The sequence below is a fragment of the Bacillus sp. A01H genome (genome assembly GCF_045277205.1).
Classification (GTDB): Bacteria; Bacillota; Bacilli; order Bacillales; family Bacillaceae_G; genus Bacillus_A; species Bacillus_A paranthracis.
The window spans coordinates 4,942,501-5,054,366 of the sequence record NZ_CP117702.1; the positions used below are offsets into that span (position 1 = coordinate 4,942,501).

The following is a 111,866-nucleotide window of genomic DNA, read 5'->3' on the forward strand; positions in this document are numbered from 1 at the left end:
CGGAATGTGTTTCCTTATGATTAGCGTTGAACTTATACCGTTAACAATGAAATTTGTAGGACCTAGATCATTTCGTCAACGTGATATCGCAGTAAAACTTGTTGTGCGAAATATGGACAATATCCCGGTTGTAATTGAAGAAATAAAAGAAATGGATATAAAAGTGAAGAATATGAAGCTTAAAACATTGGAGAATGGCTCGCACTATCTGCACCTTAAATTATGTATCGATCAAAAAAGACATACTGCTGATGTTTACTATGCTCTCCAGCATCTTGAAAGTGTTCAACAAACTGAAGTGGAAAGTATATAACGTAAAACAAACTCTCTTTTAAATTAGAGAGTTTTTCTTTTTTCTATAATGGCAACAATGAATGTAGTCCTGCAAAGTAAGGAGGAATAGGCAATTGAAATCCCGTCCGAATTTAGTAGATACATTTCGTGATTCCATTATTTTTCGTTTAATTTGCTTTATTGTTATACTTACTGCTTTTTCCGGCTTTCTTATACATAGATTAGAACCATCACACTTTACCACATGGTTTGATGGAATTTGGTGGTCAATCGTTACAATTTTCACTGTTGGCTATGGTGACTTTGCCCCTCATACACTAATCGGGAAACTTATCGGTATGAGTATTATTTTATTAGGAACTGGATTTTGCTCTTATTATATGGTGCTGTTTGCTACTGAAATGATCAATAAACAATATATGAAAGTTAAAGGAGAAGAAGCTGCGACTTCTAACGGTCATATGATTATTGTCGGCTGGAATGAACGAGCAAAACATGTTGTAAAACAAATGCACGTACTACAACCAAACCTTGATATCGTTTTAATTGATGAAACACTTTCTTTACTGCCAAAACCATTTCATCATTTAGAATTTATAAAGGGGTGCCCCCATCACGACCAAACGTTATTAAAAGCTAATATTACAACGGCACACACCATATTAATAACAGCCGATAAAGAAAAAAATGAAAGCTTAGCGGATACACAGTCCATTTTAAATATTTTAACTGCAAAAGGGCTCAACCCAAACATTCACTGCATCGCTGAACTTCTTACTTCTGAACAAATACAAAATGCAACGAGAGCTGGCGTGTCAGAAATTATAGAAGGAAATAAATTAACGAGCTATGTATTTACCGCTTCTCTTTTATTCCCTTCCATTTCAGGTGTACTATTTTCACTTTACGACGAAATCTCTGATAATAAATTACAACTGATGGAGCTTCCTATGTCCTGCACCGGACAAACTTTTGCCAATTGTAGCTATACTCTTTTAAAGCAAAACATTCTCTTACTAGGTATAAAGCGCGACGAACAATATATCATTAATCCAGTTCATTCCTTTGTTCTCATTGAAAGCGACATACTCATTATTATTCACCATTAGTAAAATGACGCTCTAATTCTTGCATGAGCACTTTCCCAATATTGATATATTTTCTTTTTACATCTCCATCTGGATCTTTCGGCTCAGCAAATTGATCCATTCCACTCGTTCCAGCTGTTAACGTATTTACATGATCATCTAGTTCGTCTTGATATACGTGCGAAAGAATATACGGCGTTCCAAGACGAACTATTACGCCTGGTACATCTAGTTCTCCATCAACAGCTGTAAATGGCACTCGTAAAAATTGATAGCCGTCTTCTTCATCGATTTTATAATCAAAGCATCCTTTATCATAATCCCAGTTGCCACCAATGCTATATCCAAGCGGCTTCATTATTTCTTCTAACTTATATAACGCATATGTACGTCCTTCTAAATTTGATTGAATCGGAATCAAGCCCATCCCTCCTAGACTTTTTCTTTAGCATACCCACTCTAGTTTGAATATACTGATGGACTTTTCGATGAAATAATAAAAAGCGGCCGGATTCCGGCCGCTTTTTATTATTTTAAACGCTCTTCTAATTCTGCTTTTAATTCTTCAAATCCTGGTTTACCAAGTAAAGCAAACATGTTTTTCTTGTATGCTTCTACCCCTGGTTGGTCAAATGGATTTACGCCTAATAAGTAGCCGCTCATCGCACATGCTTTTTCGAAGAAGTATACAAGGTAACCGAATGTGTACTCATTTAATTCAGGAATATTTACGATTAAGTTTGGTACTCCGCCATCGCTATGTGCAAGTAATGTACCTTCGTATGCTTTCGTGTTTACGAAGTCTACAGTTTCACCAGCAAGGTAGTTTAATCCATCTAAATCGTTTTCTTCTGATTCGATTGTTAGTTCATGTGTAGGTTTACCTACTTTTAGCACTGTTTCAAATAAGTCACGACGACCTTCTTGAACGTATTGACCTAATGAATGTAAGTCAGTTGAGAAGTTTGCTGAAGATGGGAAAATACCTTTTTGATCTTTTCCTTCACTTTCACCAAATAACTGTTTCCACCACTCAGCGAAGTATTGAAGTGCTGGCTCATAGTTAACAAGCATTTCAATTGTTTTTCCTTTATTGTATAGAGCGTTACGAACTACTGCGTATTGGTAAGCTGGGTTTTCTTCTAGTTCTGATGTACCGAAGTCCTCACGACCAGCAGCTGCCCCTTTCATCATCTCTTCAATATTTAAGCCACTCACTGCGATTGGCAATAAACCAACTGGCGTTAATACAGAGAAACGTCCTCCAACATCATCTGGAATAACGAATGTTTCGTAACCTTCATTATCAGCTAATGTTTTTAATGCACCACGCGCTTTATCTGTCGTTGCATAAATACGTTTGCGAGCTTCTTCTTTTCCATACTTTTCTTCTAATAACTTACGGAAAATACGGAATGCTAGTGCTGGCTCTGTTGTTGTACCTGATTTGGAAATAACGTTAATAGAGAAGTCTTTACCTTCTAGTACATCCATTAAATCTTTCATGTAAGTGGAGCTAATGTTTTGTCCAACAAATAGCACTTGTGGAGTTTTACGTTGTTCTTTAGAAAGTGTGTTGTAGAAAGAATGGTTTAACATTTCAATTGCTGCACGTGCTCCTAGGTAAGAACCACCGATACCTACAACAAGTAAAATGTCAGAATCATTTTTAATTTTTTCTGCGCATTTTTGAATGCGAGCAAATTCTTCTTTGTCATATTGAAGCGGAAGGTCTACCCACCCAAGGAAATCGTTCCCAGCTCCAGTTTTTTCGTGGATTGCGTGATGTGTTACTTTCACTGCATCACGTAAATAAGTGATTTCATGTTCACCGATGAAGGATAACGCTTTAGAATAGTCGAACGTTACATGTGTACTCATCTTTTTCCCTCCAATTATGGATATGTATTTCTGTATTCACTTTAGCGAAACTGAAGTTGTAAATCAAGCGATTCACCCCTTGTAAACGTAACCAATATATATTTTTTAAAAAAAGTTCATTTTTTGCATAAAAATTCGCATTTTTCGGTATAGATGTATATACATCCTATTTCGAACATTTTTTATGTATAAAAACAACATAACTACCCCATTCTATAAAAGAGTTAATTAACTCATCACTTGCTCATGCTTCACAATTAAGGGGGGCTTTTTCATGAGTACTTTGCAACGTATCGCATTAGTCTTTACTGTAATTGGCGCTGTAAACTGGGGATTAATTGGGTTCTTCCAGTTTGACTTAGTGGCAGCCATTTTCGGTGGACAAAACTCAGCTCTTGCACGTATTATTTACGGCATCGTCGGTATTTCTGGGCTGATCAATCTTGGTTTACTCTTTAAACCATCAGAAAATCTTGGTACTCACCCAGAAACGAACGAAATTCGCTAGTCAGTATGTCCTTACTCACCTTCGACATACGAATATGATTGCATGCAATCATATTTGCAAATATATATCATAAGAAAAAGTAAAAGAGGAACGCTCATATGCGCTCCTCTTTTACTTTGTTAACTCAGACTCTTCAATCCATTCTGTTAGCTTTTCTCGCAGCGTATTAAATCCGTCCTTAGATGGATTCGGTATAAGAATCCGTCCTTGTTTTCTTTTCGCCGCTTTTAACGATAAACTCATTTTTCTGTGTTCTTCATCAATTGAAAGTACTTTTACTTCTACTGTATCGCCGACTTTTAAAAAGTCATGAATATCCTTTACATATCCATTTGTAATTTCAGATATATGCACAAGTCCTTGTGTTTCTGCATCTAACGCTACAAATGCACCGTAATCTTGAATCCCAGTCACTTTCCCTGTTACAACCACTCCTGTTGTATATTGTTCTGACATATGAAACACTCCCATACGTTTACCATTTTCTCTACAATTGTAGATAGCAAAGCAGATGATTTATTGTTAAATATCCGATTAGTTAATACATACCGTAAGTAAAGCTACTCAGGATACGCATACCTTATATTAGTAAATTATACCACTATGAAAGAGCTCATTCAAAATTCATGAAAAAATTTCCTTAAGTAAGTATAATTCTCCAATATTAGGATAGAATACTAACACATGGCTTTCTAGTATTCCCCCCCTTTTATGGACAAAACGTATTGTGTTTTGTCCTTTTTTTATTCTCTATAAACCGTTCCATTCTCTTCATTGCTTCCATAAGCTGTTCAAGCGATGTTGCATACGAACAACGAATAAACCCTTCGCCACTTTCGCCAAATACACTTCCAGGTACAACAGCCACTTTTTCTTCTAATAATAACTGTTCTGCAAATTCCGCTGAAGATAGTCCAGTTGACGAGATTGAAGGAAAGACATAAAATGCTCCGCCCGGCACGTGACACGTTAATCCCATTTCATTGAAAGATGTCGTCATAAAATTACGGCGTTTCTTATAGCTATCTCTCATCCGAATTACTTCATCATTCCCCGCACGTAACGCTTCAAGTGCTGCGAACTGAGACATCGTTGGGGCACACATCATAGAATATTGGTGAATTTTGAGCATTAATTCTGAAAAATGAACAGGAGCTGCAATCATACCAAGACGCCATCCTGTCATTGCAAATCCTTTTGAAAATCCCGAAATTAAAATCGTATGCTCGCGCATATTTTTAATACTCGCGAAACTTGTATATGCTTCGTCGTATACAAGTTCTGCATAAATTTCATCAGATAATACGATTAAATTGTACTTCTCAACAATCACTGCTATTTCTTCAAGCTCGGACTTGTTTAACATTGCACCTGTTGGGTTATTTGGTGAACAAAGTAAAATTGCCTTTGTCTTCGCTGTAATAGCTGCCTCAATTTGTTCTGGTTGTACTTTAAATTCATTTTCTAAAGTAGTCGCCACAGGAACTGGAACGCCTCCAGCTAATGTCACAAGCGGGGCATAAGAAACGAAACTTGGCTCAATAATGAGTACTTCATCATCAGGATTTATAATGGCGCGCATCGCTACATCTAACGCCTGACTTGCTCCAACTGTAACAATGATTTCATCGTTTGGATCATAAGAAACTGCAAATTGTTTTTTTAGATACTTTGCTATTTCTTGACGGAGCTCCAATAATCCTGCATTTGCTGTATATGACGTATATCCTTGTTCTAAAGAACGGATACATGCTTGCCTCACATTCCAAGGTGTAACGAAATCAGGCTCTCCTACTCCAAGCGAAATAACACCTTTCATATTTGCTGCTAAATCGAAAAACTTTCGAATACCAGATGGTTGTAAAGATTCCGCTGCTCTAGATAGTTCAAATTGCTTCATGGTGTCACCACAATTCGCTTATCATCATCGTTTTTTTCATAAATAATTCCCTCATGTTTATACTTCTTCAAAATAAAATGCGTTGTCGTAGAAACGACAGATTCAATTGTTGCTAATTTCTCAGAAACAAACATCGCCACTTCTCCCATTGTCTTTCCTTCTAATGTAATAGAAAGGTCATATGTCCCTGACATTAAATACACAGATTTCACTTCTGAATAACGATAAATTTGCTCAGCAACCGCATCGAACCCAACGCCGTGCTTTGGCGTAACTTTCACATCAATCATTGCCGTTAAACCTGTATGTTCTTTCACCTTCGTCCAATCGATATGTGTTACATAATCCACGATAATCTTTTCCGCTTCTAATTTTTCAACCATTTTCTTTACTTCTTCTACTTCTATATTTAACAGCTTCGCTAATGTATCTACAGATAATCGACTACTTTTTTCAAGACAAGCTAATAATTCTAATTCTTTTTCTGTCACCATATAAATCATCCTTCCTTTTCGTTTGTGTCTAAATTATACAAATAGCCTTTCCAGTTTGAAAAGAAGATTTTTTTAGTGAATTATGTCAAAATAAAGTGAAACTTTAATCCATGGAAAGGTTCACCCCATGGATTATTAGCCCGCTCCAATCGGGCTTTTACGAGCAGTTGATCTCCCACCTCACTTCTTTGTCTCAACCCTCTTTTTAGGTGGGAGTCTTACTGCTCGTTAAAGCGGGGTGAAGTGAAACTTTACTCAGTAGAAAAATGCATGATAAAGCGAAAGGGGATGGAATCGTGAAACCAAAAGTTTATATTGCTGAACCAGTTCCAACATTTGTAGAAAACTATTTATCAGAACACTGTGATTATGAAAAATGGGAGCAAAATGAGAAGGTACCTCGTGATGTTCTACTAGAGAAAATACAAGATAAAGATGGTTTATTAAATTTCGGATCTGCTATTAATGAAGAATTATTGGAGGCGGCTCCTAACTTAAAAGTAGTAAGCAACATTTCTGTCGGTTACGATAATTTTGATTTACAAGCGATGGAAAAGCGCAATGTCATCGGAACAAATACACCTTACGTACTAGATGATACAGTAGCTGACCTCGTTTTTGCTCTTATGTTATCTGCTGGTCGTCGTGTTTGTGAACTCGACTCCTACGTAAAAAATGGTAAATGGAATGCGGAAATTGGAAAAGAGCACTTTGGGCTAGATGTACACCATCGTACAATCGGCATTATCGGTATGGGCCGAATTGGTGAAGCTGTTGCAAAACGAGCGAAATTCGGATTTGATATGGATGTTCTTTATTATAACCGTCGCCGAAAAGAAGAAGCTGAACAAAAATTCGATGCTACATATTGTGATTTACAGACGCTTCTAAAGCAGTCTGACTTTATCGTTCTTCTTACTCCATTAACAGATGAAACGTACCATCTTATCGGAGAAAAGGAATTTTCATTCATGAAAGAAACGGCTATCTTCATTAATGCTTCTCGTGGGAAAACAGTAGATGAAGAAGCGTTAATCGATGCGTTAACAGAAAAGAAAATCTTTGCAGCAGGCATCGATACTTTTACACAAGAGCCGATTCAAAAAGACAATCCGCTCTTATCATTACAAAATGTTGTGACCTTACCACATATCGGATCTGCAACATTAAAAACTAGGCAACAAATGGCTATGACCGCCGCTGAAAATTTAGTTGCAGCGTTACAAGGAAAAACACCGCCTAATATTGTTCGCGGGTAATACTGAATATACGAAAGGCAAGATGACATCGTCATCTTGCCTTTTTTTGTTAACATATTTTTTTCTGCCTTGGAAATGATATGAACAAAAATCAATGGAGTGACAAAAAATGAATCACGAATCTACTTGTCCTTATTTCACTTTTTCCACTCGCGGCACTACTGTTCATTACGAATTGTATGAACATGAAAATAAAACAGAACGTCCTACTTTCGTACTCGTTCACGGCTTTTTATCTTCCTCATTCAGCTACCGCCGTCTTATTCCTTTATTATCGAAAGAAGGAACAGTCATTGCTCTTGATTTACCACCGTTCGGGAAGAGTGATAAGTCTCATCTATTTAAGTATTCTTATCATAATTTAGCAACGATTATAATCGATTTAATTGAACACTTATCTCTCTCAAACATTGTGTTAGTTGGACATTCTATGGGCGGCCAAATTTCACTTTACGTAAACCGTATACGTCCTGAATTAATTTCAAAGACAATTTTACTATGTAGCTCTAGCTATTTAGCACGCGCAACTTTACCTTTACTGTACTCTTCTTATTTACCGTTCTTTCATTTATACGTAAAGAACTGGATTATACGGCGCGGCATCGTTCATAACTTAATGAATGTCGTTCATGATCATTCATTAATTGACGATGAAATGAAGGCAGGTTACTCTGCTCCTTTTTATGACAACCGTATATTCCCCGCTTTAACTCGTATGATACGAGATCGTGAAGGTGACTTACCTTCAACTGAATTACAAAAAATCGAAACACCTACGCTACTCATTTGGGGTGAAAAAGATCGGGTCGTCCCTGTACATGTAGGTCATCGTCTGCACAAAGATTTACCGAATTCGAAATTTATTTCTTACGAAAACACAGGACATTTACTACCTGAAGAAAAACCGGAACATGTTTATGAAGAAATTATGGCTTTTTCTGCGCAGTAATATAAAAAGGCTGTCGGAAATTCCGACAGCCTACAATGAACAACTTCCGCCTTCTTTTATTATAAGTAATTCCACAGCTAACTTCTCACATTTTTCAAGCGCAGGTACTTCCTCAAAAGACATAAAGTATATATGTTGAATCTTCTTTGCGATGTATTTTGAATCATCAAACACACTTGCGACGTTCACAACATCGCTCGCTTCTGTTTCATAAAACTCCGGTCCCATTTGAAACGGATCCCAATTCTTCACAACCTCTATCATCTTTTCATATGTACCCATTCGCTTCCCGCCTTTTCACTTTTTAATACTTTTCTTTATCCTATCACATCAGCTATTCTATAAGAAGAGAGAGAACTTTCATAACTTAACGGTTTTACAGAAGAAGGGGGCAAACTTATGCAACTATTTCATAAAGCAGTCAATCGCCGTGGAACTCATAGTACAAAATGAGATACATATAAAAACGAAGAACTTATCCACGCGTGGATTGCTGATATGGATTTTGAAGTACCACAACCAATTCAAGCTGCTTTAAAGAAACGTATCGAGCATCCTATTTTCGGCTATACACTTCCTCCCGAAAATATTGGCGATATTATTTGTAACTGGACAAAAAAACAGTACAACTGGGATATTCAAAAAGAGTGGATTGTCTTTAGCGCCGGAATCGTTCCAGCTCTTAGTACGAGCATACAGGCCTTCACAAAGGAAAACGAATCCGTTCTCGTACAACCACCTATTTATCCCCCATTTTTCGAAATGGTCACAACAAACAATAGACAATTATGCGTAAGTCCATTACAGAAACAAAATGATACATATGCGATAGACTTCGAGCATTTAGAAAAGCAATTTCAACAAGGTGTCAAACTTATGCTTCTTTGCAGTCCTCACAACCCGATAGGCCGTGTTTGGACGAAAGAGGAATTAACAAAGCTTGGATCTTTATGTACCAAATATAATGTAATCGTTGTCGCAGACGAAATTCATTCCGATATTATTTATGCAAATCATACACATACACCGTTCGCTTCTTTATCTGAAGAACTAGCAGCGCGCACGATAACTTGTATGGCTCCAAGTAAAACATTTAATATCGCTGGATTACAAGCATCGATTATTATCATTCCAAATGAAAAACTCCGTCAAGCCTTTACATCTATCCAATATAGACAAGGCTTCCACGGATTAAATACATTTGCCTATACAGCGATGGTAAGTGCCTATACAGAATGTAATGATTGGCTAAATGAAATTCGATTATATATAGAAGATAATGCTCAATTTGCTTGTAAATATATGAAAGATCACATACCTACTCTTTCCGTAACGAAGCCAGAAGGTAGCTTTTTATTATGGATTGATTGCTCTCGCCTACAGCTTTCTCAAAATGAGCGCACTAAATTGCTCGAAGAAAAAGGAAAAATTATTGTTGAGCCTGGTGAGAAATACGGATTAGGCGGCGAAGAACATATTCGAATTAACATCGGCTGTCCAAGGTCTGTTTTAGAAGAAATTTTAAATAGGCTGCGCCATACGTTTTCATAATAAGAAAGGAGACTGTTTGGGACAGCCTCCTTTGTCAACTTTTGTCGGTAAGTCGATATATTTTAAAAATCGTCGATATATTCCAATAATCGCCGATATATTTTAAGTTACAGTCGATATATTCCAATAATCGCTGATATATTTTCACTTACACTACACAAAAAAGCTACCGCGCACGGTAGCTTTTACTTTTTCTTCATATCCGACGCTTTTTTTACAATAACACCACAAGCAATTCGATCACCTGATTTACCTGTCGGTTGTGTCATGCCATCATCAGCGTTTTCTGTAATAATAATAGACGCTCCATCTTTTCTATGAATCGTCGTTTTTCCTTCTTTAAGCGTTATATGCGGCGCATCAATTTCTGCTTTAATCTTTCCAGAACCATCTGCAATTACGTTCGGTAAATCACCGTTTTCTGCACCCTTCGGATTGAGTAGTCCATGCTTTTTATCATCTGGATTAAAATGATTTCCAGCTGATTCAAAACGAGGTGCTTTACACTCTCCAATTTCGTGTACATGTAGTCCGTGCGGGCCAGGTGCGAAACCTTCCCCTTTAATCGTAATTTTCACTCCGCTTGTTTGCTGAGTTACTTTTGCAGTCCCCACTTCATCACCTGAAGCATTATGTAATTTCACGTCAATTTCTTTCGGCTTTCCTTGGTCACAACCTGCCATCAGAAATAGTAAACAACAACTGAAAAAAAGCCGTTTTTTCATTTTATTCCCTCCAAAATACATTCTGCCCTTAGATTGTCCGAGCATAGAGGGAAACATACAAAAATGAGTTACTGTTTCTTTTCAGCTAACAGCTTTTCTTCAACTTTCTGTAATCGATCTGCTTCTCGTTTTGATACACGAACGAACATACGCCATGTAGCAATCGCACCGATAATAAATAGAACACAAACAATCCCTGGAATAATATATTCTGTTTTATCTTCCGGAAAGTATAAAGGCATCATAACGAACACTCCTTAATTATAGGATTCGAAAAACATCAGAATTTTCTGTTATATACATTTAAATTATAGTTGAACCTATCCATATTCTCAAGGGGCGTTCCGAAAGCGAATGATTTCTTTGACTCCTTCTCCTACTTTCCTTACTATAAACTTGAGGTGAAAAATATGAGAGAAACATTTGAAATTGGCGAAATCGTTACTGGTATTTATAAAACGGGAAAATACATTGGCGAGGTTACAAATAGCCGCCCTGGCAGTTACGTCGTAAAAGTATTAGCTGTTTTAAAACATCCGGTGCAAGGTGACTTACATAACGTAAAACAAGCTGACGTACCATTTTTCCACGAAAGACGTGCTTTAGCTTTTCGTGAACAGACGAACATTCCAGAGCAAATGGTGAAGAAATATGAAGGAGAAATTCCAGATTACACAGATTCACTCAAATTAGCATTAGAAACTCAAATGAATTCATTTTCTGAAGATGATTCACCTTTTGCGGTTCGTAGTCTAGAAACATTAGAACAGTTAAAAAAGGACTACAAACTTTAAAAAAACAAAACGACCAAATTACATACTGTGCAATTTGGTCGTTACTGTGTACTCACTTTCTTTAACACTTTTGAAAAATCAACGAGTTCCCCTAATGTTGGAGGTGCTGGTTTCACTAAATACTCTTTATCTTTTTCTACTAATTTAAAAATATTATACGTCGTCATCGCATCATCTAGCGCACAATGATGCTTACCCGTCCCTACTTTTCCATACGCTTCAATCGCTTTCCACAATCCTGTTTGATTTCTCTCACCAAAAAACTTCTTATACTCAAGTGATAAATCACGACACTGTCCTTGGAAAGGAAAATCTACTCCCGCTTTTTCACAATTATGCTTCAACACTTTCATATCCATATTTCCCCACGTAACAATGGTCGGTTTACATCTCTTTTCATATTCTGCAAGTTTTTCAACGAGTTCTGGAAACGAAATTCCTTTATCTACGACTTCTTGTTTAATCCCTAAAAACTTCTTACATCGATCCGTTAAAGAAGGAAAAGTCTTCGGCCTAACATGAGCTGAATACGTATCTTCTACCTTACAGCCAACAACCGAAACGAGTCCTACCTCAATAATCTCCGGGAAAAATCCTTTTGGTTTTTTTCTGTGCTGGGGCATCGTAAACTCAAAATCCAAAAATAAAAATTGTTGTTCATTCATACGATCCCTTCCTTATCATCTTTGTCATTCCTTTCTATTTGACACTCCTACACGAACAAGCTCGAATGCTAATTCCATTTTAAATATTCAGATTGGATGTATCTTATATATATGTCAAATGCCCGCAAATATTTTTAAAAATAAGAAAAAGTAACCTTTGCAGAAAATATAACAAAATAAACCCTTTCATTTACATCCGACATTTTTCTACTTTATAATGACGTTATGTGTGTTTCATCTAGTTAATTTTTGACACACTAAGAAAAGTGAATGAAAGGAGATGAGAGTTTTGCACGAAACAACGCAAGAGCTCGCAAACTGGCAGTATTATTTTGCTATCGCAGTCTTTTTAATTACATATGCCATTATTATTTCTGAAAAAATTAATCGCGCTGTCATCGCACTTCTTGGCGCAGCACTCATGGTAATTATGGGGGTCGTTGATTTACACAACGCCTTTACGAAACATATTGAATGGGGGACGATTACACTACTCATCGGTATGATGATTTTGGTGAACATTACGAGTAAATCGGGTGTCTTCCAATACGTTGCCATTAAAGCGGCAAAAGGAGCGCAAGGAAATCCAATTAAAATTTTAATTTCCCTTTCCTTACTTACTGCGCTTGGTTCCGCGTTTTTAGATAACGTTACAACTGTACTTCTTGTTGTTCCAGTTACTTTATCTATTACGCGCATACTGCAAGTAAATCCTGTCCCTTATTTACTTTCTGAAATTATTTTTTCAAACATTGGGGGAACAGCAACATTAATTGGTGATCCACCTAACATTATGATTGGTTCTGCCAATAAGCATTTAGATTTCAATGCTTTCTTACTAAACTTAGCGCCAATCGTAATTATTATCATTGGTGTGACAGCGACAATACTTTACTTCATGTACCGCAAACAATTAATCGCTGATCCTGTACAAGTTAAAAAATTAATGAGTTTAGATGAAAAGCAATACATTAAAGATCCAGTATTAATGAAAAAATCTTTAACAGTACTTGGACTTACAATTGTAGGTTTCATGACTCATTCCATTTTCCACGTTGATGCAGCTATCATCGCTTTAACTGGTGCTACTGTACTTATGTTAATCGGTGTGAAAGAACATGAAATTGAAGAAGTATTCGCAAGTGTAGAATGGGTAACAATCTTCTTCTTCGCAGGACTATTCGTACTCGTTGGAGGACTTATCGACATCGGTCTTATTAAAATGTTAGCTCAAAAAGTAATTGGCATAACAGGCGGAGATATTTCTTACGCATCTATCCTTATTTTATGGGTATCTGGTATCGCCTCTGCAACAATTGATAACATTCCATTCGTTGCAACAATGATTCCTCTTATTAACGATATGGCTGTCGGATTAGGTTTATCACCTGCTGACGCACAAATCGACGTATTATGGTGGGCATTAGCATTAGGTGCTTGTCTGGGCGGAAACGGAACATTAATCGGCGCTTCTGCTAACGTAATTGTCGCAGGTATCGCAAGCCGCGAAGGACATAAATTTAGCTACATGGACTTCTTAAAAGTCGGTTTCCCAATTATGATCGTTTCATTAATCATTTCTCATATTTATATTTATGTACGCTACCTTATGTAGCACAAAAAGCGCTCTGATAACCAGGGCGCTTTTTTCATTACACATATTTAAATTAAACTTACTCGTTATACCTCACCGGCTCATTTCTGATAATGAACAAGTGAATCGGCAAGAACACTGAAAATGTGATGACATGAATAATTGTAAATAATATAGAGTTCGTTCCATATCTGTCTAAAATAGCGTAGATAAGATAAATAGACAACACAATGGATACAGCTGTTGCTATTAAATATAAAATTGGTACGAAATTAAAAATGAAACATGCGACATATATGCCGAATACTTTCCATCCTGCTTCTTCTTTCAAGAAATCGGGTAATTTATCTTTCGCTAAATCACCCCATATTTTACTATTTAAAAAAGGAATAAATGCTAGAACTCCATCCGTTGCACCGTCATTTTTCGCCATCGTATACAGTGCAAAAGCCGTTAACAAATACGCAATAACTGCCCAAATCAATATAACAAGAATAAACGCAAAACTAAGAGCAAAGAAACCTGCTAGTAAGCCTTGATCTTCCATCTTATCCTCTCCTCTCTACTCTCAACATATTTCATTGCATTGCAAGTTATGTTTTAAAATTCAACCAAACTCTTTGTATAATAATAGGAGTAACATAATAAGAGAGGAGAACAACCGATGCATCCATTTGTAAAAACATTACAAGAGCATTTCATAGCTCACAAAAATCCGGAAAAAGCAGAACCGATGGCACGTTATATGAAAAATCACTTCCCATTTCTCGGTATTCAAACACCTGAAAGAAGACAATTATTAAAAGACGTCATCCAAATACATACTCTCCCAGATCCAAAAGACTTCCAAATTATCGTACGTGAGCTTTGGGATTTACCAGAACGAGAATTTCAGGCAGCCGCACTCGATATAATGCAAAAATATAAAAAGCATATAAACGAAACGCATATTCCCTTCTTAGAAGAACTTATTGTAACAAAATCTTGGTGGGACACTGTCGATAGCATCGTCCCTACATTTTTAGGTAATATTTTTTTACAACATCCAGAATTGATTTCTGCCTATATTCCAAAATGGATTGCATCAGATAACATATGGTTACAACGAGCCGCTATTTTATTCCAGCTAAAATATAAACAAAAGATGGATGAAGAACTTCTTTTTTGGGTTATTGGACAACTACATTCTTCGAAAGAATTTTTCATTCAAAAAGCGATTGGATGGGTCCTTCGCGAATATGCAAAAACAAATCCCGATGTCGTTTGGGAATACGTGCAAAATAACGAGCTTGCCCCGCTCAGCAGGCGTGAAGCAATTAAGCACATTAAACAAAATTACGGAATAAATAACGAAAAAATAGGCGAGACTCTATCATAGATAGACGCGTTCCTCTATTGAGATTTAAAAAAGAACGTGTTAGAATATGTTCATTATTATTAATATAAGTAGCGATGACGGACTTATAAGTACTTGCACAAAAAGCGATTCAGGGATAGTGAAAGCCTGAAGCCGCAAGGAAACGGCAGTCTCGAGCAATACGTGATAAAGTGGATGCACCTTTTGTGTATCAACTAGGGTGGAACCGCGGGCAAACGCTCGTCCCTAGGCAATTAAGCCTTGGGATGAGCGTTTTTTTATGTTTTTCAAAGCATATACTGCTCGTTTCACAAGTTACCTGAGCACGTCATCGCCAATACGTTAACTTTCAAAAGGAGGATTTTATTATGTATTCAATGGAACAAGTAGTAAACTTAGCGAAACATCGCGGTTTCGTTTTCCCTGGTTCTGAAATTTACGGTGGTCTTGCAAACACTTGGGATTACGGTCCACTTGGAATCGAATTAAAAAATAACGTTAAAAAAGCTTGGTGGAAAAAATTCATTCAAGAATCTCCATACAACGTTGGTTTAGACGCAGCTATTTTAATGAACCCAAAAACTTGGATCGCTTCTGGTCACGTTGGTAACTTCAACGATCCAATGATCGACTGTAAAAAATGTAAAGCGCGTCATCGTGCTGACAAATTAATTGAAGATGCATTAGATGCAAAAGGCATCGAAATGGTTGTTGATGGTCTTACTTTCGACCAAATGGCTGACTTAATGAAAGAACATGAAGTAAAATGTCCTGATTGCGGTAGTGAAGAATTCACTGAAATCCGTCAGTTCAACTTAATGTTCAAAACATTCCAAGGTGTTACAGAGTCTAGCACAAACGAAATCTTCCTTCGTCCTGAAACAGCACAAGGTATTTTCGTAAACTTCAAAAACGTACAACGCTCTATGCGTAAAAAACTTCCATTTGGTATTGGCCAAATCGGTAAGAGCTTCCGTAACGAAATCACGCCTGGTAACTTCACATTCCGTACACGTGAATTCGAACAAATGGAACTTGAATTCTTCTGTAAGCCTGGTGAAGATTTAGAGTGGTTCGCATTCTGGCGTGAAACTTGTAAGAACTGGTTACTTTCACTTGGTATGACTGAAGAAAGCATGCGTCTTCGTGACCACGGTGAAGAGGAATTATCTCACTACAGTAACGCAACAACTGACATTGAATTCAAATTCCCATTCGGTTGGGGCGAACTATGGGGCGTTGCATCTCGTACAGACTTCGATTTAAAACGTCACATGGAACACTCTAACGAAGACTTTAACTATATTGATCCACAAACGAATGAGCGTTACGTACCGTACTGCATCGAGCCATCTTTAGGTGCTGACCGCGTAACATTAGCGTTCTTATGTGATGCATATGAAGAAGAGCAATTAGAAAACGATTCTCGTACAGTTCTTCGTTTCCACCCTGCTTTAGCACCATACAAAGCAGCGATCTTACCATTATCTAAAAAGCTATCTGAAGGTGCTACTGAAGTATTTGCAGAACTAGCTAAAGACTTCATGGTAGACTTTGACGAAACTGGTTCTATCGGTAAACGTTACCGTCGTCAAGACGAAATCGGTACACCATTCTGTATCACTTATGACTTCGACTCAGTTGAAGACAAAGCTGTTACAGTACGTGACCGTGACACAATGGAACAAGTGCGTATGCCAATTAACGAACTAAAAGGTTTCTTAGAGAAGAAAATCCAGTTCTAATTATAAGAAAAAGAGGCTGCTCATTAGAGCAGCCTCTTTTTTTACTTTTCACGTTTTTCTTTAATTGCTACTGTACATCTTGAAATACATAATAAATCGTCATTCTCATCAATGATACGTACATCCCAAACCATCGTTGAGTTTCCTCTATGTATCGGTGTTCCGATCGCTGTTACAATTCCATCTTTCTTTGAGCGAATATGGTTTGCATTAATTTCTAGACCGAAGCAAATACATTTCTCTTGATCAATTAAATTGTATGAACCGACGCTTGCTACTGTTTCCGCTAACGCAAGAGACGCACCACCGTGTAAAAAACCAAACGGCTGATGTGTACGTTCATCAACAGGCATCGTAGCAACTACCTTATCTTCTGTCATCTCTAACAACTCAATTCCAAGCGAATCCATTAAAGTTTTTGCCATATCGTTTCCCCCTTCTCTCACTTTAATTAAATGTATAATTTTACCTATTTACTTTCAAACTACGTATAACACTTATATAAGGAGGTTTCACCTAAATGAAACAGAAATTTTTTATACTATCGCTTATGTTCTCCTTGCTGACTATTGTACCAAATTGTGCACTAGCAGCCAAAGCATCCAACCTGACAATCGATGTTCAGACTGTCACGCAAAAAGGTAAGAAACCTTATATAGAATATCAAATCAATAGGCCTTCGTTTCATAACTTTTCCGATTCTAAGTTTCAAAATAAGCTAAATTTCTATTACAAAAAATCTACTGAAAAATTTAAAACAAAATTAGAAAAAGACGCAAAAAAATATTATAAAGAAACAGAAGGATCTAGTACACCATTTCATCCGTACGTGGCGAATGTTGATTATAAAGTCTCCTTAAATAAATCACCTTTGCTCAGCCTATATTTGAATTACTATCAATATACAGGCGGAGCACACGGTCTTTATACGTGGAAGGCTAACACATTTGATTTAAAAGAAAAAAAGTTACTACACTTAGACGATTTATTTCAACAAGAAGATAAATATAAAGACGTAATTCGTGCTGAGATCGTAAGACAAATTAAACAAAATGAAAGTATTTATTTTCCTGATGCAACTGAAAAAGTCATGAGCACGAAAAAGTTTCACTTCTTTTTAGAACCGAACAATCTCGTCATTTATTTCCCTTTATATGAAATTGCACCTTATTCAAGCGGCATTCCACAATTTCGTATTCCATATACGTTGCTAAGAGAGTATTTGAAGCCTTCTTATCAAAATATTTTAATTGACAACAAGTAAATAGTTTCGCTACGATAATGTTAACTTAAAAACAACAGGAGGTTAACATTATGAGGAGATTTCATGTTTTAGATTTAGCATTAGCCGCCATGTTCGTCGCTCTTATGGCCATTGGTGCAAATATTGTATCTTGGGCACCATTCCTGCAAGTAGCGGGCATCCCATTATCTATGCAACCATTTTTCGCAATTTTAGCAGGGCTTCTTCTTGGAAGTAGACTTGGTGCATTATCAATGACTGTTTACATGCTAGTTGGAGTAGCAGGTGCACCAATCTTCGCTAACTTCAAAGCTGGATTTGGAGCACTTTTAGATCCTACTGGTGGCTTTATTATCGCATTTATTATCGTTGCTTACGTATCAGGAAAACTCGTAGAACAAAAGGAAAAACCAACATTTCGTACATTTGCAACTGCCTCTTTCACAGGAATCATTTTAACTTATATTATCGGTACTACTTACATGTACGGGGCAGTCAATCTCTTTATGGGCGGTAATATGAGCTATAAAGCTGCTTGGATGATTATGATGTGGTTTGCAGTAAAAGATATTGCATTTACAATTATCGGTGCTATTATCGCACCTCGCATATACTATGCTGTGCGTCGTTCTGCTTATCAGCATTCTCATTCGACGATTTCATAAGAAAAAGGAGTTGTTCCTACTGGAACAACTCCTTTTTTATATTAAGACTCTTGATTCGTTTGTTCTTCTAAAATTTTCTTCATCATTACGACCATGTCATCACGTAATTCTGGGTGTTGCAGTGCCATTTCGATTGTCGTTTGAACAAATCCTAACTTTTCACCTACGTCATAGCGCTTTCCTTCGAAGTCGTAAGCGAATACACGTTGAATTTCGTTTAAACTTTGGATAGCATCTGTTAACTGAATTTCGCCACCAGCACCAACATGTTGCTGTTCTAAGAACATAAAGATTTCAGGCGTTAAAATGTAACGTCCCATAATCGCTAAGTTTGAAGGTGCTGTACCTTGCGCTGGCTTCTCAACGAAATTGCGAACTTGGTAACGACGACCTTCTTGTTCTAATGGATCAATAATTCCATAGCGATGTGTTTCCGACTCTGGAACAGTTTGTACACCAATAACAGAAGAAAGTGTTTTTTCATACTCATCCATTAATTGACGTAAACATGGTTTCTCAGCTTGGACAATATCATCACCTAGTAGCACTGCAAACGGCTCATCGCCAATGAATTTACGTGCACACCAAACAGCATGTCCTAGCCCTTTCGGTTCTTTTTGACGGATGTAATGAATATCTACCATTTTTGAAGAAGCTTGTACTTTTTCAAGCAACTCATATTTTTTCTTCTCCAATAAGTTTTGTTCTAGTTCAAATGCGTTATCAAAATGATCTTCGATAGAACGCTTTGTTTTACCAGTAACGATAATAATATCTTCGATACCCGATTTCACTGCTTCTTCTACAATGTATTGGATCGTTGGTTTATCTACTATCGGTAACATTTCTTTCGGCATTGCTTTCGTTGCTGGTAAAAAACGTGTTCCTAATCCAGCTGCTGGGATTATCGCTTTTCTTACTTTTTTCATCACAAAATACCCTCTCTCCTGTCGGAATCAATAGCAATCATTTCCTACATAAAACAAAAGGGAGATTTCGCTCCCTTTTGTTCCTTACTACTTAAAATTACTTTGTATTATAAACGATTCATAATGTCTTCTTTAATAGTAAGTAACTTTTGTTCACTATTTTGTAAAGAACTATCTTTTACACCAAAGTAGAACTTAATCTTCGGTTCAGTTCCAGATGGACGTAGGCAGAACCATGAACCATCCTCTAATTGATATTTTAACACATTTGATTTCGGTAAGTGAATCTCTTCTTTATGTCCATCTTGTAAAGATGTAATAATGCTTGCTTTATAGTCTTCAACTGCTACAACCGTTAAGCCCGCTACTTCTTTCGGAGGATTTTCACGGAATGTTGCCATCATCTCTTGGATTTTTTCCGCTCCATCTTTTCCTTTTAACGTTAACGACACAAGGTCTTCACGGAAGAAGCCGTACTTCTCAAATACTTCTAATAGACCGTCATATAACGTTTTCCCTTGAGATTTGTAGTATGCAGCTACTTCACATGCGAATAGGACAGATTGTACTGCATCTTTATCACGGCAGAATGGGCGGATTAAATAACCATAGCTTTCCTCATAACCGAATTGGAATTCATATTGTCCGCTTTCTTCATACTGTCTAATTTTCTCACCGATAAATTTAAATCCAGTTAACGTATCAACTGTATCTAAACCGTATGTTTTCGCGATTGTACGACCGATTTCAGACGTTACGATTGTTTTTAATACGACACCGTTCTCTGGTAGCGTTCCGTTTTCTTTCTTTTGAGATAATAAGTAATCAAGCATTAATGCACCTGTTTGGTTACCAGTTAATACTTGGAACTCACCATCGTGATTACGAACTGCTACACCAAGGCGATCTGCGTCAGGATCTGTTGCGATTAATACATCCGCTCCTACCTTCTCACCGTCACGAATTGCATATTCAAATGCTGCATGCTCTTCTGGGTTCGGTGATTTTACTGTAGAGAAGTTCGGATCTGGTAACTCTTGCTCTTTTACAACTGTTACATCTGTAAATCCAACTTCTTTTAAACCACGGCGTACAGAAATATTTGATGTTCCGTGTAGTGGTGTGAAGACGATTTTTAAATCTTTGCCGGCCTTTTCCACCATTTCTTTATTAATAATGACATTGTTCAATTCTGCAGCATATGCATCATCGACTTCTTGTCCAATAATATGTAATAAACCGTCAGCTTTTAATCGCTCCACATTAGCAACCTCAACTGTTAACTCGTCTTCTACTGCGTTTACGTAGCTAATTAATTCATCAGCTTCTTTCGGAGGCAACTGTCCACCATCTTCACCGTATACTTTATAACCATTATATTCAGGCGGATTATGACTTGCAGTAAGAACGATTCCACTCACTGTATGTAAATGACGAACTGCGAAAGAAAGCACTGGCGTTGGACGTAAGCTTTCAAACACATATGTTGTAATGCCGTGTGCACCTAGTGTAGCAGCAACTTCCATTGCGAACTCAGGTGATTTATGACGAGAATCATAGGCTACAACAACACCGCGTTTTTTCGCTTCCTCACCTAACTTTTCGATAAAGCTTGCTAATCCTTTTGTCGCTTTACGAACTGTATATACGTTTAAACGGTTCGTACCAGCACCAAGTTCACCACGCATACCACCTGTGCCAAACTCTAGATTTTTATAAAAGCTATCCTCGATTTTCTTCTCATCTTGCTTCATATTTTCTAGCTGTTCTTTTAATTCTGCATCTAATTGTGCGTAAGAAAGCCAGCGACTAAATTCTTGTTTCCAATTCATTCTTCTCTCTCCTCTCGCTCGTCATACCTTTATTATATGAAAAAAACATGCTGTATCTCAATATTTTATAAAATCTAGCAGGATTTTACTAGGAATATTTGTATACACTATTGTTAAATACTCCACTAAAGGGAATGAGGATTATGCGCGAATGGGGCTTGTCAGAAGAGCTCAAAATACAAACAAAGCAAATGATTGAAATTGCTGAAAAAGAACTATCGATTATGAGGAGCGCAATCGATAAAGAAGACGAATGTATTTTATGCAAAATGGAAGATATTCATCATATGTTAGCAAATGTACAAACATTGGCAGCTACATACTATATTCAAGCATATTTATCACCTTATACGGAAAGTTCATCTTTTATTACGACAGCTATCCAACATTTAAGCGCCCGAAAACATGGCGCTCTTATCGTTGTGGAACGAAACGAGACGCTTGAAGCTTTCATTCAAACTGGAACGACATTAAACGCTCATTTAACCGCACCATTACTCGAATCAATATTTTATCCAGGTAACCCTCTTCATGATGGAGCCGTTCTCGTTAAAAATAATCATATTGTCTCAGCTGCCAATATTCTTCCGCTCACGAAAAGCACAGAAGTTGATCCTGAACTAGGAACACGTCACAGAGCTGCAATTGGCTTATCAGAAAAAAGCGATGCCCTTATTTTAGTTGTCTCTGAAGAAACGGGCCGCACTTCCTTTGCTTTAAACGGGACTTTATATACAATTTCTCTATAAAGTAAAATTACATCGGCCGTAACACCATATATCAATAAAAAAGGCTGTTCCAAAATGTAGGAACAGCCCTCTCTTACGATCTTATTCTTCGCCGAAACGTTCAACAAGCGTTGCAAGTGTACGTACCATTGCACCTGTTGCTCCAGCTGGACCTAAATCATGCGCTCCTGATGATTCAGATGTTCCAGCGATGTCTAAGTGTACCCAAGGTGTATCTTCAGCAAATTCACCCAGGAATGTACCAGCCATAACCGCATGTCCTTCGCGGCCTGGTGAGTTATTTAAATCAGCAAACTTACTGTTTCTCACGCGTTCTTTATCACGATCAAAAATCGGTAATTGCCAAATTGATTCATCTGTTTCCATAGATGCTTCTAGCACTTGCTCAAACAACTCTTCATTGTTTGTCATTGCACCTGTCGTATGATTTCCAAGTGCAACAATTACACCACCTGTTAATGTCGCAACATCAATTAAATAGTTTGCACCTAATTTTTTCGCATACGTAATACCGTCAGCTAATGCTAAGCGACCTTCTGCATCTGTATTTAATACTTCAATTGTTTTTCCGCTCATAGATGTGATTACATCGTCTGGCTTAAATGCGGTACCACTTACAACGTTATCTGTTGATGGAATAACAGCGATCACATTTTGCTCTGGGCGAAGTTCACCGATAATTTCCATCGCACCTAATACAGCAGCTGCACCGCCCATATCACCTTTCATACCGACCATACCTTCACGTGGTTTTAAAGAATAACCGCCTGTATCGTATGTGATTCCTTTTCCAACGAATCCAATAACATCTGTCCACTCTTCTTTTCCTTTATAAATAAGAGCGATCATTTTTGGTGGCTCTACACTACCTTGGTTTACTGCAAGTAACGCACCCATACCAAGCTCTTCCATCTCTTCTTTCTCAAGAACTTTATAATCCATATCATACTTCTCAGCTAACTCAACAGCATACTCAGCAAGCTTCGTCGCTGTTAATACGTTTGGCGGCATATTTACAAGTGTACGAGCTGAATTTGTTGCACGTCCATGTACGTAGCCAACTGTTAATGCCGCTTCAATTTCCTGTGCATCTTCCGCTGTAATAGCCGTAAACTTCTCTAACTCTACACGATCCTTTTTATCTGATTTATACGTTTGTAACTCATATGTACCAAGGCCTTGTACTTCTGCCGCAATATGAGCGACATCAATCGCGTCTAATTTCTCTGTTACGAAAGAATCAAGTAAGATTGCTGCATCTTGTACTTTTGCTGCTTGCAGTGTTTTAAACGTCTTACCAAGAGCCGAACGTAATGTTTCTGTCGTATAAGATTCTTTCTTGCCTAAACCAACGAAATAATAACGTTTCACTTCTGTTTTTCCTAAACTATGTACTTTTGAAATAGCTTTCTTCTTCGTAGAAAGTTCTTTCTCTTCTAATAAAACTTGTAATTGTCCTTCAAACGCTTTGTCCAGTTCTTGTACAAAGCTACTCGTTTCCTCTTCTTCAAATAAGGCAACAATCACCGCTTCATGGCTTGCTAATTCTTTTTGTACTTGGAACATGTTCAGACCCCCTAAATTTCTCTACTCTATCTTTATTATAACTTTATTTTCGATAAAATGCGACAATTCTAACTTCTGTTATACCCTATATAAAATAAAAAAAGTCTAGCGTACTTACCACTAGACTATCTTTGTTTTAAATATTGACCACGAAACACTTGCATCGTCTCATCCTGGTTTAACATCGTTAACTCTTCTTCTGAAAACTTACCATTTCCTATCTTAACTACATATACATTTACTTTTTTCTTACCCCATTGGCTATAAACATCTTTCACTGTATCATAGTACAAATCAAGACGGTTTCCTTTTATTGCACCGCCCTTATCAGCTACTACACCATACCCATAACCTGGTACGAATAAGATTGTTCCAATTGGGAATACGCGTAAGTCCGCTGCAATTGTGGAATATAAATCCCGTTTCGCCTTAACACCTGAATATGTAATACCATACTCCGGATGTCCCGGCCTCTTACCAGTTGACTCAATTCCCGACGTATAACCTGTTGCAGTCATTTCAATTGAACGATATTTAGACCAGTCGTTTGCCTGCTCTAAAGCATTTATCACTTCTTTACTCGGAGCAACATTTCTTTTAACTTCTGCTGCATGTACTTCTTTTGCACTCGTTCCCTCATATTTCTTTACAATCTCTAATAAAGAAACTCCTGTGAAAGCATTCCATGTTACGCATAATGCAATTGCAAGTAAACAAGTCATCATAATGCGAATACAATATCGTTTTAACATTTTTATATGCCACACTCCTTCATCGTTAATCATTCCCTATACGATGAAAGAATATGCAAAAAAATAATCTCCAATTGCATTGGAGATTAAAACATTTGATATCCGCTTTTCCGAAGTTTCTTAATAACGATTCCCGCTAAAGCAGCACCAATCAATCCAGTAGATAAAATAAACACATCTGCTTGTCCTAAATGCGATACACTTGTCCCAAATGAAGAGAATGTTTCTTTTGGCTTTGAAAAATAATCCCACATACTCGCCTTATTAATAATAAGCATACAAACAATCGGATATACAATAACCATTACCCATGTCGCTCGCAATATCATGTTGAGTAAAAATCCAATTCCAAAAAACAAAATGAAAAATAACATCATTGAAATAAGTAATACCGGTATACTCACTCTTTCTCCCTCTCCTTCGTATGTGCCGTAAATACGTGATAGGCTGTATAACCAAACTGCTCTCCTGGATTTAATGTTTTGTCCATTTCAAGATGTAATTCTGATTGTCTTTCTAACAAATATGTAATAAGTACAGACGTATTTGGATCGTCCGCAATCGTATCTGGATGTAGAAACGCTACTTCAGACAATTCCTTCTCCTGTACAATAATCTCTTCCCCCTTCAGGCTCCAAAAGGAAAATAATCATATTATCACTAATCTCATTGCGAATTACGCCCGATCTAACACCAATGATCCCCTTTACATGAGCGACAATACCTGTCTCTTCTAACACTTCACGTTTCACAGCTTCATCAACGGTCTCACCTTCATTTACAAAACCAGCCGGTAAAGACCATTTCCCCTTTAACCCACTGTATTTCTTCTTAACGAATAACCACCTGCCATCTTTTGTAGCTACTAGGCCACTGACAGCTAACCATACTTTTCCTCGCTTCTCCATGATGTCATACCCTCCTCTATTAGAACGGACAGAATATTCTTTCTTTTTTATATATTATACTATATTTTTTAAATGAAAAAAGCAGAAACAGCTCTTAGCCGTTTCTGCTTTTTCTACTATATATTAAAAGAACTTTAATTTACCTTTTTTAAGAACTAATAAAGGTCCACCTAATAAGAATAGGTAACGGTTATCGATCACTTTCTTCATGAAGGAAGCTTTCCAACCTGTTAACTTTTTGCCCATAACAACGCCCATTGCATCGTCATGACCTAAAGAACATACAGATCCTTTATTATCGAATACGAATTTCTTCATTTCGCCTTTACCACGAACTAACACAGTTAAGTTGTGCGCAATGTTGTAACCTTGTTGAATTGCGATTTGTGCTGTTGGTGGGTATGGACGGTTAATTTCTTCGTTAATGATTAACGCTGCGTCACCAACCATGAATACATCTTCGTATCCTGGAGCGTGCATGTACTCATCAACTTTTACACGTCCGCGCATTGCTTCAAAGCCAGACTCTTCCACAATACCGTTACCACGAACACCTGCAGCCCAAACTACTGTTTCAGACTTAATTAATTCAGTATCATCACCGTTCGCAACGATAATACCTTCTTCAGTTGCTTCTTTAATTGCTGTACCGATGCGGAATTCTACACCTTTTTTCTCAAGTTGTTTCACAGCGTATTCTACTAATGCTGGATCGAAACCTGGAAGTGCTGTTGGAGCAGCTTCTACACAGATAATACGTGCTTTTTCACGTGGTACATTGTACTGTTTGCAAAGTTCAGGAACACGGTTTGCAAGCTCACCTACGTACTCGATACCAGTAAATCCAGCACCACCAACAACGATTGTTACTAACTCATCGCGCTTTTCATCTGCATATTTAGCGAAGCTAGCTTCCATATGCTCACGAATTTGACGAGTTGCATTAATGTTAGCGATTGAGAATGCATGCTCTTTTAATCCTGTAATTCCGAATGTTTCTGATTCGAAACCAAGACCGATTACTAAGTAGTCATATTCTAACTCGCCGTCTTTTAAGATAATGCGTTTTTCAGCTGCTTTAATTTCTACTACTGTATCTTGTACAAAGTTCACTTTATTTGTATCAATAACGTCTTGAATATCTAGACAGATTTTTTCATCTTGTAATGTACCAGCTGCGCTCTCGTGTAACCAAGTCGCTTGGTAGTGATAGCTGTTGTTGTTTACTAACGTAATTTCAGCTTCATTTACAGATAATGCTTTTTGCAGACGAACAGTCGTAATCATCCCGCCATAACCTGCACCTAAAACTACGATTTTTGGAGTCTTCACCAAATCACAACCCTTTTCTTTATATAATAGTAATGAAAAATAATACCAAGTACTAAAAACTCTATTTGTCAAGAATGTGGAATTTATCACATTCTATATCATAACAAAACACAGTCAAAAAATCGTACGAATTTTGTCATAGAAATTTAACATAATACTTCCCTATATTAGTCGGTTTTATTCCAGAATTCAAGCGTCTGGAGAATTATCAATATTTTAAAATAACATAGCGTTTTCAAGGGTTTTTCAGCCTTTTTTTCATGTATTTTCCTTTCTGTATATTTTATACAATGTAAAAAACATCTATGCGAAAACTTACACACAATTCAGTCGTTTTCAGAAGTATTATGCACTCAAATATGCTATCATTTATTTGAAAGTATCATCATTTGCAGGATTTTCGTGTACATATGAACAATATATGAAATCAATATCAAAATTCCATCTATAGGGGGAATGAAAGTGGCAGAAAATCAAAAAGTTTACGACATAACAATTATTGGTGGTGGGCCAACAGGACTATTCACAGCATTTTATGGTGGTATGAGACAAGCAAGTGTAAAAATTATTGAAAGCTTACCTCAGCTTGGAGGACAATTATCCGCGCTCTATCCTGAAAAATACATTTATGATGTAGCCGGATTCCCGAAAGTGCGCGCACAAGAATTAGTTGATAACTTAAAAGAGCAAATGAAGAAATTTGATCCAACCGTTTGTTTAGAAGAAGCTGTTGATACGCTTGAGAAACAAGCTGACGGTATATTTAAACTTGTTACGAATAAGCAAACTCACTATTCTAAATCAGTAATTATTACTGCTGGCAATGGTGCTTTCCAACCACGCCGCTTAGAATTAGAAGGAACAGCAAAGTATGAAAAGAAAAACTTACATTATTTCGTTGATGATATGAATAAATTTGCTGGTAAGCGCGTCGTAGTATTTGGCGGCGGCGATTCAGCTGTTGACTGGACAATGATGTTAGAGCCGATCGCTGACAAAGTTACAATTGTTCATCGTCGTGATAAATTCCGTGCGCATGAACATAGCGTAGAAAGCTTAATGAACTCTCGTGCAGAAGTAAGCACACCATACGTTCCAGTAGAACTCATTGGTGATGACAAAATTGAACAAGTCGTTCTTCAGCATGTAAAAACGGAAGAAAAAATTATCATCGATGTTGATGATGTAATCGTAAACTACGGCTTCGTTTCTTCTCTTGGCCCAATTAAAAACTGGGGCTTAGATATACAAAAAAACAGCATTCTCGTGAACTCGAAAATGGAAACAAATATTCCTGGTATTTACGCTGCTGGTGACATTTGTACATATGAAGGAAAAGTAAAACTCATTGCTTGCGGCTTCGGTGAAGCACCAACTGCCGTAAACAATGCGAAAGCTTACTTCGATCCAAACGCAAAACTTCAACCGATGCACAGCTCAAGTATGTTTTAATATAGAAATGAAAAGAACTCCCTTTATGCGAAGGAGTTCTTTTTTTATTACGCTATCGTCCCCTTCCAAAATATGTTACAATAAATAAGAACAAACGTTCTATTCAATAAGGGGGATATTTAAAAATGAAAGAACCTACTATCGTAAAAAAAGAAGCTTTCCAAGCAATCGGTGTTTCGGTTACGACGACAAATAAAATAGAGGCATCTACTGAAGGAAAAATTCCAGGGCTTTGGAACCAATACTTTCAAGAACAAATGATGCATCACATTCCAAATCAACAAACGAAAGAAACATTCGCTTTCTATTCAAATTACGAATCAGATGAAACGGGTACATATAAATACACAATTGGCATGCCTGTTTCTTCATTAGAAGACGTTCCTGCAAATATGACAACTTTAACAATACCTGCCGCTACGTATGCGGTATTTACAACGAGAAAGGGACCAATTGCTGAAGTCGTTTGCGAGGCTTGGGAATATATTTGGAAATGGTCAAAGGAAAACAAACGTGCTTTTACAACAGACTTTGAGCTTTATGATGAAAGAGCGTTAGATCCAACTAACGTACAATTAGATATTTATATTGCATTAGCCTAAACGACAAAAAAGAAGATACCAAATGGTATCTTCTTTTTTGTCGTTAAATAGCCACTGTGCAAATCCAACATAATTGTCTACAATGAGAAAGTGCAGTATAGAAATATTAGAAACTGTATAAAGTGAAACTATACTCACCAATCGGACGTTTACGGGCAGTTAGTCTCCCACCTAACTTCTTTGCTCGAGCCAAATTTTGAGGTGGGAGTTTTACTGCCCGTTAACGCGGGATAAAGTGATTGTTAACAAGTTTTTTAGTTTAAATTTGTCGCATAGAAAGGAAGCAATATGGAGGAACTACAACAAAATAAATCTGCTTTAGAAGGAAGCGGAAAACCGTTATTAAAAAATACGAATTTCCTTTTTCTTTGGGCAGCTACTCTTTTTTCAAGTTTCGCTTTAGCCTTTTTTACTTTTTCACAAACGTGGTACATAGCAAAAACATTAAACCTTGAGGCATCACTCGGTGTGGTTTTCGTAGCTCTTAGTGTTCCAAGGCTTATTTTTATGATTATCGGCGGCGCTGTAGCTGATAAATTCCCGAAAAAAAACATTATGTTTTATTCTAATATTGTTCGTGCTATTCTCGTCGCAACTATCCTTACATGGTTTATCGTAGGTGATGTAACACTATATACATTTGCTTTATTCGCTTTATTCTTTGGACTTGCTGATGCTTTTTTCTGGTCGGCTGATGGATCTATCTTGCCTGAACTTGTCGAAAAAAGCCGTTTAACACAAGCAAACTCACTTACACAAATGACGAACCAAGCATCGGTCATCTTAGGCCCTGTACTTGGCGGCATTCTTATTAAATTTACGAACTATGAAACGATTTTCTCGATTACAATTTTATTACTCATTGTCGCAGCCATACTCGTTCAAAAAATACAATTTACGATGCCAGAGCAGCAAAATACAGACAAAAGCATGTTCACTTCTATTAAAGAAGGAATTTTATATGTAAAGGAATCACCGTTTCTTTCAACTTTCCTTATTTGTAGCGCCTTTCTAAACTTATTTTTAATCGGTCCGATGCAAGTCGGTTTCCCGCTTTTCATTAAAAATGTTCTACACGGTGACTCGCTTCAATTCAGTTACTTAGAAGCATCTGTAGGAGGCGGAATGGCAATAGGCGCAGTCATTGTCGGTTTAAAAAATATTAATCGTAGACGCGGTCTATTTTGCATTATCATGATGCTACTGTCTGGTGTCTTCTTCTTATCCATCAACTTTAGCACTGTACTATGGCAAGCATTATTAGCTGGCATGTTTTACGGTATTACAATCGCAATGGCTATCGTTCCGCTTATGGCGATGATTCAATCGACAGTAAAAGAAGAAATGATGGGACGCGTAATGAGTTTGCTTATGCTATCATCAATGGGCTTTATCCCGCTCTCTTATGCATTCACATCAATCGCGCTTGCAATAGGAATTCCAATCGTAACCGTTATGAAAAGTGGTGCAATCGCCGTTATCGTCTTCGTACTATTTGTAGCGATTCGTGTTCCAGTTGTAAGAAAGTTTGATTAACTACTTGGAGTCATGCATTTACGCATGGCTCCTTTTTAAACGGATCAAATAACGGTATCCCCTTACTTCTTCTCACAGCTGCCCCCCATTCTAATCCAATCTCTAAAAATAAATCTCGCACTGTACTATATAAAAGAGCCTTAACATTTTTACGGATTTCTCCGTATTTATACGCTCTCACAACACTTTTTACGCGCCAAATGAAATTTCCATACACTTCTTCATCAGCTAATATTTGCTCCAGTAAAACACCTTGCTCTAATAATCCGCTCTTTTTATAAGCAAGCTCCACCTTACTCCAAAATATATTAATCTTCTTCGGATTACTCGTCATCGGCAGAAGTGCATATATAAAAGGCTTCGGTATATCATGACGGCAATACGTCTCATCAAGCTCGTACGTTCCTTTTCTATTCTCTTTTATTTGTGGAATGTTTTTAGAAAGAATTGTTTCCCCCTCATATTTTTGCCCCATTCCACTACAGCCAGCTGCATCATTCTCACTTTCACATGCGGACAATTTCATACGGTCATCCATGCGGTCAATTGCAGATATAAGAAATACATATAAGTTCGCACTATACCCGCCGCGTTTATGTCTTTCTTTCGTTGCAACACGCTTTATAATTCCTAATTCCTCTAACTTTGCAATGGAGCGGCGTACTGTACGAATACTTTTTCCAACATTCGTCGCAATCGTCTCCATTAACGGACAAGCAACCCCCACTGTTTTTTGTTTCTCATTTACTGCATACTTCCCTAAAAAATGAATGATGGTAGCATCTGTTTTATTCAATTGAAATCGGTAGCATTTCAAAATTTGTTTTTGATATGTATTAAACTCTTCTTTACTTCGAAATTCACTATATGGTTTCATTAAGTTATATAAGCTTCCCATTTTTATCACCTCATTTATAAGTAAGAGGGAGGAAGGGGATTTGGCGTGCTATTTAATATTTTTTTAATGGAGATGAAAATATGATCGTAATTAGCGCTTGTTTAGGTGGTATCGCTTGTCGGTATGATGGAAATGACAATCTCGTTTCAAAAATAGGGGATTTGCTGCAACAAGAAGAGACACTCCTCATTTGCCCCGAAGTATTAGGAGGATTGCCAACGCCTCGTCCCTCAGCTGAAATTATTGGCGGGAATGGCGATGACGTTTTGGATGGAAAAGCGAAAGTGATGACAAAAGACGGTGAAGATGTCACGGAAGCTTTTGTAAATGGTGCTTATAAAGCATTAGAACAAATGAAAGATTTGCGCCCAGAATATATTATTTTAAAAGAACGCAGTCCCTCTTGTGGTAGTTCCACAATTTATACAGGAGAATTTAACGGGAATAAACAAACTGGTTACGGGGTAACAACTGCTTTATTCAAAAGACATGGATTTACAGTCATTTCAGAAGATGATTTTGAAAATATAAAAAGGAATTGACCCTGTTCGTCAATAAAGGTTATTTACGTTCGTTTTAAAAATAGTAATAAACCCTTATATATCAACGGTTTGTGTAACGTTAAAAATCATGAATAAATTTTAAATTTTATTCATTCGTTACCAAAATGTGACCATAAAAACAAAAGAGCACAGCGTGTATATATGGTGTTGGACCACCGTATATACCGTCCACCTGAGCTGACCAGGTAAACACTTGCTATACTCTCATGAGTTATTTTACCTCATACAAGGGGTATTAAGCAACGTTTACCAATAAATCGGTGACGTTGCTTTTTTGTTTCCAAAAAGGAGACAAACCGTTATGAAAAAGTGTATTGATGTATTAGCTCAACCAGAGTCCTATCATAATTTATCAACATTTTCAAATGTACAGGAATTAAATCAAACGATTAGAGTATACAGAGATGTAATTAAAACGTCTATTAAACGTGCAGATGTACAATCTAAATTAATTGCATTACTTGAAATTTTAAAGCGTCATAGCTGCAAATACGTAGGTGTTAGTTTCCTATGTAAAAATAGAATAGCTGAGATAATGAGCGTATCATATAAAACTGTACAACGTTTAATGACGAAACTTGTGACTTTAAGAATAATTAAGCAAATAGCCATGAAGCGAAAAAAAGATATGCGCCAAACTTCTAATGCAATTATTATCCAACCAATTGTAAATGAAGTGTCCCACAAGCGCCCTACTGAAACGACTAAGAAGTGTCCTACCGTTAAAACAAATACTAAAATCTTAAAACAAAAGAGTAAAGATATAAATAAACGTAATGGTAATGACAATAATGCTGTACCTAAAGAAAACATTAAATGTGCTGAATTTGTAGCCCATTGGGTTCCGAAACGTTTCGTTTCCCTAACTTCAGCATTTTATTCAAAAGCTAAAACAATTCAAGAATTTTGGAAGGTCGTAAAACAATGCAATTGTGTAATAAATCATACAACAGGACAAACGGCGTTTGACAAAGAACAAGAACTACAAATTGGTGTACAAGCTATGAAAGAATTTGCGATGAAGGTAAAAGATGGAGTCAAAATGAAAAAGGGTAAGTTTGCGTATTTCAACGGTATCGTAAACAATTTGATGAACAAATATTATTTTGACCCTGAATTTGGTATGTGATGCTCTCTTTTACACTTCAGGTATCACATATACCTTTGCATATACACCTTGCTGCACAGCAAATTGTTCTAGCGTCTTTTGCCTAAATGGTGTGAGTGTAAAGAAATGAAGGATAGGGACTTTCCCGTTATATTTGTTTTTATAATACACCGTGAATTCACCATACTTATTCATTTTTTCACTGTTCACATTCATCATTTGTGTACGATCTATTTCGACTGCATTGAGAATCCCGTCACTATCACGGTACTTTACATCCGGAATAATGGTTCGCTTCTTGTCATCTACTTTATAACGTATAGGGGCTTCTATCTGCCAATCCTCAGGACAAAATAGATTCAGCCACGCTTCGTTTCTCATGAGGCTGTGTGCTAATCGAATGGTGGGCACAACCTTTTCTACATCATCGAATAGCGCACGTCCTTGTTTATTGAGGTAATATACATGCTCTTTTTTATAAACGGTACTATTCACATATGGACTTAAATCTTTTAAAATTCGATTTGCATTTCGAATTCCTCCCATATCGTGAATTGCCATTAAGTGTCTTCTTGTCGCAAATTTTAGCTTTCTAATCGAGGTCAAAATCATCATCTGACGATTCATTTTGATATGTGTCTGCATATGCATCCTTTTTCACCTCGTATTGTTTTAATACGCCCCACATCTGTTCATTTGAGATATAAGGGACTTGAATCTCTGTTAATCGATCAGTTTTAAAAAGCGCACGCCCTGGTATACTTTCAATCGATTCAAGACCAGTTTCATCGATGACAACTTGAGAAGCTGTTTGAGTTGGTAACCGAAAGCCTAATTTTGCATCACTGTTTTGTTTCACTTGACGTGGTAAAGTATCGCCAGTAGGATATTGTGTGCAAAAAATCAATCGAAATCCTAATGCTCCACCAATTCGCGCTATGTGAGAAAGCATCTGTTGACAAGCTCCTAATAACTTTTGTTGTTCCCTATTCATACTTTTATCAGGACAAAGTTCTGCCCCTTCATCTACGATAATAAAGTAGCGTTCTCTTATATTTGTTTCTACCACATTGGTATAATGGTGTTCTTTCATAAAAAGCATTTTTTCTTCCATCTTTTTTAGAATCGCGCTTAATACCTGAAAAGCTTCCAGTGGCTTTTCTGCAATAGAATCAACCTGCTTTATGTTTTGGTATGGTCCGAACTCTAATCCTCCTTTTAAATCAATAATAAACAAGTGCGTATTGTTTGCTTGTGCAGTAATAAGAGATGTCATCACATTCTTTAGGAATACAGTCTTTCCCATACGAGTTAAACCACCTAATGTCATATGTGGTGTTTTATCAAAATCATGATAAACCAATTGTTCTAAACTTTGCCCGATTGGCACAAGCCATTTTCCAGCTTGAATTAAATTTGTTGACCATTCCCATTTCTTCGGTATTTCTTGATCGAATACACGTATGTTCAATTTATAATTGTCGTACTGAATTCGAACAGGTTTATTTAACCCTTCACTTACAACATCTTCAACTTTTTGAATAATTTTACTCGGCATACCAACAGGCAACTCATACACATATGTTGTACTTCGATCATCATGAGTTCGCTTCTTAAATGTTGGATAATGAATCCTATCATCTTTTTTAATTGCAATTCCTGACACTTCAAAAAATACTTGTATCTTCTTTTTATCATCTATTTTACTTTTAAACCGATCACTTACGAATGCAATAGTTAAAGCTGTCGTCGGGACCAATAGTAATTCCAGCATAAACATTTCTCCTTTAGATATCCTATAAGGATATCATTGCACTTTGTTGGAAGAAGACAGAACAAGCATTTTCGCTTATGAATTCTACTGTCCCTCTCTTCCACATCATATTCCTTCATAGAAACATAACGAGAACATAACGTAGAAGATATAAGAACGAGCCCGTAAGCGTCGTATACAAGGTTATACGTGGAAGCCAATGTGGAACACTCTTCCCCATTTTTTCAGCTACACTCATCGCAATTACAGACAAACCTGTTGCCGTCCAAATAATGACTGCTTCTCCTGCAAGTGTCATAGCCATTCCTCCTCAACCAGTTCCTCTTTCTCACGAAATTTAATCCCTAATTTGGTAGCTACAATTTGATACCGCTCCATTAAATCTTGCCAATTCAATATATCTTCCTCTTCTCCATATAAATCTTCTTCAATAACTTGTGATAAGTTGAAATACCCTTTGTATTCTTTATTATCAAATACTTCATGGTTCCTCATGTGAGTAAGAATAGATTCCGTCTCTTTTCTGGATCTTGATTCGTTATACATGTGACGTAATTCTTTTGATGAATATAAATACGGCGTTACATTGAGATAACTATACTGAGAACGCATGCAACCCTCTCCTCTCTTAATATCTACGATGCCATTTAGAATTCCAAGTAGAAGTCTTCGTGGGCTTCTGAGTGGAAGTAATATAGGTATATGATGTAGAACTTTAAAACTTGTTTGTCCACAAATAAAAATATTAGAGGTTTTTAAAAATTGAAATAGAACATTGAAAAAGGAGGGATTTTATGAAGTGTAAATTAAAGATAATCTTGGCCGAACGAATGCTAAAACAGTCTGATCTTGCGAAACTGGTGGGTATTACAGACCAAACATTAAGCATGATAGCAAGAGGAAAAAGTGAACCTACGTTAAGAGTTGCGCTTCGTATTGCAAAAGCTTTGGATCTGACTGTGGAAGAAATTTGGATTGAAGAGGGGAGATAATATAATATATGCCTAGACCCAAAACCAACTTGAGGATTGTAAAAGAAGTATACGGTGAACGAAAAATAGAGGAAGTTTTTGAAGAACTTTACGAAAGAAAATACGGATTAAAAGTTAAGGTGAGCAGGAAAACATCTGAAAAATTAGCCACTGAAAAACACCAAGAGAAAAAATATAACCAGGAGTAATTACAATGTCAAAACAACCATCATTCAAAACATTAAATCGAATTATTGAAAAATATTATGATCCTAAAAATGGATTAATTGAAGTAGAGCAATTTATCATAGGTTTTGAAGCGGAATCACTTTTTGTATTAGATTACAAAGGCATTATGTATCAAAAAACATCTGCTCTAAAATATGATCAGGGTTATGAAATCTTATTACTTCCTTATACAGAACTACATTCAAATTCTAAACAAGATTTACTGCAACTATTAAAGCGTAAAATAATTGTTTATTTCACGTATACAGATCATGATCAACAACAAGAAGACTTTATGCCCGATATAGGAAATCGAATTTTTTCATTTATGAGCCATATGTTAAAAGGTGCACAGCAAAATAAAAGAGCGATTCCAGTACGTTTTATTTTAATGGATATTGAAGCAATTGGTTTTATTCCTAAACTTTCTAAATTTATGGCTGGGTGTCGAGGCTTTAATGTAGGCACTTGTTTGTTTGTAGATGACAGATTGACACTGTCATATGGATATAATAAAGAACAGGTAGACAAAATGTACAATAACAGTGTAGTTACATCAAAATAAAATACTATGAATATGTATTAATTCAATACAACTTAAAATAGGAGGTTGAACACGTGAGTTATGATACCGTCGCATCGCTACAACGCATGCAACAATTACACCAAGCGCAAGCTGCTTCTGGAAAACGCATAGTGTTAAAAAGAGTTTATGAATCAGATAAAATTTCTGCGCTCATTATCGTTCTTTGTATTTTAGCTATCCCAGCAACAATGTGTATATCCCTTTTAGTTGGATTAGTGATTTATTACATTAGAGAATTTAAGCGTACAACATATTTAATTAAAAACGTTGCTACTGGAGAGAAGTTCAGAGTCGATAAACAAGACTTTAAACAATATAAGAGGAATTTTATGAAGAAAGAAAAACAAGTTAGAAGAATTTCTGATTTATAAAACTATTCTTTTGTAAAAATATATTTAACATATACATTTATCGGTCAATAATAAGTTCTATCCTTCACTAATATTGGATATACTATTTATACATCTAGAGAATCACCACATGAGGCACCTTCAGCTGGGGAAGGTGCCTTTTTATTTTGATGGAACATTACGTACTTTAGAAGCATATATTAAATTGCTCCTGGCATGATGCCTTTCTATATACAGAAAAAGCATTCCGGCCTCACCACCCTGGATTGCTTTTTCTCATATTTCAGCATGTTGCTACATACAATGCAATTAACACGTTCCCTTTTTATATAGCATCCTATGTAATCAGAGCACTCCACAAGAGTACTCTGATTTTTATTGTTCATATTTATTCCTTTCGTTACATATGATTACTATCGACAAACCAAATGAGAGATATATCTTTATAATGTTAAAAAAGAGCGTCCCTCACTCGCCAGAGGAATGCTCTTTTTCCGTTCATTTCACATATACATAGGCCTTATTCGTAGTCTCAGAGTATGAACAATCTCAAAAATGGTGTTATCCTAACCCTCAAACCTCACATACTCCCCAGAAACCCATTGATTTCCACCAACGTTGTACCAGCCATATTGAATGCCCCAAGATTGATAGCGTTCCCCTCGGTACACATTCTTTACAATACCATAATTCGTTCCTGGTCCTGTACGAACACGTAAGACATCCGCAGTAATTGTAACAACACCTATACCATTGTTAGATGGTTTTGTAGAACCTGTATTCCCACCACCGATATATGCGTTTTGCACCCTTTCTATAAAAGAATTCCAACGTCCTTCTGCTAACATACGATGCGGGCAATACTTTCCACTCCACGATTGGTGTGTGCGAACTTTACTTATCGGAATGTTGTATTGTTTCATGAGCTGCGCTACAACAATAGCTGCATTATTTTCTGCTTTATAATACCTATCCCCACCGCTTAAAGAATAACAGATCTCCACGCTAATCGACTTTCTGTTGCCTGAACCATTCCCATCTCCACAAGCCCATGCATTCCGTTCTAAAGGTAAACCTTGCACCGCTTCTTTATCGTCTACCGCAATATGGAATGACACTTCATTATTATTTCGTATCATATAGGCAATTTCATTCTCAGCTGGTGCATCATTATACGTATTGTGAACTGTGATAAATTCTGGATTCATCGTATAAGGACATTTTGTACCATATTTACTTGGGTCAACTAATTTTTTTCTAATTTCCATTATTGAACATCTCCTTTTTTCTCTCCTTGTTTTTGTTTGCCACCTAAAATTTCAACTGCATTTGTTAATGCTGAAGGTAAGGGGATTCCCATACGACCAGCGTTTTCTAAAAGTGAAAGTAACTCATTGCCCATGAAGAAGAAAATAGTCGCTTCACGAATTGCGCTGTTACTTCCCAGTGCTGCATCTAATTGTGCTGCTGCCCCAACTAAAAGAAAAAGCACCACCTTTTTGGCGATGCCTTTGAAACCAACTTTACTTTTTAATTCTCCGTTATATCCTGCTGCAATCATGCCAGTTAAATAATCAATAACTGCCATCGTTACTAAGATTTTCAATGTTGCATCCCATCCTCCCAAGAAGTAACCACAAAACCCACCGAAAGTGGCAATAAAAACTTTTACTAATACATCGATACGATCCACATTCTTTCCTCCTTCTTCAAGATAAAAAAAGAGAGACACTTGTCCCTCTTTCACAAATACTTATATATGAACAATCTAAATCCCACCTTTGAATATCAAACCTAAAACTGCCATGACTATTGCACTGATAACAATTCGTAAAATCCATGTGGTATTTAGACTGATTTTTTCTAATTGCTGATTGATGGTAGAAATATCTTTTTCGTTTATCGTTGTACGAGTTTCTAAATTACGAATATCTCGCATGATTTCTTTTTGCTCTGCTTTTAGGCTGTCGATTTTTACATATACGTCTTCCATGCATTCACATCCCTTTTGAAATCTTAATAAAACAATCTCTATATACTATGAGACAAACCTTTTTTGAGTGAATGCATAAAAATTTTTATACAAAAGCCCTATTTTATACAAAATAAAAAAGCCTGCTTATGCACGCTTAATCTGTAATATTTAAATTAAAAAGCTCATTGCAATATGAAAAGTACTTCCACTTTGAACACCATTCACGAAAATCCCACCATCTTTTTTTACTGTAACTTCACAAAAGTTTGTATTCACTCCTCCAGTTATCATAATAGCTGGAACCGCAATGTCTTGAACGGGTCTACATCCAACTGGAAGTGTAGCAAATACTGTTGCGTTTTGCGCATTTCGAATAGAACCAATTACATTAACGTGTTCTCCACTTCTTTTATACTTCAAAATTCTATCAGGAACATTCTCTACACCAGTTGTAGGAAGGTTAATCCATCCTGTATCATACGCTTGTCTGATTGTGCCATCAGTTCGAAATTCTACTCGTTTGGACCAATCCCAAGAATCACCTTGTTCTTTTGTAGAAGGAGCAAAAATCAGTTCTCCCTGCGCCCCTTTGTGAATTACTGTCTTATAAGAGCGACTACCTAATACAATTGAATTATCGCTCTTAAATTCCAGTAATCCATTTATGATGTCGCCAGCTTTTTTTAGAAGATTATCAGCAAAAACATTGAATGCCCCAGTAGGCGATTTTTCAAACAATACTTTATTATTTTTCCAGTCTTTTAAATATAATTGACCATCCGAGACTCCTACAAGACCGATATCTAATACCTTATCCTCACTATTGAATCCAACTCCGATATTGGAACCGATTGTCGGTCTCATCGTTAGATAACCTGTCATCATCCCGCCTGAACGCTTTACGACGTCCATTTTATCAACCGCTTGCTGCAAAGCATCTATCTGTTTCTTGAGATTATCAAAATCAGAAATATAATTTTCAATTTTAATATTTCCTTCTTTCACATCACGTCTTAATGTAATACGAATATCTGGTGTACTCATTCGTTCTGTACTTTTTTCCATCACAAAATAAGCTGTCCAATCATCCGATGTGGAAACAGCTTGAGATGTAAACGTATAGGAAAACACACCATTTTTTGAATCAACTATTTGAGCATCATCTCGAATGAATACTCCTGTATGATTTGTCGCTTCATATTTAACCGCATATCCTGTTAAATCCACATTCTGCCCTTTTTCTCTTACGTACACAGTGAGCCTCAATCCATTCTTGTCATTCTGCCGAGAACGAATTGTTTTTGTGAACACAGGATCTGCTAAGTCTATAATAATTTCCTCGTTTCGCATGACTACACCTCTCTCTAACTATTCCTTTTCACGCGTCTAGGCGGTCTTCTTTGGCGCTTTACTTTGTTCCTATGTTTTATATTCCCTTTAGACTTTATCGGCTCTAATTCTTCAAATTTAACCTCTGTTTTGATTACATGCTCTTGAAATGCGCTTGTCAATTGTGAAAGCATCCCATATAACCCCACACCATTTTCCTCTGATTCTTTTGGAATAACTAAACCATAATGTGTAGGAATTGCCTCTGTAGTAATTGTCGGCTCTCCTTCTTTACGATTCATACGCATCTCATAAAGTTTTGGAATATCTGTTTTCAAATTGTACTGTTTAATTTCCCATTCCATTACCTTTTCAAGTAAGCTGGATGTAATAGGACGGATATTGGTTTTATATGTTTCTTTTGAAGAAACTTTGAAGTCTGAAGCAATTACTCCTTGATAATATGTCCCAAGAGCGGTTTTCACTTGGATATACCCATTGTCCCAATTCGAATTGCGTATTATTGCATTTGGGAGCATGATATCTGTATCCCCTCCAGATGCAACCCCGATACTTGCAATCCAATTGTCATTACGATAAAAGCGGAATTGATCTTTAACCTTAAACCTCATCTCACTTTGGGCATCTAGGACAATCATTTTATCAGCATCGAGCATTGCATTCCCTGTTTGTGAAAAGTATAAAGAAGCTGCATTCAAGTACCCATTACCATCGAGTCCCTTTGTGATTCCAATTCCACCAGACTTAACACTTACATCTGAGAATTGATACAACATGATGGCGCCGTTTGCACCTGTTTGATCTGAGTCACCACCTAGAATAAAAGTGGGCTGTATTTCACCTCTACTATTTTTGTAATACCCAATAAAGGCTCTTACTTTCAAGGATTCATAGAGACGAATAAATTGTTTAGATATATTTACAAAATTAGCCGAATTAGATGTTTTCAAAGTTGAACCTGTTATTTCTCCGCCTTGCACCAGATTCCCACTTAACGTACCTGCAGTAATAAAATCAGCAACAATTCTTCCATCACTTGTAATAGCAGTTCCATATGGTCCATTCACACCTGTGGAAGAATACCCTAATCCATTCAAGTTCCATTGCCAAACCTTTTTAGCACTCTTTTCATCTTTCGTATCCATAATTAAAATACGATCTGGATAAACGCGGACATGTCCTCCGAATCCTGAATTAATAAGGCTTGTAGCATTTGCTTTTGCCGCATCTAAAATAGAGCCGGGCATATTGGATAACTCTTCTTGTACCAGGTCAACCCTACCGGAAACGTCCGTAAAGGATTCTTTGAAGTTACCAATGGTTATATCCAGATATTCTTTTTTTATTGGATCATATTTATAAGCAATTACCTTCGCCTTTATATCAACACCATCTTCTTGATGCTCAACCGTAACCGTATCTGCCATATAAACACTTTGTAAATGCTTATAATCCTTATACTCTTCTGTTTGTGATAACTCCTGAAACTTAACGTTATAATTTGCTTTAGGCTGATCAACCTTTTGAATAGCAAACATATCCTTGGCTGCCTGGCGTAATAACCTATATGCTTCTTCTAACGGAACTGCATCTTCATCGTCAGCATTTTCACCAATAGCTGCCTTAATATGTTTAAATTCAACCACTTTGATTTTAGGATGAGGATACTTATTTATAAGTGGGCTATCCACATACTTTTCAGGAAGAAATAACCCATCAAAACCTTGTGGCATGATTCTAGTTATGGGACGTTTCCAATCCACATTACCTTCATATCCTAATAAATCTTTCTTATGACGAATAACTACCCCGCGATCCATACCACGATTTTGTAGCATCTTCACGTCAAAATTATCTCGTTTTAATTCGCCACCCCAACGATTAACAAATGAATTGTCTTGACTAGAATCCAATAATGCTTCCACAGGATTTTTACGGACAATACGTGCACTGGCTATCTTTGGTACATCCGAATAAAACTGAAAAGGATGCTTATATTGGCATCCTGCTGACATACGATTCATTGCTCCATTACCATTTGTTGCTTCAGCGAAAATGTCTTCAATTAGATTTTCAGTTAAGTCATAAAAAATGTGATAACATTGTGCTGTAATCTCACCCATACTGACTTTAGGCGCTGCCACTCGAAATAGTTGTTCACCATCCGGAGTTGGAACTTTAATGATACTCATTCCCTCTATTTCCAGACCATGCGGTGCAAACAATGGGTAACTAAATGAAAATAAAAATAAACCATTGAGTTCTTCCTCAACAGTTGCGTTATAAATATTTTTATCTAAAGCCCCTATACCATTGTGTGTAAAATCAGTCTCATTTGGTTTATATAAAGTAATCATTTATATCTCCACCTAGGTCGAATTTCCATAAATTGAATTGATCCTGACCACTCTATTTTATTTTCTCCCACGCCCAATATAGGGAACTGCCCAACCATTTTATTATTCATTGATATGGTATCGGTATATGCTTCAAGTACTTCTGAATCTATGACAACAGAACCATTCACATCTTTTATTTGAAAAGAGACGTCATTGATTGTTATACGGAAAGTACCGTTTCCCACAATCCAAAACTTAGGATCAGATTCAATTGTACCTGGATTATAAATTACATCAGGTTTGGTGAGCTTTAGATTTACATCCTCTGTATATTCAAAGGGATCTAGTGTGAAATCCACCTCAAATTCACCATGCTCCTCAATTTCAGTTGTGATGTCTCCCATTTCAACATGCTTAATCTTCCGATGTACATCGTCATCTGTGAAAAAAAGTGTTTTCCCTTGTAATAACCAAGGTTTTGCACGTCTTATGAAAGGTTTAATATTTTCCCTTTCCAACATATTAAATTTCACCTTAAAAGGGACATTTTCATATGCCCCTTTCTTTGTAAGTGAACCATGTCGTCCTGGTATTTCTATATGTTCTACCTTTTGTTTTGCGGTTGGAATCACTGGACGACCTACTAAACCTAATCCGTAACTGCTTGCTAATTCATTATCGATTCCTATATCCAACAATTAAGTCGTCCTCCCTATTCCTATTTTTGAATTACGTCCTTTTTGAGCCAGTGCATCATCTATTTTTCCGACCATGCGGTCGATATCACGATCATCCCTCACTGAAGGATTATAAATATTAATTACAGTTGGTTCATTAGACATCGTTGCTGCAATCCCTTCACCAATCGCGCCTAATGTTTTTTTATTCAACGGTAAAACCGCTTCATTTCCAGCTTCTCCTGCACCTTGTAACTGACCATTACTCATACCGAAAATTGTAGGTCTAGTAAAAATACCGCCTTTTGCACGCCATTGTACACCAATGCCAGATGGATACGTAATGTCTTTCCCTAAAATGTTTTTCGTGCTAGTTTCTAAACTAAAATGCGGCATTTTAGGCATTTCCGGTTTCGGAATCTTTAATTTCAAATCACTGAAAAATCCTTTGATTTTATCAATGAATCCCTTCACTTTATCCACTGCATCTTTTATCGGGTCAATGATAAACCTCTTTGCTGCATCAAACTTTTCTTGAGCTGCATTTTTTACTGAATCAAATTTTTCCCGTGCTGTGTTGTACATATCATTGAATTTCTCTTTTGCAGAATTATAAGCTGAAATAACAGGATCAATGATATATTTATAAACTAAATTCCATGCCGTAAGTGTGTAAGATTGAATTTTAGCCCAATTACCTAGTATCCAATTCGCTAAATCATTCAATTTCTCTTTCGTTGCATTCCACAATTCCTGAACAGGCTGAATGACATATTGTTTTATTAGATTCCACGCTGAAAGTGTATAAGATTTCGCTGTTTCCCACTGTGAACTTAACCAAGAAATCAAATCACTGAATTTTTCTTTTGTTGTACTCCAAGCTTCTTGGACTGGCTGAACGATATATTGCTTAAATAATCCCCACGCAACTTGCGCCACAGCTTTTGCAATTTCCCATTGTGTACCTAACCAAGCAACCAATTCACCAATTTGTTTACTTACCCAATCATACGCTTCTTGAATTGGTTGAATAACATATTGAGATATGGCTGTCCAAGCAATTTGTGCTCCAGCTTGTATTAATAACCATCCAGCCTCAAGAACTGTAGAAATCAAAGAAATAATTGGATCTAAAACCGTAACAATGGTATTCCAAGTTTCTTGCCAAGCTGTCTTTAATTGATCCCAAATAGAAGTTGCCGTTTCAACAATACCCGTCCACAATCCACTGAAAAATCCACCTAAAGGAGACAATATACTATCTGCTAATTCAATGAATGAAGACCACGATTCTGAAAAATAATCAGTAATTCCTGTCCAAATTTCCGATGCTGTATCAGAAATACCTGTCCATAGATCAGTGAAAAATTGACCTATAGGTTCAAAGAACTCATTTACCATATTTAAAAAATCTGACCAGGCTCCAGAAAAGTAATCAACTGTGGCAGACCAACCATCACTACATGCCTGAACTATACCTGCCCACAATTCGCCAAACCACTCTTTAAATTGAGACCATTTTTCAGAAAGCCAGTCAGTTATGGCACCCCAGTTTTTTATTAACATGATAATACCAGTTATCACCAAGGAAACTGCTGCAATGGTAGCTATCACAGGTAAAAACGCCAAATTCAACGCACCAAATGAAACAGCGAGAGCTGCTACAATTGGAGTTAGAATAATAAACGCTGTACTTAATGCACCCATCACGATTAAAAGTGTTTGATCAGCTTCAGACAACTTACTAAACCAATCCATTACAGCTTTAACTCCATCAACAATTGGAGGTAAAATATCTTTAGCTAATTCTGCAAATTTCTTTCCAAGTGGCTCTAACGCAGCCTGCGTTTCTCTTAATGCTTTTTGAAATTGCTGTCCCAAAGATTCTTCCTGAAGTTTCTTCATTTCATCCATACGTCCAGTTACATCACCAAGACCACCATGTACATTATTTAGACTAAGTACAGCTTCAGCACCCATGTCTTCCCATTTCACGCCAAATAAAGCAACACCAATCTGGTTTGCCTTTACTTTGTCATCCATCTTTTGAAGATCGCCTAACACAGCATTGAATACATCGGCTGCGGTTCCCTTACCTTCATTGAATGCTTTCCATACTTTTTGTGTCTCTTCAGATAAATCACCAAACCCTTCTGATACACCTTTCGAACCATCTTGTACACGGATACCAAATTCCTTCACCAGGTCATTGATATAGTCTAAGTTATACGAACCGCTTTTTGTTCCATTTGCTAAAATCGTAAACATTTCTTGAGCACTAAAGCCACCTTGTTTAAATAAAGGCGCATATTCAGAGAGGTTATCAAATAACTCATCTGAATAATTTAGACCTTCTTGAGCACCAGCAGCAAGTAAATCAAATGTTTCTTGTGTAGATAAACCAAATTGACTCATCAACTGCCCTGCACCACGAGTCGCTTCGTTTAAATCAACATCGTAAACTTTAGCTAATGTTAAAACGTTTTCCGATGCACCTTGTAATTCTTCATGTGGAACATCGCGCATATTTTGATAGACCTTTATAAGCGCATTATCTACCTCTTCAAGATTTTCACCAAAACCTTTTTTCCAAGTATCAACAGCAATCTTTTGAAGATTTTCGGCACCTTTACCAGTCAATCCTAATGACGCCTGAATTTTCCTCTGCGATCCATCAAACTCTATTGCTGTATTTACAATTGACTTTCCCATTTCAATTAACTTTTCGGATATTCCTTGTAGGACTTCAGCTGCTTCCATTAAATTGTTCATATCAAGTTTCTTATTGATTTCCGCCATACCATCCGCAGCTTGTGAACCACTTCGCCCAACACCCTGTAAAGAATTTTCGAATTGCTTTAATGTCGTTTTTGCTTGGTTTAATTTAGCCTCAAGTTGCTGCACTTCAGTAGAATTCTCACCATACACACGCTTTGCGGCACTTAATTGTTGTTCTAAGTTGTGGACGACCCTATCAGTCATTTCCATTTGCTGACGTAGTTGTTTCTGCGCTAATTCCAACTTATCCGCTTCACTAGCATTTTGACCTAATTCAGCATTTTGAAGTTTGAATGAGCTTGTCAAACGTTTCTGTTCAGCTTCAAGTTTCTTAGAATTCTCTTGTAAATCCAGTAAAGTTCCACGTGCTTCCCTAGCCTCAATTGCTTGCTCGGAAAGACCTTCATTCACTCTTTTCATTGCGTTATCAAGAGAAGTCTCAGCACGTTCTGCATCTAGCAATTTACCGTACATCTTATTGAGTTGTTCAGCGGTTGTACTTGTGTCCTTGGACATGGCTTGATATTCAGAACGCAACATAGCTGTACGTTTCTTGGCTGCTTCCATTTGAATTTCAAGCTTCTTCTTTTCAGCAAGAAGTTTATCAGTCATCGTCGCATCTTGGCCCATTGCTGCAATATGATTTTTATATTCTTTCGCTGCATTATTCATAACCATATTGATTTGTTTCAATGTATTCGCATACTGGACTTGTCCATCCATTTTAAAATTAAGAACGACGTTTCTTTCTTTACTATTCCCTGGCATTTTCTCACCTCATTTCTTATAAGAATGGTGTTTGATCTAGCGTGTAGATTTGTTTTGGTTTCTGCTCATGTAATGCATCCGGATTGTTGTATCTGAGATGCATAATGAATTGTTTTAAAAAATGTGCAGGTGTTATTTTCCAGAAGTCATTCATACTTAAACCAAGCAACGTATTACCAACATAAAAATAAAAATCCCAGTCCAATTCGGACTGAGATTCCTCGTTTTTAGTCAGTATGTTTTTTACTTTTTTTCTTGCTTCAGCTTCTCCATATCAGAAGTTTGGAAAGTTTGGCCACTAAAAATTTCGTATACAACGATGAAGATATCAGGTAAATCATTCATAGGAATGGCACCTTTCAATTCAGCTAATGTACATTCTGTACCGCCGCTACGTACCATCGCATAAATTAATGCACGCATCAATTTCGCTTCATTTTCCCCCAGGCTAAATTGACCTTTTCCTAACATATCATTCATTTCTTTTTCAAATTCATGATAGGGTGTTCCATACGCCTCTTCCACATAAGGAAAAGATTCAAAAGTAAAAACAACAGGGATTGAAACACCCTGTATCTTAATGCTATTTCTAGTTATATTAACGTTAACTAAATCACTTAAACGTGCCATACTATCACTCCTTATTTCCCTGGCGTCGATGTTCCACCAAGTTGTGTTAATTGAGATTCATCACAAATGACTTGTTTTAAGAAATCTTCAGCTTTAATTCCTTTTGCCTCTGGATCACCAGTATCTAATTCAGCTTGTGTTACATCATTAAATAACAATGGATCTGCTGTAATTGTGTAAGCAATGTCATCCACAGTCATTTCATCACCTTGCGTTTTCCAAGATTCTTCTACTGGAGCAACCGTACATTTTGGATACCAACGTAATATTTTTGTTCCATCATTTAAAGGGAATACAACCCCTACTGCGAACTTTGGATAAGCCTTCGCCTTCGCTGTTTCAAAAGACACGCCTTTTTTTCGTGTTTTAGCAAAGATTTTATCTTTTACTTCACGATTTAGACCAGCAAGATTAAAAGCTAATCCAAACGCTGTATTTTTGACAATGTTAATAATTTTTTTGTTAGATGCCCACTTTGTAAAATTAGTAGAAGTAGTGGAAATCGTTAGATCAGAAATATTCGTTTGTCTATAAACGATATCCTCATAAGTTGGTAGTGCACTAGAAGTTTCATTTCCCTTCATCAAGCAAAGATATAAATCTTCGATCCCTACGGAATATTGAATTTCTTTATTTTCAATTGTCATGTATATCATCCTCACATTCTATCAATTATTTTTTGTGCCATAATATCAGCAATTTTATCCCCTTCTGCATCGAAGGTATTCTGAACAAAGTGTTTTCCTTTCACACGCCCCTTACCTTTTGCTTTTTTATGGCCATGTTCAACTAAGTACCAATACCAAGCTTCATCTTTAAACTCCACAGATACACGATCACCTTTCACAACAACCTTTAGGCTATCCCTTAAATGTGTCCGCTTGTTTTTATTGGATGCTTTGATTTTTGGTTTTAATTTACTAGCAAAATACTTGGCTGCTTCATCTAACACATCCAAACTTACTTTTTTATTCACCCGTAATAGCGTATTAATATCTTCTAAAGCTTCAGCAAAGCCATTGTTATTTGAAGCCATTACTGGATACACCTCACATACGTGATAAACTGCGTGATAGTGTCGTCATTCTCGTCATAACCCATTCCATCAAACTGAGAATAAGACACGCCTACTTCATTAAAAACAGCCTTTAATGGCTCATAATCTTTTTCAGTTCCATTTGTGATAACTGCAATTTGATAAAGTGGCATATCTTTTAGGACCTTATTAGAAGCCCTCTTATGTTGCTCATTCACAAATTCATACACAATATAAGGGTAATCTATCCCTGTAGGAGCACTATCACGAGAAACTGGAATACCAGATTTCTTCATAAGGCTTCGCAACTGTTCAAAATTAATTTGCATACGATAGTGACACCTCCATCAATCGGTCTTCTTCTTTTACATAAATGCGCTCAATGCTATAAATACGACCACCAACTTTTACACGATAATTCTTTTGATTGTTTTCAATGTCACGATCAATACGAACTTCAATTTTCTTTACAATTTCATTCATATCTTTTGTTGTGTATTTATCAGTGGCCGTAACTCCAATGTTGTTATATCGAATTTTCCGTTCTAATGGATACCCCATCACAACACGGTCTGTTACTGGATCAATCGTCTCTCCTAATTTGAGTAAATCACCCATCCATTTAAGTTTATTCGTCTTCCTCTTCGGCATCATAAACCTCCTGGACAAAGAATGGTGTCAAAGCATCCAAAGCTTGTTCTAATTCTTTTTCAGCTACACGATATTCATAAAAAATACCTGCACACATAATGACCAGGTATTCCACTTCTCTTCCACATGCTTTTTTTACATATCGTTGACCTTGCTTAATATAAAAAGAGAGCATAGAATCATCCATACCCTCTTCCCAATGAATATGAGATTTTAATTTCTCAATTAAATCATCCATATTAAGCCCCAGTAGAAGCTTTTAAAACATACTTATAAACTGGAACTTCAAATGGAGAATGAATTAATTGAGCATCTAGTAAGTTCCAGATACGGAAGCCTACACGGTTTGTACGTGAGAATAACTCAACTAACTTTTGTACTTCTAGTGATCCAATAACATCTTGAATATAAAACTTAGAGAAATCACCGAAATAGAATACTGGTGTATCTGGTGAATCAGGGATATCAATTGCATCTTCTTCCTCAACAGGGAAGCCTAATAATGTATAACCAATGCCGCCCTCTGCTTGATTAAATGGACGAAGTAATGGGAAACCATCATCCGTTTTCATTGTTTCAATTTTTGTTAGTGCTGCTGTATTTAACACCCATCTTGCTTTTTTACGAATTTCTTTAACCGGTGTATTTTTCATTTTTACTAATGCATCATAGAGATTTTTTTCATCCGTTTTAAATTCAACGGCTTTCTTTGCCAATGCACCATCATTGATGTTATTAGCTTCATCGCCATTAACCATATATTGAGTTTCTTTACGAACATAAGCCTTTTTCAGCTCATCCATAACAATTTGTTCAATCGGTAAACCTGTACGTGCTAATAATTTTTTCGTCACTGTAGCCAGTGCATCAAATTCCGTTGGTGATAATTCAATTTCATCGAACTCGATATCCGTTTCTGGAATTTCATTATTTGTTCGCTCATTTTTATGACCTTGTGCTTCTGCCTTTTTAACTAAAACTGGATACTTAATATTTTCTTTTGTTTTTACTCCTGTTCCTAATCGACGTAAGAAGTTTTCTTCTTGAGCATACGTAATAATTTCTTTACTTAAGAAATCTGGAATCGTAACAGAACCATTACCAGTAACTAAACCTAATGCACGAGCTTCTGTTTCATCAATGTTACCTACAATGTAGTTTGCAAAAGCTGAACGAGTTTCCTTTTCTTTGTTTTTAGTAGATTTATGACCTTTAGTGGAAAGAGCTGCTGCGATAGATGCTGAAATAGCTGAACGTTGTTCTTCTGACAGTTCCGTTTTTTCATTCGGATTTTCTTTTGCTGCTGGGTCTTCTTTTTTATCTGGATCTTCATCTTTCTTTTTGTCCGGATCTTCTCCTTTTTCTTCCGCTTCTAATTTTGCTAACTCATCAGTGATAGTTTGTACTTCCTTTGTTAATTCTTCTACTTCAGCTTTAATTACTGCTAATTCTTCTGAACGAACTTCATTTTTTTCTACTTTCCCTTGTAATTCTGCTAATCGAGATTTCGTTCTTGTTAAAGATGCGTTTAAGATTTCTTTTAAATTCATGTTAATTTTCCTCCAAAACTTTTTTTATTTGTTTAATAAGATTATTTCTTTCTTCTGTATCATCTTCCACAACTGTTTTTACAGCTGCTTCTTCACTTCTCATTTCAATCATGGCTGTATTTTCGCCCCTGGTTTCAATGGAAGTAGCAACATAGGCTGGTGTCATATCTAAAATAGAAACTTCTAAGAGTTCTAATTCTTCAATAGATCGTTTTTGAACACCAGATTCGCCTTCTTCCCAGGAATCTTTTTCAGAAACAAAGCCAAATGACCAACCACGCAATTCTTTATTCCTTGCTTTCTCAATTATTTGTTCATCTGTAACTGTAGCGATGGCTCTTAAACCAATATTGTCTTCGTACAATTCCAGATTGCCATTTTCAATAGAACCAAGCTTTCTATTTTTGTTGTGATTAAAAAGCAAGTCCACATTCTTTGCTTTCTTTAACGCTTTTTCAAATGTCTTAGGAACAATTTTCTCTTTGAAATATCCCCTTGGTGAAGGCAACATTCGACTTTCCCTGTCCACAACATTTACGTAACCATCAAGTATGACTTGATTCCCTCGGACCTCAATTTTCATCATTTTCACATCCTTTCATTCCTAGAAATAGTTTTTCTGCTATCATTTGATGAGTAAGGAGGTGATCCCAATGATTTTATCTATCCAAACAGAAAAAGATTTTAAAGAAAATTTTGAGTTTGCTCACAAAACGTTAGCGTTTATTGACGAAATTGACATTGAAAATCGCGCCAAATTTCAATCCATTTCACAGATTTCTAAAACAAAGTATTTAATCCGTTTCAAAAGTTATTCTTTTTCTGGTTGTCAAGACTACAGCATAACAATTGAAGCAATATATTCGGAGAACCAATGGCTAATTTCTCTTTTGAATAAACCCGTAGATTAACAATTTTATAAAACAAATAGGGAGGCTTCTCTTGTTCTACTGAACACATCAAAATGCCATTTCCAGTCCTACAATTTCCAACTACCACATCGAACATTGTAGGACTTTTCTTATGAATTCTAATATCCATGTCTCCACAACTAACATGAATTGTATCTCCCTTCACGTTTAGTCACCTCCTTCCACTGAACCATCGGCCGCTTCTTTCTTACCGATTTCGGTTATATCATTTGAAATATAAATAGATTGTGATTCCTTTGTATTTTGTTTAGGGAATCCAAGCATATCGGCAACATTATCAGGTGAAGTAATAGCTGTACGCACAAGGTTGTAACCGATATTTGTCTTGTTGCTATAAGTAACAAAATCAAGAATATTTATCTTAAACTTAATTCGTTTCCCCGAATTTTGACCATAAAAAAGAAGACTCAAATGGTCTTCAAAATTTTTCATTATTGGTCTAACTGCCTTGTTATGGATATACATCATTGCTTTCTCAATATCTTCTTTGATTAGCTCTGTGTATGTATCCACATTTATGCCTAAATACTTACCTAAATCTTTTTTATATACATTTAGGTATGCTAGGGTCTTTTCGTCGTCTAACGGGCTTTTAAGTGTGTCTATTGAATACCCTTTTCCAAGAGGAATCATTTTTACAGACCTTGCTTCATCGATTGATTCCAGTTGATCTAAAATTGCATTGATTAATTTTGACTGCGCACCATTCTGTGGATTGATATGGGCATCTAAATTTAACAAGAATGCTAATAGTCCACCCTTTTTATATTTGTCAGTTAAAGTTTTCTCAGCTGACATAACGCCCTCAAGTGTATCTCTTCCCAAATCAAGAAGGCCTTTTCCTCTTAAATGATCTGCGCCAATATTTTTCACATGACGAATCATAAACGGAGGAATTTCGTGACCACCAATATTAAAATGCTCTACTAAATTATCATCTAACTCTGTAAATACATTTGAAGCTAAATGTATTTGAGCACCATTTAATACAGGGAACGTTTCTCCCTCGAGTAAATAAGTATTCGTCATTAATTTAATGAATTCAGATTGTGTAAGATAATCATTCGGATTCTTTAAAATACGAAGTGCAATATCATCTTTAGTTTCATTCCCAAATTCATCTTCCACAACAATATCAGCCAATACCATTTGATTACTGATGTCTTGTAACAACTCGGAAACATCGCTAGATTGTAAGATGTTTGAATCTGTAACATACACACCACCATAACGAATACTCTTCCCTAAAACATCATCAAGATAACCACGCTTTTCAGCCTTTTTAAATAAGTAATTTGAAAACCTATCCCTTAAACCCAATTTTTCACCGCCTCTCTATCGATAAATATCACCAATCAATTCATCCATACCTTCCTCTGTTATGCTATCCATAACCATCATCGTTTCTTTGTGAGCAACTAAAAAAGCAACAAATCCATCAATCTTCTTTTTGGACTGTCGCTTGCTCGGTGCTTTCATTCCATTGATATTTGTCACAACTACAACGTTAAGAGCGCAATAAACAAACAAAGGATTGTCGGTAATTAAACGCTTTTCATAAATTAGTATCTCTGAATCATCGAGCATTGCATTCATAACGTTCGGATACTGATTTACTGCAATACATTCTAAACCGAGATTTTCAAGCTTCTCTATTAACTTTTGAGACATCGCTGGATCATAGTTTATTTGTTGCACATCGTATAAATTCATGCATTCCACGATATATTCCATAACTTGATCTTGGTCAATCATCTTCCCATCACAAAACGTAGCAAAACCACGTTCAACCATATCTGTATATGGAACATTATCCTCTTTTTCTTTAAAATCAATATTCTCATTAGGAAGGAAATACATCTGTTTTACTTTTATAATTGACCTTCCTTCCTCATCATGTGAAGGGAAATTTAAACTTACGCATGTTAAATCTGTTGTTTTCGATAAGTCCAATCCTAAATAACAAATTTCACCTGTAAGATCACCCAAATCTTCCACAAGAACATGTTGTACTTGATCATGCTCAAAATAATTATCAGCACCATTTACGAAAACATTTAAGTGTTTGGAAAGGAACTCAGCTTTTGAATGTGCAGACTGTTTCGCCTTTTTGAACTCAATTTCAAGTGTTTCCATTGTAACGGAAACACCAATATTCGGGTTAACCATTTCCCAAACTTTACGATCTTCCCAATCATAATTTTTATTTGGCTCCCAGATTGCAACAAACAAAGAATCGTCATCGTCATTTTCCAAAACAAATTTCGCATACTTATAAACACGCATACCGACAGATGAAGCACCCTTACCAGCTGTTGAAATATTAAGCATTATCGGTTGTTCACGAGAAATCTGCGCTGACTTCAAGTTATCATACATGTCCATATTTTCCTGTGCATGGAGCTCGTCATTTAACACAAAATAAGGGTTCTTTCCTTCAAGACCCTTCGTGTTTTTCGTTAATACTTTGAATTTATTTTGATATGCAATTCCATTGATGCTATATCGGTACATAGCACCACTAACTGTTCCATTCACACCTTTATAAATTTGTGTATGCCGTGCCAGAGGTTCGGAGTTCTCTATCGCTTGTGCAATTGGTTCAGCTGCATTTTGCGCTTGTTCATAATCTGATGCCGCACAATAACAATCCGCTCCAAGTTCAAGTTCTCCATACATAGCATAGAGCAATGCACCTGCTGCGATAATAGTTTTTCCGTTCTTCTTTGGCACTTGAACATATGATTCACGAATAACACGGACTGTTTTTCCTTTTTCGTTTTTATGATACCAACCATACATATTCGCAAAAACAAACATTTCCCAAAGCTCTAATTCCATCAATTGACCTGCAAGTGGTCCTTTAACATGACGGATGAACGATTGAACGAAATCTAACATTTCATTCGCTCGATCTACATCAAACCAAATATCTTTACGCTTTTTCCACTTCTTATAACGTTCTACAGCAAGAATGATCGACTTCGGGTACTTCTTTTTATTACGCATGACGTTATTCGCATACTTATCAGCATAGTTAACGCCTGATGTAATAATCATTGGGTTTTCCGCCATTTATTCCGATGAGCTGCTAATTCGTCTTTAGGCTCATTAGATTGAATATTCCCTGCATTTTTAGGTGTCTTTTGTACACTTTTCCCCTTATTCGTCATTCCAAGAGCATCTAGCATTTTGTTTTTTTTATCGTTCCAAGTTTCAACTTGTTGAGCAAGTGGATGTTTCATTTCATTTGTTGCCCCAGCCTTGTTCTTATGCATTTTTGTGGCTGCAAATCCATCAGCTTTCCATTCATCAAACATAGTTTTATAAATGATAAAAGCATCTAAATAATTTTCGATTAATGGTTCTAATGAAGGTGTGAAATTGTCATCTTCAGTCAATAATTTTATGATTCTATTTCGTTCTTCATCTCTTGCAACATCCAGCATTTCCATCTTTTTCTTCTTTGACATTCGAGCCATTTTCACACCCCCCTTCATTTTTTGAAAATGGCGCAACTATTGATATGCCCCCTACGCTACCTATCCTCCCCAGAGGACAAATTTTAATTTTTGATAGGGGGGCTTCCGAAATAACTCGGAAAAACTTTTTTCGGTTTATCTTCATTTTCTTCGATTGTATGACAAACTGGACAAAGTAACCTTAAGTTATTTTCTTCTAATTTAAGAGTTGGGTCTTCTTTGATTGGTATTACGTGATGAACATGAGCACGTCTACCAAAGACAAACTGTCCACATCGTTGACAACATCCCTTCTCTCTTTCATATACCTTTGACCTGACATACTTCCATGCATCAGTACGATAAAATGGTTTGTTATCATGATGGTAGATGTTCTTCTTATCTTTCTTCTTCCTTGGCTTGTTACGCTTATGCTCTTCACAGTAACGTCCTTTGCTTATCTTGTTATGGCAGCCATTGAAGTCACAGTATTTCATGATAGTAAGTCAATGATATCTTCTTTCTTTTTAACATCAGCTGGAATCTCAATGCCTAGCTCATCAGCATACTCACGTAACTCTTTTATTGTCTTATTACTCAAGATAAGGTCTGTACCTGCTTCACCAATTGCCAACGTATCTTTAGTCAAATACCCTCCTGTTGAAAATCCTTTATCAGCAATCATACTCTCAGGATTAACAGTTACTTCAAATTCTGGTTCTTCATCTGTAGGAACAAATAGACTCTTCTTCTTTTCATTATCCCAATACTCTGTACCTGATATTGTTTTTCTTGTTTCAGTAATCAATTAGATTCACACTCCTTATAATTATTTTCTTTCTTCCAAGTCTCGAACTCTTCTTTAGCAAGACCCAATCCTTTATCTAACCATTGCAACTGTATCTTGTTTTGTTCCACAATCTCTGAGCTAGTTTTAATTGTTACTACAATCTGTTCTCTTCTTGCTTCTTGTTCCTTAATCCATGCATTCATTTGTTTTACATATATCTCTTCTGAATTCATTTACTTAACACCATCCTTTTCAAATGCGACACGTTTGCGCTTTTCTTTACCTAGATAACCTCAAGAACTCTCTCATACCATCTACAACCTCTTTATCGTTTTCAATAAGCCTACCTTTGACATAGATATCTCCATTACTTTTCAAAGTTACAATCTCTTGTTCACCAACTTTTAAAATGATACTGTCATGTGAAGTATCTCTTGCCAACTTATTTAAATCTCCATTATGAAATATAAGACTCATCTCTACACCACCTATGTAATTTTTTGCATAAGAAAAGCACCCGTTTTGGATGCTTTTTATAGTTTAAATTTTTCTACTGTATCTGTTAGCTCAACTGCTATTCCTAATAAGCTTTTTTTCGTTCCTGTTTCTGCTTCTTTCTTTTTAATAAGCCACTCTGGATAATTTAATTCTTCCAGTAGATTTCTGAAATGTTTTGGATTTACTTGTAGGATATCAGGATTTTTCCCGTTAAACCTTCGATATTTCATTAGTGCTTCTAATAATTCTTCATTTAACATGAATTATAGTTCCTCCCCTTATATTCTACGTTTATAACTATTCATTACTGTCTACAATGATTCCTGTAAATGATTCCATTTCTTATATAGTTTAAAAGGAGGCTGTTATGAAATTCTTAAAAATACTACTTATTCTCTTTGTTTTTATCATTCTTACATGGTTTTGGTTTCCTAAATAAAAAAGAGCAACCGTGCACCAGTTGCCCTTTCATCAATTCTTTATGTTATTACTATAAACTCTTTTTGCAATAGTTAACATGAACTGAAGTGAACTTAACATTTTGTTAACTTAACTTCTGAGCATATTCAATCATACGCTTTATTTGCGCGTGTTTATTATAGATATAGCGCGGACTATAATGTAACTCTTCAGCAAGCTTTTCCAATGTTTTGCCCTCCACATACTTACCATACATGATCTTGTGTTCCAAACCATGGAATGTACTAATTACCTTTTTGAAATCAAACATGTCATTCATTTTTAAAGCTAATTCATGTTCACGAGTAGCAATACGATCTTCTAGTTTCGCTCCTTCTGATTCAGCTGTTAAACGTACTTCCCACAAATCACCACCAGCCCAGCGTTTTAATTCTCGTTTACTTCTATATAAGTCATTTTCCAAATAAATGATTTCATCTTCTAATTTTTGATAATCCTTTAGCCACTCTAACATTATGTGTGCCACCTCACTTATTTTAAGATGCCAGCTTGCACAAAAATATTTCTCCATGCATTTGTAACTCTCTCCTTATCCATTGCTCTTGCGCGACGGTCAATGGCTTTTTTTATCTTCTTTTTCTTTAAGTTAGCCACATCAACACTTCCTTCTCTCTATTGTTTTAATCAAATCTTATTAAACGCTATTTACAGCCTGAATGAGCGGTTTTAGCACTTCCTAGACTTATTGTATTCTCAATTAAAAACAAGCCTTTTCTTACGTGATTTTAGCATCCCATTCATTCGAACTGTTGTTCTTTGACTAGCACCTCACGCAAGTCATTAATCGTTATATCCTTCTCAAGTAAATCTTCCTCTTGTACATGGTAATTACGAACTTTTTCAACTGCTTTTTCCATTGTTTCCGCTTCAACAACTGCTTCATACATCTTCATTTGAGTAAAGGTAACATTGAATGTTTTCATTTCGTCCTCCCTTTCTATTCGTTGCGATAGGTAAGACTTTGAAGCTATCTCCATCTTTTCCCCCGCTTAGCACTGTACGTGCGACTTTCATCGCATACAGCGCCCCATCTTATCCTTTTAGTCTAAAGCAACCAGATTACAAACAATGTTGTACTCACCAACGTATTCATTCCCTTTTCTTACGAAAAGTCACATCATCTTACTCGATCCTGTGAGTTACATCTAATTGATTTAGTTTTCAAAGAACAAGACTAGGGACTATCCCTCCACATTCGTTACATGCTTCGTCGGTACTATGTCCCCACCTTCACGAGAATAAAGTAATTTCGGTTCGTTAGAACCTTATATGCACCTGTCTGCTAGTAGGCGTTGATGACAGTTTCTCGCTTACCACGTTCCGATTGACCTAGCTATACATATATCCTTAGGTGCTTGCTGTAAGCCTGTTATCTTTACATCCTCATCGTTGGAAGTTCCGAATTTCATATTATTTAATCTTACTTTTCGGTAGATAACGTCGTCGTTGACGACATACACATTTCTAATGTATCAATCCTTTAGACCCGTACATTCGCAAGTTCGTCAGTCCGTTTGGACATTCTCACCGTAGATATTTTGTAGCATCCCGACCTATCCATCACCATATGATTTCTCACTTAGGTTTTGTTCAGCCGACTTCACCTAGCTTCATACAATTTGTGACTACTATCACGCCTTGCATGTAGGAGTATCAGATAAGTAGTTTCAGCTCAACCTGACGGCTTTCATTCCTACTTTCAGTCAATCAGTTGTTGTTATCAATTTGATAACTCTCCTATTTCGTGTTTACACACTTATAAGGAAACGTGTCGCGCAAATAAGAATTTTATTTAAATTTCATTAACTGTTTTCCCCATTTTACATATAGTAATATCATCCAAGTGAATACCTAGATTGCTCTGGACCAGCTTCCTGGTGTTCCTGGTGCACCTGTTACGAAGAACTCGTTTATAACCAGCGGGTTCTTTTATTTATTCATCACAAAATAACTATTTTGTCCAGATTTCTAATAGCTCTAAATTCTCATAGATATTACCTTTTACATGATTTAGGTTTAATTCACTCCACAGCAATTCAGCATGATCCACTCCGTTACAAATCCCCCAAGCGCCTTCCATCTGCTTAACTGCTCCTGTGAATCCATCTGTTTCTTCCATACGATCATGAAATTCTTGATAGACAATGTCCCCTTCGTAAATTTCTTTACCTTTTACATCCTTAATTCCCGTGTATTGAAGTTGCTCAACATCTTTTAAAGGAGAGATGTACGCCGCATAACAAATACCATCAACGTTATGTGCTAATTGCACTCTTTCTTTAGCGAAGTCTATAAATCCGACTTCATACATTTTCTCCATTACTTTGTCCCATGCTCGAAACTTAATATCGTCCATCTCCATTTCCCTTTACGAATAATCTTTTCCACATTACACATACTATCTACGAGTCAGCTACACTCTTTCAAAACGGAGTTTTACCCCTCCGGACTGTTTAGGCACATGGCAGGTGATTTGGTCAATTACCTGCCATTCCGATTAAAATAACACTTTGGTTTAGTTTTCTTTCCCACTCTCACCTTGACGTAAATGAATATTCTATTTTTTATGATTCAATCATGAAGCTCCCCCTCTTTACCGAACTGAACAGCACTTTTATTTATTTTTGTCAGAATACGACTAACTTGAACTTGACTACACCCTATTTCATTTGCAATGTTTTGTTGTGTCCTGTTCTGTAGGCTCATATCTAATACGATGTGTTCTTTATGTGATAATTGAGATTTAAATGCCTGTATCACCATTCTATTAATCGATACATCCTCAACGTTTTCTGCTTTTTTATCCTCTAGCATGCTTTCCAAGGTTAATTCTTCATTCCCGTTAGACTGGTGTACAACTTTATTCAAGGACTGTGTACCTGGTTGATAATGTAATGCGTTGCTTACTACGGATACATCTTCATTTAGGATACTTGCTATTTCTTCTGGAATTTCATCTTCTAGGTTTTGTCTCAGAATTTTCCCCTTTATACTGTATACACTTCGTTGCACTTTCACCTTTTGATAATCTCGAATGGCTCGGCCAATCTCACCTATGATTTTAGGAACAGCATACGTTGAAAATTTACAGCCATACTCAAGATCAAAATTATCCCTTGCTTTAATAAGACCTATCATCCCAAATTGAGTTAAGTCCTCTATATCTAAACCCGTATCATGTTCTATACTCTTCATTTTTTTCGCATACCGTTTCCAAACGCAATGATGCACAAGCCTTTCATACTTCTTCATAAATTCAGCATCTGACATTTCTCGAACGGTAGCTCCAGCTTTTACTTGGTCTCTTTCTTTAGTCATTTTTTGGATTCTCCTTCTTCAAAGTTAGGAAAGTGTTTTTCTTGTAACCTTGCAAAGGCTACCGAAAGTTCCTCTTTAGCTGAATGTTTATTGTCTTCTAACACTTTTTTAAAATCATCCAAAAAATCACGTACTCTTTCATCAGTTTTCGCTTTAATTATTAATTTCCACAGCAATTCTTTAATGCCATCAAGTATTTCTCCACTCTTATTATTTGCCATTACCTCGCACTCCCTGCCGTAATTGGAATTTTATAACACCCTTCTCTTAACCGATCTAAAATACGTCCACCTTGTAAATGGCCCAGACGTTCCTGTAGTTCCTCATCACTACAGTTACTTGTAATAATCATTCGTCTCCACGTACTGTATCGATAATCAACAATCGTATATAAAAACTCTGCTGCAAACTCTGAAGGCTTTTCTGCTCCTAAATCATCTAGTACTAATACATCGCACTTCATGAGTAATGCCATAATTTCCGCTTTACTTTCCTTATCACTGCTAAATGTAGAGCGTATCCTATCTAACAGTTGTGTCACGTTATATACAATCACTTTAGGACCCATACTCTCTAAAGTGTGTTTAATCGAATAACAAAGTCTTGTTTTTCCAGATCCGAATCCACCTTGTAAAAACAGCCCTTTTTCTTGCTTTTTTGAGATATTTTCAATAAAGTACCTTGCACCTTTAACTGCCTTCTCGACGCCCGCTCTCATTTCAAAGTTCTCAAGTGTAGCAGCGATATATCTTTCTGGCGTTGGCATTAAATATCGATTTTGTTCCCCTTGCTGCATTCTCTTTTGTGCTGTCTCTACAACATCCTGATATCTAATTTCATCTTGATCCGCAGATGGTTTCCTAAAGCATTTAGGGCATACTGGTTGCACTTTCCCCGTGGAATTAACCCCTGGTACTTTGGCGCCTTTTAAATGCTTTAATAAGTAGATAGGCAACTGCATCATCGGAACGAATATTTTACAAGTTTTGCACCATGCACCCTCTTCAAGTGACATAGCCTTCATTAATTCCTCTACACTGACTGAGTTTCTCACATCTCGATCACTACTGAACACTCTTTGAAAAAGTTCTTCTCTCCCCATTTAGCACACCCCTAGAATGGCAAATCATCTTGTTCCTCTGCTTCTTTTTGGAAATGTTCCAACCGTTCCTCAGCAGACATTTCCGAATGTTGCTTTGTTTTTGGTTTGCTATTTAAGTAGCTTTCAAACTTTGTTCCAAATAGTGTTTCAGGTCTTAAATATTCATCCCATTTTGCATCTCCAAACCAATGAGATTTCTTTATGTCAATTACTTTCTTGAACTGTTCAACTGTATAGCCTTCAGCTAATCTCGCTTTTATTAATGTTTGAGTTTTTTTAGTTGAGGTACGATAACTTTTATTACATGTAGTGTTGAGATAGTTTACTATCTCGACTATATATTCTGTAATCTCTGTAGATAGTCTCTGTGTATTCTCTGGTATTGGTCTGGTCAAATTGTCCGGTAGCACATGGTCACTTTTACCACTTCGTCTAGTCAAATTGTCCACATCGTTTACCGTTTCGAGCGAACGTAATTTATCATAATCAATGGTGTACCATTTAGTTTTATCGAATTTCATCTTGTTGTAATTACCAGTCAATAAAATCTTGGTTTCTTCTAAATTTTTTAAAATACGTCTAATTGTCTTTTCACTCCAAAACGGAAATTGTTTAGACCATTCAACAGCACTGTTATATATCCAACGTCTTTCATCATAAAAATGATTAGAACGATTTAACCAGTAATGTATTTGTTGTAAAAAGACCGCTTCATTTAACCCGATACTCTTTGCTAACGATGGAAGAACTAATAATGGTTCTTCGTTGATGATTAATTTACTCATATAGGCACCTCTTATATTTAAGGGGCATAATCATGCCCCTCTTTTCATAAACTGGACATGTATGTTATAATTTTTCTAAGTATTTTTTCATGGGTATTTCAGTAGGGTAACTTGTTGGCGCAAGTTACTTTTTTAATTGCTTTCATCATCCTCTATAACTCCTAAAATATTGCCTTCTAAATCTTCAACTGTTCTATACATAGTTAATCCCAAATCATTTTTAAGGAAATCGTTTATCTTTTCTTTCGCTTTTGGTGAATTGTCTATAAAATCCAAAATCACGTTATTTACCGCCCAATAGAAAGGCATTTCATAAGATGGGCAATCATATATACCTCTCATTCGCCCTTTTAGATGTCTATATTCCAGTCCTCTATGCAAGGCATATTCCATAAATGTTTTAAAAGTTTTTTGCTGTTCTTTATCTTCTCGATATTCTTTATATAGCCGTTGACCTTCTATTGCATTCCCTCCAAGAAGAGCACACACCTCATCGACACTAAAATCCCAAACATGAATAATATCTATAACCTGCTTACCTATACTTAAAGTTTGCTCCTTCACTCTATATAAAACATTGTTAACCTCATTAATGAAAAGTAGTTTTTCACTGGCACGTTGTATTTCCATAATCTCCATTAACCATTCATGCTGTTTTTGTAAACTTCTCTTTCGGTCATACAATTCGTCCATATCTTTAAAATTCGACTTTAGCCATCGCTTGTACCAAGCAATTGCATTAAAAACAATCATTTTATAGGGATATTCATTCCACTCTTCACCAAAAACTTTAAAAAACTCGACTTGATGGGTCATTTTACCTTTTCCAAATGTTTCAGAAACAAAATGCATTTGATTATCACACGAATAAACGCAGATGTACTCACCCTTATATTCTTTAAAAAGAAAAACATTTTTTAATTGCTCCACCTGTAATTGATCAGGAACTAACCTAAGTTGTTTTGCTTTCTTTTCAATACTTCTAAACACTTCTTTGTTTGTTATCATCTCCACGTGATGGTCCTCCTTTTAGATAATTAGATCATCGGTCTCCAGCCCTCAATAAATTTTAAAGCCTCATCAAAATCTTTCTTTAAAATATCTCGATAGCTATTCACATCAAATGCATCTTTTAAATTCTTACCTAACAAACCAAACAACTTACGTGTAGTGCCATGAACCTCTTTATCAATATGGCCTTGTTCCCATAGGAAATAGATACGTCTACCTTTTGCCTTCTCTATTACTCGTTGTTGTCCAAAATCAATAGTTAATTGTTCTTCAATAACATGTTCTAACTTGCTAACTCGATTGTTTAAGTTGGTTGTTCCTGCTGCAATTAGTTCGATTTGTTTGAATGGGTCAGTAGGGATTTCATTTTGCTTTTTTATATGTTGTTCCATTTGATGAAATCGTTCTATGTAAGAAGCAGAAAACAATGTCCCTTTCTTACCTGTCATTTTATGAGCAATTAATTCGCAGCCTTTTTTCGTGATGTTATAACATGGGCGCGCCTCATTTTTCTTATCTAAATACGTTCTTTGCCTAAAATATTCAACCACCTGACTTTTCAGGGCGTCATCTTCACTTAGATAACCTATATGCGTTTTGATATCTGCCATTAAATTATCATGCCGCTTCCCTACCATCTTTGCTACTTCCAAACTTGATAATGTTGCTTGTTCATTTACTGGTGTTAATTGGTCCATATAAAATCCTCCTCATTTTTAATAATGCTTGTCCATCCTACGCACTTGGAATGACTCGTATTGAGTTCGTATGACGATGAACTAAATGTAATTCCCCATCTACCTTTTTAAAAATTAACCAACTCTCAGGATTCAATTTGTATGATTTAAGGTGCACCTTTTCACGCTTGGTTAACTTTTTACCGTTTTTCATTAAAATCCCCCTCTAATCACTTCGCAAATAGTTCGTCTACTGTTGTTTTAAAATGTTTTGCGAGTAATTTTGCTTCTGTAAGAGTAAAATCACGTTTCCCTTTTTCTTTTAAGTAATATGTTTGCTGGCATATATTTACCAACTTCCCAGCATCCTCTTGTGTCATACGATGTTCTCTTCGAAGAATAAATAGGTTTTTATACATCTCGCTCATCATCCTTTATAAACTTTTCAATTGGCTTGTCCAAAAAACAAACTGCTAAAGGAACTATACAAATCACAAGTGCGACTATCATCAACGAAAACGTGCTTTCCTCTATCATTTTGTTATCGCCTCCTTTCAGTTACCTTAAGAATTTTGTTTTTTCTTTTGGTAATAATCTCGCATGTAATCGTTTCTTTTAGCTTTATTTTTCTGATACCAATTGCGATTGTAATCATTCTTAATTTCGCTTTCTTCCATATTCATTTTCTGCGCCACTTTTTTCCAATATCGTTCCTGAGTTGCTTTAACCTTTTCTTTATTAGCCGCTCTCCAGGCTCGCATGTAAGCCTTTTTTGCTTCTCGAGCAGATAAGTCTTTTTCATTATCCACACTATATACCTCCCTATACTTTGCTATAAGCAAAGTTATTGACAGAAAACAAATTTGCTTATAGCAAAGTTTTTGTTTGTCTTTTTCTCTTTATCTTTCTTTTGTTAAACACATTGTACAATTAAATTTGCTTGTTGCAAAGTATTTTTTCTAAAAAAATAAAAAAAACTTGTCTTTAAGCAAAGTTTTATTGTACATTATATATAACAAAGAGAGAAATAAACGTAAAGTTAAAAGGAGGTTTAATAATGTCTGAAACTATTGGTAGTCGTATTAAAGAGGTTCGTAAATCTTTAAAAATGAAACAAAATGAACTTGCAGATGCTGTCGGTGTAAACTACACAATGATTTCGCTATATGAATCAAATAAACGTGAACCTAGTAGGGAAACGGTAGAAAATATAGCTCGTGTTACCAACGTTTCCGCTGATTATATTATGGGGCTTTCAAAGCATAAAACTTTTGATGAAGAAACATCAAAAAAAATAACAGATGATGTTGAAGATATCATGAAACGTATTAATCAGCTTCCTGCTGATAAACGAAGCAAAATTATAAATATGATCAATGATCTATAAAAAAAGAACTTGGCAGATTAACTTCCACCAAGTTCTTTTTTTATTTTGATTATTTTTTCAATTGCATCTTGATCTCCTTTATATGCAAGTTCAACTAACTCACTTATTTTTTCTTTAACATCTACTCCTACTGTTTTTAGCATCAAAACCCCTCCTTTTTATATTGGTAAAAATTTACGGTTGTTTTTTTGTACATGCACATATAATCAACCAAGCCTAGAAAGCACGAAAGACGTCGCCATTTGGCAACGTCTCCCATTTATTCCTATTAAACTCAAGATCCTCCGGGTTCTGAGCTCATATATTGTACATATTCGTTATTTGTTTGCTTACTAACAGCTTGGTCTTTCTCCAATACCCCTGTGTTTAATACTAGTGCGAACGCACCAACAACACTTAACAATAGTATACCAACTTTTCTCATACTCTCTCGACCTCTCCCTGCTTATTTTTTAACAATTGAATTGTACGTCGTACCGCTTTAGCATAATGGTAGTTTGCAACCCGCTCAAAGCGTATAAGAGCCTTTTCCAAGCCCTCTAAATCTTCATTTACCCTAGCAATGTAGTAATCAGTAAACGGTGAACTACCACGTTCTTTAACTAAATTATATATCATTTCTAACCCTTTTTCCTTATCTTCATACAATCCTATATAGTAACCTAATTCTGAAGTATCAATGTAATCGAAATTAATTTTGTCTAAATTAAAACCAAATTCGATATATAAGTAATTTAGCGTAGTATTAAAAGCTTTATACTTTCTGCTTTCGCGAGATACTCCATGTTTATCTAGGTAGGCGATACTATCCGAAATCCACTTCTCAGCAAGGAATTTGTCATCAAACATATAACTTTCGCCAATGCAACACATACTAGTCGTATAAATTAGTGGGACATTGTTAGCCTCTTTTAGTAACTTTTCACATTTTTGACGACATAATTCTAAATTATCATCAAACAAATTAACATATGCCATCCTTTCATCGAAAAACATTGTTAACCAATTGTTTATAAAGTTATCATGAACCTCAATTAGATTTTTTTCCACCTTATCCATATACGGATTCATCGCTCTTATATTGAAGGTGTCATGCATAGACAAAGCGTATAATATATTGATTACTACTTGGAGTTCTGCATCACTTGAGAATAACTGTTCATCCATCTCTTCAATTAATGGTTGTCCTTTTTTTATGTTTTGATTACGTTTATTGAATAACTCATACACTCGAATATATTTATTTAATAAACGATCTCCTTGATGGATTTTCACCAAATCTGCTATTACATCATACTCACCAGTACCTTGACAATAAACCAAAGATTTACGAACATTAAGATCATTTTGAGAAAGTTTAATAAATTTCCGTATCACTTCTTGCCGTTCTTCTAAATTTTCATAGACAACATCCATAATTTTCATAAATGCGTCTAATTTCATTTCAGCTGTTTTACCAGTTACAATTCCGTCAGTAATAACAGAACGATCCACACCGACTTTCTTTGCCAATGGACGAACCTTAAATCCTTTATCATCCATATCTTGCTTTATCTTCTTCATTAGTTCTTTCATCAAATTGTGCTTAAATTCTTTTTGTAGATGTTTTTTAGAATTTTTTCTCGTCTTTTCTTTTAACTCCTTCACAAACTTACTTCCCCCTTCTCCGAACATAAATTTTCCATCCTAACAATTTTTTCAATAAGGAACATTGCGTAAATGTGATATACTAAGATGGACTCATACGAGGCAAGTGTTTCCTAAGGCTGAGTTAGGGAACGGTTCGAGAGGAGGTGTGAGAGTCCCTCTTGAACACGCTTCTATGGGTCTTTATTTATGTTCAATTATCTTATTTTATTAATCTAATAAACTTTTTAAAACTGCTAATCATCTTCCATAATTGGATATACGCACCCAATATAACACAATTTCTCTTAAAATAATTATCTTTTTTGATTTTTTCAACAATTGTTTCTTTAAAGTGACAATTATTTCCCATTCTCCTATTGTTTTGCTATTATATTTTAATTTTAAGGGTGAAAAACCAGCCATTATGAAAAATTAAAACCCATCCAATCATTGATTTCTGTCTATTCCCCAAAAATCCCCTTCTATTTTTTATCAACATTAACGGATAGCACTATATGATAATATAAAAGTATCCTTTCTGTTTTAATCAATATGATGGTTTAATAATAATTGAGTTCCCTTACTCTTCTGTTATTAAAAGTAAGATGGTTTAATTTCGTAGACATCCTTATTTGGATGTCTTTTTTTGTGTTTTATAGAAACTGCAATAATGCAATTTTGCATAATCACAAAAAAATACACCATGTACATAATAAAAGTAGTACAATAAAAAATGTGGATACATTCTATAAAGCAGATTCTCTTATTATTAAGAGCGTAATATGTCAATTGCACTAGTGACATAGCGTTTATCTAAATATTTACCTCGCTTCTTTTTTATTGTGTGTGCTAACAATCTGGATTTAAAGATGATTCTGTTTTATAGGGTGTGTTTACATCCCAATAAAAGAGGTACACCTCTATTTATTTAAAGAAATATTAAGCTGAAAGAAACGGCCCTTTCATATTGATTGTGCCTTTTCTTTTTTTATACACGCTGATATACTATCCATACAAGGACCTTTAGCTCAGTTGGTCAGAGCAGACGGCTCATAACCGTCCGGTCATAGGTTCAAATCCTATAAGGTCCATTTGGTTTTTAAACGTCATATGTTATAATCGAATTTCCATCACAAAACGTCTTAGTTGCTTCAAACTTCTAAGACTAGAATCCGTTGCATATTGTAGCGGATTCTTTTTATTGGACTGACTCCTTTTATTAACAAATGGCATAACATAAAATTAGCCGTTTACCAATTGTTATTTCTTCAAACTTAAATCCATTATTAAGATGTTCTCATTGGGACATCTTTTCTTTTGGTAACAAACAAGCTATAATCTATTCAATAAATTGAATTATCACTCTTTATATAAAGGAGGAACCCCTATGGTGATCTATAAGGATGACAAACGAGGTACATATTTCTTCGTAGTAAGAGTCCGTCAGTTTGATGGGACAACCAAGCAAGTAAAACGTCGTGGGTTTAAAACAAAAAAAGAAGCACGTGAAGCAGAAGCTAAAATGTTAGTTGAAAAAGAATCAAACTCCAATCTAACTTTTGAGCACGTTGCAGATAGTTATTTTAATTGGTATACGCAAAGGAGGAAACAATCTTCAATAAATACCATAAAAAATGCCATCTACAATCATTTAATGAAAGAATTTGGAAAAATGAAAATTGACTGTATCACACCTAGACATGTAATGGACTATCAAAACAAAATGATCAATGAATACTCTGCGGAATATTTAAAAAAATTCCACACTACACTCTCAGCAATATTTAATTTTGGAATAAAATTTCATGGTTTAACAACCAACCCAGCAAGAATTGCTGGGAATTTTCAAAAAGAATCAAAGAAAAGAATTAACTTTTGGGAATTCGAAGAATTTAAACAGTTTATCAGTGTGGTAGATGAGCCCATGTATAAAGCATTCTTTTCAACTCTTTATTATAGTGGAGCAAGAAAAGGCGAACTACTAGCTTTAACTTGGGAAGATATAAATTTCGAAGAAAAGACCATTAACATTCACAAAACTAAATACAATCGTCAAGTTACAGAACCAAAAACTAAAGCTTCTAATCGAATTATTATGTTACCTAACTTTGTAATGAATTTATTAAGAGGTATAAAAAAAGATGCTGCACTAACAGCACCAGTTAAAAATGATTATGTTGTTTTTGGTGAATTCTATGATAGTCTCGCCACAACTTCATTACATAAAAAATTCAACAACTATCTAAAGATTGCTATGGTTAAAGAGATTGTAATGCATGAGTTTAGACATTCTCATGCTTCTTATCTAATAAATAAAGGTGTTAGCCCGCTGGTTGTAGCCCAGCGATTAGGGCATTCTGATGTAGCAACAACTTTAAATACTTATAGCCATTTGTATCCTTCGAAGCAAGCAGAAGTAGTTGCGTTTATGGAAAAAGATTTGCTATAATTGTTACCAAACCGTTACCGATTAACTATAAACCGTTGATATTATAACTTTAGAAAAGACCCTGTTCGTCAATTCCTTTTTTCTTTCTTATTTTGCACCTAATTTTTCTTTCACTTTCGCAGGAAGCTCATCTTTCTTAACTTCTTCCCAAGCCGAAACACCTTTTTTATCTGAGTGGTATACGCGTAGGAATGCATCTTTACGTAAGTTTTTTTGAGCTGTGAATTCTAATTCTTTCTCTTTACCGTCTTTATCGAATCCTTTTAATTTATACTCAAAATATTTGTATGGCTCTCCGCTATCAGACTTCTCATTTTTTTCAATTCCATCAGCTGTGATTTGAACATAGTACTGATCTTTCCCCATACGGTTAATATCACAACCAACTAAAAGGCTTGCGAATACAACTAAAATACTAAACAGTGCAATATATCTTTTCATTTCCTTCACCTCATATGTTTTTTCTTATATTGTTATCTTAAAGCCCAAAGCTTAAAGAAGAAATTCAAAAACATGACATGAACATTACACTTTTGTAAGATAATAATTATTGCTTCACTTTAGAAACCGTCATGCCGTCACCAATTGGCATGAGTACAGATTCTAAATTTAGATGAGTTGCTACTACTTCATTATAAAAAGCCTTAAGGGAAATGAATGAATCATCTCCCTTAAGGCTTTTTATCCTCTATCTCTTTACTGCCAATTTTTTATGTACCTATTACCGCCAATAACGTCTTTCACGCCACTTTCGCCACTTATCACGTAATTTCCTTATACCGTTTATTACACCTTCTATTATGCATTCTATTATAATATCTATCACAAGGTATCTTATACATCTAAAAATAGGACCTATAACGTACTTCAATATAAATTCAAAAATATTTTCCAGCATATATCCCCTCTTTCTACCCTTCAATTATAACTGGAAAAAAGAAAACTTAAAGCTCAAATAACTGATAAAGAAATTAGAAGTCAATAGATGAAAAAGGATTTCTAAATGATGAAGTGAATATATATTTATTGTTCTCTAACTTTTGAACGAAAGTTTTTTTACATAAGTTTCATTCTGTCCTAATTTAAAGGTTTTGAGGGGAGAAATAATATGAATCCTATTTTATTAGATGTTCCGTTACAAATAGAAACAGATAGACTCATTCTTCGAGCGCCACTTCAAGCAGGTGAAGGGAATGTAGTACATAAAGCTATTAAAGATTCAATTCATGAATTAAAGCAATGGTTGTCTTTATTCCAGTCCATTCCTACTGTTGAAGAAACGGAAATTCTTCTGAGAAATGCCCATATAAATTTTTTGAACAGAGAAAGCTTTCGCTACCTTATCTACCATAAGAAGACGAATAATTTTATTGGAACAGCTAGCCTTCACCGAATTAATTGGAATGTTTCTAAATGTGAAATTGGATACTGGGTTAACACGCAATTTAGTGGCAGTGGATACATAACAGAAACAGTACGTGCGTTAACAAACCTTGGATTTCAGTTATTCAAATTTAGAAGGATTGAAATACGATGTGAATCTAATAACACGAAAAGTCGTGCGATTCCTGAAAAACTAGGCTTTGAACTTGAAGGGGTATTACGTAATGAAGATGTTTCAGCTGACGGCAAACAACTAACTGATACTTGCATCTATGCAAAGATAAATTAGTTTAAGATTTTAAAATTTGTTATACAAATATCTTAAGGCTCGTTTCTAAATTTAGAAGGCGGCTTTTTGATTTTTTACTGTAAAAGAAAAGACCTCCTTAACGATTGCACTCCATCGCTAAAAAGGTCTTTCTCTATTTCAACTAAAAACTTAGCACTCTTCTGGCTTACCAGCATTCGTCGCTGTACGGAAAGATGATCCACATCCGCATGATGCGATTGCGTTTGGATTATCAATTGTGAATCCGCCGCCAAGCATAGATTGTTTATAATCAATTTTTACTCCTTTAACAATCGGAGCACTTTCTTTATCGATAACAAATTCGACACCGAAAAACTCAAGAACTGTGTCGTCTTCTTTTGGTTCTACTTCAAATCCTAAGCCGTAAGAAAGACCACTACATCCGCCGCCGTGTACAGCAAGGCGCACGTACTTCTCTCCATCTTCAGCATCTTTTAACATATCTTTAATTTGAAAAGCTGCTTGTTCTGTTACTTCAATCATGAAATACACCATCCTTTCTGTTCTCGTTCTATTATACATCTTTACGCTTCTATCTTGTACTCATACACTCCGTGGCAAATTACTTCTGCTGGTCCTTTCATTAACACGTTGCCTTCTTCTGCCCATGCAATCATTAAATCGCCACCAGCTAAATGAACTGTAATTTCCTTACCACGTTCCATTTTTCCATTTAAAATAGAGGCTACAACTGCAGCGCACGCCCCTGTTCCGCAAGCTTGTGTTACACCAGATCCACGTTCCCAAACGCGGAAGTTCATCTCTTCCTCATTCAAAATCTCAATGAATTCAACATTTACTCGTTCTGGGAACATTTCATGTGTCTCAAGAACTGGTCCAAGTGTTGTAAGAGGTGCTTGTTCTACATCATCCACAAAAATAACTGCATGCGGATTTCCCATTGAAACAGCTGTAAATGCATAACGATGGTTATTGTATAAGAAGTTTTCACGAATAAATGGTGTTTCACCTTCGCCAAGCATCGGTATTTCTGCACGCGTTAAACGCGGTGCTCCCATATCAATTTTCGCTAACGTAACTTTCCCTTCTTCTACCGTTACTTCAGCCGTTACAATGCCAGCTAACGTTTCAATTGTGAAAACTGTATCTTCTACTAGTTTATGCTCATACGCATATTTCGCTACGCAGCGTAGACCGTTACCACAGCTCTTTCCTTCTGATCCATCATTATTAAACATGCGCATTTTCACCGGCGCTACGTCAGACGGACAAATTAAAATCATTCCATCTGCTCCAATACCAGTATTAATATTTGAAACCTTTTCCGCCACAAGAGCTAAATCTTCTTCAGGAATTTGTTCTTCAAACATATTTACATATATATAACTATTGCCAAGACCATGCATTTTTGTAAAAGAAAATTGGCTCATTTGTATTCACTCCAAAAATAATTTGTTATTTCAAGTATAAAATGCACGCTTTTAGAACACAATATGAATGTCCCCCGTTTCTCATATTTGACAACATTTGGCGATGAGCCATTCTTGCGCAAATTGTGTAAGAAAAAAGCCCTTCTAAAAAGGGCCTTTTTTATTTATATACAATATTATCCTCCCCTGCGAAATAAAATTTTATCTAATAGAAAAAGAAAAAGGTGCTGCCGATTGCAACACCTTAAAACATTGGATTTTCATCCAAATACTCATATACATTATTAACAAGTTCTTCTACTGTAGCCCCTTGTACCACTTCACCATTTACAAGTGCAAACGGTCCTTCAAAACAAATACCACAATATCCTAAACAACCATACTCCATTACATCTAAATTCGGATCTTTTTCTAATTTCTCTAAAGCGGCTTGTGAACCACTCGCAAGGTTACCTACACAAAATTCAATTAATGGTTTAATCAAAATTCTCCCCCCCTGTACTACAAAACAAATTACTTTCTGACTTCATCTATAAGAAAAAAACTAAGCTGTTTCTTGTTGTTTTCATTACACCTTCTAAACTATTTAGTTACTTCATTATTTCACTTCAAAATAGATGATTCCTTCTATATAACATGCTATTTACGATGAAATGGTAACTAAATAATGCAGATCGTTTACTCTACTTTTCTTCTTATTGTACAACAGAGTATTCATTCATGCATTGTTATTTGTTCACAAATTCGATATAATTTGATTGAGTAAAGTCAAAATATTTTATTAATATAAAATTTTATGATTAGGGGATATTTCAACAGAAAAGGGGTAATCCATCATGAAACACCTCGTAATATTAGGTGGCGGCTACGGTGGAATGAGAATTCTGCAACGGCTACTTCCAAGCAACCAACTTCCGGATGATGTACAAGTGACATTAATCGACAAAGTACCATATCATTGCTTCAAAACTGAATATTATGCATTAGTTGCGGGTACTATTTCAGAAACGCATATTCGTATACCGTTTCCTGAACACCCACGCCTCAATATTCAATACGGCACAGTAACAAATATTGATCTCAAAGAAAAAGCTGTTCATCTCGATGGCGGCGAAGCAATTCAATATGATGATTTAATTATTGGACTTGGCTGTGAGGATAAATATCATAACGTTCCTGGGGCGAAGGAATATACACATAGCCTACAATCGATTGAACAAACACGTAAGACATATGAACAATTAAATAGTCTAGAACCAAATGCAACAGTAGCAGTCGTTGGTGCTGGATTAAGTGGCGTTGAAGTTGCAAGTGAACTTCGCGAAAGTCGTTCTGATTTAAAAATCTACTTATTTGATCGAAAAGATAGAATTCTATTCCCATATCCAGAGAAATTAAGTAGATATGTAGAAGAATGGTTCGTAAAACATAAAGTTACTATTATACGAAACTCTAACATTACAAAAGTAGAGCCAAATATTGTGTACAACCACGATGAACCACTTGAATGTGATGCAATTGTCTGGACAGCTGGTATTCAAGCAAATGAAGTTGTTCGAAACCTTCCAGTTGAACAAGATGGTAGCGGACGGGTTGTTTTAACAAAATATCACAATATTCCAAATAACGAGCACGTATATGTTGTAGGAGATTGTGCAGCACTTCCACACGCACCATCTGCACAACTTGCTGAAGGTCAAGGGGAACAAATTGTCCAAATATTATTAAAACGTTGGAATAATGAACCACTTCCTGACGAACTACCTGTCATTAAATTAAAAGGTGTTCTCGGCTCTCTTGGTAAGAAGCACGGCTTTGGTTTGCTAGCAAACCAACCATTAATGGGACGTGTACCAAGGTTACTAAAATCCGGTATCCTCTGGATGTACAAATATCATAACGGTTAATACTTTACAGGCTGTCTCCTAATTAGGCAGCCTCTTATTCGTTAAAATATAATTATCAGACACATCTTTCTCAATATGAATCATGATTTATTTTTCATTTTTATATTAAAAACTACCAATAAACAGTGTATGCTATTGATAAGTTGTTTTATTTCCTTTAAGGCCGAATTCATTCGGTCTTATTTTTTGTGTTGTAAATACTTTTACAGGAGGCATTTCATTTCACTTATGAACGTAACGAAACTAAATGATCGAATAGAAGCGAAGAAGAAAGAATTGATCTATCTCGTTGAAAAGTACGGATTCACTCATCATAAAGTAATTTCTTTCAGCCAAGAATTAGATCGTTTACTTAACTTATTAATAGAAATCAAGACGAAGAAAAAACGTTGCTCTTTATAACCGTTACCTTCTCTTTTTTGATACGATAGAACTAGAATCAGAAAGGAGCCATCTATGTTTATATTAAAAGACGTTACATATAAAGATATACTGCACATTCCTTATTTACAGATTCAAAAAGAAAAAATCACATGTATTATCGGCGAGAGTGGGAGCGGAAAAAGCACATTGCTCCGTATGTTAAATGATCTACAATCTCCAACATCTGGAACAATTGAATATAACGGAAAGCTAATTTCTGATTATCCCCCTATTCAATTACGACGTGACGTAGTCATGCTTGGGCAAACGCCACCTATTTTCGATGGAACCATTAAAGACAATCTATTAATGGGACTTCGTCTTTCTGAAAAGCCATTTCCAAATGATGCTGCCTTGCGAAGTGCATTAACGACTGTTAGCTTGGAAAAAAATTTAGAAGACAACGCTGATTCATTATCAGGTGGCGAAAAACAACGACTTGCTTTTGCACGTATCGTACTTATGGATCCACCTGTTTATTTATTAGATGAACCAACTTCGGCGTTAGATAGCGATACAGAACGACGCGTTATGAAGCAATTCACTATGCTAGCAAAAGAAAAGAAAAAAACAGTCATCTTCATCACACACTCACAACAGCTTCCAGAAGAAATTGCAGACGATATTATTGAGATTAGTAAAGCAAACGGTGCAACTAGAAAGGAAGTGCTCTCAGTTGAAGGGCGTGATTGAACTCCAAATTTGGCAACTTGCCGCTGCATATATTTTCATTCTTATTTTAATTGGGCTTGTGAAGTTAAAAGGAATACCTCGCGAAAAACAAATCGCGCTCGCAACGTTCCGTATGACGATTCAGCTCGTACTCGTTGCATATGTCCTTACATACGTATTTGAAAATAGTAATCCATTTTATACAATTGCTCTTATTACTTCTATTACTACCTTTGCAATTTTTAATATTTATAAACGAGTGAATATCCCAATGTCTAAAGAATTAAAACGAGTAGCCGCCCTTTCCATGGTAGCCGGATCAATTGGGCCACTTCTACTATTTATCTTTGTTATTATCGGACATGATCCGTGGTACGCCCCGCAATATATCGTTCCGATTACCGGAATGTTAGTTGGGAATGCAATGACAGGTGTTTCTCTCGGTGCAAATACGTTCTTAAACAATATGAAATCGCAAAGAGGTCAAATCGAGGGGGCACTTATGCTCGGCGCCACACCGAAAGAAGCCGCTGCTCCGCTCATACGCGACGCTTTTGACTCCGCTATTTTACCAACGATCAATTCTATGGTCGGAATGGGGATTATAAGCTTACCGGGCATGATGACTGGTCAAATCTTATCTGGTGTATCACCATTTACAGCTATTCAATATCAAATCGCAATTATACTCGGTATTTCAGGAAGTACCGCTTTTGCGGTTATTATCTTCTTGCAGCTTGGATATAAAACTTTCTTTAATAAGAGGTGTCAGTTGAAGGAGATTGACTATGGCGGACGGTAATCTAGCTTTTTGCTCGGTAAATGATGCACCTTTCTCGGTGAGTGAAATTATATCGACGATTTTTCGAATATATGTATCATAACTCAAAATATATCAACGATTTTTGAAATATATCGACGATTCGACAAGGAATATCGACTTACCGACAAAAAATGACATAATAAAAAGAGGAGGCCTATACGCCTCCTCTTTTTATTTACTTACGCCTTCTTAACGAATTGTGATTTTAACTTCATAGCTCCGAAACCGTCGATTTTGCAATCAATATCGTGATCGCCATCAACTAGACGGATACTCTTTACTTTCGTACCGATCTTCACAACTGAAGAAGTTCCTTTTACTTTTAAATCTTTAATGACAGTAACAGCATCGCCGTCTTGAAGAACGTTTCCGTTCGCATCTTTTACAACTTTTGCACCATCATTATTTTCAGCTTCTGCTTCTTGGCCCCACTCATGAGCACATTCTGGACATACGAAAAGAACGCCATCCTCATACGTATATTCTGAATTACATTTTGGACAATTTGGTAAAGTAGCCATAAATTCATTTCCTCCGTTCATTATTTATACGTAAAAATCAAAATTGATGTTTACATCTCGATAAATAAAATTTGTATAGCATTTCTATATAGTGCCATAGTCTCACGTTATTGACAACCCTACCTCAAATTCTCATTTTTTATTGTATTTTACAAAATTTCAATTCGTATGGTGTTTCCAAGTAAAAAAGAAGAACCTTCACAAGATTCTCCTTTTCAAAATGAATGAGTTCTAACTAGAATACCCAACCATTTTCCTCAATGTGAAATTGATACTCTTCTAGCTCATCTTCACTTAACTTCTTATTATTCTCATATACTTCGTGCCATTCAAAATAGTCTTCACTAAAATAAACAGCAAATTTAATTTTCACGTTTTTCTTCTCTGTATAATCATAACCAGTAAATTCTACTACATCATAATCTTGTTCTTTCTTCACAAACTTCCAAGTTGGATTATCCGTCATAATCTCTAAAGTCACACCTTCACTACTTGAACGAACGACATTTTTAATATTCGGCTCAGTTGGTAAAAGGGAAAATCCAAACATAGCTCCACCAAATACTATCATCACTATAACCTGTAAACCAACCATACCAGCAAAACTAGCGCCACCCTTTGATTGTAAGTAATACGCCTTCTCATGATCTGGCATATCTTCTCCCTTATGTAATACACGAACAGCATGCTTATAATATAAACGGTTTCCTTGCCATCCAGTAAATATCATCGTTCCTAACTGAAGAACTAAACTAGATGTTAAATAAATCCCATCTGGAATATCTATAAAAGGAGTTACAACGATACTAGGTACCGCCAATAACGTAAGTATAATAAACAACTTATACATTTTACGATAAGCTAACCAAAAAGGTGGGAAGAAAAAGGCTACCCAATTCCACGTATTTCCTTGCGCTGGATTTTCTACTTTGCCCCACTTAAAGTCATAATACGCCGTATTCTTTTGAACGACTGTATGTAACTGTTGCGGAGAAATTGTTTCTTGTAAAACAGTGTCCTTCACGTACATCATCCTTTTCTTCTTTCTACATACATGTATTTTATAGAAAGAAAAAGAAGGAATCTAACAAAAAGTACATATATTTCATAAAAATGAACAGAAATCGAATATATTCCTACAATTTACCGTTTATTATTCCATTTTACTTTTAAATATATTAGAATACTTATGAATGATACGTTTAATACACTAAGTTAATTATTTTATATATTCACTAAAAAGGATGCATCAAAATCATTTTATACATCTTTTTTAGTGAATATATACTACTATTTTAAAACAAACATCTCGATTTAAGAGAACTCACAAATTAGCTTTCTACTATTTCAAACATATTTCCACTTACGCAACTAATGAATAATGCATTATTAACTTCCTCAATTGATACAATAAAATCTATTGCTACAACATTTTTAGGCAGTTTAATTATATCTTTTACCTCGCCACATGCAGCATCAAGTATTATCAATTCTAAATTTGAAGTTGCAATATAAATTTCTCGATCTTTATATAACAGAACCTCTGTAATATCATGTAGAGTCGTATTGTTCCAAATCACTTTACCTGTTTGAATATGAATACCACAAATTCTTCCTTCTCCTAAGGACAATACCATCATCTCTCCGATAAGAAATGGAGGCAATTCAATTTCAAAAGGCATATTTACTTCATATAACTTTTGAGCGCTCTTATGGTCATAACATTGTATTTGTTTACTTACCTCTTCATAATCATACTCAGTTCTTGTTAATAATATTTTTGATCCCTGTGATGCAATGTAAGAGTACTGTACCTCATCAAAGGCTTTTTCAAAAATTAAGTTACAACCTTCTTTTCCATATTCCCACTTTTGTAATGAATCTATTGCTACACATATAAAATGTTCATTAGTTAAAGTAACTGGTTCATTTGGATTACAATCTTCCATCATTTGTTTCCATCGTGTAGAAGCATCTAATAATTGAATGGCAATTGCAACGTTACTATATGCATCAACTTCCGCATCTTCATCCAAAGGATTCCCTGCTAACACATAGTAATCTGAGCCAAAATGGCATTGCAACTTCTCTCCTCCAACTCGGACATTCTTTTCCCATACTTTCACTCCACTTTCAAGCTCTAATAAAACATTGTAGCCTTCCTGTGTCATAACTAATAAACGTGGTAATTCTTCCTTCGTAGTTTTTACAACTTGTATAATATGCCCTTCTATTTCTAAATTCCATAGAAACTCCCCAGAACTTGATGAAATAGCGTACAATTTCGCAATATTTTCTCCAAATCTATTCGCATGCCAAATAATTGTGACATCATTCACAGTTATGCAATTACAATCTTCTACTAGTGGAAGATGACACTTCCAAACCTCTTCTTTCGTTTCACTATCGAGTTTACGAATTTCGTGGCTGTTTTCCTCCACATAAAAGATACTCTTCTCATTATGAGATAGTACCGGAGTAAATATCGGTTCAACCTCTACCCCCTTTAAATAATTCCAGTTTAATTCATACTTACCACTTGTAGAATGATATGTTCGGTACATAATTGCGTTATTTCTATTTACAAGTTCAGAAAGAAATGGCTCAATTTCTAAAATTCTATGATACGCATCTTTTATTCGGAAAGAATCAACTCCACTTATGTAAATCTGCTCTATCTCCTTTTTAAGAAACGAAAAGATTACTCGTAAAAATTGCTCGCTATCAACACTAGCTAACTTTTTTCCTCTCTGATTAATAATGAGAAAGTTCCCATCCTTCTTCTTAAACTCTACCTTTTTTTCATATCTATCTAAAAAAATCACAGCACCATCATCTTTAAAACATTCACCCCATGCGTCAAACAACTGACAAATCGGGTCGATTATGTCTGTTTTTTCTTGCAACACAATTCTATCATCTATACTAATTACTATTTCTCCGGCATTTTCTGTCGGCAGTTTATTTAGTTCGATTTGAAACTTTTTCATTATTTCCTCCCTCTATTGCTCGTTATTCAAACTAACTATAATATATGACATAAGATTCTTAAAACTATTATTTGAGGTGACCCAATATGAAGACTACAATTTGGACAGAAGATGATTATTTAAAACTAGCACCCATTAACGACGAACTAATCAAAAAAGCAGAAGAAGTACTGAACGTAAAGCTTCCGGAATCATACATAAACCTTCTAAAAGAACAAAATGGAGGAACACTGCGCCTTGATGCTCACCCTACTTCAGAGCCGAATTCTTGGGCAGACGATCACGTTAATGTTTCTGGCTTATATGGCATTTCTTTTGATGAAAATGAATCTAGTATTTTAGAGAGTCATTATTTAATTCAAGAATGGGAAATGCCTGAGAATCTCGTACTTTTATCTGGGGACGGACATACATGGATTGCATTAGACTATCGAAATGTAGCTGAAAATCCTCCAGTTATATTTATTGATAATGAAGTTGAGCAAATAATTGAATTAGCACCTAACTTTGAAAGTTTCTTACAAAACTTAACTACATATGAATATAACGAAGAGTAAACCTTATTCTAAAGCGGTACAAAATTCCATTGCAAATTTACATGCTGCTTTAAAACTGCTTGGATTTAAGAAAAAAAGACATACATTTTGCAAAGCTGAAAACGGATTTTATAAACTCATTAACATACAAAAAAGTCAATTTGGAGATGACTTCTATATACATATAGGAGTTCATCCTATCGGTCTCCCGCAGCTTATCACGGACCAATTACTAATTAAAGAAAACATCTCAATATTCGATTGCATTCTGCGAACGAGAATAGAGCCTATACATATGAAACAGAACCAGTTATTGCATAATGTTTCACATGAAACTATCGACATTCCGAATTATCTTTCTACTATTTTCGACTGGTTTCAAGTGTGGGCATCTTATGAGAATTTAGTAAAAATAAATATACATTCCGTTACTCCAGTACTAGCCGTCGTTCCAATATTACAGGAAAAAGCGTTTTTGCTTCTTACTTGTTTCTCTTTCTACAATTTAAAACAGTACGAGCAAGCTAATCACTACTTACAGCAATATTTGCAATGTGCTGTACATCTGAATACCGAGGAAAAAGAGCCCGTATTCTTTCACGAAGTTGACATGTATATGAAAAAACTAGTAGAAAACGCAATGTAACTTCACATTGTGCTTTCTGCTAGTGCTTTATCACACTTTTATATCCTTCTCCTACAACTCCCAAGTAATATTCATCTCTTTAAAAGATACTTTACTAACTTCTAACCCTTCACTATCATCCGTTCCAATCATTGCTACCTCATCTTTAGACAATATAATTTCCTCATTTTTACTTTGGATTTTTCTCTCATACACGATTTGTAAAAGCTCTATTTGTTCCTCTGTTAGCTCATACTCTTCTTCCAATCTTTCCATCGCTGATTCCTTATCAAGTAATGGCGTTTCTAATAAGAATCCGCCGTGCTCTTCCATCTCTTCAAATGAATCAATTGAATACGCACCGCTATCCTCAATCCAAAATGCAGTTGTAATAAAAGGAACTGTTTCACCTTCTACTTCTTCTAATACGTATTGAAGAGCTTCTTCTTTCGCAATATCTATCACTTCCGAAGGTGCTCCTTCAAAATAATTTGCCACATCAATCCACTCATCCATTCTCTCACTATTCACATCTTGAAGACATACGATCGTATAATCCGGATGAAACGTAATTGTCCCTCTTCCGCCTTGACTATCTTGCATACTATAGTTACATCCATCCCATGAACTTTCATGTAAAAAGTCCGGAGCATGCGCTACATTAATAGCATGAGCAATCGAATTTAAAACGCACCCTTTCCATAACTGTTCTCTATCTATATGTAATTTATATTTACTCATCGTCTTCCTCCACACACATATTTTTTCTATTATCTTTCCTCTACATAATACTTGTAAAGCCTTTCCCACCTACTACATAATACGAAAGACGCCCTTTCAAAAAGGCGTCTTTTTTACAGTTGAAAATTTACTAATAAATAAAATGAATTGTTTAATACATGAATTCCAATTGGAACGAGTAAATTGTTTGTTTTCTTATAGGTGTAGGCTAAACTTATGCCTATACCAAAAATATATAAAATACTCCCTACTGTAAGGGGATGCCCTAAAGTAAATATGAAAGCACTTATAACGGCACTACTAAGTGTAGAGAAGCGCTGAGATAATTTCATAAAAAACATACCTCGGAATACAAGCTCTTCCCAAATCGGCGCAAAAATCGTGAGTACAACTACATATAAAATGATTTCATTTTTAGTAGGCTCTATTACTATATTAGATTCCCCCACACGAAGCCCATGTGGTAAAACTAAATTTAATACTGCAAGATATATAAGCAGTACGATCATTGTCATTATTATTGTTACATAATGTTTTGAGTTATTGAATTGTATTGATTTTAGTAAATGCACACAGTAATTTCTTGCCGGTGCATACATTACAATAATCATACAAAACGTGAAGGGTGAAATGAGATGATTTACATACCACGGATATAATGAGGAGCCATATAAAAAGTTCAAATAACCAATTCCATACATGGTCCCAAAAATAATTACGATCATACCGATTACTTCTAGCATACTCATTTGTACATTCTTTTCTTCATATGTAACTAATTCCGTGTCCACTATATCCCCTCCAGTATAATTAAACCTTTTAAACCATTATATACCAAATTAAACATAAAAAAAGACAATACACTCAACTGTATTGTCCATTTTCTTCCCTACCATTTCTCTCTACATGTTTCAATCAAATGCAGTAAGTACCTCTTCGTCATATCTGCCCTTCTCCACCTTGAGAGCATTCGCTTTTCTTTTGGATTTTGCCGTATTCTCGCTACTTCTTTTAATAAAAGCTCCCACTCTTCCGCTGAATGTTCTAATAAGTATTGCAATCCTCTATCTTTTGAAACGATTGTTTTATAATTTAGTGTATATAAAATGCGCCCCATCGTAACGACCGCTGATTCTACCCATTCTTCTATAAAGAATAAATATGGCTGCTTCGCCTTCCCACTCCAGTACTGTTCTACGTTGTATTTCATCGTATTGACTACATCATCCCACCTTATTTGGAACGAAAGGTCTTCTGCTTCTTTCCCGTTCACTGTAATACCTTGATTTTTCAATGTCCACCATGTGACTGCATTAATATCCCAATGTCCTATATTCGCCTTACCATCTGCACAATACACGTACTCATTCATTTCATCATTGTATTTTCCTAAATCAGCAAGCGGAATATACATACCATCCATTCTTTTCCCTAACGTACTACCACTAAGTTTCTTATGAAGCTCTACAAGTTGCTGTTTTTCAGCTTCATTCACGGGATCACTTATTACCGTGACAAAATCAACATCGCTCGTTTCTGCATGAAATGCACCGAGTGCGATGGATCCGTAAATATACACCCCGACTATTTTTTCATCTAAAAAAATTTCTTTCAGTCCTACTATGTACTGCTCCATCAACTGCTCTACTTCTTTCGGTAACGCATGCTTTACTACATTCTCCACATCTATCCCTCCAATAAAAAAAGCCTTTGCAAATTCGCAAAGGCTTCCTGCTTTATAAATATTTCTCGATTTCTTCGTAAACATCCTTCAAACGAGGATTTCCTTCTCCAACAATTTCTCCATTTACAAGAACGACCGGATAAAATAAATCTTCCTCTACTACGCGCTCCGCGAATGCTTTTTTATCTTCATCTTCTTGTTCTTCTTGAAAATCAATATACTCGAAATTAAATTTATTTTCTTGTCCTTCATATTTACGACCAATCGCCGCTTGTAACCACTCAAACGTTTCTGTTGAAGATGGCATTCCAACGCAGCTCGCACAAATTACTTTCGTCCCATACACTTGCACATTAACCATTTCTTCTCCCCCACTTCTTGTTCTAACAGTATATTCAGATGCCTTAGCACATAAGCACATCATTTTACAAACTTATTCCATACCCCTATACTGAAAAAACACGTTGTAAACATGATAAAAAATTTCGGCAATAAAACAAGAACAGAAAAAATAGATTTTCCCCTCTATCTTGATTATAATAAAACTGATGAAAGGAGTCGATAAAAATGGAAAACCCACATATGCAAGAACAAGTACTAGAAGTATTAGATAAATTACGTCCATTCTTACTTCGCGATGGCGGAGACGTTGAATTAGTAGACATTGAAGAAGGTATCGTAAAATTACGCCTTATGGGTGCATGCGGAAGCTGCCCAAGTTCTACAATCACACTAAAAGCTGGTATCGAACGTGCATTACTTGAAGAAGTACCAGGCGTTATCGAAGTAGAACAAGTATTTTAATCTAAAAGCGGAAGCGGCTCGTTCAGAACAGGAGGTCATTGGAGCTCCTGACGAAGAGGCGCTTTTTGCCTCACAGGAAGGCGCGAAATGGCCGACTGTTCTAGCCACCGAACATTTTAGCCGCTAGAGCTAGATATTATCTAGCGGCTCGTTCAAAGCCACTTGCTAAAAGGAGACCAAATTTGGTCTCCTTTTTTTATACAAATCACATTTATCCGTTAACATCATAAAACAAAATTGGAAATCCTTCTCAAAAAATGCGATAATTGATACTATATAGTGAATCGTTCACACATATAAAGTAAAAAACATAGGGGGACGACACATGCCAAAAATGGGGAACACGTTTTTAACAATGCAAGAACTAGAAAAGAAAAAAGAGTATTTATTAGACCTTTCATCCGTTATACCGACATGGAATGCGAGCTATCAATTTTTATTTAAAGAAATCCAGCAAGAATTATTGAGTAAAGTAAATGAAAAAATCGAACAACATCAATTCATTTTAAATATATGTGCAGATCAACAGGTAGGGGCATAATGTATTACATACAATTGTGGTATATAAAAAAGAGACCTCAATCGGTCTCTTTTTTATATTTTTAAGACAGCCAATCTAATTTTCTAATCCCAAGCTTATCAACTGGTAAACGGAGTGAGCCATAAAAATGCTTCATAAATTGCTCAGAGCGGTTCACATCGTGTAGAATGGCTTCTAAGCGATCTCTATATATGCTTTTTTGTTCTTCGTTTCCTGTTTGGTAGTACCGTTCGACTGTTTCAAAATAGTGAAGTGGGAACAGCAGTCTTGCAAATAATAGGCGCCATCCAAATGAGGATAGCGAATAATTCCGTTCATAATCTGTAACAAATTGAATGATTGTTTGCTCCCAGTCTTTCTTTTTTTCAATCATCATATAGCGGATTAATTCTGCTATATCTCGAGTCGGGTGATCATACACCCAGTCAAAAGGAAGTTTGAGACGCTTCGTTTGATGCCATAATAAAGGTGTGAATCGTTCTTGGCAAATGGTTGCTGCATCCGTTAGTTGCGGTGTGTCATCCATTTCTGTATCAACAACATATTGAATGGCATTTTCCGCAACTCCTAAGTAATACGGGAAGGATTCAATAAACAATTGATCGAATACGTCTGTAGGGTGGTTCATCACTTGTGATTGCCAAAACTTTTCTAATTGATCGAGCCTTTTTTCCCATAATGCTTTCCATTCACCAATGCGGCTTAGTTGCTCAATTTCTTCTGGAAAGAATGCACCTCGTTTATGGAATATAGAAAGCTCACTTCCTAATGACATAGCATGTCGTTCTAACGCGCGCATACCTTTTAATAAGCAGTAATTTTGTTCTTCTATCTCACTTACATAGTAGCCGTGTATAGTCGGAACGAAAGTCGCTACAGTTATATCCCCTTGCTGGTTCATATAATCACTGAGCTTTTTCATCTCTACAAGTACTTCTTCCTCCATTTCTCCAATTGGAACAAGTACATAAATTTTGTTGCGAATCCAAAAGCTTTTATAGGGGCCAAGGGGGATTAATTCTTTAACATGCATATGATAATGCTCATAAATATGATGAATCATCGCAGTCGCCACCTATGGTTTTTCTTTATATATATGAGCTTGTGCTCGCCTTTCATTCCTATGCACATGATAAAGCAACGAAACGTATACAAATACTAAAAAGAAAAAAAGGTGATAAACATGAAAGAATCAAATCAACTACAAGAAAGAGCATTGCAACTATTACAAGAACGCGGTGTAACAATTGATGATATTGCTGAACTTGTTCATTTTCTTCAAAAAAAATATCATCCAAATTTAGAGATGTCAGAATGCCGTTATAACGTTGAGCGTGTATTATCAAAACGTGAAGTACAAAACGCACTGATTACAGGTATCGAACTCGATGTTCTCGCTGAAAAAGGCATGTTAAGTGAGCCGTTACAAGATATCGTAAAACGTGATGAAGGCTTATACGGAATTGATGAAGTGATCGCACTTTCTATCGTTAATGTGTACGGCTCTATCGGTTTCACAAACTTTGGATATATCGATAAATTAAAACCTGGTATTTTAGAATACTTAAATGATAAATCAACTGGAAAGGTGCATACATTCCTTGATGATATCGTTGGCGGAATCGCTGCCGCTGCTTCAAGCCGTTTAGCGCACAGAGCTGAGCATTCGGAATAATAAAATATGAAAGACCGTCAGTGTCATACTGACGGTCTTTCATATTCCATGAGCATAAATTCTCTTCCGCGGCTCAAAAAAATGGGCCCTTGCTGAAAACCTATGTTTTTATATAGCGTAATCGCTCTTGTATTAAATGTTGCTACACTAAGTCGAAACGTTTTCGGCCTAAATTCTTTAACAGCAAATGCTATGCCAACTTGAAAAAACATTTTTCCCAGCCCTTTCCCTGTTAACGCCGGCTTCATGCCAAGTCCGATATCAATTACATCTTCTCCACCATATAAATGGGCATCTCGTCCCCCTGGCACTTGTGCATTTTCTCCAAAACAAAAATAGCCGATAAACTCCCCATTATCGTCACAGCAGCCATAATACGTCCCATCTAATAATTCTTCTATTACTTCTTCTTCGCCTGAAAAACTATACAAATGATAAGGTTCTTCATACGTCCACGTATTTATCTCATTTGCTTCTTCTACCGTTAACTTATGTATATCCATCCTTCTCTCCCCTTATCAAATATTCTCTATATACTCATTCATTTTTCGTGCCTCATTTCCCTCTAATTGAAATATGCACAATTGCATACGCACGCCCACGGAACAAATGGTACAATTCATTTGAATCGCTGTTGCTACACTTCTTGATCAAAGAAAAGGCGTTAAAACGGATATTAGCGCCTTATCAAACTCAAGCAATTGGCACATTTTGTCATCTTGAAAGACACTCGAAAGAGTGTCTTTTTTTCTATACCTTACAAGGACTTACTCATTTCAAAGCATAAGCACATAAAATAATGTAACTCTTTACATGCATGAATTCTTTTCTAAAAGTTATGCAGTAGACTCAAAATAAAAAAGCACTCTTGGCTAGAGTGCTTTTTACTTTCAAATTAGGAGGTTACATATATGGATAGTACTCTCGTATTTAACTTCGGCATTGGTATTATCATTATTTTATTTGTTTTCTTTGTTCTTTGTATGAGTGGTGTGTAACAGTCTTTTATGCTGATAACTCTTTTAAAGTATCACTTAATTTGAACTTTCTTAATTGTAATGATGCAATCAATGCTGCCCCCGCTCCAAGCATCACGCTAGCTAAAGCCAGTATGACAACTTGATTATACGGAATAATAATAACCGTTAACTCTAAGCTTGATAACACGATATAACTAAACAAAATCCCACCAAAAATGCCAATGCAACCAGCTATCGCTCCAAGTAAAGTTCCCTCTAATAAAACGATCCTTCTCATTTGCTTTGGGATAGCTCCTACCGCACGAATCATACTAATTTCAGCACGTCTTTCATGTAAACTTGCGACTATCGCATTCATTAATCCTATACCAGAAATAATGAAAACAATTACAACTAACAAGCGAATTAACATCATCATTTGTGATAATAACTGCTCTTGTTCTTTCAATAAATCATGACTATTTATAACTTCTATATTCTCTTTATTCTTTGTAATTTCTTTTACTTGCTTCTTAATTGCTTCAAATGACTGATTAGAATTTGTCATAATTTGAATCGCTTCATATCCTTGTACGTGAAACTTATCGCGAGCCCATTGTTCATTTACAAAAACATCTAACCCTCTTAACCTTAATCCTTGCTCAATAATCGAAACGACTTTAATCGTTTGTTTTTCTTTTCCCTTTCCTTGTACTTCAAACGTATCTTGCAACTGAAGCCCTAAATTTTTAGCCACTTCCTTCGTAATGACTCCCTCACCATCTTGTAACGGCTTACTTAAACTTTGCCCTGAAATCACTTTCGCCTTTGTTACTTTCTGATACGCTACAATATCATTACCTACAACTTCCATTGAATCAGAGTTCAAATTGTTTTTTTTCCTAAATTCATACCATTCTTGATTCGCTTTTTTAAAGTCATAATTCACAAGCTTTGCTGTAAAGTCAGTAGCATTCCCAACACTCGCCTCTACACCATCAATTTTTTTAACCTTCTCCATCCAACTAAACGGTAATGTTTCTATTCCTTGCGACTCTACTGGAATTCTTACTACTAAGTCCGCTGGTAAATGTTTTTGTAATCCTTTTTTCATACCTTCATACATAGAGTTTACATACATCGTTCCAACAAGTGCTAACATAAAACCAAATGCTAGTATAGCAACCGACACAGCTGCCTTATTTCGATAACGAATGACATTCCGGCTACTAATCGTCGTTTCAATTCGTAATATCATTTGAATCGGTTTTGCAATCACTGGTGCTATCACGCGAATAAATAACGGAATCGCAAATAACAAACCGACCGCAAATAAAAGCGCTCCTATCGCACTTGGATTAAAACCGATATACTCCTCTAATACGCTACCTGCTAGTCCAATAACAGTACCAATGATTAAAATGCTAAGGCTAAAAGCACTCCATCTTTTTTCTTTTCTCTCATTACTAGGAAGACCTGGGCGGAGTGCTTGAACTGGTGGAATCTTTCTAACCATAAAAGCTGGTATAATAGCCCCTAGGATAGACATAACAATCCCTAGTAAAAAAGTAATGAGTAAAATCTCACTTAAAATCGAGAATGATGCTTTCCCTGCTTCCTCAATATTCACCCATTTGTTAATGAATGATGCTGCAATTGTTTGCGTACCTGCTCCAAGAATAACTCCTGCTAGTGATCCGATTGCCCCAATACATAAAGCCTCTAATAAAACGACTAATATAATTTGATTTGGATTACTACCAAGTGCACGTAATAATGCCCATTGCTTAAATCGACTTCTGACAGATAAGAAGAAACTTCCCATTATTAAAAGGGCTACTACAAATAAGGCAATACCACCTAAACTAAAAATTAAAGGCTTCATTACATTTAGTCGTTCAAATGCCTTATCGACATAAGTACGTTGATCCACCTTTATATTTTCTATCTTCTTATTTACCTCAAGAGCAATCGTCCTTTTCACATTTACATCGGCTGTTTTCACTTGAACGAGATTGAACTGATTTGGTAGATTTAATTCTTTTTGAAGCCAATCGATTGGAAAATAAGCACTATGTCCCATTGCTGCCATTAACGGCGGATTTAAAATGCCGACGACTTTCACATTCTTTTCTCCATGCTGCGGAAATGGCAACTGAATCGTATCTCCTATCCGTATATTTTCACGTTCTGTATACCCTTTTGTCAGCGCTACTTCGGCCCCTTCTTTCGGATATCGACCTTCTAATATTTTATAAGAATGCATTTCTGGAGAATCTTGCTCAACACCCCAATAGGACGGCTTTCCTGATAGCTCTTTATAATTTGGAAAAGGATACGGTATAAGTACTTTTGATATTTTTTCAGCATTTTCTAAGCCATCTATTCCTTTTAAACTTTCATTATTTAAATACATATCGTTTTTTATATAGCCAAATTGTAAATTATAATCTCCATATCGGCTTACTACTTGTTCCTTCACACTCTTCTCTACTGATTGATTTCCTAGCAATAACATCGTCGCTAACATAACACCTAAAGCTGCACCGAGAGCAATCAACATATTTCGTAGCCAATTTTGTTTCATCGATTTTACCGCATATTTAATTACCCATCGCATCACCTTTACCTCCTACTTTAAAGTGGCGATTCATAATCTCTTGAATATGAGTAACTTGTTGCGGGATATTTCGAAATTTCCATCCTTTACTTTCAGCGTGTTCATGAATCACTTCACCATCTAATAAGAAAACAACTTTATCAGCATGAGCCGCTACGAACGGGTCGTGCGTTACAATTACAGCTGTTTGCCCTAACTCATCACACGCATTGCGAAGTGCCGCAATGATATTTTTGCTATTTTCCGAATCTAATGCCCCTGTTGGCTCATCCGCTAATATAATTGCCGGTTCATTTGCAAAAGCTCTTGCTATCGCAACCCTTTGCTGTTGCCCACCTGATAACTGTGCTGGTAAATGCTTTTCTTTTCCTTTTAACCCAACAAGCTCTAATAAACGAGTTGCTGTCACCGTTGCCTTCTTTTGCGATACATTATCTAACAGTAACGGCAACCCCACATTCTCCTCTGCACTAAACACCGGAATCAAATTAAACTGCTGAAAAATAAAACCGATTTTATGCCGTCTAAATAAAGCGAGCTCTTTTTCTTTTAATGTTGAAATCTCTGTACCGTCAACTCGAATACTACCTACCGATGGAATATCTAATCCACCTAACAACTGAAGTAAGGTCGTTTTACCCGAACCACTTGCTCCCATAATACAAACGAAATCTCCTTTTTGAATTTGAAGATTAATGCCTTTTAATATTTTGACTTTACTATCCCCAATATCAAATGATTTTTCTAACCTTTCAATTTCAATAATATTCATCCCCATATCCCCTTCTCTCTCTATTTACCAATCTATATATTCTATTCAGAAATGCAAAATCCCTACTATTTTGTATTTTTTTGTCACATACTAACATTTGTTTATCACAGCAAAAAAATTGACTCTTACAAGAAAAGTAACCACAATAGTTACATGAATACATAAAAACTATTCACATATCCACAAATAGGAGGAAGAACAATGAAACATGTAATCGTTTATGCACACCCAAATACAGAAAGCTTCAACCATGCGATTTTAGAAACGGTAAAAAGTGAATTAGAAGAAAAAGGTCATGAAGTACGCGTTCGCGATCTATATGAATTAAACTTCAATCCAGTATTAGGCGCTTCCGATTTCATCTCATTTTCTCAAGGAAACACACCAGCAGATATTAAAGAAGAGCAAGAGCATATCTCTTGGGCTGATAGCATTACATTTATTTATCCAGTTTGGTGGGCGGGACTTCCTGCTATTTTAAAAGGATACGTTGACCGTGTATTTAGCCACGGCTTCGCTTATGCTTACGGTGAAAATGGCATCGAGAAGTTATTAAGCGGTAAAAAAGGATTATTATTATCTACAATGGGAAATACGAAAGAGGCATACACAGCAGGCGGTATGTTTGACGCAATGAAAAAAACAGCTGATGTTGGTATTTTTGAATTTACAGGTATTGAAACAATTGAGCATACATTCTATACAAGTGTTCCTTCTGTAGATGATAGTGTGCGTAAACAATATCTTGAAGAGGTTAAAGATGTTGTGAATCGTGCATTTTAAATAAAATTATATCAGCGATTTTTTTAATATATCAGCGCAACTCAGATTATATCGGCGATTTTCTAATTATATCAGCGCAACTTAAATTATATCGGCGATTTTCTAATTATATCGACTTACAGACAAAAAACGACACTATTCACAACTGAATATTAGAAAAAAAGCTGCTCCAAAGTTTGGAACAGCTTTCTTCATTACATCTTCTCAATCCACTCCGTCAAGTTATGCACAACTTGCGTCGGTTGAACTTCGTATTCTGTTAACTTCTCCACAGTTGTTACTCCAGTGTGGACAAGAAGCGTATGCATGCCAGCATTTATTCCTGCTAAAATGTCTGTATCGTAGTTATCCCCAACCATTAAGGCTTCATTCTTTTCTATGCCAAGCACTTTTAAAGCTTGTTCCATAATGATTGATTCTGGTTTTCCGATAAAGATTGGATCCACACCTGTTGATACTGCTACAACTGATGTTAATGAACCGTTACCTGGTAATAATCCGCGCTCAGTCGGAATGGCAATGTCTCCATTTGTAGAAATAAACGTTGCGCCGTTACGCACAGCAAGACAAGCTTTTGCTAACTTTTCATATGTGATGTCACGATCTAAACCGACAACAACGAAATCAGGATTTTCATCCACAAGTTCAAATCCTTTTTCCACAAGCGCATCATGTAAGCCTTCTTCACCAATCATATATACAGTTGCGTCTTGTTTACGTTCGTAAATGAAGTTTGCTGTTGCCATACTCGTTGTGAATACTTGCTCTGCTTTCGCTGGAATATCGAAACGAACAAGTTTTTCTGCCACTTGTTCTGGTTTACGAGTTGAGTTATTCGTAACGAATAAATATGGAATGCCGCGCTCTCCTAATGCTTTTACGAAGTCGCTCGCTTCTTCAATTTGTTCTTCTCCGCGATACATTGTACCGTCTAAGTCAATTAAGTAACCTTTATACATCGATTCTGTCTCTCCTTCTATGCTAACGTTCTCACCTTATCATACCACTCTTATATTACCCGCTTTTTACAAAGAAAAAAACGCTTTACCTTAAAGCGCCCCATAACGTTCATTTTTTCTCTTTTATTTGGTAAGAACAACTACAATCGCCCTCGCACATGTTTGCTAGCGTTTTTACATCTGCGTTCGCAAATAAACGATTATACATCTCTTTTTCATCTTCACACACTTGCGGGAATCTCTCAGCGATTTCCTTTAACGGACAGTTTTGTTTTTCAATTACGAAAGAGTTCTCTCCGTCTCTCTTAATTTGAACCATATAACCATTTTTCTCTTGCATAGCTGCTATCTCTTGCACTTTATATGCTAAATTCTTTTGATTACTCACGCGCTTTTGTAACTGTTCTTCCATTCGCTTCGTTCTCTCTTTTAAAACGTAACGAAGTATTTTTTCATCGCCCATTCGCGCTAAATCTTCTAGCATATCAATCGCAAATTGCTTATACTCTTTCGGGAATGTATCTTCTCCCTTTTCGCTTAATCCATACAAATAAGTTGGTCTTCCGACATGTTGCCTTACCATCTTGGAATAGATGAAACCATCTTTCTCAAGATTACTTAAATGTCTTCGAATCGCCATTTCTGTAATCTCTAAAACTTCAGCTAGTTCCGCTACGGTGTGCTCTCCCTTTACTTTCAACAACTGCACAATTTCATCTTTCGTCGTACGTGCTTCCCCCATGCTTCACCCTTCTCCCTCACATACAATATAAGACCCCCAAAAGGCATTCTCTGGGGATCTTATAAGCATAATTATTCTGGTACAAATGCAGATACAGGTCCTAATTCCTTTTCTAAATAATTGCGAATATTTGCTGGGTATTTCCCTACCACCGCAATATGTTTTTGAATCGTCTTATATAATTCATCATGATTCATTTGAATATAATCTTGCGTAAGCATTTTTCGAAGAAGAATCACTTCTTTCATTCCTTGTCCTTCTTCTGCACTTATCACTCGCTCGTCCATTAAAATATCGATAATATCTTCATAACTTCCTGGATCGCGCATAATAAATCCATCAATCATCGCATTACCTACATCTAATACAGAATCAATCATTAGATGCGCTATGCGTTCTAATGCGTAAAATTCAAACTCGGTTTCATATATCTTTTTCTCTTGAAATGTACTTGTTGCTCGTTCTAAACATACTAGCATTTGTTCTATTTTCTTTCTGTCTACAAAATACATGAATGTCACCTACCTGGAAATTAAAGCATTTACATTTTAATTGTAACGCTTTCTTCTGAAAAAATCGACAATTTTTCGAATTCACCTTTTCCCCGTAATTTGTTATAGTTATATTTGTATGATTTTTGAAATTGGAGGAATGGAATCTTGGAACGTGAACTCGCACTAGAAATTGTCCGTGTAACAGAAGCAGCAGCATTAGCATCCGCACAGTGGATGGGCCGCGGAAAGAAAAATGAAGCAGATGATGCAGCAACTACAGCAATGCGTGATATGTTCGATTCAGTAAACATGGCAGGTACAGTTGTAATTGGTGAAGGAGAACTTGATGAAGCACCGATGTTATATATTGGTGAAGAACTAGGAACAGGTAACGGTCCAGAAGTAGATATCGCCGTTGACCCATTAGAAGGTACAAACATCGTTGCAAAAGGTCTTGCAAATGCAATGGCAGTTATCGCAATCGCAGATAAAGGAAACCTTCTTCATGCTCCTGATATGTACATGGAAAAAATCGCGGTTGGTCCAAAAGCAGCTGGTAAAATTAGCTTAGATGATCCAATTGAAAAAACAATTGAAATTGTAGCGGAAGCTAACAATAAAAAGATTCGCGATCTAACAGTTATCGTTCAAGAACGTGAACGTCATCAAGATATTATCGATCGTGTTCGTGCAAAAGGTGCACGCGTAAAATTATTTGGTGACGGTGATGTTGGTGCGTCAATCGCAACAGCACTACCTGGAACTGGTATCGACTTATTCGTAGGTATTGGCGGAGCTCCAGAAGGCGTTATTTCTGCAGCAGCATTAAAATGCCTTGAAGGTGAAATGCAAGCTCGCTTAGTTCCAATGAACGAAGAAGAAGAAGCTCGTTGTCGTGAAATGGGATTAGAAGACCCTCGTCAACTTCTAATGCTAGAAGACTTAGTGTCTGGTGATGATGCAATCTTCTCAGCAACTGGTGTATCTGCTGGTGAGTTATTAGACGGCGTGAAATTCCTAGGCGGAGATTTAGCTGAAACATACTCTATCGTAATGCGTTACAAAACAAGAACGGTACGATTCATTAAAACGCATCACCATTTAGATCATAAGCCACACTTAAACTTAGATATTTAATAAAAGGAGCCATGTGTATGGAAGAACGTTTCTTTCTGTACGACGACACTGTCGCTACAAAAACTCGTTTCGTTAGCTTTATGGGAGAAAATGAGCGTCATGATTTAGCGCTACTATACTCCGATCGTCATTACGGTAAAACAATTGTCCTTGATATGCAGCGTAATAAATTTGCAATCATCGGCGCCGACGATTTAAACGAACCAGGCTACTTAGAGCATGCATTTTCTATGACTGAAGAAATTGCAGAAGAACTACGCTCATTTTTATTTGAACTTATATAATTTATCTTAGGAACCAGCTTTTTAGCTGGTGTTTTTTCACTTTAATTATTTTGAATTTTCAATTATCCGTGTTATAATGAAAAATAAATCTATTTGGATAGAAAGGACGTTATCTACGTATGCCAACATTTACTTTGTAATGGACCAGCAATTGGATAGCATTACTCTCAAAAAAGCACCGTGCTTTTTCAAGGGAGTAGTCTGCCCATTCCCATTACAAAGGAACGTATTGCATCTGTAGTATGATGTTTACGGAGGTTCCTAAGGGAACCTCCTTTTATTTTTGTCTTTTCCTCATGTCTTCATACTACAAGACATCCAAATAGCTGTATTACGTTCCTTTACCACTACTATAAGAGGTGAAGGAAAATGCAGAAAGTACAACTTTCTTGGAGCTTATATGAAAATGAACAAGGTACAATTGAAAAATATTGTAAAAATTGCAGACGCACTACCCTATTTACCGACACAAATATTCGTAGGCATAACGCCAACGGAAAAAATATATATCGTTTTGCTATTTATAAATGCCCGAAAGATCATACGTGGAATCAAAAACTTCGTATTTATAAATCATTTACTGATCATGTGGAAACAGTCGATATGCCTCAGCAAGATCAAACGGAAACAACTACTACCATTTCCATTACACAGCATAAAGAAAGTGGCATAGCCGAAATCACAATTGTATTAGACCTCGTTTTCGGTTCCCACCGGATGGATAAAGCTTTATCCACATATATTTCCGACTGGAGCCGTACACGCATTGTGGATAAAATTAAAAACGGGGATATTCAATTGAACGGACAACAAATGAAACCAAATACAATACTTTCTGAAGGCGATCGTATCTCGATTTGTTTATAAATGAGAATATACAAAAAATCCTCTTACAATTGTAAGAGGATTTTTTTATTTCTTCACTTTTCGTAATACGAAGTGTGCACAACCAAAGTTACAGTACTCGTATAAATACTCCGATAACGTACTAATTTTCGTATCATATGTCGCACGCTGGTTACTATCATCAAAGAATCCGCGCAATCTAAGTTGCTCATAACCCCAGTCCCCAACGATGTAATCATATTTATTTAAAATTTCTGCATAGCGCTCTTTAAATGCTTCTTCACTAAAACCGTCACGAAAGTTTTTAATTACTTCGTACTGCACATTATTAATGCTCACCGTAGCATGAATCTCCTGCTTTTGCTCCATCATTAACTTCCTCTCTAAGCATTCTTCTTTTTATCGTATCACAAAGCATACCAACCAACAATTTCAAATACAAAAAATTGAAAATTAGTGCATGCTATGGAGAAGGAGGTGATACATCGTGAAAAAACAAATTATACTTTCTCTCCTCACTCTTTCCTTATTTGCAGGCTGCCAACCAACGAATAAAGCCGAAATGGAACGTGAAGAAGGAAGTCGTGTTCTTGTTTCCAACAAAAACGACATGTATCATACGGAAAATACAAATACACGATTAACGAGAGTCGGCTATTCATCTAAACAAAAGCATGAAGTATCTAATAAACAAGTAGGAGCCATTAACCGTGAGAAAGTTGCTGAAATGATTACAAGCATGACAGTCAAACTTCCTGACGTTACAAACGCTGCTACGCTCGTTACAGACGATGAAGTATTTGTTGTATACCGTGCAAACACAACGGATCCGAAACTCGTAGCGGATCAAGTATATAGAGCTGCTTTGTCCATCGTCCCTCGCTATTATAAAGCATATGTATCAACAGACCAAAAGTTGATTTCTCAAATTCAAGGGCTTCAATCTGGCGCATTAAATGATACAGAATATACGCAAAGCCTCGATATGTTAAAACGTGAAATGAGTAAAAATCCTCATTTGAACAATACAGGGGATCAGACTTTGAATGATATGATAAAAAAATAAAGAAGGTGGAGAAAAACTCCATCTTCTTTATTTTTTACTATTTCTTACGATTTGCGTAAACCTCCATCGCATCACACATAAACTGCGCTAAACCTTCGCCAAACTTATCGATATTTTTCGTAAAGCGCTCATCAGCGACGTACATTTGACCGAGTCCTTTAAAAGCATCTAATGAATATTCACCGAAGTTTTGCAAGTAATCGTACCATACTCCAATTGCTTCTTGTGCCTCTTTAGAATCTGGTTCTCCGTGTCTAAGCGCCGCTAAGTTTCTGTAAATCGTATTAAACTCTTCTTGGTTTTCTTTAGACATACCTTTCGCATATTCATTCGCTTTATCTACAGCTCTGTCTCCCCATCTTTCACGCGCTTCTTCTTCGTACGGATTATGGCTGAAATCGAAGCCTTCAAATTTCTCTTTATTCGTCATTTCAATCTCTCCTTTTGTATGCTGAATTGTTTTATCAATCGTCGCAATCACTTTATCTAACCTAGCCCGCTTTTCAAGAAGCATTTTCTTATGAAGCTGCAATGCTTCTTCCCGGTCAAATGATGGACTCATGATAATTTCTTTAATTTTTTTCAAAGGGAAGCCTAGTTCTTTAAAAAATAAAATTTGCTGCAGCGTCTCTAAATTTTCATTGGAATACAGACGATATCCAGACTCTGTCGTCTCATCTGGGGTTAACAACCCAATTTCATCGTAATGATGCAGTGTGCGCACACTAATTCCAACTAAATTAGCTACTTCTTTTACCTTCATTGCCATGTGTATCTCCCCCTTAATACATACGATAAAGTATGACGCAACGTTAGAGTCAATAAGTAAATTCATTTTCTTTATAAAATATTTCATGCATAATAGATATGTACATATATTAGAAAGCGGTGAAAATATGGTTTCAAATACTGTAATTGCCAGCATCATCTTTCAACTCATTGTCTCGATTCTGGTCCCAATTATTGTACTCGTTTATTTCCGTAAAAAATATAATATAAATTGGAAAGTAGTCGGCGTTGGTGTTCTTATCTTTATCGGATTTACCCAAATTCTCGAAACACCATTCCACCTATTTATGCGCGGTAATCCAGCAATCGCTCCAATTTTAGAAAATCCATTTGTTTTCGCACTTTATGGCGGACTAACTGCTGGTATATTTGAAGAATTAGGACGCTTCGTTGCCTTCTTCTTCCTACTAAAAAAATATCAAGAATATAAAGATGGCTTCGCTTACGGAATCGGTCACGGCGGAATTGAATCCATTTTAGTTGGCGGATTCTCTGCATTCCAAGCACTTATATTTGCGAATTCAATTAACAACGGTAGCTTCGCCCAGATGGTCGAAAAAATGCCAGAACTAAGCCGCCTACAAGACATGTTAATTCAGCAACCTGCCTACTTATACTTCCTTGGCAGCTTAGAAAGAATTATGGCACTCGTGCTGCAAATCGCCTTTACAATGCTTGTTTTATACGCAGTAAAACAGAAGAAGTATATCTTCCTTGTGTACGCTATACTATTCCACGCACTTGTAGACTTCTTCGCGGCACTTTACCAAACGAAAACAATTAACATCTTTGTTGCAGAAGGAATCACCCTTCTCTTTACAATTGGCGCTATCATTCTTATTCGTAAAATGAAAGAGAAATTAATGAGTGTGCCAAAGTAAAAATAACCCGCCTGTTGGTGGGTTATTTTTTATAAAGATTATCATAGCGATGATAACTTTTACCGCTTTGTAGCTCCTTCTTTGTTTCTGCATCTATAACGATGTACTTGTGTAACTCTTCTACTTCATTTTGAGAAAAGGAAGCGAAAAAATAAACTTGGCGATCAGGGTGAATAAAAGAATCTTGAAGCACTACTTCACCCCGACAACCCGCGGCTGTTTTTTGTAAAAAGGAATATTCTTCGTCGGGTACTTCTTTAAATAAAATCTTTTTTCGAACACTATACGCTGCATTATTGTATTCTTTATACATTTTCTTATCTAACTGTTCGTAAAACACATCTTCGCTCACAAATGGCTTATTTCGATTACTTGGATAATCTAACTTTTGATTGGATTGTGCATATGTTGTGGACAGTTGTGAGAGAAAACAAATCACAAATACAATACATAGCATTTTTTTCATCATTGCACCTCGATTTTCTATTATCCACATTACTTTTCCACATGATCAGATCATTATGTCCTTTCCAATAAAAAGGAATATTTTCCACATTTGTCGAAGTATATAGCGTCAACTTGAAAGATGGGGATGAATTATGAAGAAAATCATTGTAATACGACATTGTTCAGCAACTGGCCAAGAACGTGATGCCGAATTAACGACCGATGGAAAAAAACAAGCAAACACCCTTGCTACATTCCTTTTAGAAAACCAACTACAAATAGACCATATTATTTCAAGCCCATTTGTGCGAGCTATCGATTCTATTCGGCCCTATGCACTCCAAGCTAATTTGTCTATCCAAGAAGATGAACGATTAGCTGAACGCATATTAAGCGACGTTTCAATGGACGATTGGATGCAAAAACTAGAATCTACTTTTACAAATATAGATATTGCCTTTTCAGGCGGAGAGTCAACAAAACAAGCAACGGACCGTGCTATATCACTTATCGAAGACGTTTTAAAATTAAACCATACTACAATATTACTCGTTACACATGGAAACTTACTTACTCTCATTTTAAAGCACTTTGATCATACGATCGGCTTTCATGAATGGAGAACTTTAACGAATCCTGATATGTATGAAATTACAATTGATGAACAATGTAGCCTAAAACGATTATGGAAAGCACCGTCCAAGTAATATCTCTTTCCAACACATTCAGTTGACGCCACGAGAAGAAACTGTACCAATAATAGAAAGGGGTATCACTCCATATGTACGAAGATGTACTTGCTTTACTACATAAAACAAATGTTTCTTATGAAAAATTCGAACACGAACCGGTACTCGATTATGAGACAGATCGGATTGTACGCGAGAGGCTTGGCTTACAAGGTACTCCAAGTAAAAGCTTATTTTTAAAATCAAAGGCTGGAGATTATTACGTATTTTTCACGTTAGAGGGCACAAGGCTTAACCGCGGAGAGATGAAAGAACTAACAGGAGAACGCTTATCTCTCTGTTCCGCTGATGAACTGCGAGACAAAACTGGTTGTACGCCAGGATGTGTAGCTCCTTTCGGGTATGCACACGATGTAACAATTATTGTGGATAACGCTATTTATACGTACGATAAAATTTTAATTACACCTGGTGTACCTGAATTTACAATTGAATTATCCACAGAAGAATTAAAAAAGATTTTATTAACATGCCCAAATACTGTTTTGGAGTACAAACAAAAAGAGAGCTAATCATTAGCTCCCTTTTTTCATTATTTTGCTTCTGCTGTGTTTTCTTTTGCAGAACGAACTTGCTCGTCCGCATGGTAAGAAGAACGCACAAGTGGGCCAGCTTCACAGTGGCTAAAGCCTTTGCTAAGTGCAATTTCTTTTAGCTCTGCAAATTCCGCTGGTGGGTAATATTTAAGAACTGGTAAATGCTTCTTAGATGGTTGTAGGTATTGTCCAAGAGTTAAAATATCCACATTGTTTGCACGTAAGTCATCCATTGCTTCAATTAAATCTTCTCTCGTTTCCCCTAAGCCCACCATAATGCTCGATTTAGTTGGAATATCAGGCTGCATTTCTTTTGCTCGACGTAAAAACTCTAATGAACGATCATATTTTGCTCTAGCGCGAACTCGGTCAGATAATCGACGTACTGTTTCAATGTTATGGTTTAAAATATCTGGTTTTGCATCCATTAACATTTTTAAGTTTTCTTCTACTCCACCCATATCAGATGGTAATACTTCGATTGACGTAAATGGATTTTTACGACGTACAGCGCGTACTGTTTCAGCAAAAACAGCTGCTCCACCATCTTTTAAATCATCACGTGCAACCGCTGTTATAACAACGTGCTTTAAGCCCATTTGTACTACAGAATCTGCTACGCGTTCTGGCTCTTGTAAATCAAGCTCAGTTGGTAATCCTGTTTTAACCGCACAAAAACGACAAGCACGTGTACAAACCGCACCTAAAATCATAAATGTTGCTGTTTTTCTTACAGCCCAGCATTCATGAATATTCGGACATTTTGCTTCCTCACAAACTGTATGAAGATTTTTAGAACGCATCATTTTCTTTAAGCCTGTATAGTTTTCATTCGTGTTTAACTTAATTTTCAACCATTCGGGCTTGCGCTTATATTCTGTTTGTTTTGTCATGGTTATCAACTCCGCACAATATGAAATAGTTTACCGTGTTCGCTTCTTTCAATGTAACATATCTATTCTAACGTATGAAAGCGATTTGCTCAAATGAAGATTCTAAGATTTTTTCCAATCGTTCCCTATAATGAAATACTCCGTATATCCCACACTAAAAAGAGTGATGATGTGAAAGGAGTCTATTTCATGCTTCGAAAAATTTCTCTTTTGCTTTCGATTTGCTTTCTTCTCCACCAAAACATCGCTTACGGTGAAGATAATCAGCAAAGCATATACGAAAAGCGCATGGCACTATATAAAGAAACCGAGCAATCTTCAGGCATTCCGTGGTATTACTTAGCTGCAATGGATCAATACGAAAGAAATATACGGAGCGTAAGAAAAGATATTCCGAAAAAACCAGATGCCATCATTTCCCTTTATTTCAAACCAGAAATATGGGCTGGACCTGTTAATGGTAACGACACTCTCCCCCACACAATTGCTCTATTTGGCGGGTTAGGTTTAGATGGTGACAAAGATGGATTTGCAAATGCAAATAACGACCGTGATCTTTTGCATACAGCAGCAACGATTTTAAAGAAACAAGGAACGTCAGAAGAACGTATTAAAATCATGCTCTGGGAATATTATAGACGTGCAAAAACAGTTGATTTAATTACCGAATACGCCCAAATTTATAAACATTACGGACGTATTAATTTAGAAGGAAATGCGTTCCCTCTTCCGATTCGCAGTGACCATAGCTACCGTAGTACTTTTGGCGCTGGAAGAAGTTTTGGGGGAAGAAGGGTTCATGAAGGAACCGATATATTCGCAGGCTATGGCGTACCAGTAAGATCCACTTGCTATGGCATTATTGAAACAAAAGGCTGGAACCGCCTTGGCGGATGGCGCATCGGTATTCGTGACCTTCATAACAATTATCATTATTACGCTCACTTAGGCGGGTTCTCAAAAGAGATACAGCTTGGACAAATTGTCGAACCCGGAAAAGTAATCGGATTTGTTGGTAGCACCGGTTACGGTCCTCCCGGCACAGCTGGAAAATTCCCGCCTCACCTACATTTCGGCATGTATAAAGACAATGGTTATACAGAATGGGCTTTCGACCCCTACATGCACTTAAGTCTTTGGGAGCGAAAAGAACGCGCAAATACAAAACGATAACCGTAGCACATTGCTACGGTTATTTTTTATTTATGGCTAACTATCCGTTTTCTTTTTATCAGGTACAACAACACTTCCGCTTCCGTAATAAGTAGGCACTTCCCCTTGAACAATGCGCGTCGCAATTGGAACATTTTGTTTCACTTTTATTTCTTTCGTATGAAATGGAATAATGACTTGCAACGTAACTTCCATCTCCATAATAATTTGAATCGCTGTCGTATTGATTCCGTGCGGCTCAATTTTTTGTTTAATATCCGTATTTACATGACCAATCGTCGTGAAATCAATTGGAATATCGGGTCCGATATTTCCAAGAAGCGCATTATTTGTTACACGACCAAACGGAACTGCCATCGTTGCCCCATTTTTTTCAGAAATACCTAGTCCCTTCAAATTCCCTTGTTCTACTTGCTGTAAATACTTTTCTATGTATGTGGTCGTTGACGTTACGATTTCATTTACTTGCTTCGTATTTAAATTAATTGTGGATACTTTCCCATTTTTATCATTTTGTACTTTCATTAATGAATCGACATCGAATCCCTCATCAATTCTATCTTTTACCGCCTTCGTCATAACCGCTGTCGCCATTTTATGTGTCTCTACTTCTCCATATTTCATTAATGTCGGCTGAATGCTACTATTCACAATCCATAATCCTTGCACGAGTAATATGACAAAAAGAATAAACGACATAAGCAGTATGTGCCGAAAGGAAATAGGCCCCCTTCGAAACCGCGAATTTTTCGAACGAAATATACTCATAAAAAACCCTCCTTCTTATATCATTTCTATGCAAGAAGGAGGGACGATATATGCTTATCTCATTTTTAATAATGCTTCTTTTCCGATTGTGCCAGCCGTAATACCTAACGCTTCGGCTTCAATCGTTACTGATTCTAGCGGTGCTTCAAGAAGTTGTTCAATCGTTCTTACACCAACCGCGCGACCAGCAATAATACCACGATCCCCTAACTTCTCATTTAAAAGACCTACATCTAATGCACCGCACATAATATATCCTTTATCGCTCATTACAGCTAGCAAATTTGTCTTTGGAAGTTTGACGCTAACCGCAATAAACGTATAATTATCGATTATAATCGGCTCTACATTAACCATAGTTCACACTCCTCTCTTTCTTATCTGTATGACAAGAGAAAAATGAGTGTTACAAGTTAACTAGCCTATAGTTTGACAGAAGATGTATAAGTTATTAACATGTCTGCTAACACATCTCTAAGTAGTTCTGGCATATAATATTGTTTGTCAGAAAGTGTGGATAGCTCTGGGTATAAGTAGCCAAATGTAAACATATCAATCGTTCCTACCGTATATATACGTTCTAATTCCAGCGATTCCCCGTTAATTAATACATCTTCGAGTAAAATTTTATTCCCAGGAATCGTATCTGGAATGACTTCTACACCAGCGTAAATCATTTTCCCCATTACTTTCCCCCGAAATCCAAACCCTTTTACCTCAAGGTTCTCCATATTCGGCCGACGTGCTTTCAAGATCACTTCTCTTAACGTTTTCCCCGGCACTTTTAATAGGCATGGATTAATTGGATGTGGACAAATTCTGTGAATATCTCCGCGCGTCACAACGCCTTCTTCTAATCCTTCAAGAAGTACACCAGCGTTCACCATGCCAATCTCTGCATCGCACCAGTTTTTCAACGCATTTGCTAACATGTGCGAAAATGCTGTCTCATGAAACCAATCAACCGGTAATGATTCCTTTAAATGAACAACAGGTTCTTCCATAATATGTTTACTTTCTTCCTGCAGCGCTTCAATTGTGGATAATGGTTTGTTATAAGCACCTAAACGTTCAGTCTTAATTGCTCTACCATCCTTTTTCAACAGCTTCTTCGTCTCTTTATCCACAGTAAGCTGAACGTGCCCAACGTAACGTCCCCACTTTTCACAACAACAAAGTAACGTATGATTCATAAGAACACCACGCTCAAATAAATGATGCGTATGTGCCCCTAAAATAACATCTATATCATAATGCTCCGCCATATGCTCATCCATACTTTTTCCAAGGTGAGAAAGGACAACCGTTATATGAGCCTCATCTCTCACTTCTTCTAAAATAGACTCTAAATGCTCAATTGGATCTTCAATATGCCAATCTAACATTTGATAAAACTCTGGATACGCAACCGTTAATCCGATAAAAGCAATCGTAATCCCATCTGTCGTTGTATGTAATTTATAAGGCTTTGCCCACTCTGGACGTACCCCTTCTTTTTCAAATAAATTTGCGACAAGCACCTCAAATCCAGCATCATCATATAGACGATTCAAATGCTCCTTCGCTAACGTAATTCCTTCATTATTTCCGATCGTTACATAATCATATAACGCCTCATTTAAAAGCTTCGTATTGCCAAGCCCATTCGTCGCTTCCGAAATACTATGAAAACGATCCACATGATCGCCGATATCTACAGTTAAAACAGTCTCTCCCGCTTCCTGTCTTCGCTTTTTCTCTCCTTGTACAAAGCGAGAAATTTGCGGCCAATTTTCAAAATGACTATGTATATCGTTTGTATGATAAAGGTGGATGATTGTTTCTTTATTTATATTCAGAGAAAAAACCTCCTCTCAGTTCCTTACTGCCATTTACGCTATGCGCACGCAATAATCCTGTAAATACTTTTCGTCTTTTCTTGCTATTTTACATTGTACTCGCATTGTGAGAAAAAGCAAAAGATTGTCCTTTTTATATGAGAAACTTTACTTTTTCCAGTCTGGGGATTTGTTGGTAGAGCGGGGATTTGTCAGAAAGTTCAACAGGAGATTCGCAGGTCTTTTTTCAATTGGATTCACCAGTGGATTTGTCAGTATCTTTGCCTTACTTCCAGTCGGTCCCCTTTCATATAAAATGTTGCAGGGTATATGAAGAATTTCTTTTGTCGTAATTTGTTGATAAGTCGATATTCCTTGTCGAATCGTCGATATATTGAAATAATCGCCGATATATTCCGAGTTGTGATCGATATATTTGAAAAATCGCTGATATATTTAGTCAGAAACCCACCTGGGTATCTCGGCTAACCCCACCCCAAGCCCAACTCACACAATAAAAAAAAGCGCCCTGCACAGCAGGGCGCTTCCTTTATATATTATCCAATAGAACCTTCCATCTCAAACTTGATTAGACGGTTCATTTCAACTGCGTATTCCATTGGAAGTTCGCGAGTGAATGGCTCGATGAAGCCCATTACGATCATTTCTGTAGCTTCTTGCTCAGAAATACCGCGGCTCATTAGGTAGAATAATTGTTCTTCTGATACTTTTGATACTTTCGCTTCGTGCTCAAGTGAAACGTAATCGTTTTTGATTTCGTTGTAAGGAATTGTATCAGATGTAGATTGGTTATCCATGATTAACGTGTCACACTCGATGTTAGAGCGAGAGTTTTTCGCTTTTGGTCCGAAGTGTACGATACCACGGTAAGTTACTTTACCACCATGCTTCGCAATCGATTTAGAAACGATTGTTGAAGACGTGTTTGGTGCTAAGTGAATCATTTTCGCACCAGCATCTTGGTGTTGGCCTTTACCAGCAATCGCGATAGATAATGTTAAACCACGAGCGCCTTCGCCTTTTAAGATAACTGCTGGGTATTTCATCGTTAATTTAGATCCGATGTTACCGTCAATCCATTCCATCGTTGCGTTTTCTTCACAAACCGCACGTTTTGTAACTAGGTTGTATACGTTGTTCGCCCAGTTTTGGATTGTTGTATAACGGCAATATGCATCTTTCTTAATGATGATTTCTACTACCGCACTGTGAAGTGAGTTAGTCGTGTAAACAGGTGCTGTACAACCTTCTACGTAGTGTACGTGTGCGCCTTCGTCTACGATGATAAGCGTACGCTCGAATTGTCCCATATTTTCAGAGTTAATACGGAAATACGCTTGAAGTGGTGTATCAACTTTAACACCTTTTGGAACGTAGATGAATGATCCACCAGACCAAACTGCAGAGTTTAATGCTGCGAATTTGTTGTCTGTCGGTGGGATTACTTTTCCGAAATGCTCACGGAAAATATCTTCGTTCTCTTTTAATGCGCTATCTGTATCTTTGAAGACGATTCCTAGAGCTTCTAGGTCTTCTTTCATGTTGTGGTATACAACTTCAGATTCGTACTGTGCAGATACACCAGCTAAATACTTTTGCTCAGCTTCTGGAATACCTAATTTATCAAATGTAGCTTTAATTTCATCAGGTACTTCATCCCAAGACTTCTCAGATTTCTCAGATGGTTTTACGTAGTACGTAATTTCATCGAAATCTAAGTCGTTTAAGTCGCCGCCCCATTGTGGCATTGGCATTTCATAGAACTTATCCAGTGATTTTAAACGGAAGTCTAACATCCACTGTGGTTCTTCTTTCATACGTGAAATCTCTTCAACGATCTCTTTTGTTAAACCGCGTCCAGCACGGAAAATCGAAACGTCTTTGTCTTTGAAACCATATTTATAATCGCCGATATCTGGCAGTTGCTTCGCCATGTTGGTGTGTCCCTCCTTAGATAACCTCGTTTTTAGGAACCTTTAACATTACTTATCTTCGTTTAAGCCCTTTTCTAACGCTTTCCACGCTAATGTTGCACATTTAATACGTGCAGGGAACTTGCATACGCCTTGTAATGCTTCAATATCTCCTAAATCGATGCTGTCATCGTACTCTTTTCCTAGCATCATGTCAGAGAAAATTTTAGAAAGCTGAAGTGCCTCTTCAATTTTCTTACCTTTTACTGCTTGTGTCATCATTGAAGCTGAAGACATTGAGATAGAACATCCTTCTCCTTCAAACTTCGCTTCTTGCACAATACCTTCTTCTACTTTCATCGTAAGTTGAATACGGTCGCCGCAAGTTGGATTGTTCAAGTTAACTGTAACACTATCTTCTAACACGCCATGGTTACGAGGATTTTTGTAATGATCCATAATAACTTGACGATATAACGTATCTAAATTATTAAATGACATTTGTGAAATACTCCTTTGTCTTGATTAGCGATTCAACAAATGTATCAATTTCTTCTTTTGTATTATATAAATAGAAGCTTGCACGTGCTGTTGAAGAAGCTTTCAGCCACTTCATAAGCGGTTGTGCACAGTGATGTCCTGCGCGAACCGCAATACCTTCTACATCTAATACTGTCGCTACATCATGAGGATGTACGTCTTCAATATTAAATGTAACAAGACCAGCGCGATGCTTTGGACCATAAATTGTAACGCCATCTACTTCTGATAGTCTTTCTAAAGCGTATTGCGCTAATTCATGCTCATGCTTTTCAATATTATCAAGACCGATTTCTTCTAGGAAATCAATTGCCGCACCAAGTCCGATTGCATTACCGATAATCGGCGTACCTGCTTCGAACTTCCACGGAAGCTCTTTCCAAGTAGATTCTTGTAAATCTACGAAATCAATCATTTCACCGCCAAATTCAATTGGCTCCATATTGTTTAGCAATTCTTTCTTACCATATAATACGCCGATACCTGTAGGGCCGCACATCTTATGAGCAGATAATGCGTAGAAATCACAGTTTAAATCTTGTACATCCACTTTCATATGAGGTGTACTTTGTGCACCGTCAACGACCATAATTGCGCCATTTTCATGTGCAATTGCTCCGATTTCTTTTACAGGGTTAATCGTTCCAAGTACGTTAGAAACATACATGATAGAAACGATTTTTGTATTCGGTGTAATTGTTTGACGAGCATCTTCTATTGAAATTGTCCCATCTGGTTGAAGCGGAAGATATTTTAAAGTTGCACCAGTTTTCTTCGCAACTTGCTGCCACGGAATGATGTTACTATGGTGCTCCATGTAAGAAATAACGATTTCATCGCCTTCTTTTACATTTTCAAGACCATAGCTAGCCGCTACTGTATTTAATGCAGTTGTTGTTCCGCGCGTGAAAATAATCTCTTCCATTGATTTCGCATTAATAAACTTGCGAACTTTCTCGCGTGCACCTTCATACGCGTCGGTAGCTTTCGTACCGAGCGTATGAACACCGCGATGCACATTAGAGTTATATTCTTTATAGTAACGTTCTAACGTTTCAATGACTTGAATTGGTTTTTGAGAAGTTGCTGCACTATCGAAATAAACAAGTTGTTTGCCGTTCACTTTTTGATCAAGAATTGGAAACTGTTTGCGTATTTCATGAATATTCATTAGCGAACTTTCCTTTCAATTACCTCAACAAGCTGTGCCTTTACTCCTTCAATTGGAAGCTCATTAACTACAGGTGCTAAGAATCCATGGATGACTAAACGTTCTGCTTCGCGTTTTGGAATACCACGGCTCATTAAGTAGTATAGTTGAGTTGGATCTACGCGACCTACTGAAGCTGCGTGACCTGCCATAACATCATCTTCGTCAATTAAAAGAATTGGGTTTGCATCACCGCGTGCTTTCTCATCTAACATAAGAACGCGAGAAGATTGTTGTGCATTTGATTTAGATGCACCGTGTTCAATCTTACCAATTCCGTTAAAGATAGATGTTGCACTATCTTTTTGTACACCGTGTTTTAAAATCCAACCTTCAGAGTGTTTACCGAAGTGAACAACTTTAGTTGTAAAGTTTTGTGTTTGGTTACCACGGCCAATTGTTACTGTTTTCGTATCAGCATATGAACCGTCGCCCATTAAGTTTGTAACGTTCTCTGAAATTGTGTTTCCGTCGTTCATAAGGCCTAGAGCCCAATCAACGCGGCCGTCGCGTCCAACAATACCGCGGCGGTTAACGTAAGTTGTTACGTCTTTTGCTAATAGATCAACCGCACCGAATTTCACTTGTGCGCCTTGTTCCACGATTACTTCTGCTACGATATTTGCAATACCTTTAGCATTTTCATTTGCAACGTAGTTTTCTACATAAGTTGCAGTACTGTTCGCATCAGCTACGAATAATACGTGGTTATATACGTTAGCTTCTTCGCCGTCTACTAAGAATACAGCTTGAAGTGGAGTTTCAAGAACAACGTTTTTCGGAACATATACGAATGCACCACCGTTGATTAATGCAGCATGAAGTGCAGTTAGACGATGCTCGTCTACCTTCACGCCGTCTTTCATTAAGTACTTTTGTACTAGTTCAGCATGCTCAGTTGCAGCTGTTACGATGTCTGTGAAAATAACACCTTTTTCTTTTGCTTCGTCTGCTAAAGAAACGAATGCAGTTGTACCAGTACGTTGCACTAATACACTGTTATTTTCATCGATTAAGTTTTTCACTGCTTCTGGAAGCTCTGTTAAAGAACTTACAGGCTCTTGCTTAGCAGCGTCGCCTTTTCCGATAAAGTCCCATTTGTCAATTTTCGTTTTATCAGGAGTTGGCATTGGAAGTTCAGTTGCTTGTGCAAGAGCTTGTAAGCGGAACTCAGTCAACCAAGCTGCTTCGTTTACTTCGCTTGCGCGTTGACGGATTGTTTCTTGATCGAAAGGTAATGTACCGATTGTCATGTTTATGCTCCTCTCTTACGCTTCTTGCTCTGTTGTTTCGTCTTCAATACCTAATTCTTTTTTAATCCAGTCGTAACCTTCAGCTTCTAGACGTTGTGCAAGCTCAGGTCCACCAGATTTAACGATACGACCGTTCATCATAACGTGAACGAAGTCTGGAGTGATGTAGTTTAATAAACGTTGGTAATGCGTAATCATTAGGCAACCGAAGTCTTCGCCGCGCATTTCGTTAATACCTTTAGATACAACTTTTAATGCATCGATATCAAGACCTGAGTCAATTTCGTCTAAGATTGCGATTTTTGGCTCAATCATCATTAATTGAAGAATTTCGTTACGTTTTTTCTCACCGCCAGAGAAACCTTCGTTTAAGTAACGTTGTGCCATTTCTGGATCCATTTCTAGGAATTCCATGTTTTTATCTAATTTACGGATAAATTTCATAAGAGAAATTTCATCGCCTTCTTCACGACGTGCGTTAATTGCAGAACGTAAGAAGTCAGCGTTTGTTACTCCGCTAATTTCACTTGGATATTGCATTGCTAGGAATAGACCTGCTTGTGCGCGCTCATCTACTTCCATTTCTAATACATCTTCACCGTCGATGATGATGCTACCTTCTGTTACTTCATATTTTGGGTGACCCATAATTGCAGAAGATAAAGTTGATTTACCTGTTCCGTTAGGTCCCATAATTGCGTGGATTTCTCCACCTTTTACTTCAAGGTTTACACCTTTTAAAATTTCTTTGCCATCAATTGATACGTGTAAGTCTTTAACCGTTAATGTAGAACCAGCCATCTCAATACCTCCATTAATCCTATATATACATTTTAAAAATTCCTAAAACGTTCATATTCTCATTTTATTCTCATTCTAATTTTATATCAAATAAAATGATATCGCAAACGACGAAAAAAAGTAACAATTTTTTCACAAATGTATATAAGTATTTCCTTCACATCTTTCTATGATACACCTTTCTTCTTATTTATATAAAGAAAAAAGGACTGGTAATTTTCCAGTCCTTTCCTTATATTTATTCACTTACCGGAAGTACAGCACCTTTATATTCTTTATTAATAAAATCTTGAATTTCTTTTGAATGCAGTACTTCTACTAGCTCTTTAATTTCTTTTTTCTTCTCGTCACCTTTACGAACTGCAATAATATTTGCATACGGAGAGTCTGATCCTTCAATCGCAATCGCATCCTTTGTTGGATTTAATTTTGCGTCAATTGCATAGTTTGAATTAATAAATAATGCATCACCTTCATTATTTTCATATAACTTTGGTGAAAGCCCAGGCTCTACATCTGTTTTAAACTTTAAGTTTTTCGGATTTTCTACAACATCTTTTACTGTTGCTTTCACAACATCTACTCCGTCTTTTAGTTTAATAACGCCGCCTTTTTGTAACAGTGCTAGCATACGGCCACGCTCCGCTACGTTATTACTCATAATCACTGTCCCGCCATCTGGTAAGTCTTTTAAGCTTTTATATTTCTTTGAATAAATACCCATTGGCTCTAAATGAATTTTTCCCGCGTTTACAATTTTATATCCTTTTTCTTGGATTTCTTTATCTAAATAAGGAATGTGTTGGAAGTAGTTCGCATCAATTTCCTTATCCGCTAACGCTTTATTTGGCAACACATAATCTTGGAATTTTTTAATTTCTAATTTAATTCCCTTTTTCTCTAATATCGGCTGTGCCTTTTCTAAAATAACAGCGTGCGGTACGTTAGAAGCTCCCACAACAAGCTTATTCTCCTCTTTCCCTCCGCAAGCAGCTAATGTAAATACAGACAACGCTGTAACAACTGACAATAGAATCTTTTTCATATGATGTCCCCTTCTCCCGTATAATTATGTAGTTATAAAAAAGGCTGGCATACACCAGCCCTTTTACAGCAATTATTCTTTTACAGGAACAACTGCCCCTTTATATTCTTTATTAATGAAGTCTTCGATTTCTTTAGAATGTAATACTTCTACAAGAGCTTTAATCTCTTTCTTATCTTTATCGCCTTTACGAACAGCTACTACGTTTGCGTATGGTGAAT

General features: G+C 36.3%; 138 protein-coding genes, 1 tRNA gene and 4 pseudogenes (2 of these 143 only partly in view). 45 read left to right on the plus strand and 98 right to left on the minus strand.

All coding sequences use genetic code 11. The annotated features are described in order from the left end of the window. Positions 1-313: the 3' portion of an MgtC/SapB family protein gene (locus PSR14_RS26295; RefSeq protein WP_073541100.1), read on the plus strand. 368 nt of this gene lie to the left of the window's left edge; the window shows 313 of its 681 coding nt (coding positions 369-681); the start codon falls outside the window, past its left edge; the stop codon is at positions 311-313. 94 nt (positions 314-407) lie between these two features. Beyond that, positions 408-1,403 (plus strand): TrkA family potassium uptake protein, encoded by a 996-nt coding sequence (locus PSR14_RS26300; RefSeq protein ID WP_061536071.1) that lies wholly within the window; start codon positions 408-410, stop codon positions 1,401-1,403. On the opposite strand, the gene PSR14_RS26305 is transcribed toward PSR14_RS26300, so the two are convergent. Both PSR14_RS26305 and PSR14_RS26310 read right to left on the minus strand, forming a co-directional pair. Further along, a complete protein-coding gene (locus tag PSR14_RS26305) occupies positions 1,390-1,803 on the minus strand; it encodes a YugN-like family protein (protein WP_061536070.1) in 414 nt (137 codons plus the stop codon). The two genes, PSR14_RS26300 and PSR14_RS26305, sit on opposite strands and share 14 nt — an antisense overlap. Positions 1,804-1,910: 107 nt before the next feature. Next, the gene (locus PSR14_RS26310) at positions 1,911-3,263 is read right to left on the minus strand and encodes a glucose-6-phosphate isomerase (protein ID WP_000103660.1); all 1,353 of its coding nucleotides are present in this window, start codon (positions 3,261-3,263) and stop codon (positions 1,911-1,913) included. A gap of 274 nt (positions 3,264-3,537) precedes the next feature. On the opposite strand from PSR14_RS26310, the gene PSR14_RS26315 reads away from it, so the two are divergent. Continuing rightward, a complete protein-coding gene (locus PSR14_RS26315; RefSeq protein ID WP_000105788.1) occupies positions 3,538-3,771 on the plus strand; it encodes a DUF378 domain-containing protein in 234 nt (77 codons plus the stop codon). Between the two features lie 111 nt (positions 3,772-3,882). Here the strand turns inward: PSR14_RS26315 and yugI are convergent, their stop codons facing one another. From yugI to PSR14_RS26330, 3 genes are all read right to left on the minus strand, one after another. Next, complete coding sequence (gene yugI, locus PSR14_RS26320) at positions 3,883-4,227, minus strand: S1 domain-containing post-transcriptional regulator GSP13 (RefSeq protein ID WP_000003767.1); 345 nt, start codon at positions 4,225-4,227, stop codon at positions 3,883-3,885. Between the two features lie 253 nt (positions 4,228-4,480). After that, positions 4,481-5,671 carry an aminotransferase gene (locus tag PSR14_RS26325; RefSeq protein ID WP_000808515.1) on the minus strand — a complete coding sequence of 397 codons (1,191 nt, stop codon included), beginning with the start codon at positions 5,669-5,671 and terminating at the stop codon, positions 4,481-4,483. Beyond that, a complete protein-coding gene (locus tag PSR14_RS26330; protein WP_000255699.1) occupies positions 5,668-6,165 on the minus strand; it encodes an Lrp/AsnC family transcriptional regulator in 498 nt (165 codons plus the stop codon). The genes PSR14_RS26325 and PSR14_RS26330 overlap by 4 nt, the downstream gene beginning before the upstream one ends. 266 nt (positions 6,166-6,431) lie before the next feature. On the opposite strand from PSR14_RS26330, the gene PSR14_RS26335 reads away from it, so the two are divergent. Together PSR14_RS26335 and PSR14_RS26340 are read left to right on the plus strand one after the other, a co-directional pair. Then, positions 6,432-7,424, plus strand: a complete 993-nt coding sequence (locus PSR14_RS26335; protein WP_073541097.1) for a D-glycerate dehydrogenase — start codon at positions 6,432-6,434, stop codon at positions 7,422-7,424. A 109-nt stretch (positions 7,425-7,533) separates the two neighbouring features. Continuing rightward, positions 7,534-8,373, plus strand: coding sequence for an alpha/beta fold hydrolase (locus PSR14_RS26340; RefSeq protein WP_001015186.1), 840 nt, complete (start codon positions 7,534-7,536; stop codon positions 8,371-8,373). Positions 8,374-8,403: 30 nt separating this feature from the next. Here the strand turns inward: PSR14_RS26340 and PSR14_RS26345 are convergent, their stop codons facing one another. Continuing rightward, on the minus strand, positions 8,404-8,655 hold the full coding sequence (locus PSR14_RS26345) for a DUF1871 family protein (protein WP_000537634.1): 252 nt from the start codon (positions 8,653-8,655) through the stop codon (positions 8,404-8,406). Between the two features lie 117 nt (positions 8,656-8,772). On the opposite strand from PSR14_RS26345, the pseudogene PSR14_RS26350 reads away from it, so the two are divergent. Further along, positions 8,773-9,924 (plus strand): annotated as a pseudogene (locus tag PSR14_RS26350) (MalY/PatB family protein). Between the two features lie 185 nt (positions 9,925-10,109). Here the strand turns inward: PSR14_RS26350 and sodC are convergent. Together sodC and PSR14_RS26360 are read right to left on the minus strand one after the other, a co-directional pair. Further along, positions 10,110-10,649, minus strand: a complete 540-nt coding sequence (gene sodC, locus PSR14_RS26355) for a superoxide dismutase [Cu-Zn] (protein WP_000746506.1) — start codon at positions 10,647-10,649, stop codon at positions 10,110-10,112. 68 nt (positions 10,650-10,717) lie between these two features. Beyond that, on the minus strand, positions 10,718-10,894 hold the full coding sequence (locus PSR14_RS26360; protein ID WP_000982758.1) for a hypothetical protein: 177 nt from the start codon (positions 10,892-10,894) through the stop codon (positions 10,718-10,720). A 165-nt stretch (positions 10,895-11,059) separates the two neighbouring features. On the opposite strand from PSR14_RS26360, the gene PSR14_RS26365 reads away from it, so the two are divergent. After that, positions 11,060-11,443 carry a kinase-associated lipoprotein B gene (locus tag PSR14_RS26365; RefSeq protein WP_001209341.1) on the plus strand — a complete coding sequence of 128 codons (384 nt, stop codon included), beginning with the start codon at positions 11,060-11,062 and terminating at the stop codon, positions 11,441-11,443. 41 nt (positions 11,444-11,484) lie between these two features. Here PSR14_RS26365 and kapD read toward each other — a convergent pair whose 3' ends face one another. Further along, positions 11,485-12,108 carry a 3'-5' exonuclease KapD gene (gene kapD, locus PSR14_RS26370; RefSeq protein WP_001005369.1) on the minus strand — a complete coding sequence of 208 codons (624 nt, stop codon included), beginning with the start codon at positions 12,106-12,108 and terminating at the stop codon, positions 11,485-11,487. A 289-nt stretch (positions 12,109-12,397) separates the two neighbouring features. On the opposite strand from kapD, the gene PSR14_RS26375 reads away from it, so the two are divergent. Next, positions 12,398-13,723, plus strand: a complete 1,326-nt coding sequence (locus PSR14_RS26375) for an ArsB/NhaD family transporter (protein ID WP_000545225.1) — start codon at positions 12,398-12,400, stop codon at positions 13,721-13,723. A gap of 58 nt (positions 13,724-13,781) precedes the next feature. Here PSR14_RS26375 and PSR14_RS26380 read toward each other — a convergent pair whose 3' ends face one another. Continuing rightward, positions 13,782-14,249, minus strand: coding sequence for a hypothetical protein (locus PSR14_RS26380; RefSeq protein ID WP_000390057.1), 468 nt, complete (start codon positions 14,247-14,249; stop codon positions 13,782-13,784). Positions 14,250-14,366: 117 nt separating this feature from the next. On the opposite strand from PSR14_RS26380, the gene PSR14_RS26385 reads away from it, so the two are divergent. Both PSR14_RS26385 and PSR14_RS26390 read left to right on the plus strand, forming a co-directional pair. Then, positions 14,367-15,080 (plus strand): DNA alkylation repair protein, encoded by a 714-nt coding sequence (locus tag PSR14_RS26385; protein ID WP_073541096.1) that lies wholly within the window; start codon positions 14,367-14,369, stop codon positions 15,078-15,080. Positions 15,081-15,427: 347 nt separating this feature from the next. Beyond that, positions 15,428-16,804: a glycine--tRNA ligase gene (locus tag PSR14_RS26390; RefSeq protein WP_000287153.1), complete on the plus strand. Its 1,377-nt coding sequence runs from the start codon at positions 15,428-15,430 to the stop codon at positions 16,802-16,804. A 41-nt stretch (positions 16,805-16,845) separates the two neighbouring features. Here the strand turns inward: PSR14_RS26390 and PSR14_RS26395 are convergent, their stop codons facing one another. Continuing rightward, complete coding sequence (locus PSR14_RS26395; RefSeq protein ID WP_001140608.1) at positions 16,846-17,229, minus strand: hotdog fold thioesterase; 384 nt, start codon at positions 17,227-17,229, stop codon at positions 16,846-16,848. 95 nt (positions 17,230-17,324) lie between these two features. On the opposite strand from PSR14_RS26395, the gene PSR14_RS26400 reads away from it, so the two are divergent. Further along, positions 17,325-18,068 carry a DUF3298 and DUF4163 domain-containing protein gene (locus PSR14_RS26400; protein ID WP_000810358.1) on the plus strand — a complete coding sequence of 248 codons (744 nt, stop codon included), beginning with the start codon at positions 17,325-17,327 and terminating at the stop codon, positions 18,066-18,068. Positions 18,069-18,118: 50 nt separating this feature from the next. Then, positions 18,119-18,712 (plus strand): biotin transporter BioY, encoded by a 594-nt coding sequence (locus tag PSR14_RS26405; protein ID WP_001252157.1) that lies wholly within the window; start codon positions 18,119-18,121, stop codon positions 18,710-18,712. Positions 18,713-18,753: 41 nt separating this feature from the next. Here the strand turns inward: PSR14_RS26405 and galU are convergent, their stop codons facing one another. Both galU and PSR14_RS26415 read right to left on the minus strand, forming a co-directional pair. Then, positions 18,754-19,641: a UTP--glucose-1-phosphate uridylyltransferase GalU gene (gene galU, locus PSR14_RS26410; protein ID WP_002163486.1), complete on the minus strand. Its 888-nt coding sequence runs from the start codon at positions 19,639-19,641 to the stop codon at positions 18,754-18,756. 107 nt (positions 19,642-19,748) lie between these two features. Further along, the gene (locus PSR14_RS26415; protein WP_001104211.1) at positions 19,749-21,473 is read right to left on the minus strand and encodes a phospho-sugar mutase; all 1,725 of its coding nucleotides are present in this window, start codon (positions 21,471-21,473) and stop codon (positions 19,749-19,751) included. Positions 21,474-21,616: 143 nt separating this feature from the next. Here PSR14_RS26415 and cdaS point away from each other — a divergent pair, with 143 nt between their 5' ends. Further along, positions 21,617-22,222 carry a sporulation-specific diadenylate cyclase CdaS gene (gene cdaS, locus PSR14_RS26420; RefSeq protein ID WP_001209528.1) on the plus strand — a complete coding sequence of 202 codons (606 nt, stop codon included), beginning with the start codon at positions 21,617-21,619 and terminating at the stop codon, positions 22,220-22,222. Between the two features lie 81 nt (positions 22,223-22,303). Here cdaS and pepA read toward each other — a convergent pair whose 3' ends face one another. The 5 genes and pseudogenes from pepA to PSR14_RS26445 form a co-directional block, all read right to left on the minus strand. Continuing rightward, complete coding sequence (gene pepA, locus PSR14_RS26425) at positions 22,304-23,788, minus strand: cytosol aminopeptidase (protein ID WP_000487970.1); 1,485 nt, start codon at positions 23,786-23,788, stop codon at positions 22,304-22,306. Positions 23,789-23,913: 125 nt separating this feature from the next. Beyond that, positions 23,914-24,540: a 3D domain-containing protein gene (locus PSR14_RS26430; protein ID WP_000920101.1), complete on the minus strand. Its 627-nt coding sequence runs from the start codon at positions 24,538-24,540 to the stop codon at positions 23,914-23,916. Positions 24,541-24,626: 86 nt separating this feature from the next. Beyond that, positions 24,627-24,944: a YuiB family protein gene (locus tag PSR14_RS26435; RefSeq protein WP_000027014.1), complete on the minus strand. Its 318-nt coding sequence runs from the start codon at positions 24,942-24,944 to the stop codon at positions 24,627-24,629. Further along, positions 24,941-25,448, minus strand: a pseudogene (locus PSR14_RS26440) (NUDIX domain-containing protein). Before PSR14_RS26440 ends, PSR14_RS26435 begins: the two are co-directional and overlap by 4 nt. Positions 25,449-25,571: 123 nt before the next feature. Next, positions 25,572-26,780 carry an NAD(P)/FAD-dependent oxidoreductase gene (locus tag PSR14_RS26445; RefSeq protein WP_000856615.1) on the minus strand — a complete coding sequence of 403 codons (1,209 nt, stop codon included), beginning with the start codon at positions 26,778-26,780 and terminating at the stop codon, positions 25,572-25,574. A gap of 462 nt (positions 26,781-27,242) precedes the next feature. Between PSR14_RS26445 and PSR14_RS26450 the strand changes: the two genes are divergently transcribed. The 3 genes from PSR14_RS26450 (at position 27,243) to PSR14_RS26460 (ending at position 30,370) form a co-directional block, all read left to right on the plus strand. Further along, positions 27,243-28,232, plus strand: a complete 990-nt coding sequence (locus PSR14_RS26450; protein WP_000829779.1) for an NAD(P)/FAD-dependent oxidoreductase — start codon at positions 27,243-27,245, stop codon at positions 28,230-28,232. Positions 28,233-28,357: 125 nt separating this feature from the next. Beyond that, complete coding sequence (locus tag PSR14_RS26455) at positions 28,358-28,834, plus strand: GyrI-like domain-containing protein (protein WP_000662718.1); 477 nt, start codon at positions 28,358-28,360, stop codon at positions 28,832-28,834. 288 nt (positions 28,835-29,122) lie between these two features. Continuing rightward, positions 29,123-30,370: an MFS transporter gene (locus tag PSR14_RS26460; protein WP_000391922.1), complete on the plus strand. Its 1,248-nt coding sequence runs from the start codon at positions 29,123-29,125 to the stop codon at positions 30,368-30,370. Between the two features lie 10 nt (positions 30,371-30,380). On the opposite strand, the gene PSR14_RS26465 is transcribed toward PSR14_RS26460, so the two are convergent. Beyond that, positions 30,381-31,268, minus strand: a complete 888-nt coding sequence (locus PSR14_RS26465) for a helix-turn-helix domain-containing protein (protein WP_000535242.1) — start codon at positions 31,266-31,268, stop codon at positions 30,381-30,383. 80 nt (positions 31,269-31,348) lie between these two features. On the opposite strand from PSR14_RS26465, the gene PSR14_RS26470 reads away from it, so the two are divergent. Then, positions 31,349-31,810, plus strand: coding sequence for a DUF523 domain-containing protein (locus tag PSR14_RS26470; protein ID WP_000635515.1), 462 nt, complete (start codon positions 31,349-31,351; stop codon positions 31,808-31,810). Positions 31,811-32,132: 322 nt separating this feature from the next. Further along, on the plus strand, positions 32,133-32,960 hold the full coding sequence (locus tag PSR14_RS26475) for a cytosolic protein (RefSeq protein WP_098487674.1): 828 nt from the start codon (positions 32,133-32,135) through the stop codon (positions 32,958-32,960). Positions 32,961-32,969: 9 nt separating this feature from the next. On the opposite strand, the gene PSR14_RS26480 is transcribed toward PSR14_RS26475, so the two are convergent. From PSR14_RS26480 to PSR14_RS26495, 4 genes are all read right to left on the minus strand, one after another. Next, entirely contained in the window at positions 32,970-33,590 is a 621-nt protein-coding gene (locus PSR14_RS26480; protein WP_000551103.1) for a replication-relaxation family protein, read from the minus strand. Next, the gene (locus tag PSR14_RS26485; RefSeq protein ID WP_406644088.1) at positions 33,532-34,713 is read right to left on the minus strand and encodes an FtsK/SpoIIIE domain-containing protein; all 1,182 of its coding nucleotides are present in this window, start codon (positions 34,711-34,713) and stop codon (positions 33,532-33,534) included. Before PSR14_RS26485 ends, PSR14_RS26480 begins: the two co-directional genes overlap by 59 nt. A 115-nt stretch (positions 34,714-34,828) precedes the next feature. Then, the gene (locus tag PSR14_RS26490) at positions 34,829-35,011 is read right to left on the minus strand and encodes a hypothetical protein (RefSeq protein WP_000170777.1); all 183 of its coding nucleotides are present in this window, start codon (positions 35,009-35,011) and stop codon (positions 34,829-34,831) included. Continuing rightward, a complete protein-coding gene (locus PSR14_RS26495; RefSeq protein ID WP_113732675.1) occupies positions 35,008-35,325 on the minus strand; it encodes a hypothetical protein in 318 nt (105 codons plus the stop codon). Before PSR14_RS26495 ends, PSR14_RS26490 begins: the two co-directional genes overlap by 4 nt. Positions 35,326-35,507: 182 nt before the next feature. On the opposite strand from PSR14_RS26495, the gene PSR14_RS26500 reads away from it, so the two are divergent. From PSR14_RS26500 to PSR14_RS26515, 4 genes are read left to right on the plus strand one after another with little or no spacing between them, the layout of a single operon-like run. Then, positions 35,508-35,705, plus strand: coding sequence for a helix-turn-helix transcriptional regulator (locus PSR14_RS26500; protein ID WP_000649833.1), 198 nt, complete (start codon positions 35,508-35,510; stop codon positions 35,703-35,705). 8 nt (positions 35,706-35,713) lie between these two features. Then, a complete protein-coding gene (locus PSR14_RS26505; RefSeq protein ID WP_001137905.1) occupies positions 35,714-35,893 on the plus strand; it encodes a hypothetical protein in 180 nt (59 codons plus the stop codon). A 5-nt stretch (positions 35,894-35,898) separates the two neighbouring features. Further along, positions 35,899-36,477 carry a type IV secretory system conjugative DNA transfer family protein gene (locus PSR14_RS26510; RefSeq protein WP_000043398.1) on the plus strand — a complete coding sequence of 193 codons (579 nt, stop codon included), beginning with the start codon at positions 35,899-35,901 and terminating at the stop codon, positions 36,475-36,477. 53 nt (positions 36,478-36,530) lie between these two features. Beyond that, the gene (locus PSR14_RS26515) at positions 36,531-36,869 is read left to right on the plus strand and encodes a hypothetical protein (RefSeq protein ID WP_098487732.1); all 339 of its coding nucleotides are present in this window, start codon (positions 36,531-36,533) and stop codon (positions 36,867-36,869) included. A 545-nt stretch (positions 36,870-37,414) separates the two neighbouring features. Here PSR14_RS26515 and PSR14_RS26520 read toward each other — a convergent pair. The 16 genes from PSR14_RS26520 to PSR14_RS26595 all read right to left on the minus strand — a co-directional run bounded on the left by PSR14_RS26520 (position 37,415) and on the right by PSR14_RS26595 (position 51,185). Continuing rightward, positions 37,415-38,116: an N-acetylmuramoyl-L-alanine amidase gene (locus PSR14_RS26520; RefSeq protein WP_000405778.1), complete on the minus strand. Its 702-nt coding sequence runs from the start codon at positions 38,114-38,116 to the stop codon at positions 37,415-37,417. Then, a complete protein-coding gene (locus PSR14_RS26525) occupies positions 38,116-38,541 on the minus strand; it encodes a holin family protein (protein ID WP_000373913.1) in 426 nt (141 codons plus the stop codon). Before PSR14_RS26525 ends, PSR14_RS26520 begins: the two co-directional genes overlap by 1 nt. Positions 38,542-38,616: 75 nt before the next feature. Beyond that, positions 38,617-38,841: a hemolysin XhlA family protein gene (locus PSR14_RS26530; protein ID WP_000390482.1), complete on the minus strand. Its 225-nt coding sequence runs from the start codon at positions 38,839-38,841 to the stop codon at positions 38,617-38,619. Positions 38,842-38,991: 150 nt separating this feature from the next. Next, entirely contained in the window at positions 38,992-40,173 is a 1,182-nt protein-coding gene (locus PSR14_RS26535; RefSeq protein ID WP_098487731.1) for a BppU family phage baseplate upper protein, read from the minus strand. A gap of 14 nt (positions 40,174-40,187) precedes the next feature. Further along, complete coding sequence (locus PSR14_RS26540; protein WP_098487730.1) at positions 40,188-42,530, minus strand: phage tail spike protein; 2,343 nt, start codon at positions 42,528-42,530, stop codon at positions 40,188-40,190. Beyond that, positions 42,527-43,210 (minus strand): phage tail domain-containing protein, encoded by a 684-nt coding sequence (locus tag PSR14_RS26545; RefSeq protein ID WP_098487729.1) that lies wholly within the window; start codon positions 43,208-43,210, stop codon positions 42,527-42,529. The genes PSR14_RS26540 and PSR14_RS26545 overlap by 4 nt, the downstream gene beginning before the upstream one ends. After that, on the minus strand, positions 43,211-46,735 hold the full coding sequence (locus PSR14_RS26550; RefSeq protein WP_098487728.1) for a phage tail tape measure protein: 3,525 nt from the start codon (positions 46,733-46,735) through the stop codon (positions 43,211-43,213). Between the two features lie 16 nt (positions 46,736-46,751). After that, entirely contained in the window at positions 46,752-46,940 is a 189-nt protein-coding gene (locus PSR14_RS26555) for a hypothetical protein (RefSeq protein WP_076872605.1), read from the minus strand. Positions 46,941-46,978: 38 nt separating this feature from the next. After that, complete coding sequence (locus PSR14_RS26560; RefSeq protein ID WP_061884610.1) at positions 46,979-47,365, minus strand: hypothetical protein; 387 nt, start codon at positions 47,363-47,365, stop codon at positions 46,979-46,981. Between the two features lie 11 nt (positions 47,366-47,376). Next, entirely contained in the window at positions 47,377-48,012 is a 636-nt protein-coding gene (locus PSR14_RS26565) for a major tail protein (protein WP_006929816.1), read from the minus strand. Between the two features lie 11 nt (positions 48,013-48,023). Then, positions 48,024-48,401 carry an HK97-gp10 family putative phage morphogenesis protein gene (locus PSR14_RS26570; RefSeq protein ID WP_098487727.1) on the minus strand — a complete coding sequence of 126 codons (378 nt, stop codon included), beginning with the start codon at positions 48,399-48,401 and terminating at the stop codon, positions 48,024-48,026. After that, entirely contained in the window at positions 48,401-48,730 is a 330-nt protein-coding gene (locus PSR14_RS26575) for a hypothetical protein (protein WP_063536464.1), read from the minus strand. Before PSR14_RS26575 ends, PSR14_RS26570 begins: the two co-directional genes overlap by 1 nt. Next, positions 48,720-49,052: a hypothetical protein gene (locus PSR14_RS26580; RefSeq protein WP_113732678.1), complete on the minus strand. Its 333-nt coding sequence runs from the start codon at positions 49,050-49,052 to the stop codon at positions 48,720-48,722. Before PSR14_RS26580 ends, PSR14_RS26575 begins: the two co-directional genes overlap by 11 nt. After that, positions 49,030-49,290 (minus strand): head-tail connector protein, encoded by a 261-nt coding sequence (locus PSR14_RS26585; RefSeq protein ID WP_000342229.1) that lies wholly within the window; start codon positions 49,288-49,290, stop codon positions 49,030-49,032. Before PSR14_RS26585 ends, PSR14_RS26580 begins: the two co-directional genes overlap by 23 nt. A gap of 1 nt (position 49,291) precedes the next feature. Next, the gene (locus PSR14_RS26590) at positions 49,292-50,602 is read right to left on the minus strand and encodes a phage major capsid protein (RefSeq protein ID WP_098487725.1); all 1,311 of its coding nucleotides are present in this window, start codon (positions 50,600-50,602) and stop codon (positions 49,292-49,294) included. A gap of 1 nt (position 50,603) precedes the next feature. After that, positions 50,604-51,185, minus strand: a complete 582-nt coding sequence (locus tag PSR14_RS26595; protein ID WP_000687903.1) for an HK97 family phage prohead protease — start codon at positions 51,183-51,185, stop codon at positions 50,604-50,606. Positions 51,186-51,255: 70 nt separating this feature from the next. Between PSR14_RS26595 and PSR14_RS26600 the strand changes: the two genes are divergently transcribed. After that, complete coding sequence (locus PSR14_RS26600; protein ID WP_098487724.1) at positions 51,256-51,513, plus strand: hypothetical protein; 258 nt, start codon at positions 51,256-51,258, stop codon at positions 51,511-51,513. 168 nt (positions 51,514-51,681) lie between these two features. Here the strand turns inward: PSR14_RS26600 and PSR14_RS26605 are convergent, their stop codons facing one another. The 22 genes from PSR14_RS26605 to PSR14_RS26710 form a co-directional block, all read right to left on the minus strand. Further along, on the minus strand, positions 51,682-52,854 hold the full coding sequence (locus PSR14_RS26605) for a phage portal protein (RefSeq protein ID WP_098487722.1): 1,173 nt from the start codon (positions 52,852-52,854) through the stop codon (positions 51,682-51,684). Between the two features lie 15 nt (positions 52,855-52,869). Beyond that, positions 52,870-54,594 carry a terminase large subunit gene (locus PSR14_RS26610; protein WP_098487721.1) on the minus strand — a complete coding sequence of 575 codons (1,725 nt, stop codon included), beginning with the start codon at positions 54,592-54,594 and terminating at the stop codon, positions 52,870-52,872. Then, positions 54,591-55,016, minus strand: a complete 426-nt coding sequence (locus PSR14_RS26615; protein WP_113733050.1) for a P27 family phage terminase small subunit — start codon at positions 55,014-55,016, stop codon at positions 54,591-54,593. Before PSR14_RS26615 ends, PSR14_RS26610 begins: the two co-directional genes overlap by 4 nt. Before the next feature lie 83 nt (positions 55,017-55,099). Beyond that, a complete protein-coding gene (locus PSR14_RS26620; RefSeq protein ID WP_038413837.1) occupies positions 55,100-55,492 on the minus strand; it encodes an HNH endonuclease in 393 nt (130 codons plus the stop codon). After that, positions 55,489-55,803 carry a Rho termination factor N-terminal domain-containing protein gene (locus PSR14_RS26625; RefSeq protein ID WP_098487720.1) on the minus strand — a complete coding sequence of 105 codons (315 nt, stop codon included), beginning with the start codon at positions 55,801-55,803 and terminating at the stop codon, positions 55,489-55,491. Before PSR14_RS26625 ends, PSR14_RS26620 begins: the two co-directional genes overlap by 4 nt. Then, positions 55,800-56,018: a hypothetical protein gene (locus PSR14_RS26630; RefSeq protein ID WP_098487719.1), complete on the minus strand. Its 219-nt coding sequence runs from the start codon at positions 56,016-56,018 to the stop codon at positions 55,800-55,802. Before PSR14_RS26630 ends, PSR14_RS26625 begins: the two co-directional genes overlap by 4 nt. Before the next feature lie 46 nt (positions 56,019-56,064). Beyond that, positions 56,065-56,262, minus strand: a complete 198-nt coding sequence (locus PSR14_RS26635) for a hypothetical protein (protein WP_098487718.1) — start codon at positions 56,260-56,262, stop codon at positions 56,065-56,067. A gap of 56 nt (positions 56,263-56,318) precedes the next feature. After that, the gene (locus tag PSR14_RS26640; RefSeq protein WP_000930965.1) at positions 56,319-56,543 is read right to left on the minus strand and encodes a hypothetical protein; all 225 of its coding nucleotides are present in this window, start codon (positions 56,541-56,543) and stop codon (positions 56,319-56,321) included. A 284-nt stretch (positions 56,544-56,827) separates the two neighbouring features. Beyond that, positions 56,828-57,217, minus strand: a complete 390-nt coding sequence (locus tag PSR14_RS26645; protein ID WP_000895343.1) for a hypothetical protein — start codon at positions 57,215-57,217, stop codon at positions 56,828-56,830. Between the two features lie 17 nt (positions 57,218-57,234). Then, entirely contained in the window at positions 57,235-57,357 is a 123-nt protein-coding gene (locus PSR14_RS26650; protein ID WP_001284975.1) for a DUF3983 domain-containing protein, read from the minus strand. Positions 57,358-57,500: 143 nt separating this feature from the next. After that, entirely contained in the window at positions 57,501-57,686 is a 186-nt protein-coding gene (locus PSR14_RS26655; RefSeq protein WP_098487717.1) for a hypothetical protein, read from the minus strand. 1,028 nt (positions 57,687-58,714) lie between these two features. Next, positions 58,715-59,119, minus strand: a complete 405-nt coding sequence (locus PSR14_RS26660; protein ID WP_098487716.1) for a YopX family protein — start codon at positions 59,117-59,119, stop codon at positions 58,715-58,717. Between the two features lie 215 nt (positions 59,120-59,334). Next, positions 59,335-60,081, minus strand: coding sequence for a sigma-70 family RNA polymerase sigma factor (locus tag PSR14_RS26665; protein WP_098487715.1), 747 nt, complete (start codon positions 60,079-60,081; stop codon positions 59,335-59,337). Continuing rightward, entirely contained in the window at positions 60,078-60,302 is a 225-nt protein-coding gene (locus tag PSR14_RS26670; RefSeq protein ID WP_098487714.1) for a hypothetical protein, read from the minus strand. The genes PSR14_RS26665 and PSR14_RS26670 overlap by 4 nt, the downstream gene beginning before the upstream one ends. Next, positions 60,302-61,183, minus strand: coding sequence for an ATP-binding protein (locus PSR14_RS26675; RefSeq protein ID WP_098487713.1), 882 nt, complete (start codon positions 61,181-61,183; stop codon positions 60,302-60,304). Before PSR14_RS26675 ends, PSR14_RS26670 begins: the two co-directional genes overlap by 1 nt. Positions 61,184-61,194: 11 nt before the next feature. Further along, on the minus strand, positions 61,195-61,968 hold the full coding sequence (locus PSR14_RS26680) for a conserved phage C-terminal domain-containing protein (protein ID WP_098487712.1): 774 nt from the start codon (positions 61,966-61,968) through the stop codon (positions 61,195-61,197). Between the two features lie 132 nt (positions 61,969-62,100). Further along, a complete protein-coding gene (locus PSR14_RS26685; RefSeq protein ID WP_257147402.1) occupies positions 62,101-62,976 on the minus strand; it encodes a hypothetical protein in 876 nt (291 codons plus the stop codon). A gap of 29 nt (positions 62,977-63,005) precedes the next feature. Further along, positions 63,006-63,677: a Rha family transcriptional regulator gene (locus PSR14_RS26690; protein WP_098487710.1), complete on the minus strand. Its 672-nt coding sequence runs from the start codon at positions 63,675-63,677 to the stop codon at positions 63,006-63,008. A 37-nt stretch (positions 63,678-63,714) separates the two neighbouring features. Beyond that, on the minus strand, positions 63,715-63,870 hold the full coding sequence (locus PSR14_RS26695) for a DUF6906 family protein (protein ID WP_000788372.1): 156 nt from the start codon (positions 63,868-63,870) through the stop codon (positions 63,715-63,717). Between the two features lie 16 nt (positions 63,871-63,886). Next, positions 63,887-64,075: a helix-turn-helix transcriptional regulator gene (locus PSR14_RS26700; RefSeq protein WP_000277641.1), complete on the minus strand. Its 189-nt coding sequence runs from the start codon at positions 64,073-64,075 to the stop codon at positions 63,887-63,889. Continuing rightward, positions 64,068-64,193, minus strand: a complete 126-nt coding sequence (locus tag PSR14_RS26705; protein ID WP_000568869.1) for a hypothetical protein — start codon at positions 64,191-64,193, stop codon at positions 64,068-64,070. The genes PSR14_RS26700 and PSR14_RS26705 overlap by 8 nt, the downstream gene beginning before the upstream one ends. A gap of 26 nt (positions 64,194-64,219) precedes the next feature. Continuing rightward, complete coding sequence (locus PSR14_RS26710) at positions 64,220-64,465, minus strand: hypothetical protein (RefSeq protein ID WP_000368215.1); 246 nt, start codon at positions 64,463-64,465, stop codon at positions 64,220-64,222. A gap of 248 nt (positions 64,466-64,713) precedes the next feature. Here PSR14_RS26710 and PSR14_RS26715 point away from each other — a divergent pair, with 248 nt between their 5' ends. Then, entirely contained in the window at positions 64,714-65,043 is a 330-nt protein-coding gene (locus tag PSR14_RS26715; RefSeq protein WP_000004989.1) for a helix-turn-helix domain-containing protein, read from the plus strand. A 17-nt stretch (positions 65,044-65,060) separates the two neighbouring features. Here the strand turns inward: PSR14_RS26715 and PSR14_RS26720 are convergent, their stop codons facing one another. From PSR14_RS26720 to PSR14_RS26735, 4 genes and pseudogenes are all read right to left on the minus strand, one after another. Beyond that, a complete protein-coding gene (locus PSR14_RS26720) occupies positions 65,061-65,186 on the minus strand; it encodes a hypothetical protein (protein ID WP_000921419.1) in 126 nt (41 codons plus the stop codon). A 131-nt stretch (positions 65,187-65,317) separates the two neighbouring features. Beyond that, positions 65,318-65,467 carry a hypothetical protein gene (locus PSR14_RS26725; RefSeq protein ID WP_001233256.1) on the minus strand — a complete coding sequence of 50 codons (150 nt, stop codon included), beginning with the start codon at positions 65,465-65,467 and terminating at the stop codon, positions 65,318-65,320. Continuing rightward, positions 65,464-66,717 (minus strand): AimR family lysis-lysogeny pheromone receptor, encoded by a 1,254-nt coding sequence (locus tag PSR14_RS26730; protein WP_098487709.1) that lies wholly within the window; start codon positions 66,715-66,717, stop codon positions 65,464-65,466. The genes PSR14_RS26725 and PSR14_RS26730 overlap by 4 nt, the downstream gene beginning before the upstream one ends. Before the next feature lie 170 nt (positions 66,718-66,887). Further along, positions 66,888-67,095 (minus strand): annotated as a pseudogene (locus tag PSR14_RS26735) (hypothetical protein). Between the two features lie 594 nt (positions 67,096-67,689). On the opposite strand from PSR14_RS26735, the gene PSR14_RS26740 reads away from it, so the two are divergent. Together PSR14_RS26740 and PSR14_RS26745 are read left to right on the plus strand one after the other, a co-directional pair. Next, positions 67,690-67,763: transfer RNA gene (locus PSR14_RS26740), tRNA-Ile, on the plus strand. A 296-nt stretch (positions 67,764-68,059) separates the two neighbouring features. Then, the gene (locus PSR14_RS26745; RefSeq protein ID WP_000237488.1) at positions 68,060-69,121 is read left to right on the plus strand and encodes a site-specific integrase; all 1,062 of its coding nucleotides are present in this window, start codon (positions 68,060-68,062) and stop codon (positions 69,119-69,121) included. Positions 69,122-69,208: 87 nt separating this feature from the next. Here PSR14_RS26745 and PSR14_RS26750 read toward each other — a convergent pair whose 3' ends face one another. Both PSR14_RS26750 and PSR14_RS26755 read right to left on the minus strand, forming a co-directional pair. After that, complete coding sequence (locus PSR14_RS26750; RefSeq protein ID WP_000833137.1) at positions 69,209-69,562, minus strand: YxeA family protein; 354 nt, start codon at positions 69,560-69,562, stop codon at positions 69,209-69,211. A gap of 106 nt (positions 69,563-69,668) precedes the next feature. Continuing rightward, positions 69,669-69,758, minus strand: a pseudogene (locus PSR14_RS26755) (methyltransferase); the annotation flags it as partial. 471 nt (positions 69,759-70,229) lie between these two features. On the opposite strand from PSR14_RS26755, the gene PSR14_RS26760 reads away from it, so the two are divergent. Then, on the plus strand, positions 70,230-70,793 hold the full coding sequence (locus tag PSR14_RS26760; protein WP_001068205.1) for a GNAT family N-acetyltransferase: 564 nt from the start codon (positions 70,230-70,232) through the stop codon (positions 70,791-70,793). Positions 70,794-70,943: 150 nt separating this feature from the next. On the opposite strand, the gene PSR14_RS26765 is transcribed toward PSR14_RS26760, so the two are convergent. The 3 genes from PSR14_RS26765 to PSR14_RS26775 form a co-directional block, all read right to left on the minus strand. Continuing rightward, positions 70,944-71,297 carry an iron-sulfur cluster assembly accessory protein gene (locus PSR14_RS26765; protein ID WP_000573822.1) on the minus strand — a complete coding sequence of 118 codons (354 nt, stop codon included), beginning with the start codon at positions 71,295-71,297 and terminating at the stop codon, positions 70,944-70,946. 41 nt (positions 71,298-71,338) lie between these two features. Continuing rightward, positions 71,339-72,205: a diaminopimelate epimerase gene (gene dapF / locus PSR14_RS26770; RefSeq protein WP_000077383.1), complete on the minus strand. Its 867-nt coding sequence runs from the start codon at positions 72,203-72,205 to the stop codon at positions 71,339-71,341. A gap of 244 nt (positions 72,206-72,449) precedes the next feature. After that, positions 72,450-72,689, minus strand: coding sequence for a YuzB family protein (locus PSR14_RS26775; RefSeq protein WP_000595026.1), 240 nt, complete (start codon positions 72,687-72,689; stop codon positions 72,450-72,452). 352 nt (positions 72,690-73,041) lie between these two features. Here PSR14_RS26775 and PSR14_RS26780 point away from each other — a divergent pair, with 352 nt between their 5' ends. The 4 genes from PSR14_RS26780 (at position 73,042) to PSR14_RS26795 (ending at position 76,009) form a co-directional block, all read left to right on the plus strand. Further along, entirely contained in the window at positions 73,042-74,112 is a 1,071-nt protein-coding gene (locus tag PSR14_RS26780; RefSeq protein ID WP_000682081.1) for an NAD(P)/FAD-dependent oxidoreductase, read from the plus strand. Between the two features lie 228 nt (positions 74,113-74,340). Next, complete coding sequence (locus PSR14_RS26785) at positions 74,341-74,514, plus strand: aspartyl-phosphate phosphatase Spo0E family protein (RefSeq protein ID WP_001103328.1); 174 nt, start codon at positions 74,341-74,343, stop codon at positions 74,512-74,514. Between the two features lie 54 nt (positions 74,515-74,568). Continuing rightward, positions 74,569-75,228, plus strand: coding sequence for an ATP-binding cassette domain-containing protein (locus tag PSR14_RS26790; protein ID WP_000470273.1), 660 nt, complete (start codon positions 74,569-74,571; stop codon positions 75,226-75,228). Beyond that, a complete protein-coding gene (locus PSR14_RS26795) occupies positions 75,212-76,009 on the plus strand; it encodes an ABC transporter permease (protein ID WP_000679255.1) in 798 nt (265 codons plus the stop codon). The genes PSR14_RS26790 and PSR14_RS26795 overlap by 17 nt, the downstream gene beginning before the upstream one ends. Positions 76,010-76,209: 200 nt before the next feature. On the opposite strand, the gene phnA is transcribed toward PSR14_RS26795, so the two are convergent. The 3 genes from phnA to PSR14_RS26810 all read right to left on the minus strand — a co-directional run bounded on the left by phnA (position 76,210) and on the right by PSR14_RS26810 (position 79,541). Then, positions 76,210-76,551: an alkylphosphonate utilization operon protein PhnA gene (phnA, locus tag PSR14_RS26800; protein WP_000212737.1), complete on the minus strand. Its 342-nt coding sequence runs from the start codon at positions 76,549-76,551 to the stop codon at positions 76,210-76,212. A 235-nt stretch (positions 76,552-76,786) separates the two neighbouring features. After that, positions 76,787-77,581 (minus strand): DUF2628 domain-containing protein, encoded by a 795-nt coding sequence (locus PSR14_RS26805; protein WP_406644089.1) that lies wholly within the window; start codon positions 77,579-77,581, stop codon positions 76,787-76,789. A gap of 301 nt (positions 77,582-77,882) precedes the next feature. Then, positions 77,883-79,541: a PQQ-binding-like beta-propeller repeat protein gene (locus PSR14_RS26810; protein WP_000714462.1), complete on the minus strand. Its 1,659-nt coding sequence runs from the start codon at positions 79,539-79,541 to the stop codon at positions 77,883-77,885. 86 nt (positions 79,542-79,627) lie between these two features. Here PSR14_RS26810 and PSR14_RS26815 point away from each other — a divergent pair, with 86 nt between their 5' ends. Both PSR14_RS26815 and PSR14_RS26820 read left to right on the plus strand, forming a co-directional pair. Further along, positions 79,628-80,098: an SMI1/KNR4 family protein gene (locus PSR14_RS26815; RefSeq protein ID WP_002163484.1), complete on the plus strand. Its 471-nt coding sequence runs from the start codon at positions 79,628-79,630 to the stop codon at positions 80,096-80,098. Next, the gene (locus PSR14_RS26820) at positions 80,079-80,723 is read left to right on the plus strand and encodes a DUF4304 domain-containing protein (RefSeq protein ID WP_001027837.1); all 645 of its coding nucleotides are present in this window, start codon (positions 80,079-80,081) and stop codon (positions 80,721-80,723) included. The genes PSR14_RS26815 and PSR14_RS26820 overlap by 20 nt, the downstream gene beginning before the upstream one ends. 51 nt (positions 80,724-80,774) lie before the next feature. Here the strand turns inward: PSR14_RS26820 and PSR14_RS26825 are convergent, their stop codons facing one another. The 4 genes from PSR14_RS26825 to PSR14_RS26840 form a co-directional block, all read right to left on the minus strand. Further along, positions 80,775-81,443 (minus strand): hypothetical protein, encoded by a 669-nt coding sequence (locus tag PSR14_RS26825; protein WP_000049698.1) that lies wholly within the window; start codon positions 81,441-81,443, stop codon positions 80,775-80,777. A 113-nt stretch (positions 81,444-81,556) separates the two neighbouring features. Continuing rightward, on the minus strand, positions 81,557-82,234 hold the full coding sequence (locus PSR14_RS26830; protein ID WP_000379265.1) for a CPBP family intramembrane glutamic endopeptidase: 678 nt from the start codon (positions 82,232-82,234) through the stop codon (positions 81,557-81,559). A 98-nt stretch (positions 82,235-82,332) separates the two neighbouring features. Next, a complete protein-coding gene (locus PSR14_RS26835) occupies positions 82,333-83,127 on the minus strand; it encodes a nucleotidyltransferase domain-containing protein (RefSeq protein WP_002170368.1) in 795 nt (264 codons plus the stop codon). Between the two features lie 52 nt (positions 83,128-83,179). Next, complete coding sequence (locus PSR14_RS26840; protein WP_000248590.1) at positions 83,180-83,488, minus strand: YuzD family protein; 309 nt, start codon at positions 83,486-83,488, stop codon at positions 83,180-83,182. Positions 83,489-83,694: 206 nt separating this feature from the next. Between PSR14_RS26840 and PSR14_RS26845 the strand changes: the two genes are divergently transcribed. Next, positions 83,695-83,931 carry a NifU family protein gene (locus PSR14_RS26845; protein WP_000431159.1) on the plus strand — a complete coding sequence of 79 codons (237 nt, stop codon included), beginning with the start codon at positions 83,695-83,697 and terminating at the stop codon, positions 83,929-83,931. Between the two features lie 325 nt (positions 83,932-84,256). Continuing rightward, the gene (locus tag PSR14_RS26850) at positions 84,257-84,472 is read left to right on the plus strand and encodes a hypothetical protein (RefSeq protein WP_001125501.1); all 216 of its coding nucleotides are present in this window, start codon (positions 84,257-84,259) and stop codon (positions 84,470-84,472) included. Positions 84,473-84,533: 61 nt separating this feature from the next. Here the strand turns inward: PSR14_RS26850 and yutH are convergent, their stop codons facing one another. Continuing rightward, positions 84,534-85,535 (minus strand): spore coat putative kinase YutH, encoded by a 1,002-nt coding sequence (yutH, locus tag PSR14_RS26855; protein ID WP_073541778.1) that lies wholly within the window; start codon positions 85,533-85,535, stop codon positions 84,534-84,536. A 120-nt stretch (positions 85,536-85,655) separates the two neighbouring features. Here yutH and PSR14_RS26860 point away from each other — a divergent pair, with 120 nt between their 5' ends. After that, entirely contained in the window at positions 85,656-86,147 is a 492-nt protein-coding gene (locus PSR14_RS26860) for a phosphatidylglycerophosphatase A (protein ID WP_000665103.1), read from the plus strand. A 23-nt stretch (positions 86,148-86,170) separates the two neighbouring features. On the opposite strand, the gene PSR14_RS26865 is transcribed toward PSR14_RS26860, so the two are convergent. The 3 genes from PSR14_RS26865 to PSR14_RS26875 form a co-directional block, all read right to left on the minus strand. After that, positions 86,171-86,650, minus strand: coding sequence for a GNAT family N-acetyltransferase (locus tag PSR14_RS26865; protein WP_000351171.1), 480 nt, complete (start codon positions 86,648-86,650; stop codon positions 86,171-86,173). A 502-nt stretch (positions 86,651-87,152) separates the two neighbouring features. Continuing rightward, positions 87,153-89,726, minus strand: a complete 2,574-nt coding sequence (locus tag PSR14_RS26870; RefSeq protein WP_142328682.1) for an FtsX-like permease family protein — start codon at positions 89,724-89,726, stop codon at positions 87,153-87,155. Further along, positions 89,710-90,498: an ABC transporter ATP-binding protein gene (locus PSR14_RS26875; protein ID WP_001021173.1), complete on the minus strand. Its 789-nt coding sequence runs from the start codon at positions 90,496-90,498 to the stop codon at positions 89,710-89,712. The genes PSR14_RS26870 and PSR14_RS26875 overlap by 17 nt, the downstream gene beginning before the upstream one ends. A gap of 201 nt (positions 90,499-90,699) precedes the next feature. On the opposite strand from PSR14_RS26875, the gene PSR14_RS26880 reads away from it, so the two are divergent. Then, on the plus strand, positions 90,700-91,281 hold the full coding sequence (locus PSR14_RS26880; RefSeq protein WP_000683422.1) for an NAD(P)H-dependent oxidoreductase: 582 nt from the start codon (positions 90,700-90,702) through the stop codon (positions 91,279-91,281). Between the two features lie 194 nt (positions 91,282-91,475). On the opposite strand, the gene PSR14_RS26885 is transcribed toward PSR14_RS26880, so the two are convergent. From PSR14_RS26885 to PSR14_RS26895, 3 genes are all read right to left on the minus strand, one after another. Then, complete coding sequence (locus tag PSR14_RS26885; protein WP_000276467.1) at positions 91,476-92,240, minus strand: TIGR01457 family HAD-type hydrolase; 765 nt, start codon at positions 92,238-92,240, stop codon at positions 91,476-91,478. Between the two features lie 109 nt (positions 92,241-92,349). Continuing rightward, positions 92,350-92,982, minus strand: coding sequence for a metalloregulator ArsR/SmtB family transcription factor (locus PSR14_RS26890; RefSeq protein ID WP_000503356.1), 633 nt, complete (start codon positions 92,980-92,982; stop codon positions 92,350-92,352). Between the two features lie 71 nt (positions 92,983-93,053). Next, positions 93,054-93,494, minus strand: coding sequence for a DUF86 domain-containing protein (locus tag PSR14_RS26895; RefSeq protein ID WP_000274013.1), 441 nt, complete (start codon positions 93,492-93,494; stop codon positions 93,054-93,056). A 147-nt stretch (positions 93,495-93,641) separates the two neighbouring features. On the opposite strand from PSR14_RS26895, the gene glpX reads away from it, so the two are divergent. From glpX to PSR14_RS26910, 3 genes are all read left to right on the plus strand, one after another. Then, positions 93,642-94,613: a class II fructose-bisphosphatase gene (gene glpX / locus PSR14_RS26900; RefSeq protein ID WP_000439091.1), complete on the plus strand. Its 972-nt coding sequence runs from the start codon at positions 93,642-93,644 to the stop codon at positions 94,611-94,613. Positions 94,614-94,630: 17 nt separating this feature from the next. Beyond that, complete coding sequence (locus PSR14_RS26905; protein ID WP_000392606.1) at positions 94,631-94,897, plus strand: DUF3055 domain-containing protein; 267 nt, start codon at positions 94,631-94,633, stop codon at positions 94,895-94,897. A 369-nt stretch (positions 94,898-95,266) separates the two neighbouring features. Next, positions 95,267-95,764: a hypothetical protein gene (locus PSR14_RS26910; RefSeq protein WP_001174564.1), complete on the plus strand. Its 498-nt coding sequence runs from the start codon at positions 95,267-95,269 to the stop codon at positions 95,762-95,764. A gap of 45 nt (positions 95,765-95,809) precedes the next feature. Here the strand turns inward: PSR14_RS26910 and PSR14_RS26915 are convergent, their stop codons facing one another. Continuing rightward, positions 95,810-96,112 carry a YutD family protein gene (locus PSR14_RS26915; protein WP_000435941.1) on the minus strand — a complete coding sequence of 101 codons (303 nt, stop codon included), beginning with the start codon at positions 96,110-96,112 and terminating at the stop codon, positions 95,810-95,812. A gap of 118 nt (positions 96,113-96,230) precedes the next feature. On the opposite strand from PSR14_RS26915, the gene PSR14_RS26920 reads away from it, so the two are divergent. Then, a complete protein-coding gene (locus PSR14_RS26920; protein ID WP_000744032.1) occupies positions 96,231-96,809 on the plus strand; it encodes a YhcN/YlaJ family sporulation lipoprotein in 579 nt (192 codons plus the stop codon). A gap of 37 nt (positions 96,810-96,846) precedes the next feature. Here the strand turns inward: PSR14_RS26920 and PSR14_RS26925 are convergent, their stop codons facing one another. Then, positions 96,847-97,578, minus strand: coding sequence for a MerR family transcriptional regulator (locus PSR14_RS26925; protein ID WP_001241003.1), 732 nt, complete (start codon positions 97,576-97,578; stop codon positions 96,847-96,849). Positions 97,579-97,663: 85 nt separating this feature from the next. On the opposite strand from PSR14_RS26925, the gene PSR14_RS26930 reads away from it, so the two are divergent. Beyond that, positions 97,664-98,479: a YhfC family intramembrane metalloprotease gene (locus PSR14_RS26930; protein ID WP_002163480.1), complete on the plus strand. Its 816-nt coding sequence runs from the start codon at positions 97,664-97,666 to the stop codon at positions 98,477-98,479. Positions 98,480-98,501: 22 nt separating this feature from the next. On the opposite strand, the gene PSR14_RS26935 is transcribed toward PSR14_RS26930, so the two are convergent. After that, positions 98,502-98,975, minus strand: coding sequence for a hypothetical protein (locus tag PSR14_RS26935; RefSeq protein WP_000264801.1), 474 nt, complete (start codon positions 98,973-98,975; stop codon positions 98,502-98,504). 103 nt (positions 98,976-99,078) lie between these two features. On the opposite strand from PSR14_RS26935, the gene PSR14_RS26940 reads away from it, so the two are divergent. After that, on the plus strand, positions 99,079-99,633 hold the full coding sequence (locus PSR14_RS26940) for a histidine phosphatase family protein (RefSeq protein WP_000721036.1): 555 nt from the start codon (positions 99,079-99,081) through the stop codon (positions 99,631-99,633). Positions 99,634-99,707: 74 nt separating this feature from the next. Continuing rightward, positions 99,708-100,187 (plus strand): YbaK/EbsC family protein, encoded by a 480-nt coding sequence (locus tag PSR14_RS26945; protein WP_000272742.1) that lies wholly within the window; start codon positions 99,708-99,710, stop codon positions 100,185-100,187. Between the two features lie 20 nt (positions 100,188-100,207). Here the strand turns inward: PSR14_RS26945 and lipA are convergent, their stop codons facing one another. Continuing rightward, positions 100,208-101,104 carry a lipoyl synthase gene (lipA, locus tag PSR14_RS26950; protein WP_000166370.1) on the minus strand — a complete coding sequence of 299 codons (897 nt, stop codon included), beginning with the start codon at positions 101,102-101,104 and terminating at the stop codon, positions 100,208-100,210. Between the two features lie 189 nt (positions 101,105-101,293). Between lipA and PSR14_RS26955 the strand changes: the two genes are divergently transcribed. Continuing rightward, the gene (locus PSR14_RS26955; protein ID WP_000944673.1) at positions 101,294-102,277 is read left to right on the plus strand and encodes a M23 family metallopeptidase; all 984 of its coding nucleotides are present in this window, start codon (positions 101,294-101,296) and stop codon (positions 102,275-102,277) included. Between the two features lie 36 nt (positions 102,278-102,313). Here the strand turns inward: PSR14_RS26955 and yunB are convergent, their stop codons facing one another. The 10 genes from yunB to metQ (PSR14_RS27005) all read right to left on the minus strand — a co-directional run. Further along, the gene (gene yunB / locus PSR14_RS26960) at positions 102,314-103,045 is read right to left on the minus strand and encodes a sporulation protein YunB (protein WP_002081169.1); all 732 of its coding nucleotides are present in this window, start codon (positions 103,043-103,045) and stop codon (positions 102,314-102,316) included. 54 nt (positions 103,046-103,099) lie between these two features. Further along, positions 103,100-103,402 carry a YunC family protein gene (locus PSR14_RS26965; protein ID WP_000248463.1) on the minus strand — a complete coding sequence of 101 codons (303 nt, stop codon included), beginning with the start codon at positions 103,400-103,402 and terminating at the stop codon, positions 103,100-103,102. 65 nt (positions 103,403-103,467) lie between these two features. Further along, positions 103,468-104,883 (minus strand): bifunctional UDP-sugar hydrolase/5'-nucleotidase, encoded by a 1,416-nt coding sequence (locus PSR14_RS26970; protein WP_218952492.1) that lies wholly within the window; start codon positions 104,881-104,883, stop codon positions 103,468-103,470. Between the two features lie 536 nt (positions 104,884-105,419). Beyond that, positions 105,420-106,817, minus strand: coding sequence for a Fe-S cluster assembly protein SufB (gene sufB / locus PSR14_RS26975; protein ID WP_001118823.1), 1,398 nt, complete (start codon positions 106,815-106,817; stop codon positions 105,420-105,422). A 48-nt stretch (positions 106,818-106,865) separates the two neighbouring features. After that, positions 106,866-107,297: a Fe-S cluster assembly sulfur transfer protein SufU gene (gene sufU / locus PSR14_RS26980; RefSeq protein WP_000009523.1), complete on the minus strand. Its 432-nt coding sequence runs from the start codon at positions 107,295-107,297 to the stop codon at positions 106,866-106,868. Beyond that, positions 107,287-108,507, minus strand: coding sequence for a cysteine desulfurase SufS (sufS, locus tag PSR14_RS26985; protein ID WP_001020761.1), 1,221 nt, complete (start codon positions 108,505-108,507; stop codon positions 107,287-107,289). Before sufS ends, sufU begins: the two co-directional genes overlap by 11 nt. Then, on the minus strand, positions 108,507-109,799 hold the full coding sequence (gene sufD / locus PSR14_RS26990) for a Fe-S cluster assembly protein SufD (RefSeq protein WP_000152165.1): 1,293 nt from the start codon (positions 109,797-109,799) through the stop codon (positions 108,507-108,509). The genes sufS and sufD overlap by 1 nt, the downstream gene beginning before the upstream one ends. Positions 109,800-109,814: 15 nt before the next feature. Next, positions 109,815-110,600 (minus strand): Fe-S cluster assembly ATPase SufC, encoded by a 786-nt coding sequence (gene sufC, locus PSR14_RS26995; RefSeq protein ID WP_000929157.1) that lies wholly within the window; start codon positions 110,598-110,600, stop codon positions 109,815-109,817. A gap of 238 nt (positions 110,601-110,838) precedes the next feature. Next, positions 110,839-111,645: a methionine ABC transporter substrate-binding lipoprotein MetQ gene (gene metQ / locus PSR14_RS27000; protein ID WP_000722401.1), complete on the minus strand. Its 807-nt coding sequence runs from the start codon at positions 111,643-111,645 to the stop codon at positions 110,839-110,841. A gap of 72 nt (positions 111,646-111,717) precedes the next feature. Further along, positions 111,718-111,866, minus strand: the 3' portion of a protein-coding gene (gene metQ, locus PSR14_RS27005; protein WP_000735115.1) for a methionine ABC transporter substrate-binding lipoprotein MetQ. The gene runs 664 nt beyond the window's last position; 149 of the gene's 813 nt are visible here — the last part of the coding sequence; its start codon lies off the right edge, out of view; it ends in the stop codon at positions 111,718-111,720.

What these genes read in the sequence shown, in the direction of transcription:
- PSR14_RS26690 (WP_098487710.1), bottom strand. Translation starts at nt 63,677, where the DNA reads ATGGACCAATTAACACCAGTAAATGAACAAGCAACATTATCAAGTTTG.
- PSR14_RS26890 (WP_000503356.1), bottom strand. Translation starts at nt 92,982, where the DNA reads ATGGGGGAAGCACGTACGACGAAAGATGAAATTGTGCAGTTGTTGAAA.
- PSR14_RS26765 (WP_000573822.1), bottom strand. Translation starts at nt 71,297, where the DNA reads ATGATTGAAGTAACAGAACAAGCAGCTTTTCAAATTAAAGATATGTTA.
- PSR14_RS26715 (WP_000004989.1), top strand. Translation starts at nt 64,714, where the DNA reads ATGTCTGAAACTATTGGTAGTCGTATTAAAGAGGTTCGTAAATCTTTA.
- PSR14_RS26455 (WP_000662718.1), top strand. Translation starts at nt 28,358, where the DNA reads ATGAAAGAACCTACTATCGTAAAAAAAGAAGCTTTCCAAGCAATCGGT.
- PSR14_RS26390 (WP_000287153.1), top strand. Translation starts at nt 15,428, where the DNA reads ATGTATTCAATGGAACAAGTAGTAAACTTAGCGAAACATCGCGGTTTC.
- PSR14_RS26465 (WP_000535242.1), bottom strand. Translation starts at nt 31,268, where the DNA reads ATGGGAAGCTTATATAACTTAATGAAACCATATAGTGAATTTCGAAGT.
- PSR14_RS26565 (WP_006929816.1), bottom strand. Translation starts at nt 48,012, where the DNA reads ATGACAATTGAAAATAAAGAAATTCAATATTCCGTAGGGATCGAAGAT.
- pepA (WP_000487970.1), bottom strand. Translation starts at nt 23,788, where the DNA reads ATGTTCCAAGTACAAAAAGAATTAGCAAGCCATGAAGCGGTGATTGTT.
- sodC (WP_000746506.1), bottom strand. Translation starts at nt 10,649, where the DNA reads ATGAAAAAACGGCTTTTTTTCAGTTGTTGTTTACTATTTCTGATGGCA.
- PSR14_RS26880 (WP_000683422.1), top strand. Translation starts at nt 90,700, where the DNA reads ATGAAACATGTAATCGTTTATGCACACCCAAATACAGAAAGCTTCAAC.
- PSR14_RS26670 (WP_098487714.1), bottom strand. Translation starts at nt 60,302, where the DNA reads ATGGCAAATAATAAGAGTGGAGAAATACTTGATGGCATTAAAGAATTG.
- PSR14_RS26590 (WP_098487725.1), bottom strand. Translation starts at nt 50,602, where the DNA reads ATGAATTTAAAAGAAATCTTAAACGCATCTTTAACAAGAACGAAATCT.
- PSR14_RS26330 (WP_000255699.1), bottom strand. Translation starts at nt 6,165, where the DNA reads ATGGTGACAGAAAAAGAATTAGAATTATTAGCTTGTCTTGAAAAAAGT.
- PSR14_RS26680 (WP_098487712.1), bottom strand. Translation starts at nt 61,968, where the DNA reads ATGAGTAAATTAATCATCAACGAAGAACCATTATTAGTTCTTCCATCG.
- PSR14_RS26875 (WP_001021173.1), bottom strand. Translation starts at nt 90,498, where the DNA reads ATGAATATTATTGAAATTGAAAGGTTAGAAAAATCATTTGATATTGGG.
- PSR14_RS26530 (WP_000390482.1), bottom strand. Translation starts at nt 38,841, where the DNA reads ATGGAAGACGTATATGTAAAAATCGACAGCCTAAAAGCAGAGCAAAAA.
- PSR14_RS26815 (WP_002163484.1), top strand. Translation starts at nt 79,628, where the DNA reads ATGAAGACTACAATTTGGACAGAAGATGATTATTTAAAACTAGCACCC.
- lipA (WP_000166370.1), bottom strand. Translation starts at nt 101,104, where the DNA reads ATGACAAAACAAACAGAATATAAGCGCAAGCCCGAATGGTTGAAAATT.
- PSR14_RS26700 (WP_000277641.1), bottom strand. Translation starts at nt 64,075, where the DNA reads ATGTATAAAAACCTATTTATTCTTCGAAGAGAACATCGTATGACACAA.
- PSR14_RS26910 (WP_001174564.1), top strand. Translation starts at nt 95,267, where the DNA reads ATGCAGAAAGTACAACTTTCTTGGAGCTTATATGAAAATGAACAAGGT.
- PSR14_RS26955 (WP_000944673.1), top strand. Translation starts at nt 101,294, where the DNA reads ATGCTTCGAAAAATTTCTCTTTTGCTTTCGATTTGCTTTCTTCTCCAC.
- PSR14_RS26895 (WP_000274013.1), bottom strand. Translation starts at nt 93,494, where the DNA reads ATGTATTTTGTAGACAGAAAGAAAATAGAACAAATGCTAGTATGTTTA.
- PSR14_RS26730 (WP_098487709.1), bottom strand. Translation starts at nt 66,717, where the DNA reads ATGTTCGGAGAAGGGGGAAGTAAGTTTGTGAAGGAGTTAAAAGAAAAG.
- PSR14_RS26395 (WP_001140608.1), bottom strand. Translation starts at nt 17,229, where the DNA reads ATGGCAAAAACTTTAATGGATTCGCTTGGAATTGAGTTGTTAGAGATG.
- PSR14_RS26720 (WP_000921419.1), bottom strand. Translation starts at nt 65,186, where the DNA reads ATGCTAAAAACAGTAGGAGTAGATGTTAAAGAAAAAATAAGTGAGTTA.
- PSR14_RS26825 (WP_000049698.1), bottom strand. Translation starts at nt 81,443, where the DNA reads ATGAGTAAATATAAATTACATATAGATAGAGAACAGTTATGGAAAGGG.
- PSR14_RS26490 (WP_000170777.1), bottom strand. Translation starts at nt 35,011, where the DNA reads ATGACACTTGCAGGAGAAGCAGTCATTATTTGGACGGCAACAGGTTTG.
- PSR14_RS26665 (WP_098487715.1), bottom strand. Translation starts at nt 60,081, where the DNA reads ATGACTAAAGAAAGAGACCAAGTAAAAGCTGGAGCTACCGTTCGAGAA.
- PSR14_RS26495 (WP_113732675.1), bottom strand. Translation starts at nt 35,325, where the DNA reads ATGCGTTCTCAGTATAGTTATCTCAATGTAACGCCGTATTTATATTCA.
- PSR14_RS26365 (WP_001209341.1), top strand. Translation starts at nt 11,060, where the DNA reads ATGAGAGAAACATTTGAAATTGGCGAAATCGTTACTGGTATTTATAAA.
- PSR14_RS26750 (WP_000833137.1), bottom strand. Translation starts at nt 69,562, where the DNA reads ATGAAAAGATATATTGCACTGTTTAGTATTTTAGTTGTATTCGCAAGC.
- sufU (WP_000009523.1), bottom strand. Translation starts at nt 107,297, where the DNA reads ATGTCATTTAATAATTTAGATACGTTATATCGTCAAGTTATTATGGAT.
- PSR14_RS26860 (WP_000665103.1), top strand. Translation starts at nt 85,656, where the DNA reads ATGAAAGAATCAAATCAACTACAAGAAAGAGCATTGCAACTATTACAA.
- PSR14_RS26480 (WP_000551103.1), bottom strand. Translation starts at nt 33,590, where the DNA reads ATGCATATGCAGACACATATCAAAATGAATCGTCAGATGATGATTTTG.
- kapD (WP_001005369.1), bottom strand. Translation starts at nt 12,108, where the DNA reads ATGAATGAACAACAATTTTTATTTTTGGATTTTGAGTTTACGATGCCC.
- metQ (WP_000722401.1), bottom strand. Translation starts at nt 111,645, where the DNA reads ATGAAAAAGATTCTATTGTCAGTTGTTACAGCGTTGTCTGTATTTACA.
- PSR14_RS26535 (WP_098487731.1), bottom strand. Translation starts at nt 40,173, where the DNA reads ATGCGAAACGAGGAAATTATTATAGACTTAGCAGATCCTGTGTTCACA.
- yunB (WP_002081169.1), bottom strand. Translation starts at nt 103,045, where the DNA reads ATGAGTATATTTCGTTCGAAAAATTCGCGGTTTCGAAGGGGGCCTATT.
- PSR14_RS26485 (WP_406644088.1), bottom strand. Translation starts at nt 34,713, where the DNA reads ATGCTGGAATTACTATTGGTCCCGACGACAGCTTTAACTATTGCATTC.
- yutH (WP_073541778.1), bottom strand. Translation starts at nt 85,535, where the DNA reads ATGATTCATCATATTTATGAGCATTATCATATGCATGTTAAAGAATTA.
- cdaS (WP_001209528.1), top strand. Translation starts at nt 21,617, where the DNA reads ATGCGCGAATGGGGCTTGTCAGAAGAGCTCAAAATACAAACAAAGCAA.
- sufC (WP_000929157.1), bottom strand. Translation starts at nt 110,600, where the DNA reads ATGGCTGGTTCTACATTAACGGTTAAAGACTTACACGTATCAATTGAT.
- yugI (WP_000003767.1), bottom strand. Translation starts at nt 4,227, where the DNA reads ATGTCAGAACAATATACAACAGGAGTGGTTGTAACAGGGAAAGTGACT.
- PSR14_RS26615 (WP_113733050.1), bottom strand. Translation starts at nt 55,016, where the DNA reads ATGGCTCGAATGTCAAAGAAGAAAAAGATGGAAATGCTGGATGTTGCA.
- PSR14_RS26560 (WP_061884610.1), bottom strand. Translation starts at nt 47,365, where the DNA reads ATGGCACGTTTAAGTGATTTAGTTAACGTTAATATAACTAGAAATAGC.
- PSR14_RS26745 (WP_000237488.1), top strand. Translation starts at nt 68,060, where the DNA reads ATGGTGATCTATAAGGATGACAAACGAGGTACATATTTCTTCGTAGTA.
- PSR14_RS26945 (WP_000272742.1), top strand. Translation starts at nt 99,708, where the DNA reads ATGTACGAAGATGTACTTGCTTTACTACATAAAACAAATGTTTCTTAT.
- PSR14_RS26685 (WP_257147402.1), bottom strand. Translation starts at nt 62,976, where the DNA reads ATGATAACAAACAAAGAAGTGTTTAGAAGTATTGAAAAGAAAGCAAAA.
- PSR14_RS26540 (WP_098487730.1), bottom strand. Translation starts at nt 42,530, where the DNA reads ATGATTACTTTATATAAACCAAATGAGACTGATTTTACACACAATGGT.
- PSR14_RS26430 (WP_000920101.1), bottom strand. Translation starts at nt 24,540, where the DNA reads ATGTTAAAACGATATTGTATTCGCATTATGATGACTTGTTTACTTGCA.
- PSR14_RS26500 (WP_000649833.1), top strand. Translation starts at nt 35,508, where the DNA reads ATGAAGTGTAAATTAAAGATAATCTTGGCCGAACGAATGCTAAAACAG.
- PSR14_RS26870 (WP_142328682.1), bottom strand. Translation starts at nt 89,726, where the DNA reads ATGCGATGGGTAATTAAATATGCGGTAAAATCGATGAAACAAAATTGG.
- PSR14_RS26925 (WP_001241003.1), bottom strand. Translation starts at nt 97,578, where the DNA reads ATGGCAATGAAGGTAAAAGAAGTAGCTAATTTAGTTGGAATTAGTGTG.
- PSR14_RS26405 (WP_001252157.1), top strand. Translation starts at nt 18,119, where the DNA reads ATGAGGAGATTTCATGTTTTAGATTTAGCATTAGCCGCCATGTTCGTC.
- PSR14_RS26695 (WP_000788372.1), bottom strand. Translation starts at nt 63,870, where the DNA reads ATGAAAAACGGTAAAAAGTTAACCAAGCGTGAAAAGGTGCACCTTAAA.
- PSR14_RS26885 (WP_000276467.1), bottom strand. Translation starts at nt 92,240, where the DNA reads ATGTATAAAGGTTACTTAATTGACTTAGACGGTACAATGTATCGCGGA.
- PSR14_RS26635 (WP_098487718.1), bottom strand. Translation starts at nt 56,262, where the DNA reads ATGAGTCTTATATTTCATAATGGAGATTTAAATAAGTTGGCAAGAGAT.
- PSR14_RS26930 (WP_002163480.1), top strand. Translation starts at nt 97,664, where the DNA reads ATGCATAATAGATATGTACATATATTAGAAAGCGGTGAAAATATGGTT.
- PSR14_RS26575 (WP_063536464.1), bottom strand. Translation starts at nt 48,730, where the DNA reads ATGCAAATTAATTTTGAACAGTTGCGAAGCCTTATGAAGAAATCTGGT.
- PSR14_RS26725 (WP_001233256.1), bottom strand. Translation starts at nt 65,467, where the DNA reads ATGAGAAAAGTTGGTATACTATTGTTAAGTGTTGTTGGTGCGTTCGCA.
- PSR14_RS26845 (WP_000431159.1), top strand. Translation starts at nt 83,695, where the DNA reads ATGGAAAACCCACATATGCAAGAACAAGTACTAGAAGTATTAGATAAA.
- PSR14_RS26660 (WP_098487716.1), bottom strand. Translation starts at nt 59,119, where the DNA reads ATGGACGATATTAAGTTTCGAGCATGGGACAAAGTAATGGAGAAAATG.
- PSR14_RS26620 (WP_038413837.1), bottom strand. Translation starts at nt 55,492, where the DNA reads ATGAAATACTGTGACTTCAATGGCTGCCATAACAAGATAAGCAAAGGA.
- PSR14_RS26335 (WP_073541097.1), top strand. Translation starts at nt 6,432, where the DNA reads ATGCATGATAAAGCGAAAGGGGATGGAATCGTGAAACCAAAAGTTTAT.
- PSR14_RS26790 (WP_000470273.1), top strand. Translation starts at nt 74,569, where the DNA reads ATGTTTATATTAAAAGACGTTACATATAAAGATATACTGCACATTCCT.
- PSR14_RS26905 (WP_000392606.1), top strand. Translation starts at nt 94,631, where the DNA reads ATGGAAGAACGTTTCTTTCTGTACGACGACACTGTCGCTACAAAAACT.
- PSR14_RS26460 (WP_000391922.1), top strand. Translation starts at nt 29,123, where the DNA reads ATGGAGGAACTACAACAAAATAAATCTGCTTTAGAAGGAAGCGGAAAA.
- PSR14_RS26865 (WP_000351171.1), bottom strand. Translation starts at nt 86,650, where the DNA reads ATGGATATACATAAGTTAACGGTAGAAGAAGCAAATGAGATAAATACG.
- sufS (WP_001020761.1), bottom strand. Translation starts at nt 108,507, where the DNA reads ATGAATATTCATGAAATACGCAAACAGTTTCCAATTCTTGATCAAAAA.
- PSR14_RS26810 (WP_000714462.1), bottom strand. Translation starts at nt 79,541, where the DNA reads ATGAAAAAGTTTCAAATCGAACTAAATAAACTGCCGACAGAAAATGCC.
- PSR14_RS26640 (WP_000930965.1), bottom strand. Translation starts at nt 56,543, where the DNA reads ATGTTAAATGAAGAATTATTAGAAGCACTAATGAAATATCGAAGGTTT.
- PSR14_RS26510 (WP_000043398.1), top strand. Translation starts at nt 35,899, where the DNA reads ATGTCAAAACAACCATCATTCAAAACATTAAATCGAATTATTGAAAAA.
- PSR14_RS26785 (WP_001103328.1), top strand. Translation starts at nt 74,341, where the DNA reads ATGAACGTAACGAAACTAAATGATCGAATAGAAGCGAAGAAGAAAGAA.
- PSR14_RS26840 (WP_000248590.1), bottom strand. Translation starts at nt 83,488, where the DNA reads ATGGTTAATGTGCAAGTGTATGGGACGAAAGTAATTTGTGCGAGCTGC.
- PSR14_RS26380 (WP_000390057.1), bottom strand. Translation starts at nt 14,249, where the DNA reads ATGGAAGATCAAGGCTTACTAGCAGGTTTCTTTGCTCTTAGTTTTGCG.
- PSR14_RS26630 (WP_098487719.1), bottom strand. Translation starts at nt 56,018, where the DNA reads ATGAATTCAGAAGAGATATATGTAAAACAAATGAATGCATGGATTAAG.
- PSR14_RS26475 (WP_098487674.1), top strand. Translation starts at nt 32,133, where the DNA reads ATGAAAAAGTGTATTGATGTATTAGCTCAACCAGAGTCCTATCATAAT.
- PSR14_RS26610 (WP_098487721.1), bottom strand. Translation starts at nt 54,594, where the DNA reads ATGATTATTACATCAGGCGTTAACTATGCTGATAAGTATGCGAATAAC.
- PSR14_RS26760 (WP_001068205.1), top strand. Translation starts at nt 70,230, where the DNA reads ATGAATCCTATTTTATTAGATGTTCCGTTACAAATAGAAACAGATAGA.
- phnA (WP_000212737.1), bottom strand. Translation starts at nt 76,551, where the DNA reads ATGGCTACTTTACCAAATTGTCCAAAATGTAATTCAGAATATACGTAT.
- PSR14_RS26310 (WP_000103660.1), bottom strand. Translation starts at nt 3,263, where the DNA reads ATGAGTACACATGTAACGTTCGACTATTCTAAAGCGTTATCCTTCATC.
- PSR14_RS26580 (WP_113732678.1), bottom strand. Translation starts at nt 49,052, where the DNA reads ATGCCGAAGAGGAAGACGAATAAACTTAAATGGATGGGTGATTTACTC.
- PSR14_RS26820 (WP_001027837.1), top strand. Translation starts at nt 80,079, where the DNA reads ATGAATATAACGAAGAGTAAACCTTATTCTAAAGCGGTACAAAATTCC.
- PSR14_RS26570 (WP_098487727.1), bottom strand. Translation starts at nt 48,401, where the DNA reads ATGGCTTCAAATAACAATGGCTTTGCTGAAGCTTTAGAAGATATTAAT.
- PSR14_RS26965 (WP_000248463.1), bottom strand. Translation starts at nt 103,402, where the DNA reads ATGGTTAATGTAGAGCCGATTATAATCGATAATTATACGTTTATTGCG.
- PSR14_RS26520 (WP_000405778.1), bottom strand. Translation starts at nt 38,116, where the DNA reads ATGGAAATTAGAAAAAAATTAGTTGACCCAAGTAAATATGGTACAAAA.
- dapF (WP_000077383.1), bottom strand. Translation starts at nt 72,205, where the DNA reads ATGAGCCAATTTTCTTTTACAAAAATGCATGGTCTTGGCAATAGTTAT.
- PSR14_RS26595 (WP_000687903.1), bottom strand. Translation starts at nt 51,185, where the DNA reads ATGAAAATTGAGGTCCGAGGGAATCAAGTCATACTTGATGGTTACGTA.
- sufD (WP_000152165.1), bottom strand. Translation starts at nt 109,799, where the DNA reads ATGACAATCGGTACATTACCTTTCGATCAAGAAACAATCCGTCAACGC.
- PSR14_RS26600 (WP_098487724.1), top strand. Translation starts at nt 51,256, where the DNA reads ATGATTTTATCTATCCAAACAGAAAAAGATTTTAAAGAAAATTTTGAG.
- PSR14_RS26415 (WP_001104211.1), bottom strand. Translation starts at nt 21,473, where the DNA reads ATGAATTGGAAACAAGAATTTAGTCGCTGGCTTTCTTACGCACAATTA.
- PSR14_RS26655 (WP_098487717.1), bottom strand. Translation starts at nt 57,686, where the DNA reads ATGAAAACATTCAATGTTACCTTTACTCAAATGAAGATGTATGAAGCA.
- PSR14_RS26325 (WP_000808515.1), bottom strand. Translation starts at nt 5,671, where the DNA reads ATGAAGCAATTTGAACTATCTAGAGCAGCGGAATCTTTACAACCATCT.
- PSR14_RS26340 (WP_001015186.1), top strand. Translation starts at nt 7,534, where the DNA reads ATGAATCACGAATCTACTTGTCCTTATTTCACTTTTTCCACTCGCGGC.
- PSR14_RS26585 (WP_000342229.1), bottom strand. Translation starts at nt 49,290, where the DNA reads ATGGATGATTTAATTGAGAAATTAAAATCTCATATTCATTGGGAAGAG.
- PSR14_RS26400 (WP_000810358.1), top strand. Translation starts at nt 17,325, where the DNA reads ATGAAACAGAAATTTTTTATACTATCGCTTATGTTCTCCTTGCTGACT.
- PSR14_RS26850 (WP_001125501.1), top strand. Translation starts at nt 84,257, where the DNA reads ATGCCAAAAATGGGGAACACGTTTTTAACAATGCAAGAACTAGAAAAG.
- PSR14_RS26345 (WP_000537634.1), bottom strand. Translation starts at nt 8,655, where the DNA reads ATGGGTACATATGAAAAGATGATAGAGGTTGTGAAGAATTGGGATCCG.
- PSR14_RS26705 (WP_000568869.1), bottom strand. Translation starts at nt 64,193, where the DNA reads ATGATAGAGGAAAGCACGTTTTCGTTGATGATAGTCGCACTTGTGATT.
- PSR14_RS26940 (WP_000721036.1), top strand. Translation starts at nt 99,079, where the DNA reads ATGAAGAAAATCATTGTAATACGACATTGTTCAGCAACTGGCCAAGAA.
- PSR14_RS26645 (WP_000895343.1), bottom strand. Translation starts at nt 57,217, where the DNA reads ATGTTAGAGTGGCTAAAGGATTATCAAAAATTAGAAGATGAAATCATT.
- PSR14_RS26470 (WP_000635515.1), top strand. Translation starts at nt 31,349, where the DNA reads ATGATCGTAATTAGCGCTTGTTTAGGTGGTATCGCTTGTCGGTATGAT.
- galU (WP_002163486.1), bottom strand. Translation starts at nt 19,641, where the DNA reads ATGAAAAAAGTAAGAAAAGCGATAATCCCAGCAGCTGGATTAGGAACA.
- PSR14_RS26385 (WP_073541096.1), top strand. Translation starts at nt 14,367, where the DNA reads ATGCATCCATTTGTAAAAACATTACAAGAGCATTTCATAGCTCACAAA.
- PSR14_RS26780 (WP_000682081.1), top strand. Translation starts at nt 73,042, where the DNA reads ATGAAACACCTCGTAATATTAGGTGGCGGCTACGGTGGAATGAGAATT.
- PSR14_RS26915 (WP_000435941.1), bottom strand. Translation starts at nt 96,112, where the DNA reads ATGGAGCAAAAGCAGGAGATTCATGCTACGGTGAGCATTAATAATGTG.
- PSR14_RS26935 (WP_000264801.1), bottom strand. Translation starts at nt 98,975, where the DNA reads ATGTGGATAATAGAAAATCGAGGTGCAATGATGAAAAAAATGCTATGT.
- PSR14_RS26315 (WP_000105788.1), top strand. Translation starts at nt 3,538, where the DNA reads ATGAGTACTTTGCAACGTATCGCATTAGTCTTTACTGTAATTGGCGCT.
- PSR14_RS26675 (WP_098487713.1), bottom strand. Translation starts at nt 61,183, where the DNA reads ATGGGGAGAGAAGAACTTTTTCAAAGAGTGTTCAGTAGTGATCGAGAT.
- PSR14_RS26805 (WP_406644089.1), bottom strand. Translation starts at nt 77,581, where the DNA reads ATGTACGTGAAGGACACTGTTTTACAAGAAACAATTTCTCCGCAACAG.
- PSR14_RS26360 (WP_000982758.1), bottom strand. Translation starts at nt 10,894, where the DNA reads ATGATGCCTTTATACTTTCCGGAAGATAAAACAGAATATATTATTCCA.
- PSR14_RS26505 (WP_001137905.1), top strand. Translation starts at nt 35,714, where the DNA reads ATGCCTAGACCCAAAACCAACTTGAGGATTGTAAAAGAAGTATACGGT.
- sufB (WP_001118823.1), bottom strand. Translation starts at nt 106,817, where the DNA reads ATGGCGAAGCAACTGCCAGATATCGGCGATTATAAATATGGTTTCAAA.
- PSR14_RS26550 (WP_098487728.1), bottom strand. Translation starts at nt 46,735, where the DNA reads ATGCCAGGGAATAGTAAAGAAAGAAACGTCGTTCTTAATTTTAAAATG.